93 protein-coding genes, 1 tRNA gene and 17 pseudogenes (1 of these 111 running past the window's edge) are annotated in these 115,343 nt (G+C 69.4%); 47 read left to right on the forward strand and 64 right to left on the reverse strand.

The features are described 5' to 3' along the window. Nucleotides 1–231 precede the first annotated feature (231 nt). Together ACH4UM_RS21275 and ACH4UM_RS21280 are read right to left on the reverse strand one after the other, a co-directional pair. Nucleotides 232–1,863 (reverse strand): cation acetate symporter, encoded by a 1,632-nt coding sequence (locus tag ACH4UM_RS21275; RefSeq protein ID WP_398181450.1) that lies wholly within the window; start codon nt 1,861–1,863, stop codon nt 232–234. 4 nt (nt 1,864–1,867) lie between these two features. After that, the gene (locus ACH4UM_RS21280) at nt 1,868–2,287 is read right to left on the reverse strand and encodes a DUF485 domain-containing protein (protein WP_398181452.1); all 420 of its coding nucleotides are present in this window, start codon (nt 2,285–2,287) and stop codon (nt 1,868–1,870) included. Nucleotides 2,288–3,148: 861 nt separating this feature from the next. Here ACH4UM_RS21280 and ACH4UM_RS21285 point away from each other — a divergent pair. Further along, entirely contained in the window at nt 3,149–5,908 is a 2,760-nt protein-coding gene (locus tag ACH4UM_RS21285) for a LuxR C-terminal-related transcriptional regulator (RefSeq protein WP_398181455.1), read from the forward strand. Between the two features lie 1,027 nt (nt 5,909–6,935). On the opposite strand, the gene ACH4UM_RS21290 is transcribed toward ACH4UM_RS21285, so the two are convergent. Continuing rightward, on the reverse strand, nt 6,936–7,445 hold the full coding sequence (locus ACH4UM_RS21290) for a hypothetical protein (RefSeq protein ID WP_398181458.1): 510 nt from the start codon (nt 7,443–7,445) through the stop codon (nt 6,936–6,938). Between the two features lie 104 nt (nt 7,446–7,549). After that, nucleotides 7,550–7,675, reverse strand: a complete 126-nt coding sequence (locus tag ACH4UM_RS21295; protein WP_398181461.1) for a hypothetical protein — start codon at nt 7,673–7,675, stop codon at nt 7,550–7,552. Nucleotides 7,676–8,834: 1,159 nt separating this feature from the next. Here ACH4UM_RS21295 and ACH4UM_RS21300 point away from each other — a divergent pair. Continuing rightward, a complete protein-coding gene (locus ACH4UM_RS21300; RefSeq protein WP_398181463.1) occupies nt 8,835–9,080 on the forward strand; it encodes a hypothetical protein in 246 nt (81 codons plus the stop codon). 216 nt (nt 9,081–9,296) lie between these two features. On the opposite strand, the gene ACH4UM_RS21305 is transcribed toward ACH4UM_RS21300, so the two are convergent. Both ACH4UM_RS21305 and ACH4UM_RS21310 read right to left on the reverse strand, forming a co-directional pair. After that, the gene (locus ACH4UM_RS21305; RefSeq protein WP_398181466.1) at nt 9,297–10,700 is read right to left on the reverse strand and encodes a sensor histidine kinase; all 1,404 of its coding nucleotides are present in this window, start codon (nt 10,698–10,700) and stop codon (nt 9,297–9,299) included. Beyond that, the gene (locus ACH4UM_RS21310) at nt 10,697–11,416 is read right to left on the reverse strand and encodes a response regulator transcription factor (RefSeq protein ID WP_398181469.1); all 720 of its coding nucleotides are present in this window, start codon (nt 11,414–11,416) and stop codon (nt 10,697–10,699) included. Before ACH4UM_RS21310 ends, ACH4UM_RS21305 begins: the two co-directional genes overlap by 4 nt. A 63-nt stretch (nt 11,417–11,479) precedes the next feature. Here ACH4UM_RS21310 and ACH4UM_RS21315 point away from each other — a divergent pair, with 63 nt between their 5' ends. The 3 genes and pseudogenes from ACH4UM_RS21315 to ACH4UM_RS21325 all read left to right on the forward strand — a co-directional run. Then, complete coding sequence (locus ACH4UM_RS21315; protein ID WP_398181472.1) at nt 11,480–12,655, forward strand: UDP-N-acetylglucosamine--N-acetylmuramyl-(pentapeptide) pyrophosphoryl-undecaprenol N-acetylglucosamine transferase; 1,176 nt, start codon at nt 11,480–11,482, stop codon at nt 12,653–12,655. A gap of 11 nt (nt 12,656–12,666) precedes the next feature. Next, entirely contained in the window at nt 12,667–13,665 is a 999-nt protein-coding gene (locus tag ACH4UM_RS21320; protein ID WP_398181475.1) for a GDP-mannose 4,6-dehydratase, read from the forward strand. 7 nt (nt 13,666–13,672) lie between these two features. Further along, a pseudogene (locus tag ACH4UM_RS21325) lies at nt 13,673–14,803 on the forward strand (LCP family protein); the annotation flags it as partial. 715 nt (nt 14,804–15,518) lie between these two features. Here ACH4UM_RS21325 and ACH4UM_RS21330 read toward each other — a convergent pair. From ACH4UM_RS21330 to ACH4UM_RS21355, 6 genes are all read right to left on the reverse strand, one after another. Then, nucleotides 15,519–17,570 (reverse strand): glycogen debranching N-terminal domain-containing protein, encoded by a 2,052-nt coding sequence (locus tag ACH4UM_RS21330; RefSeq protein WP_398181477.1) that lies wholly within the window; start codon nt 17,568–17,570, stop codon nt 15,519–15,521. Between the two features lie 181 nt (nt 17,571–17,751). After that, nucleotides 17,752–19,050 carry an ABC transporter substrate-binding protein gene (locus tag ACH4UM_RS21335; RefSeq protein ID WP_398181480.1) on the reverse strand — a complete coding sequence of 433 codons (1,299 nt, stop codon included), beginning with the start codon at nt 19,048–19,050 and terminating at the stop codon, nt 17,752–17,754. Between the two features lie 284 nt (nt 19,051–19,334). After that, nucleotides 19,335–20,279, reverse strand: a complete 945-nt coding sequence (locus ACH4UM_RS21340; RefSeq protein ID WP_398181483.1) for a carbohydrate ABC transporter permease — start codon at nt 20,277–20,279, stop codon at nt 19,335–19,337. Next, nucleotides 20,279–21,214, reverse strand: a complete 936-nt coding sequence (locus tag ACH4UM_RS21345) for a carbohydrate ABC transporter permease (RefSeq protein WP_398181485.1) — start codon at nt 21,212–21,214, stop codon at nt 20,279–20,281. The genes ACH4UM_RS21340 and ACH4UM_RS21345 overlap by 1 nt, the downstream gene beginning before the upstream one ends. 34 nt (nt 21,215–21,248) lie before the next feature. Then, nucleotides 21,249–22,520 carry an ABC transporter substrate-binding protein gene (locus ACH4UM_RS21350; protein ID WP_398181488.1) on the reverse strand — a complete coding sequence of 424 codons (1,272 nt, stop codon included), beginning with the start codon at nt 22,518–22,520 and terminating at the stop codon, nt 21,249–21,251. Between the two features lie 260 nt (nt 22,521–22,780). Further along, a complete protein-coding gene (locus tag ACH4UM_RS21355) occupies nt 22,781–24,466 on the reverse strand; it encodes an alpha-amylase family glycosyl hydrolase (RefSeq protein WP_398181491.1) in 1,686 nt (561 codons plus the stop codon). A gap of 654 nt (nt 24,467–25,120) precedes the next feature. Between ACH4UM_RS21355 and ACH4UM_RS21360 the strand changes: the two genes are divergently transcribed. The 3 genes from ACH4UM_RS21360 (at nt 25,121) to ACH4UM_RS21370 (ending at nt 29,056) form a co-directional block, all read left to right on the forward strand. Beyond that, on the forward strand, nt 25,121–26,146 hold the full coding sequence (locus tag ACH4UM_RS21360; RefSeq protein WP_398181493.1) for a LacI family DNA-binding transcriptional regulator: 1,026 nt from the start codon (nt 25,121–25,123) through the stop codon (nt 26,144–26,146). Between the two features lie 344 nt (nt 26,147–26,490). Further along, the gene (locus tag ACH4UM_RS21365; protein ID WP_398181496.1) at nt 26,491–27,405 is read left to right on the forward strand and encodes an RNA repair domain-containing protein; all 915 of its coding nucleotides are present in this window, start codon (nt 26,491–26,493) and stop codon (nt 27,403–27,405) included. Between the two features lie 397 nt (nt 27,406–27,802). Then, a complete protein-coding gene (locus tag ACH4UM_RS21370; RefSeq protein WP_398181499.1) occupies nt 27,803–29,056 on the forward strand; it encodes an Ig-like domain-containing protein in 1,254 nt (417 codons plus the stop codon). A 287-nt stretch (nt 29,057–29,343) separates the two neighbouring features. Here ACH4UM_RS21370 and ACH4UM_RS21375 read toward each other — a convergent pair whose 3' ends face one another. After that, on the reverse strand, nt 29,344–31,014 hold the full coding sequence (locus ACH4UM_RS21375; protein ID WP_398181501.1) for a protein kinase: 1,671 nt from the start codon (nt 31,012–31,014) through the stop codon (nt 29,344–29,346). A gap of 503 nt (nt 31,015–31,517) precedes the next feature. Here ACH4UM_RS21375 and ACH4UM_RS21380 point away from each other — a divergent pair. The 3 genes from ACH4UM_RS21380 (at nt 31,518) to ACH4UM_RS21390 (ending at nt 36,264) form a co-directional block, all read left to right on the forward strand. Then, nucleotides 31,518–33,956, forward strand: a complete 2,439-nt coding sequence (locus tag ACH4UM_RS21380; protein ID WP_398181504.1) for a ricin-type beta-trefoil lectin domain protein — start codon at nt 31,518–31,520, stop codon at nt 33,954–33,956. A gap of 179 nt (nt 33,957–34,135) precedes the next feature. Next, nucleotides 34,136–36,079, forward strand: coding sequence for an RICIN domain-containing protein (locus ACH4UM_RS21385; RefSeq protein ID WP_398181507.1), 1,944 nt, complete (start codon nt 34,136–34,138; stop codon nt 36,077–36,079). A gap of 83 nt (nt 36,080–36,162) precedes the next feature. Further along, a complete protein-coding gene (locus ACH4UM_RS21390; RefSeq protein WP_398181509.1) occupies nt 36,163–36,264 on the forward strand; it encodes a hypothetical protein in 102 nt (33 codons plus the stop codon). A 226-nt stretch (nt 36,265–36,490) separates the two neighbouring features. Here ACH4UM_RS21390 and ACH4UM_RS21395 read toward each other — a convergent pair whose 3' ends face one another. The 4 genes from ACH4UM_RS21395 to ACH4UM_RS21410 are packed head-to-tail and all read right to left on the reverse strand — an operon-like array spanning nt 36,491 to nt 40,930. Further along, nucleotides 36,491–37,195: a FadR/GntR family transcriptional regulator gene (locus ACH4UM_RS21395; RefSeq protein WP_398181512.1), complete on the reverse strand. Its 705-nt coding sequence runs from the start codon at nt 37,193–37,195 to the stop codon at nt 36,491–36,493. Nucleotides 37,196–37,212: 17 nt separating this feature from the next. After that, complete coding sequence (locus ACH4UM_RS21400) at nt 37,213–38,256, reverse strand: ABC transporter permease (RefSeq protein WP_398181515.1); 1,044 nt, start codon at nt 38,254–38,256, stop codon at nt 37,213–37,215. Further along, complete coding sequence (locus tag ACH4UM_RS21405; RefSeq protein WP_398181518.1) at nt 38,240–39,829, reverse strand: sugar ABC transporter ATP-binding protein; 1,590 nt, start codon at nt 39,827–39,829, stop codon at nt 38,240–38,242. Before ACH4UM_RS21405 ends, ACH4UM_RS21400 begins: the two co-directional genes overlap by 17 nt. Before the next feature lie 48 nt (nt 39,830–39,877). Beyond that, entirely contained in the window at nt 39,878–40,930 is a 1,053-nt protein-coding gene (locus ACH4UM_RS21410; protein WP_398181521.1) for a sugar ABC transporter substrate-binding protein, read from the reverse strand. Nucleotides 40,931–41,260: 330 nt separating this feature from the next. On the opposite strand from ACH4UM_RS21410, the gene ACH4UM_RS21415 reads away from it, so the two are divergent. The 9 genes and pseudogenes from ACH4UM_RS21415 (at nt 41,261) to ACH4UM_RS21455 (ending at nt 48,272) form a co-directional block, all read left to right on the forward strand. Then, complete coding sequence (locus ACH4UM_RS21415) at nt 41,261–42,115, forward strand: fumarylacetoacetate hydrolase family protein (RefSeq protein WP_398181524.1); 855 nt, start codon at nt 41,261–41,263, stop codon at nt 42,113–42,115. Between the two features lie 26 nt (nt 42,116–42,141). Then, nucleotides 42,142–43,479, forward strand: a complete 1,338-nt coding sequence (locus ACH4UM_RS21420; RefSeq protein WP_398181527.1) for an L-fuconate dehydratase — start codon at nt 42,142–42,144, stop codon at nt 43,477–43,479. Next, nucleotides 43,476–44,243 carry an SDR family NAD(P)-dependent oxidoreductase gene (locus tag ACH4UM_RS21425; protein ID WP_398181529.1) on the forward strand — a complete coding sequence of 256 codons (768 nt, stop codon included), beginning with the start codon at nt 43,476–43,478 and terminating at the stop codon, nt 44,241–44,243. Before ACH4UM_RS21420 ends, ACH4UM_RS21425 begins: the two co-directional genes overlap by 4 nt. Beyond that, a complete protein-coding gene (locus ACH4UM_RS21430; RefSeq protein ID WP_398181532.1) occupies nt 44,240–45,229 on the forward strand; it encodes an aldo/keto reductase in 990 nt (329 codons plus the stop codon). The genes ACH4UM_RS21425 and ACH4UM_RS21430 overlap by 4 nt, the downstream gene beginning before the upstream one ends. After that, nucleotides 45,229–45,540: an L-rhamnose mutarotase gene (locus tag ACH4UM_RS21435; RefSeq protein ID WP_398182076.1), complete on the forward strand. Its 312-nt coding sequence runs from the start codon at nt 45,229–45,231 to the stop codon at nt 45,538–45,540. Before ACH4UM_RS21430 ends, ACH4UM_RS21435 begins: the two co-directional genes overlap by 1 nt. A gap of 17 nt (nt 45,541–45,557) precedes the next feature. Then, a pseudogene (locus ACH4UM_RS21440) lies at nt 45,558–46,388 on the forward strand (amidohydrolase family protein); the annotation flags it as partial. A 150-nt stretch (nt 46,389–46,538) separates the two neighbouring features. Continuing rightward, complete coding sequence (locus tag ACH4UM_RS21445; protein ID WP_398181535.1) at nt 46,539–47,009, forward strand: hypothetical protein; 471 nt, start codon at nt 46,539–46,541, stop codon at nt 47,007–47,009. A 7-nt stretch (nt 47,010–47,016) separates the two neighbouring features. Beyond that, complete coding sequence (locus ACH4UM_RS21450; RefSeq protein ID WP_398181537.1) at nt 47,017–47,400, forward strand: RICIN domain-containing protein; 384 nt, start codon at nt 47,017–47,019, stop codon at nt 47,398–47,400. Next, the gene (locus tag ACH4UM_RS21455) at nt 47,346–48,272 is read left to right on the forward strand and encodes a ricin-type beta-trefoil lectin domain protein (protein ID WP_398181539.1); all 927 of its coding nucleotides are present in this window, start codon (nt 47,346–47,348) and stop codon (nt 48,270–48,272) included. Before ACH4UM_RS21450 ends, ACH4UM_RS21455 begins: the two co-directional genes overlap by 55 nt. 42 nt (nt 48,273–48,314) lie before the next feature. Here ACH4UM_RS21455 and ACH4UM_RS21460 read toward each other — a convergent pair whose 3' ends face one another. From ACH4UM_RS21460 to ACH4UM_RS21475, 4 genes and pseudogenes are all read right to left on the reverse strand, one after another. Beyond that, complete coding sequence (locus ACH4UM_RS21460; RefSeq protein WP_398181542.1) at nt 48,315–48,491, reverse strand: hypothetical protein; 177 nt, start codon at nt 48,489–48,491, stop codon at nt 48,315–48,317. 365 nt (nt 48,492–48,856) lie between these two features. Further along, complete coding sequence (locus ACH4UM_RS21465; RefSeq protein ID WP_398181545.1) at nt 48,857–49,036, reverse strand: hypothetical protein; 180 nt, start codon at nt 49,034–49,036, stop codon at nt 48,857–48,859. A gap of 76 nt (nt 49,037–49,112) precedes the next feature. Continuing rightward, nucleotides 49,113–49,634: pseudogene (locus tag ACH4UM_RS21470) on the reverse strand (transposase); the annotation flags it as partial. A gap of 167 nt (nt 49,635–49,801) precedes the next feature. Continuing rightward, nucleotides 49,802–50,039 (reverse strand): annotated as a pseudogene (locus ACH4UM_RS21475) (transposase family protein); the annotation flags it as partial. An 870-nt stretch (nt 50,040–50,909) separates the two neighbouring features. Here ACH4UM_RS21475 and ACH4UM_RS21480 point away from each other — a divergent pair. After that, entirely contained in the window at nt 50,910–51,107 is a 198-nt protein-coding gene (locus ACH4UM_RS21480; protein WP_398181548.1) for a hypothetical protein, read from the forward strand. 113 nt (nt 51,108–51,220) lie between these two features. Here the strand turns inward: ACH4UM_RS21480 and ACH4UM_RS21485 are convergent. Next, nucleotides 51,221–51,616 (reverse strand): annotated as a pseudogene (locus tag ACH4UM_RS21485) (transposase); the annotation flags it as partial. 157 nt (nt 51,617–51,773) lie between these two features. Between ACH4UM_RS21485 and ACH4UM_RS21490 the strand changes: the two are divergent. The 4 genes and pseudogenes from ACH4UM_RS21490 (at nt 51,774) to ACH4UM_RS21505 (ending at nt 53,914) form a co-directional block, all read left to right on the forward strand. Continuing rightward, entirely contained in the window at nt 51,774–52,319 is a 546-nt protein-coding gene (locus ACH4UM_RS21490) for a hypothetical protein (RefSeq protein ID WP_398181551.1), read from the forward strand. 213 nt (nt 52,320–52,532) lie between these two features. Further along, nucleotides 52,533–53,093: pseudogene (locus tag ACH4UM_RS21495) on the forward strand (helix-turn-helix domain-containing protein); the annotation flags it as partial. Nucleotides 53,094–53,153: 60 nt separating this feature from the next. Continuing rightward, complete coding sequence (locus ACH4UM_RS21500; RefSeq protein ID WP_398181553.1) at nt 53,154–53,432, forward strand: winged helix-turn-helix domain-containing protein; 279 nt, start codon at nt 53,154–53,156, stop codon at nt 53,430–53,432. Further along, nucleotides 53,348–53,914, forward strand: a complete 567-nt coding sequence (locus ACH4UM_RS21505) for a transposase (RefSeq protein WP_398182079.1) — start codon at nt 53,348–53,350, stop codon at nt 53,912–53,914. The genes ACH4UM_RS21500 and ACH4UM_RS21505 overlap by 85 nt, the downstream gene beginning before the upstream one ends. Nucleotides 53,915–54,019: 105 nt before the next feature. Here ACH4UM_RS21505 and ACH4UM_RS21510 read toward each other — a convergent pair whose 3' ends face one another. Beyond that, nucleotides 54,020–54,361, reverse strand: a complete 342-nt coding sequence (locus tag ACH4UM_RS21510) for a hypothetical protein (protein ID WP_398181556.1) — start codon at nt 54,359–54,361, stop codon at nt 54,020–54,022. A 650-nt stretch (nt 54,362–55,011) separates the two neighbouring features. Here ACH4UM_RS21510 and ACH4UM_RS21515 point away from each other — a divergent pair. Continuing rightward, nucleotides 55,012–55,821 carry a zinc ribbon domain-containing protein gene (locus ACH4UM_RS21515; protein ID WP_398182082.1) on the forward strand — a complete coding sequence of 270 codons (810 nt, stop codon included), beginning with the start codon at nt 55,012–55,014 and terminating at the stop codon, nt 55,819–55,821. 450 nt (nt 55,822–56,271) lie between these two features. Here ACH4UM_RS21515 and ACH4UM_RS21520 read toward each other — a convergent pair whose 3' ends face one another. Continuing rightward, complete coding sequence (locus ACH4UM_RS21520) at nt 56,272–56,949, reverse strand: hypothetical protein (RefSeq protein WP_398181559.1); 678 nt, start codon at nt 56,947–56,949, stop codon at nt 56,272–56,274. 254 nt (nt 56,950–57,203) lie between these two features. Here ACH4UM_RS21520 and ACH4UM_RS21525 point away from each other — a divergent pair, with 254 nt between their 5' ends. Continuing rightward, nucleotides 57,204–57,932 carry a rhomboid-like protein gene (locus ACH4UM_RS21525; protein ID WP_398181562.1) on the forward strand — a complete coding sequence of 243 codons (729 nt, stop codon included), beginning with the start codon at nt 57,204–57,206 and terminating at the stop codon, nt 57,930–57,932. An 89-nt stretch (nt 57,933–58,021) separates the two neighbouring features. Here the strand turns inward: ACH4UM_RS21525 and ACH4UM_RS21530 are convergent, their stop codons facing one another. The 3 genes from ACH4UM_RS21530 to ACH4UM_RS21540 form a co-directional block, all read right to left on the reverse strand. Beyond that, on the reverse strand, nt 58,022–58,234 hold the full coding sequence (locus ACH4UM_RS21530; RefSeq protein WP_398181565.1) for a hypothetical protein: 213 nt from the start codon (nt 58,232–58,234) through the stop codon (nt 58,022–58,024). A gap of 90 nt (nt 58,235–58,324) precedes the next feature. Beyond that, on the reverse strand, nt 58,325–58,633 hold the full coding sequence (locus ACH4UM_RS21535) for a transposase (RefSeq protein WP_398182085.1): 309 nt from the start codon (nt 58,631–58,633) through the stop codon (nt 58,325–58,327). A 487-nt stretch (nt 58,634–59,120) separates the two neighbouring features. Beyond that, on the reverse strand, nt 59,121–60,050 hold the full coding sequence (locus ACH4UM_RS21540) for a transposase (RefSeq protein WP_398181568.1): 930 nt from the start codon (nt 60,048–60,050) through the stop codon (nt 59,121–59,123). 237 nt (nt 60,051–60,287) lie between these two features. On the opposite strand from ACH4UM_RS21540, the gene ACH4UM_RS21545 reads away from it, so the two are divergent. The 5 genes and pseudogenes from ACH4UM_RS21545 to ACH4UM_RS21565 all read left to right on the forward strand — a co-directional run. After that, entirely contained in the window at nt 60,288–60,488 is a 201-nt protein-coding gene (locus ACH4UM_RS21545; protein ID WP_398182088.1) for a hypothetical protein, read from the forward strand. Further along, nucleotides 60,452–61,029, forward strand: a pseudogene (locus ACH4UM_RS21550) (IS5 family transposase); the annotation flags it as partial. The gene ACH4UM_RS21545 and the pseudogene ACH4UM_RS21550, both read left to right, overlap by 37 nt. A gap of 557 nt (nt 61,030–61,586) precedes the next feature. Beyond that, nucleotides 61,587–61,934 (forward strand): fasciclin domain-containing protein, encoded by a 348-nt coding sequence (locus ACH4UM_RS21555; RefSeq protein ID WP_398181571.1) that lies wholly within the window; start codon nt 61,587–61,589, stop codon nt 61,932–61,934. Between the two features lie 112 nt (nt 61,935–62,046). After that, nucleotides 62,047–62,607 carry a hypothetical protein gene (locus ACH4UM_RS21560; RefSeq protein WP_398181574.1) on the forward strand — a complete coding sequence of 187 codons (561 nt, stop codon included), beginning with the start codon at nt 62,047–62,049 and terminating at the stop codon, nt 62,605–62,607. 60 nt (nt 62,608–62,667) lie between these two features. Continuing rightward, nucleotides 62,668–62,796, forward strand: a pseudogene (locus tag ACH4UM_RS21565) (site-specific integrase); the annotation flags it as partial. A gap of 1,179 nt (nt 62,797–63,975) precedes the next feature. Here the strand turns inward: ACH4UM_RS21565 and ACH4UM_RS21570 are convergent. The 4 genes and pseudogenes from ACH4UM_RS21570 to ACH4UM_RS21585 form a co-directional block, all read right to left on the reverse strand. Further along, complete coding sequence (locus ACH4UM_RS21570) at nt 63,976–64,245, reverse strand: YciI family protein (protein WP_398181576.1); 270 nt, start codon at nt 64,243–64,245, stop codon at nt 63,976–63,978. Between the two features lie 67 nt (nt 64,246–64,312). Then, a pseudogene (locus ACH4UM_RS21575) lies at nt 64,313–65,199 on the reverse strand (virginiamycin B lyase). A 5-nt stretch (nt 65,200–65,204) separates the two neighbouring features. Next, nucleotides 65,205–65,861 carry a CatB-related O-acetyltransferase gene (locus ACH4UM_RS21580; RefSeq protein ID WP_398181579.1) on the reverse strand — a complete coding sequence of 219 codons (657 nt, stop codon included), beginning with the start codon at nt 65,859–65,861 and terminating at the stop codon, nt 65,205–65,207. 261 nt (nt 65,862–66,122) lie between these two features. Continuing rightward, nucleotides 66,123–66,769, reverse strand: a pseudogene (locus tag ACH4UM_RS21585) (MFS transporter); the annotation flags it as partial. A 475-nt stretch (nt 66,770–67,244) separates the two neighbouring features. On the opposite strand from ACH4UM_RS21585, the gene ACH4UM_RS21590 reads away from it, so the two are divergent. The 5 genes from ACH4UM_RS21590 to ACH4UM_RS21610 all read left to right on the forward strand — a co-directional run bounded on the left by ACH4UM_RS21590 (nt 67,245) and on the right by ACH4UM_RS21610 (nt 70,963). Next, nucleotides 67,245–67,637 (forward strand): SAV_915 family protein, encoded by a 393-nt coding sequence (locus ACH4UM_RS21590; protein ID WP_398181582.1) that lies wholly within the window; start codon nt 67,245–67,247, stop codon nt 67,635–67,637. Continuing rightward, a complete protein-coding gene (locus tag ACH4UM_RS21595; protein ID WP_398181584.1) occupies nt 67,634–67,924 on the forward strand; it encodes a DUF6317 family protein in 291 nt (96 codons plus the stop codon). The genes ACH4UM_RS21590 and ACH4UM_RS21595 overlap by 4 nt, the downstream gene beginning before the upstream one ends. Nucleotides 67,925–67,944: 20 nt before the next feature. Further along, entirely contained in the window at nt 67,945–68,982 is a 1,038-nt protein-coding gene (locus tag ACH4UM_RS21600) for a WXG100 family type VII secretion target (RefSeq protein WP_398181587.1), read from the forward strand. 16 nt (nt 68,983–68,998) lie between these two features. Beyond that, nucleotides 68,999–69,589: a hypothetical protein gene (locus tag ACH4UM_RS21605; RefSeq protein ID WP_398181590.1), complete on the forward strand. Its 591-nt coding sequence runs from the start codon at nt 68,999–69,001 to the stop codon at nt 69,587–69,589. Nucleotides 69,590–69,877: 288 nt separating this feature from the next. Next, nucleotides 69,878–70,963: an integrase core domain-containing protein gene (locus ACH4UM_RS21610; RefSeq protein WP_398181593.1), complete on the forward strand. Its 1,086-nt coding sequence runs from the start codon at nt 69,878–69,880 to the stop codon at nt 70,961–70,963. 751 nt (nt 70,964–71,714) lie between these two features. Here ACH4UM_RS21610 and hisC read toward each other — a convergent pair. From hisC to ACH4UM_RS21690, 16 genes are all read right to left on the reverse strand, one after another. Beyond that, the gene (hisC, locus tag ACH4UM_RS21615) at nt 71,715–72,785 is read right to left on the reverse strand and encodes a histidinol-phosphate transaminase (RefSeq protein WP_398181595.1); all 1,071 of its coding nucleotides are present in this window, start codon (nt 72,783–72,785) and stop codon (nt 71,715–71,717) included. A gap of 57 nt (nt 72,786–72,842) precedes the next feature. Then, nucleotides 72,843–74,135, reverse strand: a complete 1,293-nt coding sequence (locus ACH4UM_RS21620) for an ATP-grasp domain-containing protein (RefSeq protein ID WP_398181598.1) — start codon at nt 74,133–74,135, stop codon at nt 72,843–72,845. Nucleotides 74,136–74,166: 31 nt separating this feature from the next. Beyond that, the gene (locus ACH4UM_RS21625; protein WP_398181600.1) at nt 74,167–75,006 is read right to left on the reverse strand and encodes a TauD/TfdA dioxygenase family protein; all 840 of its coding nucleotides are present in this window, start codon (nt 75,004–75,006) and stop codon (nt 74,167–74,169) included. Next, nucleotides 74,988–76,214 carry an MFS transporter gene (locus ACH4UM_RS21630; RefSeq protein WP_398181603.1) on the reverse strand — a complete coding sequence of 409 codons (1,227 nt, stop codon included), beginning with the start codon at nt 76,212–76,214 and terminating at the stop codon, nt 74,988–74,990. Before ACH4UM_RS21630 ends, ACH4UM_RS21625 begins: the two co-directional genes overlap by 19 nt. Continuing rightward, nucleotides 76,211–77,608, reverse strand: a complete 1,398-nt coding sequence (locus ACH4UM_RS21635; RefSeq protein WP_398181606.1) for an FAD-binding oxidoreductase — start codon at nt 77,606–77,608, stop codon at nt 76,211–76,213. Before ACH4UM_RS21635 ends, ACH4UM_RS21630 begins: the two co-directional genes overlap by 4 nt. Beyond that, the gene (locus ACH4UM_RS21640) at nt 77,605–77,814 is read right to left on the reverse strand and encodes a ferredoxin (RefSeq protein ID WP_398181609.1); all 210 of its coding nucleotides are present in this window, start codon (nt 77,812–77,814) and stop codon (nt 77,605–77,607) included. Before ACH4UM_RS21640 ends, ACH4UM_RS21635 begins: the two co-directional genes overlap by 4 nt. Nucleotides 77,815–77,870: 56 nt before the next feature. Beyond that, nucleotides 77,871–79,067, reverse strand: a complete 1,197-nt coding sequence (locus ACH4UM_RS21645) for a cytochrome P450 (protein ID WP_398181612.1) — start codon at nt 79,065–79,067, stop codon at nt 77,871–77,873. Next, entirely contained in the window at nt 79,064–85,207 is a 6,144-nt protein-coding gene (locus tag ACH4UM_RS21650) for an amino acid adenylation domain-containing protein (protein ID WP_398181615.1), read from the reverse strand. Before ACH4UM_RS21650 ends, ACH4UM_RS21645 begins: the two co-directional genes overlap by 4 nt. Before the next feature lie 10 nt (nt 85,208–85,217). Further along, complete coding sequence (locus ACH4UM_RS21655) at nt 85,218–85,622, reverse strand: nuclear transport factor 2 family protein (RefSeq protein WP_398181618.1); 405 nt, start codon at nt 85,620–85,622, stop codon at nt 85,218–85,220. Next, complete coding sequence (locus ACH4UM_RS21660; RefSeq protein ID WP_398181620.1) at nt 85,619–87,802, reverse strand: aminotransferase class III-fold pyridoxal phosphate-dependent enzyme; 2,184 nt, start codon at nt 87,800–87,802, stop codon at nt 85,619–85,621. The genes ACH4UM_RS21655 and ACH4UM_RS21660 overlap by 4 nt, the downstream gene beginning before the upstream one ends. 99 nt (nt 87,803–87,901) lie before the next feature. Next, complete coding sequence (locus ACH4UM_RS21665) at nt 87,902–89,785, reverse strand: beta-galactosidase (RefSeq protein ID WP_398181623.1); 1,884 nt, start codon at nt 89,783–89,785, stop codon at nt 87,902–87,904. Next, the gene (locus ACH4UM_RS21670) at nt 89,782–90,819 is read right to left on the reverse strand and encodes a zinc-binding dehydrogenase (RefSeq protein ID WP_398181626.1); all 1,038 of its coding nucleotides are present in this window, start codon (nt 90,817–90,819) and stop codon (nt 89,782–89,784) included. Before ACH4UM_RS21670 ends, ACH4UM_RS21665 begins: the two co-directional genes overlap by 4 nt. Beyond that, nucleotides 90,816–91,769, reverse strand: a complete 954-nt coding sequence (locus ACH4UM_RS21675; protein ID WP_398181628.1) for an inositol monophosphatase family protein — start codon at nt 91,767–91,769, stop codon at nt 90,816–90,818. The genes ACH4UM_RS21670 and ACH4UM_RS21675 overlap by 4 nt, the downstream gene beginning before the upstream one ends. Further along, the gene (locus ACH4UM_RS21680) at nt 91,766–93,034 is read right to left on the reverse strand and encodes an aspartate aminotransferase family protein (protein WP_398181631.1); all 1,269 of its coding nucleotides are present in this window, start codon (nt 93,032–93,034) and stop codon (nt 91,766–91,768) included. The genes ACH4UM_RS21675 and ACH4UM_RS21680 overlap by 4 nt, the downstream gene beginning before the upstream one ends. Nucleotides 93,035–93,868: 834 nt before the next feature. Further along, complete coding sequence (locus ACH4UM_RS21685; RefSeq protein ID WP_398182091.1) at nt 93,869–94,453, reverse strand: HAD family hydrolase; 585 nt, start codon at nt 94,451–94,453, stop codon at nt 93,869–93,871. Between the two features lie 17 nt (nt 94,454–94,470). Then, nucleotides 94,471–95,709 (reverse strand): MFS transporter, encoded by a 1,239-nt coding sequence (locus tag ACH4UM_RS21690; protein ID WP_398181634.1) that lies wholly within the window; start codon nt 95,707–95,709, stop codon nt 94,471–94,473. Between the two features lie 171 nt (nt 95,710–95,880). Between ACH4UM_RS21690 and ACH4UM_RS21695 the strand changes: the two genes are divergently transcribed. Beyond that, nucleotides 95,881–96,636: a DeoR/GlpR family DNA-binding transcription regulator gene (locus tag ACH4UM_RS21695; protein ID WP_398182093.1), complete on the forward strand. Its 756-nt coding sequence runs from the start codon at nt 95,881–95,883 to the stop codon at nt 96,634–96,636. Continuing rightward, a complete protein-coding gene (locus tag ACH4UM_RS21700) occupies nt 96,623–96,805 on the forward strand; it encodes a hypothetical protein (protein WP_398181637.1) in 183 nt (60 codons plus the stop codon). The genes ACH4UM_RS21695 and ACH4UM_RS21700 overlap by 14 nt, the downstream gene beginning before the upstream one ends. Nucleotides 96,806–96,819: 14 nt before the next feature. Here the strand turns inward: ACH4UM_RS21700 and ACH4UM_RS21705 are convergent. Together ACH4UM_RS21705 and ACH4UM_RS21710 are read right to left on the reverse strand one after the other, a co-directional pair. Beyond that, nucleotides 96,820–97,095: pseudogene (locus ACH4UM_RS21705) on the reverse strand (XdhC family protein); the annotation flags it as partial. A 193-nt stretch (nt 97,096–97,288) separates the two neighbouring features. Beyond that, nucleotides 97,289–97,432, reverse strand: a complete 144-nt coding sequence (locus tag ACH4UM_RS21710) for a hypothetical protein (protein WP_398181639.1) — start codon at nt 97,430–97,432, stop codon at nt 97,289–97,291. Between the two features lie 139 nt (nt 97,433–97,571). Here ACH4UM_RS21710 and ACH4UM_RS21715 point away from each other — a divergent pair, with 139 nt between their 5' ends. Beyond that, on the forward strand, nt 97,572–98,045 hold the full coding sequence (locus tag ACH4UM_RS21715; protein ID WP_398181641.1) for a PP2C family protein-serine/threonine phosphatase: 474 nt from the start codon (nt 97,572–97,574) through the stop codon (nt 98,043–98,045). A 203-nt stretch (nt 98,046–98,248) separates the two neighbouring features. On the opposite strand, the pseudogene ACH4UM_RS21720 reads toward ACH4UM_RS21715, so the two are convergent. The 3 genes and pseudogenes from ACH4UM_RS21720 to ACH4UM_RS21730 all read right to left on the reverse strand — a co-directional run. Further along, a pseudogene (locus ACH4UM_RS21720) lies at nt 98,249–98,856 on the reverse strand (transposase); the annotation flags it as partial. Nucleotides 98,857–98,912: 56 nt separating this feature from the next. Then, complete coding sequence (locus ACH4UM_RS21725) at nt 98,913–99,827, reverse strand: group II intron reverse transcriptase (RefSeq protein ID WP_398181644.1); 915 nt, start codon at nt 99,825–99,827, stop codon at nt 98,913–98,915. 108 nt (nt 99,828–99,935) lie between these two features. Then, nucleotides 99,936–100,753, reverse strand: a protein-coding gene (locus ACH4UM_RS21730; protein WP_398181647.1) for an IS5 family transposase whose coding sequence is annotated in 2 segments (ribosomal slippage) — nt 99,936–100,403 and nt 100,406–100,753 — 816 coding nt in all. Because the reading frame shifts where the segments join, the coding sequence is not laid out codon by codon here. A gap of 83 nt (nt 100,754–100,836) precedes the next feature. On the opposite strand from ACH4UM_RS21730, the gene ACH4UM_RS21735 reads away from it, so the two are divergent. Then, a complete protein-coding gene (locus ACH4UM_RS21735; RefSeq protein WP_398181649.1) occupies nt 100,837–101,271 on the forward strand; it encodes a DUF6228 family protein in 435 nt (144 codons plus the stop codon). A gap of 24 nt (nt 101,272–101,295) precedes the next feature. Here ACH4UM_RS21735 and ACH4UM_RS21740 read toward each other — a convergent pair whose 3' ends face one another. Next, nucleotides 101,296–101,625: a DUF2637 domain-containing protein gene (locus tag ACH4UM_RS21740; RefSeq protein WP_398181652.1), complete on the reverse strand. Its 330-nt coding sequence runs from the start codon at nt 101,623–101,625 to the stop codon at nt 101,296–101,298. Then, nucleotides 101,622–101,999 carry a DUF2637 domain-containing protein gene (locus ACH4UM_RS21745; RefSeq protein ID WP_398181655.1) on the reverse strand — a complete coding sequence of 126 codons (378 nt, stop codon included), beginning with the start codon at nt 101,997–101,999 and terminating at the stop codon, nt 101,622–101,624. Before ACH4UM_RS21745 ends, ACH4UM_RS21740 begins: the two co-directional genes overlap by 4 nt. Before the next feature lie 1,102 nt (nt 102,000–103,101). Here ACH4UM_RS21745 and ACH4UM_RS21750 point away from each other — a divergent pair. Further along, entirely contained in the window at nt 103,102–104,805 is a 1,704-nt protein-coding gene (locus tag ACH4UM_RS21750; RefSeq protein WP_398181658.1) for a recombinase family protein, read from the forward strand. On the opposite strand, the gene ACH4UM_RS21755 is transcribed toward ACH4UM_RS21750, so the two are convergent. Both ACH4UM_RS21755 and ACH4UM_RS21760 read right to left on the reverse strand, forming a co-directional pair. Next, nucleotides 104,787–104,871: transfer RNA gene (locus ACH4UM_RS21755), tRNA-Leu, on the reverse strand. The genes ACH4UM_RS21750 and ACH4UM_RS21755 overlap by 19 nt on opposite strands. Before the next feature lie 183 nt (nt 104,872–105,054). After that, nucleotides 105,055–106,596, reverse strand: a complete 1,542-nt coding sequence (locus ACH4UM_RS21760; RefSeq protein WP_398181660.1) for an aldehyde dehydrogenase family protein — start codon at nt 106,594–106,596, stop codon at nt 105,055–105,057. 140 nt (nt 106,597–106,736) lie between these two features. On the opposite strand from ACH4UM_RS21760, the pseudogene ACH4UM_RS21765 reads away from it, so the two are divergent. Beyond that, nucleotides 106,737–107,464 (forward strand): annotated as a pseudogene (locus ACH4UM_RS21765) (MFS transporter). Here ACH4UM_RS21765 and ACH4UM_RS21770 read toward each other — a convergent pair. The 6 genes and pseudogenes from ACH4UM_RS21770 to ACH4UM_RS21795 all read right to left on the reverse strand — a co-directional run bounded on the left by ACH4UM_RS21770 (nt 107,440) and on the right by ACH4UM_RS21795 (nt 112,152). After that, entirely contained in the window at nt 107,440–108,117 is a 678-nt protein-coding gene (locus ACH4UM_RS21770) for a GntR family transcriptional regulator (protein ID WP_398181663.1), read from the reverse strand. The pseudogene ACH4UM_RS21765 and the gene ACH4UM_RS21770 sit on opposite strands and share 25 nt — an antisense overlap. Nucleotides 108,118–108,269: 152 nt before the next feature. Then, nucleotides 108,270–109,217 carry a beta-ketoacyl-ACP synthase III gene (locus ACH4UM_RS21775; RefSeq protein WP_398181665.1) on the reverse strand — a complete coding sequence of 316 codons (948 nt, stop codon included), beginning with the start codon at nt 109,215–109,217 and terminating at the stop codon, nt 108,270–108,272. A 137-nt stretch (nt 109,218–109,354) separates the two neighbouring features. Beyond that, complete coding sequence (locus ACH4UM_RS21780) at nt 109,355–109,489, reverse strand: hypothetical protein (protein WP_398181668.1); 135 nt, start codon at nt 109,487–109,489, stop codon at nt 109,355–109,357. Then, nucleotides 109,458–109,940, reverse strand: a pseudogene (locus tag ACH4UM_RS21785) (MFS transporter); the annotation flags it as partial. The pseudogene ACH4UM_RS21785 and the gene ACH4UM_RS21780, both read right to left, overlap by 32 nt. Nucleotides 109,941–110,050: 110 nt before the next feature. Next, nucleotides 110,051–111,649 (reverse strand): multicopper oxidase family protein, encoded by a 1,599-nt coding sequence (locus tag ACH4UM_RS21790; RefSeq protein WP_398181671.1) that lies wholly within the window; start codon nt 111,647–111,649, stop codon nt 110,051–110,053. Next, the gene (locus tag ACH4UM_RS21795; RefSeq protein ID WP_398181673.1) at nt 111,646–112,152 is read right to left on the reverse strand and encodes a hypothetical protein; all 507 of its coding nucleotides are present in this window, start codon (nt 112,150–112,152) and stop codon (nt 111,646–111,648) included. The genes ACH4UM_RS21790 and ACH4UM_RS21795 overlap by 4 nt, the downstream gene beginning before the upstream one ends. Before the next feature lie 67 nt (nt 112,153–112,219). On the opposite strand from ACH4UM_RS21795, the gene ACH4UM_RS21800 reads away from it, so the two are divergent. The 4 genes and pseudogenes from ACH4UM_RS21800 to fdhD all read left to right on the forward strand — a co-directional run bounded on the left by ACH4UM_RS21800 (nt 112,220) and on the right by fdhD (nt 114,610). After that, nucleotides 112,220–112,675: a MarR family winged helix-turn-helix transcriptional regulator gene (locus ACH4UM_RS21800; RefSeq protein WP_398181676.1), complete on the forward strand. Its 456-nt coding sequence runs from the start codon at nt 112,220–112,222 to the stop codon at nt 112,673–112,675. A gap of 309 nt (nt 112,676–112,984) precedes the next feature. After that, nucleotides 112,985–113,135 (forward strand): annotated as a pseudogene (locus tag ACH4UM_RS21805) (NADH:ubiquinone oxidoreductase); the annotation flags it as partial. 12 nt (nt 113,136–113,147) lie between these two features. Beyond that, nucleotides 113,148–113,754: pseudogene (locus ACH4UM_RS21810) on the forward strand (4Fe-4S dicluster domain-containing protein); the annotation flags it as partial. A 7-nt stretch (nt 113,755–113,761) separates the two neighbouring features. Beyond that, complete coding sequence (gene fdhD, locus ACH4UM_RS21815) at nt 113,762–114,610, forward strand: formate dehydrogenase accessory sulfurtransferase FdhD (RefSeq protein ID WP_398181678.1); 849 nt, start codon at nt 113,762–113,764, stop codon at nt 114,608–114,610. A gap of 156 nt (nt 114,611–114,766) precedes the next feature. Here the strand turns inward: fdhD and ACH4UM_RS21820 are convergent. Continuing rightward, nucleotides 114,767–115,294, reverse strand: a pseudogene (locus tag ACH4UM_RS21820) (isochorismatase family protein). 44 nt (nt 115,295–115,338) lie between these two features. Further along, nucleotides 115,339–115,343, reverse strand: partial view of a MarR family winged helix-turn-helix transcriptional regulator gene (locus tag ACH4UM_RS21825; RefSeq protein ID WP_398181681.1) — the 3' portion only. 439 nt of this gene lie beyond the right edge of the window; only the last 5 of its 444 coding nucleotides appear in the window; its start codon lies beyond the right edge, outside the window — the gene reads right to left on this strand; the stop codon is at nt 115,339–115,341.

Consider the following 115,343-nt stretch of genomic DNA (forward strand, 5'->3'; position numbering starts at 1 on the left):
TCGGCCGGCTCCTTGGCCCAGGTCAGCCGACGTGCCTGCTCGGCCCAGAAGCCGAGCCTGTCAGCCTTGGCCTGTACGTACGCCTCCGCCGTGACATTGGCATGCGCGGCCAGGTCGGCGGGCGGCGCGAACCGCCGTTCCTCCTTCAGCAGGTTGGCCAGGCTCTCGTTGCTCATCCGGTCTCCTTCAAAAGATTGCGTTCGTAGGACAGTTGGCTCGGTCATACGCGTGTCAGCTGGCTCCGATTCCCGTGAGCGAGCGGACCTGGAGTTCCTGGAACTTTTGGTCGTCCTTCTCGCCCCGCCCGGAAAGCACCGTGCCGAGCCAACCGAGGAAGAAGCCGCAGGGGATGGAGATCAGCCCGGGGTTCTCCAGCGGGAACCAGGCGAAGTCCAGCTGAGGCAGCATCGCTGTGGGCTTTCCGGAGACAACGGGCGAGAAGACGACGAGCGCGACGGAGACCAGCAGCCCTCCGTAGATGCTGAACAGCGCCCCCCGTGTCGTGAAACTCTTCCAGAACAGGCTGTACACGAGCGTGGGAACGTTCGCGGACGCTGCTATGGCGAAGGCCAGGGCAACGAGAGCGGCGGTGTTCAGCTTGCCTGCGAACAGGCTCAACACGACAGCGCTCGCGCCGATCACCACTGCGGCCCATCGGGCGACGGCCATTTCGCGCGCGTCGTCCGCCCTGCCCTTCCGCATGACTTGCGCGTACAGGTCATGGGCGAAGGAGGCGGACGATGCGAGCGTGAGCCCGGCGACCACGGCGAGAATCGTGGCGAAGGCGACCGCCGACACCATGGCCAGCAGCACCGCGCCTCCGGTGGTGTGCGGTCCGCCGCCGAGCCATTCGGCGAGCATCGGTGCGGCGGTAGTACCGGCGGGATTGGCGCTGCCGATCGCCTTGGGGCCGATCAGGGCTGCCGCACCGAAGCCGAGGGCCAGGGTCATCAGATAGAAGGCACCGATGATCACGATGGCCCAGTTCACCGAGGTACGAGCCGCTCTGGCCGTGGGCACGGTGTAGAAGCGGACGAGAACATGGGGCAGACCCGCCGTACCCAGCACCAGGGCAATCCCGAGACTGACGAAGTCGAGTCGGGTGACAGAGCTCGCCCCGTATTTCAGGCCGGGTTCGAGAAAGGAGTCGCCCTTTCCGCTGTGTTCCGCTGCGGCTCCCAGAAGAGAGGAAAGGTTCCATCCGAACTTGTGCATGACCAGGATGCTCAGCACACCCGCGCCCGCCAGCAGCAGACCGGCTTTGATGATCTGTACCCAGGTGGTGCCCTTCATTCCGCCGACAGACACGTAGAGCACCATGAGGGCCCCGACTCCCAGGATGATCCATCTCTTGGTTCCCTCTTCCGAGGCACCGACCAGCAGCGCCACCAGGGAGCCGGCCCCCACCATCTGGGCGATCAGGTAGACCACCGACACCACGATGGTCGACACGCCGGCGGCAGTGCGCACGGGGCGCTGTCGCATACGGAAGGCAAGAAGGTCGCCCATGGTGAACCGTCCTACGTTCCGCAGGGGTTCGGCCACCACGAGCAGCGCCACCAGCCAGGCGACGAGGAACCCGATGGAATACAGGAAGCCGTCGTACCCGAAGAGCGCGATGGAACCCGTGATACCGAGGAAGGAAGCGGCGGACATGTAGTCCCCCGAGAGCGCCAGACCGTTCTGGAATCCGGTGAAAGATCCACCGCCTGTGTAGAAGTCGGTGGTGTTCTGGTTCCTGCGTCCCGCCCACACGGTCACAGCCAGGGTGATGGCCACGAACACCAGGAACAAGGTGACGATGAGGGGTCGGCCGCTCGTGCCGTGAGGCCCCGCGAGAAGGATCTGCTCGTCGTGGTTCATCGTGCTATGCGCTCCCTCGGGCGGACAAAGCGATCAGCGTTCCGCAGTCGGCTCGTTCCTTGAGCCGATCGGCCAGAGGATCCATCCGGGTCCTCGCACGACGGCTGTACAGCCAGGCGATCAGAAACGTCGATGCGAACTGCGCCAGCCCCAGCAACAGGGCGACATTGATGTGGCCGGTCACCTTCTGGGCGGCCCAGTCCGACGCGTAGGTGCACACCAGCACGTACATGACGTAGAAGGCGAAGAACGCCGGCGTCATCGTGAACACCAGCCTTCGATGGCTGTGGCGCAGTTCGGCGAAGTCGCTCGTGTCGTGAACCGCGGCGAGTGCCCGGGTGTCCGGCTGGCCGGACGGCGGCAAGGCATCTGGCGCACCGGCTCGTTCCGGGACGGCGGGCCACTGGGGGGTGAGACTGGTCATCTTCTCTCTATCCAGGTATTGAGCGAGAGCCTCAGGGCAGGACGGAGACCTGCGGCGATGTGGTGAAGTGCACCCGCATTCGCCTCTCTTCGGGCGGGTAGAGCCGTGTGTCACTCGAGCGCGGAGCGAGCGGGCAATCCCGACCGCCCGGGCAGGCCGGCCTCGGCATCAGCCGAGCGATCACTACGTAGAGCGCGCACATGCTCAGCAGCAGAGCGCACGAGAGGCACACGATGACGACGGTGTGCAGCGGGACGGATCGCTGCCGCCGGGCAGGCTCCCACAGCGCGGCCGATCTGGTCGGCGGCTGGGGATCGGTGGCGTGCGAGAGCACGTCAGGCATGTTTCTCCAAGCGGTGATGACGAGGAATCCGGTCACCACAGCCGATACCTGCTCCCGGGCATGGAGCCGCTTACCGGATGAAGACTCTCCGCCGTGGACGCACGGTGGAGGGGGACAGGCATGCGCTCAGCAGCACCAGACGGCTCGGGTGGAAGCTGCGCTGGGCTCGATGCACACGGCGTGGCACTTCATCCGAACACCAGCACCCTCCCCTGTGCCACCGAAGGGACACCGTAAGGTCGGGGTCTTTCGGTGTCGGCGGGTCGGCACCGCGCGCGCTGTGTGAGTACTGTGAATGCACCATCGGGCTCCGTCCGCAGCCGCACAAGGGCTGCAGCGGGCCTTGTGACACACGGGCGGTCGCAGTCCCGCCCCACCCGCAAGGATGCATGCAGAGGAGACGGTGCTTTGACCGTGCCGGCGTCGACCTCCCACACCACGTCCCCCTGTACCGGGCTCCGCCGCCCCGGACTCCTCCCGCGGCCGGCGTTTCGACCGGCCGGCCAGATGGGTGACGCATGATCCCCCCTCTGCTCGGCCGCGACCGGGAGCGCGCCGACCTGCTTCGGTTTCTTGACTGCGCGGACGACGTCTTCGTCCTCGTCAGAGGGGGTTTCGGCAGCGGCAAGAGCCTGCTGCTCGCGGATCTGTGCGAGCAGGCGCACCGGGCGGGCCATGCGGTGTTCTTCGCCGGCTGCACACCGCAGGACAGCCTGAGCAACGAACCCCTGCTGGCGAACCGAGTGGGCGCATTGAAGCAGCACGTGCGCCGCCCTCGTCCTGCCACCGCCCTCCACCATGCGCTGGGCTCGGGAGGCGGAAGGACGACAGCGGGGGGCTCCGGACCGGAGCCGGTGCCGGCCGGCACGGTGCGTACCGCTGTCGTCATCGACGATCTTCAGTGGGCGGACTCTGCCTCTCTCACTGCGCTACGCGACGTCATGCACACCCAGGCTTCAACGCCCACCATGATCGTGGCGTCGCTGGGGCCGGGCGACTGCATCGACGAACGCGCCCTCGGCGGCATCCTGCCTCTGTTCCACCACCGCATCCAGCTGTCGTCCCTGGCACCGGACACGGTACTGCGCCACCTCGCAGAACTGCTCGGGGAGCACGGCCAAAACCACTCACTGGCCGCCGCCTACTGCGCCGCCACAGGCGGAAATCACTACCTGCTTCGCACGCTGCTCGCTCTTGTGGCCGGCCACGGGGACAGCGGCCGCTTGCCCCCGCACCGGGTCCTGCAGGCGGTCCTGCCCGACGTGGCCCTTGCTGCCCGGCCCGTGCTGCGCAGGACCGGCCCTCATGCCGAACGTCTCGCGGCCGCCCTGGCAGCGCTGGGAGGCGTTCAGCCAGGGGAAGTCATCGCCGGCGCCACGGGAGTGGACGTCCACGTCGTGGAGGACACGGTGCATGCACTGACGCAGACCGGGTTCGTCGAACGCGCCGGCGACCGTGTGCGGCTCGTCCCGCCTCTCCTCGTCCAGGCCCTGGCCCGGCAGGTTTCCCCGTCCCAGCACAAGGAGTATCACGGGCGCGCGGCGGAGCTGCTGCTCGCCTGGGGCGCGCCGAGCCAGCAGGTGGCCCGGCACCTTGTGCACGCGCCGGCAGGGATCGCGCAGGCGCCCGAGACGCTGCGCCGTGCCGCGGACACCGCACGTGACCGCGGGGACCTCGATGACGCCGTAGCCTACCTGCGTCGTGCCCTGGACGAGCAGCTCGACGAGCGCACCCGCGCCGAGGTCCTCGCTCAAGTCGGTGCGGCCGGACTCGAGTCGAACGTGCCCACGGCCGTGAAGGAACTGCGCAGCAGCCTGCGTCTTGCCGACGGCCCTGCCGCTCAGGCGCGCACCGCTCGCCAACTCGCCGGCGCCCTGTTCGCCATCGACCGTTCGGCCGAGGCACGGGAGGTGCTGGAGAAGACGATCGAGCGCATACACCCCCACGATGCCGCTCTCGCCCTACGGCTGGAGATCGACCACCTCCTCGTCAGCCTCACCGAGGCGGTGCCGTCCCGCAGCACACGCCCTCGGCTGGAACAGCTGCACATGGGAGAGGCTGCCGGGACGTCAGCGGAACGGCCGATGGCCGCGCTGCTGAGCTTTCGGGGAGCCCTGCTCGGCCAGTCGTCACCGGCGCAGGTGATCGACTGGGCCTGTCACGGCCTGGGGCGCGGTGTCGCCCCCGCCGACGACGAGTCCGTCGTCTATCCCTGCGCCGTCCTCGCCCTCGGCGCGGCGGGACGGCCAGATCTGGCCTACGAACACGCCGATGCCACGGTGACGGAAGCACGTACCCGGGCTTCCGCCTTGCTTTACGCGCAGGCACTCAGTACGCGGGCCAATGCCCACTGCCGCATGGGCCGGTTCCCCGATGCTCAAAGCGATGCGGAGCGTGCGCTGGCGGAGTTCTGGGAACTGGGCCTCGACCGGCGGCAGAGTCACAATGTGGTCGCGGTGACCACCCTGGGTGAGTCGCTCATCCGCCAGGGCAAGGTGGAGGAGGCCGAGGCGCTGCTGCAGGACAGCGAACTGTTCGGTTCCCTGCCCACGCACATGATCTACGACTACCCGCTCATGCTGCGTGGCTGGCTGCATGCGGCTCAAGGCAGGTATGACAAGGCCCTGTCGGACCTGTTGCAGTGCGGTGAGCGCCTTGCGGCCCGCGACATTCCGGGGCTGGGCCTTTATCCGTGGCGTTCGGAGGCTGCACTCGTTCATCTGCAGTTGGGGAACCATGAGCAGGCGCTGAGTCTGGCTGCGGACGAGTTGCACCGGGCGCGTTCCTGGGCTGTGCCGGAGATGACAGGGGTTGCCCTGCGCGCGCAGGCCTTGGTGACGGGCGGACCGGCGGGCCTGGAGATGCTGGAAGAGGCTGTGCGCCTGCTGACCGGCACGCCGGCGCGCTTTCGATACGCCCAGGCCCAGGCGGACCGAGGAATGCTCTCGGTTCGTTGCGGACAGATGGCGCAGGCCCGCAGTTGTCTGCAGGAAGCTGTCAGCGTGGCCCACGAGTGCGGCGCCCGGCCGATCGCCGAGCAGGCACTGGAGCAACTGCGGGCGCTCGGTGACCGGCCGCGCACCCCCACCTTCCGTGGGCAGCAGGCACTGACTCCCACACAGCGGCAGGTGGCGGAGCTGGCTGCCAAGGGGATGACCAACAGCGAGATAGCGCAGCACCTTTTCGTGGGCCTGCGCACCGTCGAGATGCACCTCACCCGGGCCTACGCCAAGTTGGGAACAGAGGGCCGTCACGGCCTGGCACAGGCCCTCCGTTAGCCCCGTCACCAGCCGCGGACGGACCGCGGACGGTACGGATGCGGCGCGCTACCGAGGTCCGGCACTGTGCCGCCCGGCGCAGGCATGTGCCGGCAGGGCACAAGCTCGGCGCTGCGAACCGCAGGAGCCGCCATTGCCGTGCTCACGGCGAAGGCGACCAGGGCCGAGCCAAGTGCTGTCGGGCGTCGCACCGGTCGGACGGGCAGCGCCCCATGGCCTCGTGAGGCGCCGCCGGGTGACGCATCCATGCCACCGCGTGCGGGGATGGGGCCTTCGACGAGAGCGTCACAGGCACTGCTGACGGAAAGCACTGAACTTGAACCTCACAGATGCGTGAATGGGAACGCCGGCTCAGGTGGGCGTACTCGTAGACGACGGCGGTTGCGAACAGAGCCAGCGCGGCGATCAGCGGCAGAAGGCGCTTGTGCGGTGTGCGGTGGGGTGACATCGGCCCATGACGTTCTGAGCATGTGGGCAGGGCCGTCACCGACACGGACCCTGCTCTCGGTGACATGCCGTCTCGGCCGTGCCGGTCGCTGCCGAATGCAGGCCGAGGAGAACACGTTGCTGTACCCAGATCATGAGGTCGGTGACCGAGGCGACGACACACGGCTCGTCGCACAGAGCCCAGCCGCAGTCGCAGGCGGATCCCGCCGACGTCGGCGGGATGGTGTCGGCAATGGATGACGGCCAAGTGCCGGGCCGCGTCCGGGGCAGGGACACAATCTCTCCTCAGTAGTGCCGCAACGACGGTGCGCCGGCAGGCCCGCGCAGCGCCCTTCTCCGGTTGGTTGCGGTTCGGCCCGATTGCCGGGCCGGACAAGCCGATTGAACCTGCAACGAAAGTTGGCCAGAACCGGCCACGGTATGAGACCGCAGTCAACGGTCGTCATCCGGAACCGGAAGCGAAGAGCTGCGACGTCCGGCCGGAGAAGTACCCCGATCACTGCTCCTCGCCGTCTCCGTGCTGGGAAGCAGCGAGGAGCCACCGTATTCACCTCGGCGGGACCGGCCCTGGGTGCGGAGTTCAGCAGTGGTGCCGGCAGCACCTGGGGCCTGCCGCAAGGGCGCAGACGACCATGGCGACCGCAGCGACGGTGATCCATCGCCCCGCAGTGTTACGGTCCTCCGACTGGTGCGGCCACGCCGCGCCGCCGGCCGGCGCTGGTGTTCCCGCGGGGCTCCGCGACGTCACGGGTTGTGAGACGGTGACCTTTCCCTGGCCGTAGCCGAGTTCAGGAAAAGCGCTGCGGACGGTGACCTGCCACCACCCTTTGGGGAGATGCTCACGCGTGGTGAAGCCGCCCGCGGTGTCGGGTACGGGCACCAGGCGCCATGGGCCGACGCTGCGTCCATCGGATGCCTTCGCCGTCATCAGGGCTATCACGGTGCCGTCCACGGGGTCCTTGTCATTGCCGTAGCTGCCGACTGCCAGGACCTGTCCGGAGGGACCAGGCGCGACGCGGAAGGCGATGGTGTCGCCGTGCGCGGAAGCCGGCTGGGCTGCGCCCAGGAGCACGGATCCGGCGAGCACCACGGTTGCCACTGCAGTCGACGCCCGCACGCCCATGCGCATGCCCTTCCCCGACCTGTTACGAACGGCACAGCGGCGCGGGAGCGGGCGAGTTGGGCAGTCCGTGTTCATAGCGACTCCTTGGTGCCGAAGGTCACCGCGGGCCCCGCCTTCACCGTGCCCTGCGAGGTCTGAGTGAGGACGGCCGAGATCCTGTGCGCGACGCCCGGCCAGGACGAAGCCAGCTGCGCCACCTGGCCCTTGAAAGTGCGCCTTTGCCCGGCGCCCCGGCCGTCTCCCGCCGAGGTCCCGAAACTGCAGTGGAACATGGCATCTGCGCAGACCGGATACTTGCGGTCACGCTGGTTGAACCCACAGGCCGGACCAGAGGCGTGCGGGCGGTACAGGTCCCCGCACCCATCGCATGGGGACGCCGACCGCAGGCTGACGTGAACCGCTCCCCGTGCCAGACCGGTTTTCGGTGACGGTGCCGACGGGGCGGGCCGCCTCCCGGGAACCGGGGTGCTGTGCCGATGCGAGGCCGACGCCAGGAGTATCCCGGTCGAAACCGGGTGTCGTAGGGCAACGTTGATGCCGACGGCCGCGGCCACCAGTCTCGTCGGCGCGCCGACGAGCGCCATGAGGGTGCTCGGCTTCTGACGGGCGTGCCTGCGCACTGCCTCTTTGCTCATGTCGAGGTTTCCTCCCGGTTCCGGTGGGAGCGAAGGCGACTGGTCGGCGCTGCCGACATCGGGTGGGCGGCCAGGGGCCGACGCACATGGAGTGGGCTGAAGCCACGCGCGGCCGAGAGGGGAGACCAAGCCGCCGCGCAAGCTCGCTGGCTTCACCCAGCAGGGCGCCGCGCCACCTTGAGCGGGCGACGGTCCGAGGCTTCGCCCGTGCAGGGACGGCCGACTGCCTGCTGTGCGGATTGGGCGAGTCAAGGAGCAACTTCCGTCACAGGCATCAGCCACCGGGAGGACTTCCACAGCACCGTTCGTGACACTGCCGTATCATGTGGCCGTCTGGCATCTGCGGTGCGGCAGTTGGGCTGATGGGCAGATGGGGTTGCGTCGTCCCGAACGGCCCGGTCCGAGCAGGCACAGCGGGCACGCCACAACCGGATCCCGGGTGGGCGAGCGCCGGGGTCAACGGCCACCCCCGCAGTGGACTCATGTTTCGGGGACGGCGGAAAACATATCGGTCTCCTCTCATAGGGGACTCCTTGCGAGACCGCCTAGGGTTGCAGGACATCCGGCCCCTCCCATGAACTGCATGGCGGCCACCGCACCGCAGCACCACCCAGGGACCGGAGTCTGCCGCTCTTCCCAATCGAGTGAATGGATGACCTTGATGCCGCCTCATGGCCCGGACACCGATCCTGTACGTACACCCCGGGAGCACGATCCCCGTGTGCAGGAGGAACGCAGGGCCGCGCGCACTGATTTGCTGACTGCTCACTTCGGACTGGCCATCGTCCTCATCGCCAGCTCAGCAGTTGCTCTCCTGGCCGATCACCTGTACGGGATCATTACGGTGGCAGCCTTTGGCGTGCTGTTCTCAGCGGCGCTGGTGGTCATGCTGCTGCGCGGCCTGCGCGTAGCAGCCGCGGCACGGCGGGCCTACGTCTTCACTTTCACCTGGACTCACTGGTTCTGAAGGCCGTCCCCCAACTGCTCTTCACTGAAGGCGCTGGGCCGCCTGTTCTGGGCCGCCGTGGCTGTGCCCGGCCGCCGGCTGCTCCGAGGTACTGCGGATGCTGTTCGGGCAACTCGCCGAACAATTGCTGTCTGGGACTGCTGTCCGGGATCCTGCGCATTCCTTCCACCGCGGCGCCGGTCCAGGCATGGCGTCGGCTCGGCAGCGTCGACTCGCTCAGCGTGCGCTGTTCCGGTCGGCGGGGAGCGTCAGGCGGAACAGGGCTCCGCCTCCCGGTGCCTGGTGAGCTGTGAGTTCCGCGTTGTGGGTGTGGGCGATCTGGCGGGCCATGGCCAGACCCAGGCCGGAGCCGGGGAGGGCACGAGCGGTCCGGGCCCGGTAGAAGCGGTCGAACACGTGTGGCAGGTCGGCGGAATCGATGCCGGGCCCCTGGTCGCGGACGGTGATCTCCAGTCCGCTGTCGTCCGATGACCTGCGTACGGTCACCTCGACCCGGCCACCGGCTGGGGAGAACTTCGCCGCGTTGTCCAACAGGTTGGAGAAGAGCCTGGTCAGGCGGCTCGGCACGGCGGCGGTCAGGGCCGATGCGGCCGCGGTGTCGGTATCGAGGGCGAAGTCGATGTGGGGCCAGTGGTCACGGGCGGCGGCCACAGCGTGCTCCAGGAGGGCCGTCGGCCGTATCAGCTCCAGGGCCTGCTCCGGCTCTTCGTCGCGGGCCAGGTCGATCAGGTCGTTGACCAGAGTGGTCACTTCACGCAACTGGCGCGTGAGGGCGCCCGTGGCACGTTCCCGCTGGCGTGCGGTCAGCCGGTCCGCGCGGAGCAGGATCTCGGCGTTGGCGCGCAGCGCTGTCAGTGGGGTGCGCAGTTCGTGCGAGGCGTCGGCGACCAGGCGTCGCTGCGCGGCGAGGGACTCCTCCAACGCGTCGAGCATGGTGTTGAAGGTGACGGCGAGCCGGGTGATCTCGTCCTCGCGGCTTCGCGACCCGGCCGGCAGTTCGATGCGCAGCCCGGCGTCACGGGTGGCGGTGATCCGCTCCGCGGTCGAGGTCAGCCGGGTCACCGGGGCCAGCCCCGAACGGGACACCCAGTAACCCAGCAGGGCGGCGACGGGCACGCCCGCCCCGCCGATCGCGGCCAGTAGTCCGGCGGCCTGGTGCTCGGCTCGCCGTACTCCGTCGGAACGGAGCGCCACCTGCATGGCCAGTCCCCTCCTGGCCGGAGTCGTGAGCACCCGCACCGGGTGGCCGTCCACCGAGGCCGTGCTGAAGAAGGGCGCCCGGTGGCGGCCGGCGACCTGGCGCACGGCGCCGGTGACGGGCAGCAGATACCCCTCGTGGGGATCGTCCGCCGCTGCCTCGGGCACGAGTTGGGCGCAGGCGGGTGCTGCCAGATACCGGCACTGGCCGGCCTGGACACCGGGCGCGTCCTGGGTGTGCTGCTGGATGCTCAGCGTGGCCGCCTGCGTGAGCTGGAGGTCGAACTGCCGGTGGAGGGTGTAGACGGTGACCGCGTAGGCGCCCGCGCAGACGGCGAGCGCTACGCCCGCCACCGCCGCGGAGGCGGTCAGTGCCAGTCGGCGGCGCAGCGGAGGGCGGCGGTGTCGGCGGGGCCGGGTCACTGCTCGTCCAGCCGGTAGCCGATGCCGTGCACGGTGTGGACGAGACGCGAGGAGCCGTCGGCTTCCAGCTTGCGGCGCAGGTACCCGATGTACACGGCCAGTGAATTGGAATCGGGTCCGAGGTCCCGGCCCCACACCCAGCGCGTGATCGTTTCACGTTCCAGTACCTGACCGGGGTGGCGCAGCAGCAGGTCCAGCAGGGTCCACTCGGTGCGGGTGAACTCCAGCCGCCGTCCCGCCCGCACCGCCGTGCGAGTCTCCGGATCGGCGATCAGGTCCGAGAAGCGCAGCTGGGTCACGCAAGGTGTCTCCCCGGGCCCGGCGCGCCGCAGCAAGGCGCGGAGCCTGGCCGCCAGCTCGTCCAGCGCGAACGGCTTGACCAGGTAGTCGTCCGCTCCCGCGTCCAGCCCGTCAACCCGGTCGCTGACGGCGTCGAGCGCGGTCAGTACCAGGATCGGCGTACGGTCGCCCAGGGCCCGCAGCTGCCGGCAGACGGCGAGTCCGTCCATCACGGGCATCATCACGTCCAGCACCAGTGCGTCCGGCTCCCAGTCCGCCACTGCCGCCAGTGCGGCATGTCCGTCGGCCACGCCCCGGACGGTGAAGCCCTCCAAGGCCAGCCCGTCCTCCAGGGCGGCTCGTACCTCGGGGTCGTCGTCCACGACGAGCACGCGCGAGGCAGTGGCACGGGATATGTCCTGAGCTGCGTCGTTCATGCAACCAGCCTGCCAATGGGCCCTCTTAGAAGCCTCTTAGAACAGACCGGGACCGTGCCGGGCATGAAACCTCCACTCTCCGTCGTGATCGGTGCCGGGGGCACCGGCGGCCACATCTATCCGGGGCTGGCACTCGCCGACGCGCTGCGCCGCCGGATGCCGGACACGGTGATCTCGTTCGTCGGCACCGAGCGCGGACTGGAAACCCGGCTGATACCCGGCGCCGGCTACCGGTTGCACACGGTCGACATGATCCCCTTCGATCGATCGCTCGGCGCCAAGCGTTTCACACTCCCCGCCGCGCTGTTGAAGTCCGCCGGGCAGTGCCGCGCGATCCTGCGCGAGCAGCGCGCGCAGGTCGCCGTCGGCATGGGCGGATACCCGAGCGCCCCCGTCATCCTCGGCGCGCGCCTCGCCGGTCTGCCCAGCCTCATCCACGAGTCGAACGCGGTGCCCGGCCGGGCCAACGCCTTCGCCGCCCGGCTCACCCCGCATGTCGCGCTCGCCTTCGAGGCCGGCGGTGCCCACCTGCCCGCCTCCACCCGGCCCGAACTCGTCGGCATGCCTCTGTCCGGCCCGCTGGCCTCCCTCGACCGCGATGCCCAGCGCGAGGACGCCCGCCGCGCACTGGGCGTCCCCGCGGACACCGGGCTGCTGCTCGTCAACGGCGGCAGCCTGGGAGCGGCACGGCTCACCGAGGCGGCGCTCGGTCTGGCCGAGCGCTGGCGGGGACGCACCGACGTGCGTCTGCTGATCAAGACCGGACCGGCCGCCCTCGACGCGGCCCGCGTCCGCCTGCGCGTCACAGGGGCGGACCGGATCGCCGAGGCGGTGGCCTACCTGGACCGCATCGACCAGACCTACGCCGCCGCCGACCTGGTGGTGTGCCGCGCGGGCTCGGCGACCGTCGCCGAGCTGGCCACCATCGGCCTGCCCGCCGTCCTGGTCCCCTACCCGCACGCCCCGGGCGACCACCAGACCCACAACGCCCGCACCCTCACCGACATCGGAGCGGGCGTCCTGCTGCGAGACGGGGACACCACCACCGCATCCCTCGAATCCCTCGTCGGTTCGCTGTTCAGCGATCCCGGCCGGCTGCGTGCCATGGCACAGGCCGCCGCGACTGCCGGTGCCGGCGCGCATCACCGCGAGGCGGCCGACCGACTGGCACTCAGGGTCCTCCAGCTCGTCGGCCACCCCCTGCCCACCCATTCCGCACCCCTGTCCATCGCACAGTGAGGAAACACCCCGTGCACGCTTCCGACTTCTTCCACGGCCGCACCGTCCTCGTCACCGGCGCCGAGGGATTCATCGGCTCCACCCTCGTCGATCTCCTGGTCCGACGGGGCGCCACGGTCCGCGCCTTGGTCCACTACAAGCCGTACGCGGAGAAGGGCAACCTCGCACACCTCCTGAACGACCCGCGGGTCCAGCTGATCGCGGGCGACGTGCGCGACCCGGGCCGGGTGATGGACGCCGTCGCCGGCTGCGACACCGTCTTCCACCTTGCCGCCCTCATCGGCATCCCCTACAGCTACGACTCCCCGGGCGCCTACGTCGCCGTCAACGTCACCGGCACCGAGAACATCGCCGAAGCCTGCCGCCACCACCACATCCGCCGCCTCGTGCACACCTCCACCAGCGAGGTCTACGGCACCGCCCGGACCGTCCCCATCGGGGAGGACCACCCTCTGCAGCCGCAGTCCCCCTACTCCGCCTCGAAGATCGGCGCCGACATGGTGGTCCTCTCCCACCACCACGCCTTCGAACTGCCCGTGACGGTCGTACGCCCCTTCAACACCTACGGGCCCCGCCAGTCCGCCCGCGCCGTGATCCCCACGATCCTCGCGCAACTGCACTCCGGCGCCCGCGAGATACACCTCGGCTCGCTCACACCGACCCGCGACTTCACCTACGTCACCGACACCGCCCGTGGCTTCCTGGCCATGGCGCAGTGCGACCGTGCGGTCGGCGAGACCGTCAACCTCGGCACCGGCGAGGAGATCGCCATCGGCGACCTGGCCCGCAAGCTCATCGCCGTCTCCGGACGCGACGCCGACGTCGTCGTCGACGAAACCCGCCTGCGCCCCACCGGCAGCGAAGTCCACCGTCTCCTGTCGGACAACTCCCGCGCCCGGACCTGGGCGTCCTGGAAGCCCGAGGTTGGTCTCGACGAGGGCCTGCGCCGCACCTCCGACTGGATCGAGAGCAACCTCCACCTGTTCGCCCCCGGCCGTTACGCGGTCTGACGCCCCCATGAGGAAGAGAGCGGCCGTGAGCCGTCGTACGAAACGGTCCCGGCGCAGGCGCACACGACGCGGAGGCGTCCGCCGTACCGTCCTGATCCTGGCCGCGGTCGTCCTGCTCGGCACGGCCGGGCTGGGCTGGACGTTCCTGCGGCTCAGCCGCAACATCGACACCTTCGACGCCGCCGGCCTCACCGACGACCGCCCACGACCAGGCTCGTCGCACGGTGAGAACGTCCTGGTGATCGGCTCCGACGCGCGCACCGACGGCAACAGCGCGCTCGGCGGGGGCGACACGCACGACGTGGGCCGGTCCGACACCGCGTTCCTGCTGCATGTCTTCACCGACCGCCGGCACGCCACCGCCGTGTCGATCCCGCGGGACACCCTCGTGACCATCCCGCCCTGCAGGCTCCCCGACGGCCGCTGGACCAGAGCCCAACCGCACACGACGTTCAACACGGCCTACTCCGTCGGAGAAAGCGCCCACGGCAACCCCGCCTGCACCCAGAACACCGTGGAGCACCTCACCGGGCTGCGGGTGGACCACACGGTCGTGGTCGACTTCAAGGGCTTCGCGGCCCTGACCGAGGCGGTGGGCGGCGTGAAGGTCTGCACGCCACACGACATCTACGAGAAGGATCTCAACCCCAACCGCGCCACCCGGGGTGCGCTGCTGTTCACCAGGGGGCAGCAGACCGTCTCGGGCCAACGGGCCCTGGACTACGTTCGCATCCGGCACGGCATCGGCGACGGCTCCGACATCGGCCGGATCAGACGCCAACAAGCCTTCATCGCCGCCCTGATCAAGAAGATCAAGTCGGACGGCCTCACCCCGCTGAAGCTCCTGCCGCTGGCGGACGCCGCAACCAAGTCCCTCACCGTCGATCCGGGGCTGGCCTCGGCCGACAAGCTGATCTCCTTCGCCATGTCACTGAGGAACATCGACCTTCACGACACGACCTTCGTGACCATTCCCTGGCGCTACGACGGCAACCGCGTCTCCATCATCGAACCGGACGCCACCCGGCTGTGGGCGGCTCTGAAAGCCGACCGCACCACCGACACCCGAACGACACGCCCCGGCACACCCACAGCGGCATCAGCACCCCCCTCACCGAGCGACAACACGCGCTCGGCCGACGAAGACCCGTGCGCACACCTGTCGTACGGCTCCGGGGGTTAGTACTGCATCGGTGTCTGCCGTGACGGGACTGCAAATCGTCCGGTGTAACTCCCGATCATGGAAAGACACATCGATGACCAGTGACACGGTGGACCAGCCCCGGGTAGCCGAGTCGGCTGAGCCGGCGTCGGCCCAGTCCGTGGACGACCAGCCGATCGACGAGCTGGTGGCCGGGTCACCGACCCCCTCGGCCATGACAAACACGGTTCCGGCCGGCAAGAACGGCGGCAACCCGGCGTCGACGAGATGGCCATCTCGCTGGCCGCGAAGGGCCCGCCCACCGGCGAGGTCCAGGCTCATTTCGCGCAGGTCCAGGGTGCCGACCTCTCGGGCAGACGATCTCCACCACCACCGGCAAGGTCCTGGACGGCATGGCCGAATGACAGAACCGGCCACGCCGTACTCGACACGGGGCGGTTTCCACTGATGCGCGCGGCGGCTGCCGCGCGCATCAGGGCAGCGGCGGGACGGCCGTCACCCACTCGCCCTCGGCGCCCAGCGCCTGCCGACTGGTGGCCAGGACGTGCAGCCCCTCGGCTGCGGCCAGGAGTTCGCTCAGTATCTCGGCGCACTGACGAGGTGCTCGCAGCCCCGGAAGGGCCGCGTTCCGCGCCGGTGGGCACCAGTCTGTCCCGCCGGTTGCCGGGACGGGCTGCTGGGCGGCACTTCCTCATCGATCGAGCCGTGTCGCCGCGGGCATGCCGGTGACGTGCCCCTTTCCCTGTCCGTCCACGGTGACGGTCACCGGCGTGGTTCCCAGCCTGAGACCGCTCACGAGCAGCGGCCCGGTCGCGGGAGCGTCCATGGGACGGAGGCGGACCACGCCCGAGGGCAGGTCGGGCCGCAGGCCCAGTAGTGACGTCAGCAGGCTTACCCCCGCCGCGGCCGCCCAGGCCTGGGGTCGGCAGGCCGCCGGGTAGGGCGCCGGGCGGTAGCCGGGTTGGCGTTGCTCGCCCGCGTGCAGTTCAGGCATCCGGTAGTCGAACGCGGACGCGGCCTCGAGCAGGCCGTCGAGCAGCGAGGCGGCAACCCGGTCGTGGCCGGTCTCCGCCAGCCCGGCGACCGCGATGGCTGTGTCGTGGGCCCAGACCGAACCGGTGTGGTAACCGAGCGGGTTGAAGCCCCGGGCCTTCGCGCTCATGGTCCGCAGTCCCCAGCCGCAGTCCATGTCCGGCAGCCCGATCCGGTATGCGACGACCGCACATTCGTCCGGGTCGAGGATGCCGGTGGCCAGCAGGTGGCCCATGTTGGAGGCCAACCCTTCGACCGGGCGCTTCGCTCCGTCCAGTGCGATGGCCACGAAGGGGCCGTGCTCGTCCTCCACCCAGAACGCCGACCGGAAACGGTGGGCCAGTCCCCGGGCCCACTGGCGCCACTGTTCGGCGCCCGGCCTGCCGAAGGCTTCCAGCAGGTCCGCGCCCGCCAGCGCGGCCTCGTAGGCGTATCCCTGCACCTCCGCGAGGGCGATCGGAGGCTCGGCAAGGCGGGCGGTGGCGGACTGGACGGCGTCCTCGGAGTCCTTCCAACCCTGGTTGCTCAGTCCGGTGCGCCTGAGTTTCAGGTACTCGACGAAGCCGTCGCCGTCGGCGTCCGCGTGGTCGCGCAGCCAGTCCAGGGCGCGCTCGGCAGCGGGGAGAAGAGCCGCCACCTGGTCCTCGGGCATCCCCCACCGCCAGGCCTCGGCCAGCAGGGTCACGAAGAGGAGGGTGGCGTCGACGGTGCCGTAATAGAGCGGGGGCAGCGTGCTGCTGGCGTCGCGGCGCAGTTCGTGCATGATCTTTCCCGGCTGCTCCTCGGTCGCCGGATCGTGTGCGGTGCCCTGCCTGCGCGCCAGGGCCCGCAGGGTGCCGGCCGCGAGTTCGGTGCCGAGGGGCAGCATCATGCGGGCCGCCCACAGCGAGTCGCGGCCGAACAGTGTCAGGTACCAGGGCGCGCCCGCAGCGAGAAAGCGGTCCGCGCGGTCCCGCGGGTCCGCGAGCTGCAGGGCCGACAGGTCGTCGAGGCTGCGGTCGAGAAGGCGGGACAGCCGGGGATCGGCGCAGGTGATCTCTGGTGAGGACCACGGGGGCGGCCCGGGCAGCGGTGCGGCAACCGCCGCGGGCCGCGCCGTCGCGTTCGTCGACGAGGCTTCGAGAGTCAGGTTCACCGTCCACGACTGCGCGGGCGCCAGTTCGACGTCCCAGGACAGGGCGGGGGCGTGGCCGGGTTCGGCACCGTGCGGCTCGGGAGCCGCGGTCAGGGTGACCGAATGCCGGCCGGCGGACTCCCAGGTGAGACCCGAGCCCGAGAACGTCGCGGGCAGCGCCGGCCGCGGTCGGCCTGCCTTCACCTCGGACATGTCCGAAAGGTCGCAGGCGGTCTCCAGGAGCAGGGCCACGCTGACGTGCCGCCGGCCGTGGTTGGTGACCGTGATCCGCTCGCAGTCCCGTCCGGTCGTGCGCACCCGTTCCACGAGGACGGTGGGATCGGGGGTGAGGTCCGCGTCGTGCCGGTGGACGGCCAGAAACCGTGTGTGCCTCGCGTCGCGGGTGTGGGCAGCCACCGGCTCGGGTTCCCTGCCGCCCACGGTGAGCACCAGGCGGCTGAGCAGTCGCGTGTCGGATGCGTAGATGCCTTCGGCCGCCTTGCTGATCTGGCCGTCCGGTGCGGACAGTACGAGGGCCGGGGCGTCCAGGTTGATGACCGCGTCGTGGATGAACGGCTGGGGCGTCCAGTCCTTCACTGTGGCTCCTTCGAGGTGGGGGCTGCCTGGGCGGGCCCGTGTGGGGGGATGGGTACGAGGTGACGGTGCCGCGGGTCGCGCGGCGTAGTGGTCCGTCGGTGGACAGGGTGCGGCGGTGCGCATGGCCGGGCGCGCCGCTGGCGCCGCGGTGAGGGTCGGAGGACCGAGGGGCCGAACGTCGTCAGGATCCGGTGCTTTCCAGGGCCTGCGCGGTGTCTTGCAGGTCTTTCAGCACGCCGTCCGGGTTGCTGTTCTTTGCCACCGCCCAGCCGATGAGTGACTTCAGCCTCACCAGGACAGGTCCCCAGGACCGTTTGCCGACGGGGCAGAACCGGGCGCCTGGCAACTGGTCGAGGTAGACCTGCAGGGGTCTTCGGGCTCCGTCGGCGCTCATCGCTTCGGCCGCGGTGGTGGTCACCGGGAGCGTGTCGTAGCGGTCGGCGAACGCCAGCACGTTCGCGTCCTGGTAGACGAAGTCGAGGAACGCTCCGATCTGCTTGCGGTGTCCGTTCTGTTTGAATGCCATCATCCAGTCCGTGACACCGGTGACCGCGCTGGACGGCCCCGTGCGGCCCGGCACGGGTGCCACGGCGAAACGGATGCCGCTGCTTCCGGCTCGCCGCAGCAGCGCCGGGTCGCCGTTGAGCATGCCCGTCTCGCCGCGCGTGAACGAGTCGTAGGCTTCCTGCCGGTTGGTGCCGACGGGGTCGGGTCCGGTGAGCCCCTGACGCACGAGTCGGCGTCCGATCCAGTCGAGGGTGCGGACGTTCTCCGGTGAGTCGAAGGCGTACCCCCCGGCGTCGTTGGTGTAACCTCCGCCACCGCTGAGCAGCCAGCTGAGGGTCTCCGTCTGGGACTCCTCGGCCCCCAGCGGCAGCCCGTAGGGAATCGGCACCCCCGCCTGCTTCAGCCGGGCGGCGTCGGCCGCGAGTTCCGCCCAGGTGCGCGGCGGCGCGGGAATGCCCGCCCGCTCGAACAGATCCTTGTTGTAGATGAGGGCCCTCGTGCTCGCGGCGAAGGGCATGCCGTACTGCTTTCCGTCGATCGTGCCCACGTCGGCGAGGGCCGATGGGAACGACGCCTGTCTACGGATCGGCAGCAGCTCTTCGACCGGGTAGAGGCGTCCCTGTGCCGCGTAGTCGCCGAAGGAGCCGGCCTGCACGACGTCCGGTGCGCGTCCTTGCCTCACCAGGGAGGCTACTTTCCTGTCGACCTCGCTCCCGTCGTACAGGTCGATCCTCAGCCGGATCTCGGGGTGCTCGGCCCGGAACCGGGTGGCAAGGCCCTCCCAGTAACGGCGGGTGCCGTCCCCGGGCCGGTCGGCGTAGTCCGTGGCAACCAGGTGGAGGGTGACCCCCGCGCCCCCGGCCCCCAGAGAGCCGCATCCCGGCAGCGTGACCGCGACCAGGGCGGCGGCCGTCGCCGCGGCCGTCCTCGTGCGCCGCCGCCCTGTACGTACGGCGGAGCTGTTCTGCGTCATAGGGGTCTTCTCCTTCCCCGGGCGGCCCGAGGGGTTCGTGGTGAGCCGGTCGAGGCGGCTTGGTCCGGTCCGGGCCGGTCGTGGCCGGTGGCTCGTCAGGGGCGGGCCGTGTCGCCGGCCCGCCCCTGAGCCCGGGTGGTGACTGTCAGGTGGCCCACCCGTCCGCCGGGCGTGCATACGGCCCGTCCCGGACCGATACCGCCCCGTCCGTGAGGGGCGGTCCCCCGGCACGTGCCCCACGTGCCTCCGCACCCCTCTGTCCCACATGTCCGGCCGCCGGAAGATCAGCCCTTGACCGCCCCGGCGGTCAGCCCCGCGACGATGCGGCGCTGGAGCACGAGCACGAGCACGAGCAGCGGAAGGGCCACGATCACGCCCGCGGCCATCTGTGTGCCGAAGGGCTGCTGGTACTGGGAGCTGCCGGTGAACTTGGCGATGGCCACCGTCACCGGCTGCGAGGCGAGCGTGAGGGACATCGCGTTGGCGATGAGGTACTCGTTCCACACCGAGATGAACACCAGGAGTGCGCTGGTGAAGACCCCCGGAGCGGCGAGCGGCAGTAGGACCTTGCGGAACGCCTGGGCCGGTGTGCAGCCGTCGATCATCGCCGACTCCTCCAGATCCCAGGGGAGTTCGCGCAGAAAACTGGTCAGGGTCCAGATCGCCAGGGGTAGCGCGAAGCTGATGTCCGGGACGACCATGGCCTGGTACTGGTCGATCCATCCCCAGTCGCTGAACAGCTGGAAGACGGGGGTCAGCAGGGCGACACCGGGGAACATGGACGCCGCAAGGACGATCGCCAGTGCCGCACGCTTGGAGCGGAAGGACAGCCGTACGAAGGCGTACGCGGACAGCAGGCCGATCAGCATGACCAGCACCGTGGTGGTGCCGGCGACGACGGCGCTGTTGCGCAGGGCGTACACGAAGTTGTTCCGTCCGCTGAAGACGGCCCGGTAGTTGGCCAGGGTCGGGGCGGCCGGCCACAGATCGTTGTTGAAGATGTCGTTCGGCCCCTTCAGGCTGGAGACCAGCATCCAGTAGAAGGGCGCGAGGCAGAACAGGACGATGGCGGCCACGCTGAGGACCAGACCGGCCCTGCCGAGCCTGCGCCGGGCGGCGGGTGTCAGTCCCCGCCGCCGGACCGGTGCGGGTCGTGCGTGTCCCCGCCCGGGCGCCCGCCGGAGGTTTCCCAGGGCGGGTGCGGGCCCGGGGTGCGCTGTGGTGGGCATCAGGACTCCTTGACTTCCTCAGCCGGCAGCAGGCTGCTGCCGAGGAACCGTACGAACACCAGCGCGACCACGAAGATCAGCAGGAAGGTCAACGTCGACAGCGCGGATCCATAGCCGAACTTCGTCTGCTCGACGGACGCCTGCACAACAAGCATCGACAGGGTGGTGGTGCCGTTCGACCCGCCGGTCAGGATCTGCGGCAGGTCGTAGATGCGCAGCACGTCCAGCAGGCGGAACAGCACGGCGACCATGAGCGCGGGCATCAGCAGGGGCAGCGTGACGCTGCGGAAACGGCGCCAGGCGCCCGCGCCGTCCACACGGGCGGCCTCGTGCAGTTCCTCGGGGATGAGCTGGAGCCCGGCGAGGACCAGCAGCGCGAGGAAGGGCGCCGTCTTCCACGTATCGGCGATGACCACGGCCCACCGGGCGGGCCACTGACTGCCCGTCCACAGCACGGTCTTGCCGAGCAGGTCGTTGACGATGCCGTCGGGCTGGAGCATCCACCGCCACAGCACACTGGTGAGCGCGGTGGGGATGGCCCAGGGGACCAGCACACTGGCGCGTACGAGTCCCCGGCCCCGGAAGGCGCGGTGCATGACGAGGGCCATGGCGGTGCCGATGAGGACTTCGAGCAGGAGCGTGAAGACCGAGAACTGGACGGTGACCTGGACGGCGGACCAGAAGTCCGCCGACGCATCGCCCGTGAGCGCCCTGCGGTAGTTGCCGAGCCCGATGAACTCGGGCTTCCCGCCGATGGTGTCGCTGAACAGCGACAGGTAGACGGCTTTGACGAGGGGGTAGCCGATCACACCCGCGAGCAGGAGCATTGCAGGGGTGATCAGACACCAGGCCAGCCGCGCTTGACGGCGACGGCGGGGTTGGTTCGCCGGGGGCGGCGCCGCCGGTTTGGCGCGGGGATGGACTGCGGTGGACACGGGTGCCTCCTGGGGGTTGGTGCGCGGCCGGCGGTCAGCTACCGCTGTCGACCTGCTTCAGTTCCTTGGCGAGGTCGTCGAGCGCTTGCGCGGAGCTCTTACGGCCCTGCAGCGCCTGATAGATCTCGCGCTGGATGCGGAGGCTGGCGTCGTTGTACGCGGGGACCTGCGGTCGGGGGCGGGCGTTCAGCAGGCTCTGGCGCAGTGCGGGCAGGTAGGGGAAGCGCTGTGAGAGCTTCTTGTCCGTGTACAGCTCGGTCAGCACGGGCGCGTTGGAGAGGTCCTCGACCTCGACGCGCTGCACCTCGGGGCTCTCCATGAAGGCCATGAAGTCGAGCACGGACCTCGGGTGCTTGGAGTAGGTGCTGACGGCGAGGTTGGCGCCGCCCAGCGTGGAGGCTCCGGTGCCGTCGGCCCCGGGCAGCGGTGCGACCCCGACCTTGCCTGCGATGGTGGTGTCGGTGCCCTTGGTGTTGGCGAGGCTGTAGACGTAGGGCCAGTTGCGCAGGAAGAGCAGATCGCCCTGCTGGAAGGAGCGGCGGCCGTCCTCTTCCTTGTAGGTGATGGCCTTCTTGGGGATGTAGCCCTGGCGGAAGCCGTCGACGAGGAAGTCGATGCCCTTCTTGGCCTCCGGGCTGTTGACCGTGGCCGAGCCGTCGGGGCCGTAGACGGAGCCTCCGGCGGAGTTGATCGCCTCGCTGGCGTTGACGGTCAGGCCTTCATATTGGGCGAACTGGCCGGCGTAGCAGTCCATTTGGTGGTTCTTGGCGATGTCGCAGTCCCTGACGAGTTCCTTCCAGGTGGCCGGCGCCTTGCCGACCAGGTCCTTGCGGTAGAAGAGGAGTGCTCCGGCCGAGGCGATGGGCGCCCCGTAGAGCTCCCCCCTGTACTTGGCCGTCTGGACGGCCGCCGGCAGCATGTCCGCCACGGGCAGCGAGCCGGCCGGGAGCTTGCGCACCCAGCCGCGGGCGGCGAACTCCGCCGTCCAGACGACGTCCATGGCGACCGCGTCGAAGCGGTCGCTCCGGGCCTGGAAGTTCTGCACCAGCGTGGACCGCTGCTCGTCGGCGGACTCGGGCAGCTCGATCAGCGTGACCTTCTCGTCGGGGTGCTGCTTGTTCCACACGTCGAGGATCTTCGACTGCAGCTTTCCGGTGGTGTCCTTGCCCATGGCAAGGGTGAAGGGCCCGCGGCCGTCGGCATCCTTGCCCGCGGCCCCGTCCGGGGTCGTTCCGGCGCAGGCGGTGACCGCCAGCAGGGCGGTGCACGTGAAGGCGGCTGCGGCTGCGGCTCTGGTGTTTCTCATGACTGCTCCTTCGTGGTGGTGACACGGCCGGTGACCGGTCACGGAGCCGGGGCCCGGGCGGACCCACGGCGATATGAACGTTCAAATTTGTCCGCGTGAAGAGCTACGGTCGATCGGGGCGCTGGCGAGGCACCGGGAGTGTCGGCCTGCTCCGGCCGCCGGCCCGTTCCCCGGCGGTCAGCCGCCCGGGTCGGCCGGGACGTGGGCGCCCGCGGTCCCGTCCTTACGGCAGGTCGCCATCGGCCGCGACCGGGAGCGGCTCATTCCCGCACGGTGCCGGGGGCGGTGCTGGAGCCCGGCAGGTGGGGATGCCGGTCGAGGAGCCACCAGGCGGCGCTGTTGGCGGCCAGCTTCCCCGCGTCGCAGGGCGTGCTGGACAGCACCGGCTGACCGGGCACCGGAGCGGCGACGGGTGAGTCCGAGAAGTTCACGGCGCACAGGAAGCCGTCGCCACGCGCAAAGACGATGCTCTCCGGCGGCCCGGCCAGCCAGCGCAACTCCGGGTCACGCAACGGGGCGAGGCTGCGGCGCAGTTGCAGGGCCTCGCGGTAGAGGTGCCAGCTCGACGAGCCGTCACGCCGCCTGCTCTCCACCGAGTACGCGGCGAACCAGTCCGGCTGGGGCAGCCAGGTGTCGGCACCCGCCGCCCCGGAGAACCCGAAGGGTGCCTGTGTCCCCGACCAGGGCAGCGGTACCCGGCATCCGTCCCGGCCTCGCTGAGGGTCGCCGGTGGCTGTCACGATCGGGTCGGTCAGGACGTGCGGCGGCAGGTCGGTGACCTCGGGCAGCCCGAGTTCCTCACCCTGGTAGAGATACGCGCTGCCGGGCAGGGCCAGCATCATCAGCGCTGCCGCGCGGGCCCGCGCGGCCCCGCGCTCCAGGTCGGGTACGTCGCCGAGGCGCCGGGAGCGGCTGTACCGGGTGACGCTGCGCTGCTGGTCGTGGTTGTTCAGCACCCAGGTGACCGGGGCGCCGGTGGCGGCGATGTCCCGTAGTGCGGCGTCGATCCGCAGGCGGAAGGCGTCGGCGTCCCAGGGGGCGTGGAGCAGGTCGAAGTAGAACGCCTGATGGAGTTCGTCCGGGCGCAGGTAGAGAGCCTGGTCGGCCGGGGTCGGCACGGCCACCTCGCCGACGAGGACGCGCTCTTTGCCGTCCGCGGCGGCGTACGAGTCGCACAGGGCGCGCCAGCGGCGCCACACGTCGTGGACTTCCGGCTGATTCCATGCCAGCGGGTTCACCGCGTCCCTGGCGGCCTCGTCGGCGTCCGGCTCGGTGGAGTCCGGCAGTCCCGGATGCTTGTACAGCCCGACGGCGACATCGATGCGGAAGCCGTCGACGCCCCGGTCCAGCCAGAAGCGCAGGACGTCGTCGAAGTGTTCTGCCACCTCTGGCTGGCGCCAGTCGAGGTCGGGCTGGTGGGGGGTGAATAGGTGCAGGTACCACTGTCCTGACCGTCCGTCGGAGTCCCGTACGCGTGTCCAGGCGGGTCCGCCGAACATCGCGCGCCAGTTGTTGGGCGGCAGTTCCCCGTTCCGCCCGCGGCCGTCTGCGAAGTGGAACCGGGCCCGGGCCGGGCTGCCCGCATCGGACCGCAGGGCCTCCTGAAACCAGGAGTGCTGGATGGAGCAGTGGTTGGGCACGACGTCCAGGAGGACCTTCAGACCGAGGCGGTGTGCGTCGTCCACCAGTCGGCCGAACTCGTCGAGGTCGCCGAAGAGCGGGTCGACCGCACGGTAGTCGGCCACGTCATAGCCGTGGTCGTACTGCGGGGACGGAAAACAAGGGCTGAGCCACACGCCGTCGACACCCAGGGCGGCCAGATAGGGCAGGCCACTCCTGGCACCGCGCAGATCGCCCACGCCGTCGCCGTTCCCGTCGCGGAAACTGCGCAGGTAGACCTGGTACATCACGGCATCGCGCCACCACGGCACGCGGAGAACAGCCATCGGACAGTGACCTTTCGGGCAGCCGGCATCGGCCGGCGGACATCGGGCCCCGAGGACGCCGAGGCTCCGGCGGGGCGGCAGGCAGGAGCCGCTCCGAAGAGCTGGCTCGAGTCGAGGGGAAAGGGGGTACGTCGTACCGCGGGCGCCCGTCCGTACCGGCGGACAGCCGCACCCGAACCGCGCGGCACCCGGAACCGGCCGGTGGGACGGCGGCGGGGTTCGCTGCGAATGACCTGGTGCGGCACGCCCGGGCACCGCGTGCTGGGGCCACCGCGCGCAGAGCCAGCCTTGTCCCCGGTGGGAGACGCCTGACCAGATTCCTAGGGATCTGACGTTGATATGAACGTTCAAATCGACGGTGCGCAAACAAAAGCACCGAGCGATGCGGCTGTCAAGCCGTCCTGCGCGACGTTCGCCGGGAGGCCGCGCACCCAGGACCGACCCCACCCGTCGGCCCGCACCCCGGCGCCCGAAGAGCTGGGCGCCGCTGCTTTGGGATCACAACCGATGACTCGCCCATCGCGACCTGAGGGGCAACGGCCGAAGCGCCACCTCACCGCACCCCGGCCATTGACTTGCCCGGGCCCCCGTGTCAACATCAAGAGTCATGTTTGAACGATCAAAATCCGCGCGTGCCTTCCGCGCATCGCTGCTGTGACCGCCCGTCGGCCCACCCCCGAAGCGCTCACGATCATCGAGGTGGCACGCGTCGCGCAGGTGTCCCGCCAGACGGTTTCGAACGCCCTGAACGCCCCCGAGCGGGTCCGCGAGGAGACTCTGCGGAGGGTCCTGGCCGTCATCGACGAGCTGGGATACCGGCCGAACCGGATGGCCCGGTCACTGCGCACCCACCACACCCGCCAGATCGGCTACCGCCTCGACCCGGACCGCTCCGACACCGCAAGCGTCCTGCAGGACCGCTTCCTGCACGCCCTCACCAGTGCGGCCGAGGCCGACGGCTATCTCCTGCTGCTGCTCAGCACCGGCCACACCAGCGACGAACTCAGCCGCTACAGCGACGTGCTGCGCACCGGCAGTGTGGACGCCTTCGTCCTCTCCGGCATCGACCCCGGGGACCCCAGGCCCGGCTGGCTCGTCGAGCGAGGCGTGCCGTTCGTTTGCTTCGGCACCCCCGACGACACTCTCCCCGACCTGCTCGCCGCGGACGTCGACGGGGCCCGTGGCACCGAGATGGCCGTGGACCATCTCGTGGCGCGCGGCCACCGCGACATCGCCTTCCTCGGCTGGCCCCGCACCTCCGGCCCCAGCGAGGTCCGCAGGCACGGATGGCAACGCGCCCTGCGCAAGCACGGCCTGACACCCGCCCGCTGTGCACGGGCGCTCGACACCATCTCGGACAGCACCCAGGCCGCCCTCGCGCTCCTCGACCACACCCCGAGGCCGACGGCAGTGGTTGCCGCCAGCGACACCTTGGCCATGGGTTGTTACGCCGCCGCCCGGCAGAGGGGTCTGGAGATCGGCCGTGACCTGGCGGTTACCGGCTTCGACGACTCGCCCATCACCGCCATCGTCACTCCGTCGTTGACAAGCATCCGTCAGCCGCTCGACGAGGTCGCACAGACCGTCATGCGACTGCTCGTCGGCCGCCTCGAAGGGCGAATGCCCGACAACCCCCGGGTGCTGCTGGAACCCTCCCTGGTCCTACGCGACAGCACCTGACCCCGTGCCCGGCACCACGCCTGCCGGCTGGGGCCGCCCGCTCCGCAGGGACCGATTCGGCCACTGACGACACGGTTTCCCCTCGTACCTGTCCCTGGCAGTGGTGACGCGCTCCCCGAATCGCTCGAACCCGGAGAAGGTCTCGGCTCGGTGGCGCACCCTGCGCACCCGTCTCCACCTGAGAAACAGAAAACCCCAGGTGAACTTGGGTCTCTGCTGTCCGAGGGGGGAGTTGCGCACTGACGATACGGTCGTGGTGGCGCAAGGGGAGCTCTACTTCTGAGACCGCTGCGGGTGGGGCGGCACCCTGGAGGAGGAGGTATGGCGGCGGGAGAGGAGGCGTGATGCGAACCAGCGACCAGATCTATCACCGGGTCCGCTGGGATCCGCGGTTCGACCCGGCCCGGTTCGTGATGGGGATCAGCCGGCGCGAGGGTGCCTTCAAACGCATCCCGCTGTCTTCCTTCGTGCCCGGGGGCGACATCCCGTGGCACCGGGTGGTGTTCATCGAGGCGGACGGCGAGGTGGTCTGGGACCGGGCCACGGGTGTGGACCGCATCGAAGCGTCGGGCGCCGGCCGGGTGCGGGACCCGCAAGCGGACCTGAGCTTCGGCACGAACTCCGACAGGGGCGAGGCCGCCGGTGGCCTCGACGTGTCCCCGACAGCCCGCACGGCGGTGGCCTGGATCCCGCCTGCGGAGCTGTGGCCGCCGATCCAGGACATCCGCCGGGATTACGATCCGCAGATCCACCGCTGGCCGCCGCACGTCAATGTGCTCTTCGGCTTCGTGCCGGAGTCAGACTTCGAGCGGGCCGCCCCGCTGCTCGCCGCGGCGACGGCCGAGACTCCGGTCTTCACCGCCCGGCTGGACGGGGTGCGCACCTTCCGGCACAGGGCGTACTTCACCGTGTGGCTCGACCCGACGGCGGCCGGCAAGGCGCCGTGGGCGGACCTGCACCGCGTACTGCAGCAGCGGTTCCCGCGTTGTCATGGGCCCGCCAAGGAGTTCACCCCACATCTGTCCCTGGGCCGGACCCGGGATCCACGGCAGGTCGGCGCCGACTGCGCCACCCGGCTCGACGCCATGACGGCGACGGTCTGGGAACTCGTCCTGCTCTCACGCAGGGGCCCCGGGCCGATGCGGCCACGGGCCACGGTCGCCCTGCGCACGGGCGAGGTCCGCTGGCTGCCCGCACCCGGCCTCGAAGCGCCGGGCCCGGAGGACACGGCATGGCTCTCCGAGATCACCGCCAGGTGAGGCCATGGCCAGGGGGCGAAGTGCCGCCGAGGATTCGCATGGCGGAGTGTCCGAGCCGCCGCTGACGAGCGTGCCGTGCTCGCGAATCCACCCCACCATCCCGGTCTCGCCGAGCAGTTGGCCTTATCGCTGAGCCGCCGTCGCCGTCAGGCACGCACGGGTTCCCAGCCTGTGAACCGTGCCCGGGGGGGCGTCCCCGTCATGGCCGGGATCGGGCGGCGGGGGCAGATCGACTACGTGCTCCGGCCGTCGAGCAGGGCCTCGGCGACGCGCTCGACGACGCGTGGCCTTCACCACATTTTGCTTATTTAGGGATGTATATACGCGTATAAGTGGTTCTTGAAGCTCGTTGCACTCCTCGGGCAACCAGCTCCAGGGATTCAAAAAGACCAGAGGCATGGAGAAGCGTTTGATCACGGGACGTAAACGACGCACCGGGCTGGTGGCTACCGCCGGTGTACTCGGCGGTGTACTCGCACTCACGGCCCTCGGCGGCACCAGCAACGCTGCCACCAGCGGCAACGGCGCCGGGGATCACCCGAAACCGCAGGCGCCGGTGGATCAGGTGGCCGTCCAGGATGCTTCCGACGCCCGAATACAGATCTGGTCCGGGCAAGGTGCCTACAACGTCGGGATCAACGACCCCGTCAAGGTCACCGTCAGCAACGGCAAGCTCACCAAGGTGACCATGACCGCCGTCGCGACCGGTGCCGAGATTCCGGGCACCCTGTCCGCGGACGGCACGTCCTGGAGGCCGAACGGCCGGCTGGAGCGGGCCACCGAGTATCAGCTCGCCGCAGAGGCCGAGGACGCCAAGGGCCGCTCCGTCACCGGGAACGCCACGATCACCACGGTCTCCCCGGCCAACGACTTCATCGGGCACCTCTCCCCCGAGGACGGCTCGACCGTCGGCGTGGGCATGCCGGTGACGGTCAACTTCGGCAGGGCGATCGGCAACAAGGCCGCCGTGGAGTCGAAGATCCAGGTCAGCTCCAGCAGCGGCCAGCAGGTCGTCGGTCACTGGTTCAACGGCGACCGCCTGGACTTCCGCCCCAGGAACTACTGGAAGCCCGGCTCCACCGTCACCGTCAAGCTCAACCTCCTGGGCATCCAGAAGACGGTCACCTTCAAGATCGGCCGGAGCCAGATCAGCACGGTCGACGCCGCAACGAAGCAGATGACCGTCGTACGGAACGGCAAGACGATCAAGACCATCCCGATCTCGTCCGGCAGCCCCGAGCACCCGACGTACAACGGTCAGATGGTCATCTCCCAGAAGTTCAGGCAGATCCATATGAACGGTGCGACCGTCGGCCTCATGAAGAAGGGCAGCAAGCCCGCGTACGACATCAAGGACGTACCGCACGCCATGCGCCTGTCCGCCTCGGGCACGTTCATCCACGGCAACTACTGGGGTGCCGACTCGGTCTTCGGCAAGGTCAACACCAGCCACGGCTGTGTGGGCCTGAAGGACGTCAAGGGCGGCGGCGACGGCAGGCAGCCCGCCGCGTGGTTCTTCGACAACTCGATGATCGGTGACGTCGTGATCGTCAAGAACTCCGAGGACAAGACCATGTTGGCCCCGGACAACGGCCTCGGCGACTGGAACATGCCGTGGAGCGAGTGGGTCGCGGGCAGCGCGACCCACTGACGACACGTCACTCTCCACACATCTGAACCTGAATCCCTTCCGCCAGGCGGCGGCCGACACCGTGTCGGCCGCCGCCTGGCGGCATCAAGACGCTGGTGTCTCGGAAGCCCCACCTCTGAAACCGCTGTCGGCGTACGCCAGCGATCGGCCGGAGATCTGCAACGGCTGAGGCCATGGCAGTTGGAGCTGGAACCCGTTTCAGCCGTGTCTTCACCAACGCGGTGAGCTGGTCGAGGCTTGGGGGAGTTGAGCACTGACGATACGGCCGTGGTGGCGCAGGGGAAGCTCTACTTCTGATGAGGTGTGCCGGGAGACAGGGTGACCCGCAGAATGGCGTGACGTGGCACCTCGCTGCCGGGCGAGGGTGTCTGCTCACATACTCGGCCCACGGGCGTGCCAGGGTGAGGGCACACTCGGTGTCGGATGGGCTGGAGACGTACGCCGACTGCCTGGGCGCTCGACAGGGCTTCGGTCATCGTCTCGCCGATCAGCGAGGGTGCCGCGACCCGGGGACGAGCAGGGGGGTGGGATCCGGTGATCACGTAGGTGCACACGGCGGCCGCCAGCAGCACCGCCATCGCCTGGAGCGGCCGGCGGATGCGCCCTTGGCGCACGGGGCGTTCTTTCCGGGGATCCCGGGGCGGCGGTAGCTGGGTGTGCCGAACCGTCGCAGGTGCAGCCGGCAGCGGCGAGGTGACCGCCGTGGCACGCTCTGCCAGTACCTTCCCGATGGCGTCGCGCATCTCTTCGGCGGTCTGGTACCGGTCCGCACGATCCTTGGCCAGCGCGCGCAGCACCAGAGTGTCGTAGGCGGCAGGCAGCTGCGGGGCGTGGGCAGAGGGAGGCACCGGTGGTTCCGAGAGGTGCTTCACGGCCACGGCCAGCGGGGTGTCACCGGTGAACGGGGGGCGGCGGGTGAGCAGCTCGTACAGCAGGCAGCCGGTCGAGTACAGGTCGGTGCGGAAGTCCACCTGCTCGCCCCGGGCCTGCTCCGGCGAGAGGTACTCGGCCGTGCCCACCACCACCGAGGTGCGGGTGAGGGTCGTACCCGCCCGATCCACCGAGCGGGCGATGCCGAAATCCGTCACCTTCACGGTGCCCTCGTGGGAGAGCATGACGTTCGCCGGTTTGATGTCCCGGTGGACGATGCCGTGGTGGTGGGCGTGATCGAGCGCCTCCAGCACGCCGGCGGTGAGTTCCAGGGCATGCTCGGGTCCGGCGATCCGTGCCTCGCGCACGAATTGGAGCAGCGTGGTGCCCTTGACGTACTCCATCACGAGGTACGGGACGAGGTGGCCGTCGATCGTGTCCTCGCCCGCGTCGTAGACGGCGACGACGGACGGGTGGCCCAACAGGGCCGCCGAGACGACCTCACGGCGGAAACGCGCCCAGTGTTCGGCATCGGCCGCCAGTTCCGGCCGGAGCGTCTTCACAGCGACCGGGCGGAACAGCAGCAGATCGTACGCCAGCCACACTTCGGCCATCCCCCCGTGACCCAGGACCTGTTCCAGACGGTAACGTCCGCCCAGACGACGTGAGCGATCCACGGTTCTCCCCCTTGTTGCCGACTTCCGCCGGGGCACCGTAGGGGCGGTTCTTGTGGGATCTCTGTGATCCGGGGCCGACCCTGTGGCGCGTGCCCCGGTAGGACAGGGGCGGTGGAGCGGTCGCCACACCTGCTGCGGCGCCTGCGCAACCGCTACGCCGTGGGCGGCCGATGGCACGTCGGGTGGCTGGCACGTACGGCGTCGAGGTCTCAACGTGGTGCCGGGTTCCTCGCCTGTCTGTGGGTGGCCCGGGCCGGCGTGGGAAAGCCGGAACGGGCCTTGGCCGCAGTCCGCCACCTTGTTGGCGTGCCCGGCGGCGGAATTGGCCGCATCACGCGCGGCGTAGGCGGCGTCCGCGGATTCGTCGGCCAGTTGCTGGACGGCGTTGGCCGCACTGCTACCGGAACCCATCGAACTGACGTCTCATCACGAACAGGACGTCACGCGACTACGCCGAAGCCCTGCCAGAAACCAACACCATCCAACATCTCATCCATGAGACCTGTTCGGCCTGCCGAAGGTCAAGGGTTGTACGCGAACGTTTTGGACCCTTGGGGGAAAGATCGCCGGCCCTCCAGGGGGCGACTCAAGGGCGACCCATGGAGTTTGCCCCAAAGCTGAGGGCGACTCAACTTGCCTATGGATCCACCACAGTTGACCTCTGACGCCCATTCACTTCGCTGTTTCCCCCTCGGGTATTGACAGACCCTCGAAGCCTCCCCACCATCCCCCTACGGGTGAGTGAATCTGTTTGACCTTGTCGAAGAATGCATGATTCCCAGGGTGCACCGTGGGCCGGTTGCGCCCGCGAGTGCTCTCCTTCCGTCGGCGATGTGATTACTGACGCGCGGCAGTCGCTCGTGGTCCGGACCACTCCGCCCCCGGCCATTCCACCCCCCACGTTTGGAGCCGACATGACTTTCTCGCTCAGACGGCGACCAGCCGTCCTGGCACTCCTGACACTCCTGGCGCTCCTGGCCACTACGCTCGCCGGCTGGAACTCACCGCTCGCACACGCGGCGACGAGTACGTCCGTCACGATCGACGGCACGCGGCCCGGCGCGGCCTTCGACGGTGTAGGTGCGATCAGCGGCGGCGGGGGCAATACCCGCCTGCTCGCCGACTATCCCGAACCGCATCGGAGCCGACTCCTGGATTACCTGTTCAAGCCCGGCTACGGCGCCTCGCTCCAGGTCCTCAAGCTGGAGATCGGCGGTGACACCAACTCCACCGACGGAGCCGAGCCCAGCCACATGCACACGCGCGGCACCGTCGACTGCAACCAGGGCTACGAATGGTGGCTCGCCGAGCAGGCCAGGGCCCGCAACCCCGACATCAGTCTCGCCGGACTGACCTGGGGCGCACCGGGATGGATCGGCGGCGGGAAGTTCTGGTCCCAGGACATGATCGACTATCTTGTGTCCTGGCTCGGCTGCGCCAGGCAGCACGGCCTGACCATCAGCTACATCGGCGGCTGGAACGAGCGCGACACGGAGAACGGCGCATCGGGCCCCGCGTGGACCGACACCATCAAGAAGTGGTACGAGAACCTCAAGTCCACGTTGGTCTCCCACGGCTACGCCACCAAGGTCGTTGCAGGTGACAACAACTGGAGCGTGGCCGGGGCCATGGCGGCCGACGGCGCGTTCAAGGACGCGGTCGACGTCGTCGGAGTCCACTACCCTTGCGGGTATCAAACGGACTTCACGTCATGCCCGAGCCCCGACACCGCCAAGGGCCTGGGCAAGCCGCTGTGGGCGAGCGAGAACGGGTCCCTGGACGCCAACAACGGCGCTCCGGCAGTGGCCCGCGCCATCAACCGCGACTACATCGACGGCCACATGACCTCATACATCAACTGGCCCGTCATCGCCGCGCTCTATCCGAACCTCTTCTTCTCCTACGACGGCATGTCGGTCGCGCAGCAGCCCTGGTCCGGCCACTACAGCATCGGCAAGACCACCTGGGTCACCGCCCACACCACGCAGTTCACCCAGCCAGGCTGGCGCTACATCGACTCCGCGAGCGGCTATCTCGGCGGCGACCGGTCGGCCGGCAGCTACGTGACGATGAAGTCGCCGAACAACTCCCACTACAGCACGGTCGTCGAGACGATGGACGCCACGGCCGACCAGACCGCGACCTTCACCGTGAAGGGCGGCCTGTCGACCAGTGTCGTCCACGTCTGGTCCACCGACGTGAAGTCCTCGAACGACGCGGACCACTTCGTCCACAGCGAGGACATCACACCGTCCGGCGGCACGTACACGCTGACGCTCAAACCGGGCCACGTCTACACCCTGACGACGACAACAGGCCAGGGAAAGGGCACCGCGAAGGCTCCGGCCTGGGCGGCGATGAGGCTGCCCTACTCCGACAACTTCGACACGCCGGCCACCACGGGGAGCCCCAAGTACTTCTCCGACATGAACGGCGCTTTCCAGACCACGGCATGCCGCGGTGACCGCAACGGCACCTGCCTGCAGCAGATGGCCCCGGCCACTCCCATCCGCTGGACCAACGAGCCGTACAACGCCCCCTACACGATCACGGGTGACGGCTCGTGGGACAACTACACCGTCTCCACCGACGCGATGATGAGCCAGAGCGGCAGCGTGGAACTCCTCGGCAGGGTCGGCCAGCAGGGCCGCAACAACAACGGCCTGGACGCTTACCACTTCCGGATCAGCGACACCGGCGCCTGGTCGATCGACAAGAGCGACACCTCCTGGAGGTTCACGACGCTCGCCGCCGGGAAGACCGATTCCCTGGGCCGGAACACTTGGCACCGGCTGTCGCTCACGATGCAGGACGACAAGCTGACCGCGTCCGTCGACGACAGGACGCTCAGCAGCGTGACCGACGGATCGTTCGCCCGAGGCCAGGCAGGGCTCGGCGTGACCGGCTACCGGACTCAGCAGTTCGACAACTTCTCGCTCACCCCCGGCACGCCATCGGCACCGCGCGTCGGCCCGGTCAGGTCCGGGCAGGCTGGCAAGTGCCTCGACGCCGACAAGGGCACGAACGCCGATGGAACCCCGGTGCAGATCTGGGACTGCAACAGCACCGGCGCTCAGAACTGGTGGTGGAGCAACGGCACGCTGCGACTCGGCGGACCCACCGGCAAGTGCCTCGACGTCACCCATGAGGGCACCGAGAACGGCACACCGGCCCAATTGTGGACGTGCCACGACGGTCCGAACCAGCAATGGATGCCCCAGGGCAACGGCACGCTGGTGAGCGTGCAGTCCGGACGCTGCCTGGACGACCCGCAGTCCAACACGGCCAACGGCACACGGCTCGTGATCTGGGACTGCAACGGCGCGGCGAACCAGCAGTGGGCCCTGCGCTAGAGACGCTGCAAGCCGCCGGGTGGTCCCGGGGCTCACGGTTCCGGGACCACCCGTTCGACACCACATCTCAAGCCGAGGACGGAGGGACCATGGCACCTCTTCGACTGCTCGCCCTTGCTCTCGCCACCGTCGCGCTACTGCCGGCAGCCGGCCGCACATGGCCGGCGAGTCCTGCACCGATGGCTACGCCAACCGCCGGCTACACGATCTCCATCGGGTCGACCGGTTCATACGCGCACCCGACCGACACCCCGGCCGGCACCTACATCGACAAGGACGGCACGTTCTACTTCCAGCAGTCCGCCGCGCTGTACGGGAAAACGGATCCCCGCCACTGGGACTTCTACACCGGCAAGGACGCCGACACCGCCATCCGGTCGGCCGCGATCAGCAATTCGGTCAATCCCACCAACCCGGCCGACCGGAACAACGACACGACTTGGCGCTGCAACAACAGCCCCACCGGCCTGGACGCGACGTACGCACCGGCAGGCTCGCGCTACTCCCAGCGCAACTTCTGCGATCTGGCAGGAGTGTGGGTCGACCCGGACACCGGGCACTGGTACGGCCTGGTACACGACGAGTTCACCCCTCAGCCCTTCGGCGACGGCATCCACTACGACGGGATCGACTACGCGATCTCGACCGACCAGGGGAAGACGTGGACCATCAAGGGCCACGCGATTACCTCCCCCTACAGCACCAAACGGGGAGACAACACGCAGTTCCCGCACGAGACCTACTACTACGGCGACGGTGACCAGCGGCTCTTCGTCGACACCGCATCGGGATACTTCTACGTCTACTTCGGCTCGCGGGTCGTCGAGAAGGGCGGCGGCTGGAGGGCGTACCAGTCGCATGTGGCCCGGGCGCCGATCTCCGCGAAGATGGCTTCGGGCTCCTGGCAGAAGTGGTACGACGGCGCCTGGTCACAACCCGGGGTGGACGGCAGGGAAAGCAACCTGGAACCAGTGACCTCGTCGAACCCGACGGGTTACACCCCGGTCTCCCACGACTACGACCCCGCCAATCCCGGTACCGTGAACGAGCAGATCGCGGCCGGTGAACTCCCGCCGACCTCGCCGCTCTTCGTCATGAACATCGCCTACGATGCCTACTTGGGCCTGTACATCGGCACACCCGAGGTCACGAAGCAGCCGGGTCCTCAGCAGTTCTATGTGACCGACAACCTCGCCACACAAGAATGGCACCTGGCCGGCGACTCCGGCAGGTACATCTCCGGCTCCTGGTACCGCTGGTTCCTCGACGGCGCCAACAAGACCAGTTCCACAATCATCGGGAAGACCTTCCGGTCGTACTGCTCGATCAACTGCGCCACCTCGGACGGCGAGTACGCTGATGTCACCGTCGACTCCACGGCACCGGCCCCGTCCCCGTTCGACCCGGCCAGGACCTACCGGATCGCCGACGGGAACGGCCGGGTGCTCGCCCAGGTCTCCGGCAGCGCGGCCACCACGTCGCTGGCGGCGCCCACCGGATCGAGCCTGGAGGCATGGTTTTTCGCCGGGAACGGCGACGGCTCCTACCGGATCGTCAACGCCGCCACGGGCGGGCTCCTGTGCGTCGCCTCAACCTCTACCGCCACCCGGGCCTGGGGAACGAAGCCGACCGTCGCCACGGCCGGACCCGGCGCACCCACCGTCGGACAGCAGTGGTTCATCATCCCCGGTACCTCCCCCGGGGGAGCACAGGACGGCACTTACCGGCTGGTCAACCGCTACAGCGGCCTGGTGATCGGCATGTCCGCCGACACCTCCCGGCTCACCGAGACGACACCCGCCCGCTACTGGACCAACACCGCGGCAGGCCCCGTCGGCGGCTCCCGCACCGCCGCCGAACAGGCCCTGACGGTGATCGCCGTCGGACAGACACCCGGCGGCCTGAACGGCACGCACACCCTCATCACCGGCGGGAAGGCGCTCGTCGACCCGAACCACAGCAGGGACACCGGCGTCCGGCTCATCACCTACACCAGCAACACGGGAGCCAACCAGCAATGGCGGTTCACCGAGCAACCGGACAGCCCCTACAGCTCATCGACGCGGAATCCGGGCTCTGTGCCGATGTCTGCGGCGCCCTCTCCTCTGCCGGCGCCAAGGTGATCCAGTGAACCCGCAACGGTCACACCAACCAGCACTGGATCATCACTCGGCTCCCGAGCGGCGCCCACACCATCGCGTCCACGATGAGCGGACTGCTCCTCACCACCGCCTCGACGTCCGACGACGCCCCGGTGCCCCAGGAGGCAGACACCAGCTCCCGACGGCAGCAGTGGACGATCACATGATGCGCGACTCCTCCGGGCACTCCGGAGCATGCCGGCTGCCTGCTGCCGTGCCTTCTTCATCGGGTCCCCACGCGGAACGGGATCCGCCCCGGCCCGCCCCACCGACCGCGTGAGGGGCGTCTGGCACGGGACCGGTGCCCGGCCCGGCAGGCCCGGATCCCGAGGCCGATGACACAACTACGCAGCTTTGGGTGCAGTGGCAATGTCGTAGCAGTCAGGAGTCCGATCAGCCGGGCGTGGGCTCCGCCGTGTCGCCTGTGCCCAAGCTCTTCGCGAGCCACTGCTCCACGCTCGCCACGTGCACCATGGCGGCAGAGGCAGCGAATTGGGCATCCCGGGAGGCGAGCGCGGCGAGGATCGTCTCGTGGTCCCGGTGGGCGTTCTCGATCGCTGGGCCGACACTGGCTCCCCGCAGGATGCGAATGCGTTGGGTGTGGGTGGAGACCACCTGCAGAAGCATGGAGAGCACCGGATTGCCGCACAGGTCCACGATGGCGCTGTGGAACTCCACGTCCAGCCGGACGAACGCCTCGGCGCTCTCGGCGGCCATGCTCCGGTCCAGGATCGACCGCAGCCGGGTGAGATCCTCGTCGGTGATACGGCCCACCGCCAGAGCCGTCGCCGGCGGCTCGAGGAGTCGGCGGACCTGGAGCAACTGCAGGGCGGTCTGGCCGTGGGAGACGTCGGAGGCGAAGGAGAGGGCCTCCAGCAGCAGATGCGGTTCGAGGCTGGACACGTAGGTGCCATCGCCTTGCCTGGGGATGAGGATCTTCATCGCGGTCAGCGCCCGGACAGCCTCGCGCAACGAATTGCGGGACAGTCCGAGCTGCTGCGCGAGATCGTCCTCCTTGGGCAACCGGGTGCCGGGCCGCAGCTCGCCGGAGACGATCATCTTCTTGATCCGGTCGATCGCTTCGTCCGTTACGGCCATGACGGCCCCCTTTCCGTTCAGTCCTGCTTCTCGCCGGAGGCGAACCGCGAGATGATCAGCGCGATGATGATGATCGCGCCGTTGAGGAACTGGTTCCACAGCGGGGGTACGCCCGCCAGCGTCATCACGTTGACGACAAGCTGGAGGGTGAGGACACCCGTCAGCGCGCCGAAAAGCGTGCCGCGACCGCCGTTGAGGCTCACCCCACCGATGACGGTGGCGGCGAACACCTGGAAGATCCAGCCGCTGCCCTGGTCGGCCGAGATGGAACCGTAGTGGCCGGTGTAGAGGATACCGGCGAACGCGGCCAGCAGACCGCCGAGGATCAGTACCACCCACACGACGCGGTCGACGCGTATGCCCGCGGTCCGCGCGGCCTCGCCGTTGCCGCCGATCGCGTAGAGCGCGCGGCCGTGCCGCAGCCAGGCCAGGGCGCTGCCGCCGATCACGAACAGCGTGACGCAGATCCACACCGGGGCCGGTACCCCGAGCCAGGAGGTACTGCCCAGGTAGGTGAAGGAGCTGGGTACGTCGACGATGGACTGGCCCTGGGAGATGGCGACCTGGAGGCCGCGCAGCATGGTGAGTGCTCCCAGCGTCACGATGAAGCCGTTCAAGCGGAGCTTCAGGATGAGGAAGCCGTTGATCGCGCCGATCAGGGCTCCGACCAGCAGGCAGACCGGAACCGCCGTCCATGGCGGCAGCAGTCCCAGTCCGTGGAATCGTCCCCCGTCCGCGGGGAGCACCAGCCACACCGCGATCACGGGCGCCACACCGAGGGTGGACTCCAGGGACAGATCCATCCGCCCCGCGATGAGGATCATGGCCTCGGCGAGGACCAGCAGGCTCAGCTCGGTGGACTGCTGTGCGACGCCGAGCAGGTTGTCGGACGTGAGGAAGGCCGGCGAGACGATGAAACCGATCAGCCCCAGGACCAGAAGGACCGGGATGAGCGACAGGTCACGGTAGCGCCGCAGGTCGAGTCCGCTCCGCTTACCCGCGCTGTTCCGGTGATCCTCCGTCGCCGTCTTCGTGGCGGACGTGTCAGTCGTGGCGGACATGGCCGGTCGGTCCCTTCGTTTCGCTGGTGTCAGCCGTCGCGGTCATGCCCTCCATGGCCGCGACCAGTTGCTCGTCGGGCCATCCCGCCGGGAACTCGGCCACCACCCGGCCATGGAACATCACCAGCACCCGGTCGCAGACGCGCAGGTCGTCCAGTTCGTCGGAGACGATGAGGGCGGACTTGCCGTCGTCCGCGACGCGGCGGATGCGGCCGAGCAGGGATTCCTTGGACTTGATGTCCACACCGTTGGTGGGCCGGATGGCGACGAGCAGGTCGGGCTGTGTCGCCAGGGCCCGGGCGACGACCACCTTCTGCTGGTTGCCGCCGGAGAGGTCGGCGACGTCGGTCGCCGACCCGGGCGTTTTGATGTCCAGGTCGTCGATCATGCGCTGCGCGAACGCCTTTGCCCGGGAGGGCAGCACGGTGCCGTAGGGGCCGAGCTGGTCGGTCACGGTGAGTGTGGCGTTCTCCGCGACGCTGCGCCCGGTCACCAGACCCTGAAGGTGCCGGTCCTCGGGGACGAAGCCGACACCGGCCGCCAGCGCCTTGGGCACGTCGCCGGTCCTCATTGGGCGGCCGGCGACCAGGACGCTGCCCGCACGGGCGCGGTGCAGACCGGCCAGGGTCTCTCCGAGCTCGACATTCCCACTGGCGGTGGCGCCGGCCAAGCCGACCACCTCACCGGCACGCACGGTCAGCGAGACGTCCTGGTAGCTGCCGGGCAGGGTCAGCTCCCTCACCTCCAGGGCGGGTCTTCCGCCGTCCCGCAGCGCACGGCTGACCGGGCTCGACGAGGCCGGCCGGGCGGCGCTCTCCCCGGTCATCGCCTCCACCAGGGCGTCGTGGCCGAGATCGGCCACGGTCGCGGTGAGGATGTGCCGTGCGTCCCGGTAGACGGTGACCCGGGTGCACAGGTCGTAGACCTCCTGCAGGTGGTGCGAGATGAAGAGGAAGGCGACCCCCTGCTCCTGGAGCTCGCGCAATTTGGTGAACAGCCGGTCGATGCCACGCGCGTCGAGCTTCGCGGTGGGCTCGTCCAGGATGATGAAGCGTGCACCGAAGGAGAGCGCTCTCGCGATCTCCACGAACTGCCGCTGCTCCACCGACAGGTCCCTGATCCGGGCCGACGGGGAGACCTCGACCCCGTACTCGGCCAGGAGCGCTCCGGCCCGGCCTCGCAACTCCTTCCAGCGGATCGGTCGCAACGCGCCCGCACTCTGCCGGTCGAGGAAGAGGTTCTCCGCGACCGTCAGTTCGGGGATGACAGTGGACCGCTGGTAGACGCAGGCGGCCTTGGAGCGCCAGGCGTCGGTGTCGCCGAACGCCGGAGCGGGTTCACCGGAGAAACGCAGCGAGCCCGAGTCCGGCTGCTGTATGCCGGTCAGTACGGAGACCAGTGTCGACTTGCCTGCGCCGTTGCGTCCCACCAGCGCGTGGGATTCCCCGGGCTCGACAAGGATGCGGGCCTCGCGCAGGGCCACCGTGGCTCCGAAGCGCTTGGTGATGCCCGTGGCCTCCGCCACCGGGGCCGTGGCGGCCCCGGTGGCGGAGACAGTCAGCGTGTCCGCCATGCTGAGTGCCTTCCTTTCTCGCGGGTCAGGCGGGCTGCGGACCGCGGATCATTTGGAGACGTTGTTGCCCCACAGGGACTCGTCGTCCACGTTGGTCTTGGTCACCAGCGGCGCGGGCAGTTGGTCCTCCAGTCCGTTGGGCAGCTGGACGATGGTGGAGCCGTGGTCGGTGGGGCCGGGCTTGAACGTCTTGCCCGAGGCCGCTGCCTGGGCGTAGTACAGCGCGTACTTGGCGTAGAGGTCGGCCGGCTGCGAGACGGTCGCGTCGATCTGGCCGCTGCGGATCGCGTCGAACTCCTGCGGAATGCCGTCGTTGGAGATGATCGAGATGTGCCCCGCGGTGCCCGCAGGCTTGAGCAGGCCCTTCTGCTTGAGCAGGGCGAGGGTCGGCTGCAGGAAGACGCCACCGGCCTGCATGTAGATGCCGTTGATGTCCGGGTGCTGGGCCAGCAGGGTCTGCAGCTTGCTGGAGGCGACCGAGCCGTCCCAGTTGCCGGTGGTCAGCGGGTGGACGGTGATGCCGGGGAACTCCTTCTTCATGCAGGCGCCGAACGCCTCCGAGCGGTCACGCCCGTTGATGGAGTCCAGTGCTCCTTCGAGCTCGGCGACCTTGCCCTTGCCGCCGAGCTGCTTGCCGAGGAACTCACACGCCTTGGTGCCGTAGGCGTGGTTGTCGGCCCGCACCACCATGTAGACCTTGCCGCTGTCGGGCCGGGTGTCCACGCTCACCACCGGGACGTGCTTGTTCGCCAGCCGGCCGAGGGTGGAGGCGATGGCACCGGTGTCCTGCGGGGCCATGACGATGGCCTTGGCGCCCGTGTTCTCGAAGACCTGGACGTTGGCCACCAGCTTGGTGACGTCGTTCTGCGAGTTGCTGATCGGCAGGGCGTGTATGTCCTGGGCGGAGACGTACCGCCTGGTGTACTGCGCGTAGGAGTTCCAGAAGTCGGAGTCGGCTCGCGGCAGGTCGATGCCGATCGCGGGCTTGCCGGAGGTGGCCGAGCCCGCGCTGCCGCTGCCGCGGTGGCACGCCGCGGTGGCACCGGCGAGCAGTACGACTCCGGCCACAACGGCAGTGACACGCAGGTGGTTGGGCTTCATGTCCGCACTCTTCTCAAGGAGGCCTGTCATCGGATGTCTCAGGACGTGGCGAGGAGGTTACGGCCGCGTTGCCATGCCTGACAAGAGCCATCCGATGAATTCGCGAATTCGTGACCTGGCGCCTTCGACACCCTGGTCGTGACGTGCCTTTATCTTGGTCAATATCAGGGCATTCAAGGTCACGGGCATCGCTGTCGGAGCTCGATCATCGGATGACTCCTTGCGCGACCTCAGGGCCAGCCGTATGTTCGTGGCTCGCGACAATATTCATCCGAGGAATGTGTTTCCTGCTTGTCAGATGACTGCAGCAGGCCACAAGGAGCTGCACCGATGAGACTGATGCGCTTGGGAGCGCGGGGAGAGGAAACCCCGGCGGTCCTCTCCGACGACGGCAGGCTGTTGGACCTGACACCGCTCACCGCCGACATCGACGGGGTGTTCCTGTCCACCGGCGGCGTAGGGCGGGTGCGGGCCGCGCTGCAGGCCGGGGAACTCCCGGAGCTCGGCGGAACGGACGGCCTTCGGATCGGTCCCCCCGTTGCCCGGCCCGGGAAGATCGTGTGCATCGGGCTCAACTACCGCGACCACGCCGCGGAGACCGGTGCGGCCATCCCGCAGCGCCCGGTGGTGTTCATGAAGGACCCGGGCACCGTGGTGGGCCCCTACGACCAGGTGCTCATCCCACGTGGTTCCACCAAGACCGACTGGGAAGTGGAACTGGCCGTCGTCATCGGCGCCGCCGCCCGGTACCTGGAGACCCCCGAGGCCGCACGTGAGTGCGTCGCCGGATACATCATCAGCCACGACGTCTCCGAGCGGGAGTTCCAGCTGGACTTCTCCACGCAGTGGGACCTCGGCAAGTCCTGTGAGACGTTCAACCCGCTGGGCCCGTGGCTGGTCACCGCCGACGCCGTCCCCGACCCGCAGTCGCTCGGGCTGCGGCTGTCGGTCAACGGCACTGTGCTCCAGGACGGCCACACCACGGACATGATCTTCGACGTGCCTTACCTCGTCTGGTACCTGAGCCAGTACATGGTGCTGCGCCCCGGTGACGTGATCAACACCGGAACTCCCGCCGGCGTGGCCCTCGGCCTGCCCGGAACCCCCTACCTGCGCCCCGGCGACACGGTCGAGCTGTCGATCGACGGCCTCGGCAGCCAGCGTCAGACCTTCGCCCGCGCCTGACTCCGCCACCAGTGAAAGGCCTTCCCGTGCCCACAAGCGCACCGCGGATCACCGCCCTCGACACCTACGACATCCGGTTCCCCACCTCCCGGGAGCTGGATGGGGCGGACGCGATGAATCCCGACCCCGACTACTCGGCCGCCTACCTCGTTCTGCGCACCGACGCCCAGGACGGGCTGGAGGGCCATGGCTTCACGTTCACCATCGGCAGGGGCAACGACGTCCAGGTGGCGGCGATCGAGGCGCTGCGAGCCCACGTGGTGGGCCGCTCCATCGCCGAGCTGTGCGCGGACCCCGGCTCGCTGTCCCGCGACCTGATCGGTGACAGCCAGTTGCGCTGGCTCGGCCCGGAGAAAGGCGTGATGCACATGGCGATCGGCGCGGTGGTCAACGCGGTATGGGACATGGCCGCGAATCGTGCGGGCAAGCCACTATGGCAGCTGCTCGCGCACGCCACTCCCGAGTGGCTGGTCTCCCAGATCGATTTCCGGTACATCGCCGACGCCCTCACGCCCGAGCAGGCACTGGCCCTCCTCCGCGACGGCCGCGCGGGGCTGGCGGAACGCGAGGCGTCGCTGCTGGCGAGCGGCTATCCGGCTTACACGACCTCCCCCGGCTGGCTCGGCTACTCCGACGAGAAGCTCACCCGGCTTGCCAAGGAGGCCGTCGCCGACGGCTTCCGGCAGATCAAGCTGAAGGTCGGCGCCGACCTCGAGGACGACATCAGGCGCTGCCGCGTCGCCCGCTCTGTCGTCGGTCCGGACATCCGCATGGCGATCGACGCCAACCAGCGCTGGAACGTCGACGAGGCGATCCGCTGGACCCAGGCTCTCGCCGAGTTCGACCCGTACTGGATCGAGGAGCCGACCAGCCCCGACGACGTCCTCGGCCATGCGGCGATTCGCAAGGCCGTGAGTCCGGTCAAGGTGGCCACCGGCGAGCACGTCCAGAACCGGGTCGTCTTCAAGCAGCTGCTCCAGACCGGCGCCATCGACGTCCTGCAGCTCGACGCGGCCCGCGTCGGCGGCGTCAACGAGAACCTCGCCATCCTCCTGCTCGCCGCGAAGTTCGGCGTGCCGGTCTGCCCGCACGCCGGTGGTGTGGGCCTGTGCGAACTCGTCCAGCATCTGTCGATGTTCGACTACGTTGCCCTCACCGGGACCACCGACCACCGTGTCATCGAGTACGTCGACCACCTGCACGAACACTTCCTGAACCCCGTGGTCATCCGTGACGGTCACTACGCGGCACCCACCACGCCGGGCTTCTCTGCCACGATGCGACCTGAGTCCCTTGCTGAGTTCCGCTACCCGGAGGGCACCTTCTGGGTCGCCGACCGCTTGCCACAGGAGGCCTCGGCATGACGAACTTGTCCGAATTCAAGGGCCTGCGTGCCCTGGTGACGGGCGGAGCGTCCGGGATCGGGCTGGCGACAGCGCGGCTGCTGGCGGCGCGCGGTGCCCTTGTCGCCGTACTCGACCGTGGTCCGTCCCCGGCAAGGGCCGACCTCCACGGGCTCAAGGCCGATGTGAGCGATGACGCGTCCGTACGCGCGGCGGTCTCCGAGGCCGTCGACCGGTTCGGCGGTCTCGACATCCTGGTCAACAACGCGGGCATCGGCGCCCAGGGCACCATTGAGGACAACGACGACTCCGAGTGGCATCGCGTCCTCGACGTCAACGTCCTGGGAATCGTGCGCGCCACCCGCGCCGCCCTTCCTCATCTGCGCGCCTCAGACCACGCGGCCGTCGTCAACACCTGCTCCATCGCCGCCACCGCCGGCCTGCCCCAACGGGCCCTGTACAGTGCGACCAAGGGCGCCGTGTACGCGCTCACCCTCGCCATGGCCGCCGACCACGTGCGCGAGGGCATCCGTGTCAACTGCGTCAACCCCGGCACCGTGGACACACCCTGGATCGGCCGCCTGTTGAGCTCCGCCGATGACCACGAGGCCGAGCGCGCCGCGCTCAACGCACGCCAGCCGACGGGCCGCCTCGTGACGGCCGACGAGGTGGCGAGCGCCATCGCGTACCTGGCGAGCCCTGCCGCGGCCTCTGTCACCGGCACCGCACTCGCCGTCGACGGCGGTATGCAAGGGCTGCGTCTCCGCCCGGCGGCCACCTCATGAGAACCCACGCGCTGGGCAGCAGCTCCGTCGAGGTGACCGAGCTGTCCTTTGGCAGTGCGGGCATCGGCAACCTCTTCCAACCCGTCACCGACGAGGACGCCTTCGCGGCCGTCCAGACTGCCTGGGACACCGGTATCCGCACCTTCGACACAGCACCGCACTACGGGCTCGGGCTTGCGGAGCGGAGGTTGGGCGCAGCGCTGAGCGATCGCCCCAGAGACGAGTTCACCGTGTCCACGAAGGTCGGACGACTGCTCGTCCCGCAGGACGGAGACGGCAACGACCTCGCCCACGGCTTCGCGGTGCCCGCCACCCATCGGCGGCAGTGGGACTTCAGCGCCGATGGCGTCCTGCGCTCCCTGGAGGCCAGCCTGGCACGACTGGGCATGGACAGGATCGACATCGCGCTCTTGCACGACCCCGACGACCATGTCGAACAGGCCCTCGGCGAGGCGTATCCGACGCTGGAGCGGCTGCGCGCCGAGGGAGTCGTCCGGGCGATCGGCGTCGGCATGAACCAGGCGGCCGTTCCCACCCTTTTCGTGCGCGAGACCGACATCGACGTCGTACTGCTGGCCGGTCGCTACACCCTGCTCGACCAGGAAGGGCTCGTGGCACTGCTGCCCGAAGCAGCCGCGCGCGGCAGGAGCATCATCGTCGGCGGTGTCTTCAACTCCGGTCTGCTCACCGATCCGAACCCCCACGCCACGTACGACTACGAGCCGGTCCCGCAGCCGGTGCTCGACCGGGCCCTTCGCCTGAAGACGGTCACCGAACGCCACGCCGTCCCGCTGCGAGCCGCCGCGCTGCGCTTCCCGTTCGGCCATCCCGCGGTCGCGAGCGTGCTGACCGGTGCCCGTAACGCCGAGCAGGTGCACGACACCGTCGACCTGCTCGACCGGCCCGTCCCGGCCGCCGTATGGGAGGAGTTGCTTGCCGAGCGGCTGCTCCCCGATGCCGTACCTCTGCCCGACCAGGAGCCATGATGAGAGTCGCCCTGCACACCAAGGTCCGCGCGGATCGCGTCGCGGAGTACGAAGCCGCCCACCGCGAGGTCCCCAAGGAGCTCACCGACGCCATACGTGCCGCCGGGGTCAGCGAGTGGACCATCTGGCGCAGCGGAACCGAGCTTTTCCACATGCTGGAAGTCGAGGACTACGCAGCGATGGTTTCACAGTTGGAGAAGCTGCCGGTCAACATCACCTGGCAGGCACGCATGGCCGGGCTTCTGGATGTCGTCCATGACTACTCGGCGGACGGCGTCGGCGCCTTGTTGCCGGTGGTGTGGCGACTGTGACCGGCGACAACGACGCGATCATCGACGCGCACCATCACGTGTGGGACCTGTCGGTCAGAGACCAGGACTGGATCACTGGTCCCGAACTCGCCCCGCTCCGACGCGATTTCACGCTGGCGGACCTGGAACCGGAAGCCCGGGCCGCCGGGGTCACCGCCACCGTGCTCGTCCAGACGGTCACCGTGCCCGAGGAGACACCGGAGTTCCTGGCGCTGGCGGAAGCCGACGACCTGGTCGCCGGCGTGGTCGGCTGGACCGATCTGACCTCCCCCGGCGTGCCGGACGCCCTGGCCGCGCTGCGCGAGAAACCAGGCGGCGCCCACCTGGTCGGCATACGGCACCAGGTACAGGGCGAGCTGGACCCCAACTGGCTGGTCCGGCCGGACGTACTGCGCGGACTGGCCGCCGTGGCTGAGGCGGATCTCGTCTACGACCTGCTGGTACTCCCCCATCAGCTGGAGGCCGCCTACAGCGCGGCCGCCCGGTTGCCGGAGCTCACCTTCGTCCTGGACCACATCGGCAAGCCGTCGATCGGGCCGGGCTCGTTCAGTCCGTGGGCGCAAGAGGTGCGGCTCGTGGCTACCCTGCCGAACACGGTCTGCAAGCTCTCCGGCCTCGTCACCCAGGCCGGCGCGTCATGGACCATCGACGACCTGAAACCGTACGCGGACGTCGTACTGGACGCCTTCGGACCGGAACGTCTGATGTTCGGCTCCGACTGGCCCGTCTGCCGCCTGGCCGCCTCGTACTCCGAGGTCGTCGACACCACCCGGTTCCTGACGGCTGGGCTCGACCCCGCCGAACGCCGGGCGGTGTTCGCCGACACGGCCGCTCGCGTCTACGGGCTCGCCGTCGCTGTCGACAGCAGTTCGCTCCCCTCCACCGCCGCCGGCCGGCCCCCTGAGCACTCCATCGCTCGAGCGTCCGGCAGCACTTCGCCTGCCGAGAATGTCGTGCAGTTCAGGGGCTTGCCCGGTGCTGCGACACGATGAGCACCAGTGTTGCTTCGTCTCGCCTGCCTGACCGTCACCAACGCGTTCGCCGCACTCCGGCTGCTACCCATGAGCGACCCCGACAAGGACGCGGAGATCCTGGCCCTGCGCCACCAGATCATGATCCTTGAGCTGCAACCCGGTGCGGACCGGGTGAGGCTCGCCTCGGAAGACCGGGCCTTCCTCGCCGCTCTCCTGGTGCCGCTGCCGCGCCAGGATCTGCGCCGACTCCGATTGCTGGTCCAGCCCGACACCGTGCTGCGACGGCACCGCGACCTGATGAAACAACGGCACGCGAACGTGTGCAAACCCAAACGGCCCGGACGGCCGCCCACCGTTCGCTCCGTCCGCCCCCTGGTCCTGCGCCTGGTCCGCGAGAACCCGTCATGGGGCTACCGGCGCACCCGCGGCGAACTCACCACCCTCGGGATCAAGGTCGCCGCCTCCACCGTCTGGGAAACTCGGTATCCGACGTGACACCGGCGTGATCTTCGCTCGGCGGCGGCCACCAGCACTTCGCCGCCCCATAGAGGCCACCGAAACAAACTCCTGTTCGACCAACAAGGACGCCACCAAGGCCCTCGCCACCGGCTCCAAGGCGCTGGGGGACCTGCTGGGCCAGTCGTGGGTCGCCGACCACCTCGCGCGCTGGCAGGACTACTGGTCCGCGGGCGGACCCGGCTGGATCGGCGACGCGCCCGCCGTGATCGAGGTGCACGCCGCGAAGGGCAAGTCCCTGAACGTCGAGGGCTCCAAGAAGGACAACGGCACCGCGGTCCAGCTCTACACCTGCAACGGCTCGGCGGCGCAGAAGTGGGAGGTCCACGGCGACGACCAGGCCTTCACCTGCAGAACGTCAACTCCCTGAAGTGCCTGGACGTCTCGGACGGCAAGGACGCCAACGGCACGAAGATCCAGATCTGGACGTGCCACAGCAACCCGGCGCAGACCTGGGAGTTCAACCTCCACGCCACCACCAGCCTGCGCAACACCGGCACCGACAAGTGCCTGGACCTGCACGACTACACCAACGGCCACAACTCGTGGCTGTGGACGTGCAACGGCTCCGGGCCGCAGCAGTTCGACGTCAAGCCCTCCGGCCACAACGGGACCGTTCCGCCGAAGGCCCAGTTCGACAGGGCCAAGGCCGGCATCACCAACGCCCGAGCGGGAGCGGCGAAGCAGCTCGACGTCCTCAAGGCGCAGCTCGCCGTCGCGCACAAGGCGGCCACCGACTCGGACACCGCGGAGCAGGCCGCCTACGCCACGGCCGACCAGCAGGGTGCTCCCCGGGGTCGTGGCCTGCTGGTGGGTCAGCAGAAGGCACAGGTCACCCAGGGCGCGGCCGCCGCTCTGCAGGCGATGGTGAAGGCCGGTGAGACCGCCGAGGCCGCCACCCGCGCCTCCGGCGGACAGCGAGACCATCACCGAGCGCGCGCTCGCACAGGCCGCGCAGGTGAAGACGGCGTCGTGGGAGGCCTTGATCGCGTCGGCCGCGGCGCTGGTCGCGGTCTTCACGGCGGTGTCGGCCTTCAGCTCGGCGGCCTGTGTGGCGTCGGCGTCGGCACGGGCGCGCTTGGCGGCCGCCTCGGCGCGAGTGGCCGCCGCGTCCGCCTCGGCAGCGGCCTGGGTGGCGGCGTCGGCCTCCGAGCGGGCCTTCGTGGCAGCGGCTTCGGCGTCGTCGGCGTGCTTGTCCGCCTCGTTGGCGGCGGCGCGGGCGGCGTCGGCCGCGTCAGCTGATCGACGGGCGGGGCGGCGGCCCGGAGGTGTGGGAGGGCTGACCTACTCGTCGTCGACTGCGCGCAGGTGCCGCCGGTTGGCCTTCCACTCGTTGGGCGCGGCGATGATGTGCTCATCGCTCATCTGGTCGTTTTCCTCGTCTCGGCTGACTACGGCGATGATGCGAGTGCCGCCTTCGTATTCCCGGCTGACCAGACGGTGGGTGTCGTCAGTCGTCACCTTCGGTCATGGCTGGTTCCCTACGTTAGTGGTGAGGGTTCAGGGTGCGCCGGTGGCTGGCGACGGTCACGGGTGCATACGACTACCGCTCGGGCCTATCCGGGCGTAGCGTCGGTGGTACCCGCGAGGGGCACCTTGGGGGTGCCCGGCCCGCTGGCTACGTCCGGCGGGCCGCGTCGTGTCCGGACGCCCACTGTCACTCGTTCGTGAGTTCGCTGCGCGCCGCAGTCCCGCCTGGTGCCGGTGGCCCGGCCACCGCCGCGGACACCGGGCCACGGCAAGCCACGCACGCCGGCTCGGGCGCGAGGAAGGCTCTCGAGGAAGCGGCCTGCACCGGCAACCGTGGCCGGTTCAGTCGCTGGGCTTCAGGGTGCCATGTGTGAGTCATTGTCGAGGGTCGGCCGGCTGGTCGGTGCCATCTCGACTTCGACGGCGAGCTTCTGCAGCTTGCCGCTCCAGGACATGCGGACCATGACCTCCTCGGTGCCGGTGGCGCCGGATCGGCGCACGTCCTGGACGAAGGCGTCGAGGTCGTCCAGGTTCATGACCTGCTTTTTGCTCGTCATCCAGCAGTGGCGGCTTCCGAGGTGGGTGTTTACTGGGCTGCAACTAGCTTGATCTTTAACCTGTGCGGCGGGGCTTCGGGGTGGTTGACCTCTTCTTTTGTCCCTGTGCTGGCTGTGTCTTCTTGGGTGTGTGCACGTCGTGGCGGGGTGCAGGACGGGTGGTTTTTCGGCCCGCTGGTCGTCCGGGGCCGGGGCGGGTGGGTTTCGGTGCTCTGGCCGGGCAAGCGGTCTGTGGGCGGATGTGCCGGAAGTCGCGGCGGACACGCGCGGGAGTGAGCCTGTCCGGGGAACTGGGTTGCTCCCAGGGACGGCGCCGGTCGGCTGCGAGGGGGCGGGCGAGACGCAGTTGGGTGTAGGCGGCGAGGATCAGCCAGGTCCAGCGGTCCGCGGCCTCGGGTGTGCGGATCTTTGGGCAGGTCCAGCCGAGGGTCTGCTTGAAGAGGCGGAAGGTGTGCTCGATATCGAAGCGCCGCAGGTAGGCCTGCCAGAGACGGTCGACGTCTGCCGCAGTGGCGTCGGTACCTGACCACCACAGCCAGACCGGCTTCGGTGTTGCGCCGCTGGGCAGGTGGCCGATGTCGCAGACTCATCTTCACGGCCTTCGTGCTGGACATGTGTGTTCCTTGGTCGGAGCACATGTTCAGACGAAGGCCGCTTTGGCGTACAGCGGTTACCGAACCGAGTGATCAAGTTCGAGACACCATTCGACGCCGGCCGTTAAAGATCAAGCTAGGTGGTCGATGAGGCGGCCGACTTCGACACTCCGAACAGCGGTGCCAGCTGCCACATCGTGAGGTTGGTCCGCCAGTACGCGGCGACCAGTAGGACCCGGTCCTCCAGCGGAAGGCTCCAGGACCTGCCCTTGCGGACGCTCGGCGCCCTCACGCCGTAACGCTGTGATCAGCTTGCTGAACTGACGCAGGCTCAGCCCGGTGAACGGGCCTATGCAGGACGGCTCCGACGCCGTGAGCACACCAACCACAGCAAGATCATCTCGTCCGTAACCCATGGTTGGGATGATCTCAGCGGGTACCGCCGTTTCACGATCGCCGCAGTCTCAAATGCCATCCTTTGGCACCGATGCCTTGGCTATCGGCGAAGGTAGGGGCCTGTCGGCACGCGCCGTGAAGCCCTTCGGGTCGCCGCCGCTTCGATGCGACGCGCGTCGGGGGCGAAACCTATCCGCCGCCGCTCCCGTGGTGCGAGAACGGCGATCGCAACGGCCAGAATGAACGCCACGGCCGCAATTGCCACTGCCACGAACACCGTTGCCCCCTGTAGGCGCCCCAGACCGTCGTCACGGCGGCCCTGGCTCAGCTCGTCGACGACTGCCCGATCAACTGTACTCACCGGATGATTGAACGTGAACGGGGCCTCCGGCTTCAAAACCCAGTTGCTGTCCTCTGGTAACTGGGTGTGCACCTTGCACATACGGGACAGCCCTTAACCTCGGTTTCAGCGCCTAGACCGAGCTGCTCTCCGGCGGCCGGCCCCGACGATCCGAGCGTCCCATACATCCCGGTTTGACCACCCCGGCAAGTTGTGGCAGCACCACGTGTGATCGTCCAGCGTCACCGAGAGAGCAGCTGTGCGCCGCGTGGGGGCGCGTTTGAATCGTGAGTGGGGTGTGGCCGTCGAGGGATGGGGCAAACAAGCCACGATGACGAATTCCCACCCGTTGTGAAAAACCTCAGCACGGCGCAGATGCACGCCAAGTGCGCGACAGGGTGTCCGGGCAACTCATGTACGCGCTCAGCGCTTCCGTACGCCTGGGCATCCGGCGGTTACCGTTTTCCCTGGAGGAGATCACCTTATGTGACACACTTCTCTTTGCTCCGGAAAGGGGCTTGCCGTGACACTCACTGAGGCGGACTCCCAGTCGCTGAAGGCTGCACTCGCGGCCGTCCAGGCAGCGACCTGGCACGTCCTCACCTTCGCGACCACTCAGGACGCAGTGAACTTCGTCAACCTTCCTCCGGCTCAAGGCGCCGGACAAGCCGTCTTTTCATATCGGCCGGACGGGCGGGTGGACCTGATGTATTTCCTGTGAGACCGGGCCGCCGCTAATGGGTCCGAGGAGAGGAGGGACGGGGCGATCGGGACTCCCTAAGCGTGGTCCCGTAAATGATCTCTGGCGTGCTGGAAGACCTGCTCGCTTCTCCGTCACCCGGTGAGAGTGAGGTTGTGCAGGCGGCCGATGCCGGGCATGGCGTAGTGGACGCCGTCGCCTTTGAGGCGGCAGTCGCGGAGGATCTTCCAGCTTTTCATGCGCGCGAAGGCGTGCTCGACGCGTGCGCGGACCTTGCGGTGGGAGGCGTTGTGTTCCTCTTTCCAGGCCGGCAGTTCAGTCTGGCCGCGTTCGCGTCGGTGCGGGATGACCAGGCCGGTGTCGCGGTAGCCGCCGTCCGCGATGACCGTGGTCTTGCCGACGGCGTCCTTTGCGCCGGAAAGCTCCCATGCCTTGCAGTCGTTGCGGTTGCCAGGCAGGGGTCGGCCGACGGCGACGACGAGTCGGGTGTCGGCGTCGATGACGACCTGGTGGTTGGTCGAGTAACGGTGGCACCCTCAAGTGATCAACGCACCACCCACGGATGATCATGTGGTTGTGGAGGTACATCGGCTTGGACATCAACAACCACAGCGGTCACTTCCAGCCGTCCAGCGAGAGCCTCGAACTCGGTAGAGATGCGTTTGCGGCTGCCGGGGTTCACTTCTGATGAACAACTTCGATGACCTGGTATCGCTCGATCTGCACCGTCTCGTCGAGGTCCTGGCTTCACAGGCCCCAGCAGAACCTGATTTGGAACCTGGTCAGTGGCTAGGTGTCGTCGAGTTGCTCACGATGCGCCTCACTGAGGGTTTCAAGGACCTGCCGATGGAGTTGCGGGGCACGTGTTCGGTCGCGTTCGCCCATGTCCTCGAGAAGGCAGTAGCCACGGGGGCGATCGATCACAGCGAAAGCGTGATTCGTCGCCTCAACCTGTCACTCGATCTGCTTCAGAGAGTCCCACCGAGCAATCATGTGGACATCCTTGATCCGGGCCGGCTCATCGAGCTTCTCCTTCGCGAGCTTCCCATGTCCGCCGAAGAAGCTAATGTGTTGTCGAGCGATTGGCGTGCTCGCAGCGTAACGCACATGCGAAGATTGCGGATCGTCAAAAACCTTCTGACGCCAGGACTAGCCATCGCAAAATTGGCACCTGGGAAAGGATCGGAGTCGCGGCTGAGGTCATGGGGGCAAGTTTTCCCATTGCTTCCGTGACCGAGTAATTGGGAAGCCCCGCCAGAAGTTTTCAGTTCTGGTGGGGCTTTCTGTGCTTGCGGCAGCGATCACCGCCGACGGAAGAATGGTGTCCTTGCCGAATACCTCATCCATGCAGGTGGGAGCAGCTGTCGCGGGTGTCTGAGCGTCGTGACGCGGTGGACGTCTGCATGCGCCCACGTGAGCACGATCACCGCGACATGATGGGTGGTCGTGCTGCTGCGACTGGCATACCTCGGCGTGACGAACGCGTTCGCGTTGCTGGGACTGCTGCCGATGAGTGACCGGGAGAAGGATGTAGAGATCCTGGCCTTGCGCCACCAGGTCGCCGTGCTCGAGAGGCAACTGAGCGGGCAGCGGGTGCGATTCGACGCGGGTGACCGGGCGCTCCTCGCCGCACTGCTCCACGGTCTGCCGCGAGAGGCGCTTCGGCGGATCCGGTTGCTGGTCCGGCCGGACACGGTGCTGCGCTGGCACCGCGACCTGATCGCCCGACGTCACGCCGCCGCGTCCCGGCCCAAGCGAGGCGGCCGGCCGCATACCGTGCATTCCATCCGAGCACTGGTACTGCGTCTGGCCAGGGAGAACCCGAACTGGGGTTGTCGGCGCCTGCACGGCGAACTGCTCGTCCTCGGGGTGAAGGTGGCGGCGTCGACCGTCTGGGAGATCCTCAAGGACGCGGGCATCGACCCAGCGCCCGAGCGGGCCCCGAGTACCTGGGCGGGCTTTCTGTGTTCCCAAGCCGATGCACTGCCGGCCTGCGACTTCTTCGAAACGTAGCAGGACCCGGCCGCGCACGGCTGGGTGGAGGACCAGGTGTGGACGGCCGCCCGGGTGGCCACGCTGATCGGCAGGAAGTTTCACATTGCCTGCAGCGTCTCCGGGGCCACGCGGCTGATGCACCGGCTCGGCTTCAGCCCGCAGATCCCCGCGCGCCGGGTCGCCGAACGCGACGAGACGGCCGTCACCGTATGGAAGGAGGCGACCTGGGCCGAGGTAAAAGAGCCCGGGCGGCCTGCGGCGGCTACATCTGCTTCGAGGACGAGGCAGGCTTCACCCGGCGGTCGCCCCAAGGACGCACCTGGGGCCGGCGCGGCCGCACCCCGGTCGTGACCGTCAGCGGACGACGCTCCGGACGGCTGTCGGTGGCCGGACTGATCGCCATGCGGCCCGGCTCCCGCACCCGGCTGTGCCACCGCCTGCGCACCCACCCCGCGGGCAAAGGCAAGCGCCGCAGCATGGGCGAACGCGACTTCATCGCGCTGATCGACGGCGTCCACCAGCTCCTCAAGGCGCCGATCGTCCTCGTGTGGGACCGGCTCAACACGCACGTCTCCCACGCCGTGCGCGAGCTGATCGCCGAACGTGAATGGCTGACGGTGTTCCTGCTGCCCGCCTACTCACCCGACCTCAACCCCGTCGAGGGCGTGTGGGCACACGTCAAACGCAGCCTGGCCAACCTCGCCGCCATGGCCCTCGACCGGCTCGAAGTCCTCGTCCGCAACCGGCTCAAGCGCCTGCAGTACAGGCCCCACACTCTCGACGGCTTCATAGCGGGCACCGGCCTGACCTTCGACAACCCACCCTCACCCTGACGAGCTGAAGTCAGGTAGACACTCCCGAATGCCGGGTCCCTGGATTCGATATCCAGGGACCCGGCATTCGGACATGCTAGGTGTTTGGGTAGATCGTGGGTTTACCTAGCTACAGACCGAGGCGATGCAGACATTGATGTTCTTGATCGTGACGCTGGGGTTGAAGGACTTGTAGGTGTCGACCGTCACGTTCTTCAGAGCTGTCACGTTGACGGCGGCGTTGTTGAGGTTGTTCTCCAGCACACTGAGCTCGTTGTCGGTCAGCGTCCGGCTCCCCGTGATCTTCACGATCACCGGGCCGACGTCCGTGGCGTTGCAGGTGACTACGTTGGCGAGGCCGTTGCTGCAGCTGTAGTGGCCTGTAGCGGACGCAGTGGTGGCACCCCCCAGCAGAACGGCCGGGATCAGGCCCATGAACACAGCGGCGGGGACAAGCAGCTTCTTCACGACGGGTGACTTCCTCTCGTTTTACCGCCCTCCCCCGGAGCTCCCCATCCCTTGCCTGCACTCACGCAGACGGGACGTAAGAGAACCCCAGGGGCTTCCAGTGCCTTGACCTTGCCAACCGCACGCCACTCACACCCCAACCCGGAAGGCGCCACCCAGATAGGTGACTTCAATTCGCCCTGTTCGAAAATGGATTGCTGGCGATTCGTGATCCCGTTCGTAGAACCCGAGGCCGCTCCCGGCTGAGCCGGCTCCCGGGCTCCGCGGCACCACCGGCCCGGGTCCCGACCGCCTGTCCCACTGCGCAGCCTTCGGCCAACACCCGAGGGTGCAGACGAGGCGTGGTGCGCGGTGATGTGCTCCCGCACGCCTTGCGGCACTGCTCCGGCCTGGTGTGACCCGGGGCAAACCGGCGCAGAATCCGTGATGGGCACCCCGGGAAAGTCCGGCAGGCCCCAGCGGGGCGCGTGGCCTGGGCTGTCCCGCGGGTCACCCCGGGTGGCCGCTAGCCAATCCGCTCCAACGAACCCGCCCACGAAGCGATCATCAGCCCCAACCGGTTCGATACCGTCCAAACCCTCCGCAGACAGCGCGCCCGCAATCAGGGACGGCAGGAACGCGCCGGAAAGCAAGGCGCACGCCCCTACGCCCTGCGCGGACGGGTCAGGTGCAGCCTGTGCGGGCGCAAGATGCAGCCCGCCACCATCCGCAACCACGTCTACTACCGCTGCGAATTCAAAGACCAGGAACAAGCCCTCTACCCCGGCCTCACCCACCCGCGCACCATCAACCTGCGCGAAGACATCGTCTGCCAGGCCCTGGACCCGTGGATCGCCCGGGCCCTCGCCCCCGACCGGCTCACCGCCACCATCGAAGCGCTCACCCACGCCAGCGCCGCAGCAAGCACCGCAGAGCCCCAGACCCCCGAGCAGGCCCAAGCACGTCAGGCGATCAAGGAGTGCGAGCAACGGCTCGCCCGCTACCAGGCAGCCCTCGACGCCGGAGCCGATCCCGCCGTCGTCACCCAGTGGATCAACGAGGCCCAGCGGGACAAGGACGGGGCGCAGAAGAAGGTCGACGCGCACCCCGCCGTCGCTCGGAAGAAGCAATCCCCGCTCGATGCGCGACAGATCCGGCAGATCACTGAGAGCCTTGGAGATATCGCACAGCGCATCCAGACCGCCGCCGCCGAGAAGAAAGGCCCGCTCTACGACGCCCTGGGCATCACCATCAGCTACGAACACGCAACGAGGACCGCGACCGTAAGGTCGAGGCCCTCGTCACCGTATCGTCAATCATTGTGTCCGAGGGGGGAGTTGACGGCTGGCGATACGGTCGTGGTGGCGCAAGGGAAGCTCTTCCCCGGCCTCGCCGCCGTTCTTCGGAGCGGCCTGGCGGGCCTGGTACAGGGGCGTCCGGGCAAGGTCGACACCGGACCGCCCGGTTGTCGGCGGTGGTGACGGCCCGCTCGGCAGCGCCCCGCCCCGGCATGGTCGGGCATCTTGCTGGCCGGGCGGGACACGTCCGCGCTCTACGACATGCGAGGGCAAAAGAAGAACCTAAGCGCAGCCGGTGTCCGGGAACGCGCTACGGCCCAAAGCACGAAGGACCAGTACGGCCTGGACCAGTACCAAGTCCGCCGCCTGCCATACCGACGGGTGCCGAATTGGGGTGAGCGGGGTCTCCCCGACAGGACGACAGAGAGTCCACGGCCGACGCGCCGGCCCTCGGAAGCGATGACCGGCACATGTCCCTGTCGACCCGGACCGTGGCGGAAGACCGGGCCGGCGAGATGTCCCCAGCGCGCCGGCCCCCGATGTGGCAGACACCTCGCGATCCCCCCGGCCCGACGTCCAACGGAACACCGAGCGCAGCCAACCCGCCCGCGCGGCGAACCCCGCGCGGGATTCTCAGGCGTCCCCGGGGAGCAGGTGCTGGCCGACCTGACGGAAGGCCCAGGAGCCATGGGTGTGGGTGAAGACCCACACCAGGTTGAAGCGGTTCGGCCACGCCGCGGGCGCGCCGCTGCGCGACGCGCCGAGGGCCTCGACGATGGCCGGGATGCGCGAGTGCTCCCAGCAGATCAGGACCGGTCGGGGAGCGGAGAGCGCGGCCTCGGCCAGTGCGGCTTCCTGGGACTCGGCATAGGTGGTGTCCACTGTGATGCCCATGTGCCGGGCGAGCGGGGTGACGGTCTCCCGCATCCGGTGGGCGCCGGCGAGTGGGCCCCGGTCCGCGGCGGCGTAGATGGTCCGCGGACGCACGATGCCGGGCTTCAGGGGCCGGCCCCTGGGCGGGTCGAACAGCGCCGGCAATGCCCTGGCCCGTTCCCAGCCACGCCGGGTGAGGGACTTGGCGTCCGGACGGCCGTTCTCGTCGATGCCGGATTCGTTCCGGCTCGGCTTCTCCCCGTGCCGGATGACCATGATGGTGGTGTTGTCGGCGACCGGGGCCCTGGAAGCCGGCGCATCGGAGGGATCGGACGCGGCATCGCGCTTGTGCTTGCCGCCACAGCCCGCAAGGACCGCGGGCGCGGCGGCCGCCATCGCGGCCAATGCCCCACGCCGACTGACCATCGCCCGAGCCACGTCGCTACCGTACGGCGTCCGTGCAGACCCTTGCGTCCGGCCTTCCCCCCATGCGAACTCCTTCCCGCGCCTCTCGGGCCACTGGTCGATGCGGAGCACTACAGCATCGCTTGGTGAGAACACCTCTCATATTGGCCGCCGTCGGAACCAGACGCGTTGGCCGACGGTCTCTTCCCGAGGAGAGCGGGCACATCGCCCGTAAGCGCCCGAGCGCGGGTGACCAGCGCAGGTCAAGGGCGTACGAAAGGAGGGAGATGAGGGCTGTGAAGACGTTGAGACGGCGGGTACCGGGCACCGCCGTATACGTGACGGCCCTCCTGCTCACTGCATGGTGGCTGAAGGTACAACCGGCAGCAGAACGTGCCCGCTTCATGCGCCACAACAGCAGCAACGTCCATCACCTGGATGTCGGCAAGTGGTGGACCCTGTTCACCAGCGGTCTGGTGGTCGACGGTGTACCGGCCCTGGTCGGTATCGCCGCGGTGGCCGGGGTCCTGGGATGCGCCGAGTGGCGCTGGGGGACGCTGCGCGCGTGCGGAGTGTTCGCCTTCGGTCACCTCACCGCGACCCTGATCACCGAGGGCGCCCTCTGGCTGATGCACGTCGCCCATCTGCCAGGCGTGCCCACCCGGACCCGTGACGTGGGCATCAGCTACGGTCTGGTGACGACCGCCGCCTGCCTGCTCGGTCTCACCGTGGGCCAGCTCCGCCGCTATGGTCTCCCTCTGCTCGCCGCGGCGCTGACGGCCGCGCTGCTGTACGACCAGGAACTAGCGGACGTCGGCCACCTGGCCTCCCTCGCACTGGGCTCCCTCGCCGCCCGCGCGGCGTGGTTACGCCCCCCGTCCGGCCGCCCGGTACACACGACGCCCGTCACACCGGGTACGGTCGGCGCCCTAGCGGCGAGCGGCAGGGTCCCGGTGGGGAACGAGGGCGTCGGTGCGCCGGGTACGCCAGGAGCAGTCCCGAACGGCGGGTGCTGACCTGTTCGCCGTCCCAGGCCGACACGCACAGGCACCGGTGTCGCCGCAGGGGCTTTGCCGGCCGATCTCGACGCGCACTGGGGCCGGACTCAGGACGGCGCGGGTGGCATGGGTGGAAGCTGTTTCTCGTGGAGCCAGGAGTGCAGCAGCGGCTCGACCGCCGTCGGCGAGTACCGCCCGGCGTGAGCGATGAACGCAGCGGTGTCGGCGCTGCTGCCGCGGTGGGCTTGGTGCCAGCCGCGCAGCAGGGGGAAGAAGCGGTCGTCGCCCAGTGTCGGGTACGTCGGGACCGACGCGGACACCTCCGTCTGGACTCCCTACGGCACCACCGGCCGGCAACGCGCCCGGGACTACTAACCTTGACTCTGTCGGGGATCTTGGTGCCGCCGAGGTCAGCTGCCCAGGTTTCGCCAGGACTTCGGCCGGGGTATCTCGCGCTGGTCGAGGTAGTTCTGGAAGGCGGTCGGCCGGCGGGGCGTGGGGGCTTCTTCGGTTGGTGGCAGTCCGCTGAGGCGCTCGATGTTGACGGCGATGGCCGTCAGGACGTGCTGGACGTGGGCCTTTCCCTGCCCTCGGTAGCGGCAACGTCGCATGCCATATCCGTGGGCGAGCTCGTTGACCGTGCCCTCCACTCCGGAGCGGACCGCGTAGCGGGTCTTCCACTCGGGTGTCTGTTGCTCGGTGCGGATGCGAAGTTGCAGGTCGCGGAGTTCTCATGGGGAAAGCCCACGGTGCGGGTGCTTTCGCGGAAGGTGGTGCATTGGGTGCGCGCCGGGCAGGGCTGGCACTGGCTCTTGGTGAACCTGGCCACGATCAGCGGGGCCGCTGTGGGTGAGGAGGTCGGGTAGGGGCCGTGCCAGCCCTGGCTGACCTGGCCCTGGGGGCAGGTGACCTGCTGACGGTAGTAGTCGATGTGGAAGTCGTCCCGGGCGAAGCCCTCGTCCCGGCGGTGCTGACGGGTGGGGTTACTCCGCAGTGGTCCAGAGACGGTGACCTGGTGTTCACGGGTGGCTTGTTCCAGGTGGGGCAGGGAGGTGTAGCCGGCGTCGACCAGGTGCTCGGCGGGCAGAAGTCCGCGGCGGGAGAGGCGGGTGTGGATGCCGGGCAGGACCTTGCTTTCATGGGTGGTGGCCGCGGTGGTGACCACGTCCGTGATCACGTTGGGGCCGTCGGGGGCACAGGTCTCGGTCAGGTGAGCGGAGAACCCCTTCCAGCTGATGATGTGTCCGTGCCGTGCGTAGCGGGCCGAAGTGTCGTAGGGAGAGATGATCGCCCAGGATGAGGGCGGCAGCGCGGGTCCGCCTTCCTTCTGGGCAGTGCGCCAGCGCAGGTGTCCTGTGGCGTCACGGTGGTAGCTCTGCACCATGATCTGGCGCAGGGCCTGGACACGAGGACCGGACGTGCGGTCTGCTCCGTGCCGGTAGAGGTGTTCCAGGAGCCGGACGGCGTCGTTTCCAGTGGCAAGGATCCTGGTCTTGGGCTTGGTGGGGTTCTTGCCCAGGCGGACCGGTCGGCCGTAGCGGCGCCCCCAGTCCTCATCGACCAGCTCGTCCAGCAGGTGTGGGGAGGTGCCGGCGGCCTCTTCCAGTGCGGCGCGGCCGCCTCGGTGATCAGCTCCAGGCGGGTCAGGTCACGCACCGCGGCCAGGACATGGGTGGAGTCGGTGCGCTGAGTGGTGCGCTCGTGCACCAGGCCGGCCTCCTTGAGGCGAGCCAGCGCGAGGTCGAGGAGGCGGTCAGCACGGTTGCCTTCGGCGAGACGATCGCGGAAATCGGCCAGCACGCTGTGATGGAACCCGGGGTCATCCAGCTCCATGGCCATCGCGTACTTGAAGTCGATGCGGCAGCGGACCGCCTCCGCGGCCTGCCGGTCCGACAGGCCGAGCAGGAACTGCAGCACACAGACGGTAGCCAGTTGAGCAGGCGAGAGACCCGGACGCCCGTCACGCGGGTACCAGTCGGCGGAGTCCTCGTCATGCCACAGCCCGTCCAGCCGGTCCCTCACCCATATCGCCGTCGTGCCACCCGGGTTGCTCGCCCGCGCGACCTGCGCAGTCAGAGACGGGACCTGCTCACCGGAACGTGGACGGAGGGACAACGGGCACCTCGACAACTGCATCGGTCATCGGAACTACCCGAGCATGCCCGCTGACCACGCTGCCGCACCGCGAAACTCCAAGATCCCCGACAGAGTCAAGCTGAGAAGGCGCTTGGCCGTTCGCCTGGTGCGGAGTGCGCCCCCATATGAGTGGGGAAAAGGATGTAACGGGGGCCAGTTGGCTACCCGGATGACGCTTGAAGGAGACACGGGGGAGTGAGCGAGCGGGTCAGCGGTGTGGTCCGGTGGTTCAATCAGGTGAGGGGCTACGGCTACATCGACGGGGACGACGGCCGTGAGGTACGGGTGCGGCGCGAGGACATTGAAGGGGCCACGTTCGTGACCGAGGGCCTTCGTCTCACCTTCGAGGTGCGCGAGAGTGCCGCGGACGAACTGGAGGCCGTGCATGTGCAGATAGCGGAGCAGGGGTGTGGGAGCAGTTGCATGTGCTGCCGTTGAAGAAGCTGCGGGCGGCGAAGAAGCTGGACTGGTCGCGGGCGGTGATCGACTCCTCCCACGTGCGGGCGGCCCGCAGGGGCCTAAAAGCGGTCCCAGCCCGGTCGACCGCGCACGGCCGGGCAGCAAGCACCACGTCCTCGTCGACGCCCAGGGCATCCCGCTCGCGGTGTCGCTGACCGGCGGCAACCGCAACGGCGTCACCTAACTCCTGCCCCTGCTCGACAAGATCCCCGCCGTCGCCGGGACCGTTGGTCGGCCCCGGCGACGGCCGGACATGTTGTTCGCGGACCGGGGCTACGACCACGACAAATACCGGCGCCTGCTGTGGCAGCGCGGCATCCGCCCGGTCATCGCCGAACGCGGCCAGGAACACGGCTCCGGCCTGGGCATCTTCCGCTACGTCGTCGAGAGAACGATCGCCTGGCTGCACGGCTTCCGCCGCCTGCGCATCCGCTGGGAGCGACGCGACGACATCCACGAAGCCTTCCTCGGCCTCGCCACCTGCCTCATCACCTACAGACACGTCCGACGCCTTTGTTAGAGAAGCGGCTGAACGCCGCCTCCCGCGGCTACAAGGACAGCTGGACGTCGAGTTCGACCATCTGATTTTTCGGTGGATCACCGGCTGGAGCGCCCCACTCCTTGCCGTGCGAGGCGGACCACGGTGGCTGCTCAGGCGACCATCGCCCGATATGGCGCTCACCGGGTCCGGGCTTCGAGATGCGGGCACCAGCCCCTGCTGGTTACGCTCGCTGAGTGGCCGGGATGTCGGCCCAAGGGCCGGGCGCAGGAGCCGCTCCTGTCCCGCCCGGCGGAAACCAAGACGTCCGCAGTCCAAACCTCACCAGGGTTTACCGGAAGGTTGCGATGAGGTCCTCCCGCATACGTACGGCAAAGGCCGCGGCGGCAGTTGCGGTCGCCGTCCCACTCGCTCTTGGCGGTCTGGCGTCACAAAGCCATGCTGAAAGTGCGTCTCCTAGCCCGTCGGGGACGTTCGGTCCCGGCTGTTCGGCGCTCTCCCAGAAGGCCGACACGGCCAAGGACAAGGTCACAGAGGCTGCGGCTGCATACCCGCAGCTCAGCCAGCTAGTCTCAGCCGTGGTCAGGGCAAAGCTGAGCAGCACCCTCGACGGGAAACCCCACGTCACCATCTTCGCTCCCAACCAACAGGCGTTCCAGAAGGTGACCGTGTCGCAGCTCTCCTCACTGCTCAGCAATCAGGGGCAGCTGAAGAAGGTACTGACCTACCACGTCGTGGACAAGCAGATCACCCCGAACGAACTCTCCAAAGGCTCCTTCACGACGGTGGAGGGCAGCAAACTGACCACGTCGGGCTCGGGTACCAACTTCAAAGTCAACGGTAAGGCGAACATCGTCTGCGGCAACATCAAGGCCGCGAACGCCACCATCTACGTCATCGACACCGTCCTGCAGCCCCCGTCCTAACGGGAAGGCTCGGTCTTCCGAGGCGAAGTTCACTCGCCGCTCTGCTGGTGCCGCTGCCGCGCCAGGTTCTGCATCGGCTCCGGTTGCTGGTCCAGCCCGACACCGTACTGCGATGGCACCGCGACCTGATCAAGCAGCGCCACGCCCGCACCGCCGACCGAAGAGGCCGGGCCGCCCGCCCACCGTTCGCTCGATCCGCATCCTGATCCTGCGCCTGGTCAGGGAGAACCCGTCGTGGGGCTACCGCAGAGTGCACGGCGAACTGGCCACCCCCGGCATCAGCATCGCCGCCTCCACCGTCTGGGAGATCCTCAAGAACCAGGGCATCGACCCCGCACCCGACCGGGCCGCCACGACCTGGGCCGACTTCCTGCACTCCCAGGCCGACGCACTCCTGGCCTGCGACTTCATCGAGACCGTCACCCTGACCGGCCAAAGCCAGTACATCCTCGCGGTCATCGAGCACGCCACCCACCGTATCCGAATCCTCGGCACCACGGCGCACCCCACCGCGCAATGGGTGAGCCAGGCCGCACGAAACCTGGTGATGGACCTGGAGGACGCCCGGACCACCGTCAAGTATCTGATCCGGGACCGGGACGCGAAGTTCCCGACACTCTTCGACCAGATAGCCAATTCACGGAAAGCTATGGATGCGGGAAGTAGGGCATGATCTTGGTGTAGTCGTGATTGTCAGCCCAGCCAATATCGCCATACTTGTTGATCAAGACGCGAAGGCACCGTCTACCAGCGCAAGAACGGCCGCTGGGAAGCCGCCAGCTACGTACTCGCCACCGACGGCACCCGCAAACGCGTCCGGGTCTACGGCATCACCCGCAAGGAACCCGCCGACAAGCTCACCCGCATCGCCAAGGCGTACTCCCGTGATCCGTTCTGCTGCTTCACCACCACTCGGGCACGCCCACATCGGCGTGACCGCCGCCGTGTATGCCCACGTCCGGCTCCGCCTCCAGCGCCAAGCCCGAACACCCTTGGCAACGCCCTCCGCGACCCACGAGAGCCCTGACGGCCCGCCAAGTGCAGAACCTGTCCGCTGGCGTTGCCGTCAAAGCGTCCAAGGGCCACGCCGGAACGACTCGCTCCGGCGTGGCCCTTGGGTTTCTGCAGGTGCTGTTCCTATCAGGCCGACGACTCCGAATGAACCGCGATATGGCGCCTGCAAAGATCCGCACTCGTAAGGTGCGGTCCATCTAGCGCCGCCGAATATAGCCGCATTTCGCGAGCTGCAGAATCGAGCAGCAACCAGAACCTGATATCCAGCTCCAGGTCATCACCGATCGTAACTAGCTCATCGAATGCGAGCTCCAACTCGTTGCGAGCGAGAAAGTCTCGAAAGTCAACCAGAGCCTGGCTCATTTCGCCCGACACAAGAAGAGCGGCTGCGGCTTCGAGAGCGTTTCTCGCCCGATCCCACGATGCCTCCCGATTGGCGGCATCAAATGCTTCGCCGGGCCGGGGAGGGCCTCCCCAGTTCCCGTCGCCACCTTCGATACGTTCCGCGCCCCATACGCCGGGGAGTCCTTCACGGCTGCCCGTCCAGGATCTTCACCGCTTCCATGGCCTTCACCCCGATTTCGAAGGGCCCGGCACTCCCTCGTTCCACCCGAAAGAGTGGCTGAGTAACGACGCCGCAGGCTTCGCGTGATGCTACGGACCGTATCGTCGCTCCCCCTTGCAGGGCCTTTGACGCTGGGCTTCGACGCCGGACGTTTCCCTCCGACGCCGCCAGCCTGCTACCGGGCCTCGTGGCAGCTACCCGGACCGGACTTCCACCGGCAGGCGACGACGAGCTTCCGAACAGCAAGAACACCGCTACGTCACGGTGTCACCTCCTGTTCTGCTGGGCGCACGAAAACGGCTCACTGGCACCGCGCTCCGTGCCGACTCAACAGGCACCACCCTCACGGAACCCCGTCAAACTTCCGCCTCTTGCCCGCCATAACTCCCAACTGCCGCTGCAGTCACGGTCTCTGCGCTGCGCGGGGAAGGGCACTGAGTTCGGTCTGCGTAACGATGAACATCAGGGGGCCACCTCGACGATGAACCAGCCGCCGAGGGTCTCCTCGCCGGCGTGCGCGGGTCCATCGGTCACCGTCGTCGTCCCGTCTGCCGCAGTGCGCACTGTCGCGGGAGCGGTGTGCTCGGTCTCCAAGGCTTCGCCGCCGACCAGTTTCCCGGCCGCGGCGAGGCTACCGATCCAGCCCTCGTATGCCTTGCGGTATGCGGCCCGGTCGGCCTGGACCCGGCGGCGCGACTCGTCCGTCTCGAAGATCACGAGTGCGTATTTCATGAAACTTCCTCTCCGGCCGCCGTGCGAGCGACCGCTGTTGGCGGTAGGTGAAAGGGGGAGGGTCTGTTCAGGTGGCGCTGCCCGCCGGAGCGATGCGGGCGAGCGCGCCGATCTCGAGCGCAGTCCACAGGGCGCCGTCGGGACCAACGGTGATGCCGTGCCGCAGCAGGGAGTGGGCAGGTCATGGACGGTGACGGAGCCGTCGAGGGTGATCGTGCCGACGCGGTTGCCGCCCCATTCGGTAAACCAGGCGGCGCCCTGCCCGTCGACGGTGACGGCGTGCGGACGGGCGGCGCGGTCGGGCAGCGGGAATTCGGTGATCCGTCCGTCGGGAGTGATCCGTCCGATCTGTCCGGCGGCGATCTCGACGAACCAGAGCGCTCCGTCGCGGCCTGCGGCGATCCCCACTGGTCCTGCCGCTTCGGTCGGCAGGGAGTGGAGGGTGACCGCGCCGTTCATGTCGATACCGCCGATGGCGCCGGCCTGGTTGAGGGTGAACCACATCCCGCCGTCGCCACCGGCGGTGATCGCGGACGGGAACGCGCCCGTGACGGGGAGCGGGAACTCGGTGACGCTGCCGTCGACGGTGATGCGGTCGGTGGCGGTCTCGGTGAACCACAGTGCGCCGTCAGGCCCCGCCGCGATACCGAACGGCCCGCAGCCGGGGGTGGGCACGTCGAATTCGTCGACGACGCCGTCGGTGGCGATCCGCCCGATCCGGTCCGCCCGGTACTCGGTGAACCACAGCGCGCCGTCCGGGCCGGGTGTGATGACGGTCGGCCCGCTGTCGGGGGCGAGCCGGTGGCTCGTCGGCTCGTCGCCGGGGACGAGGCGGCCGATCCGGCCGCTGTGGACGAGGGTGAACCACAGGGCGCCGTCCGGTCCCGTGGTGAGGGCGTAAGGTCCGGCCGCAATGTCGGCCACCGCGTGCTCTTCGATGGATACCCGGGTCACGTGGTTCAAAGGGACTTCCCCTGTCCGTGCTCGGTGGCGATGCGTTCGATGTCGGCGGGGGTTCCGGCCATGATGGTGCGGGCGTGCTCGGTGACCAGGCCGGCGGGCCAGTCCCACCAGGCGGCGCGCCGCAGCCGCTCGACGTCGGCGTCGTCGAATCGCCGGCGGATCGGCCTGGCCGGGTTGCCGCCGACGATCGTGTAGGGCGGGACGTCGGCGGTGACCACGGCGCCGGCCGCGATGATGGCACCGTCACCGATCCGTACCCCGGGCATGACGGTCGCCCGGTACCCGAACCAGACATCGTTGCCGATGACCGTGTCGCCACGGCTGGGCATGGCGGTGACGACGTCCAGCGTCTGCTCGGCCCACCGGCCGCCGAACATGGTGAACGGGTACGTCGACACCCCCATCGTCGGATGTTCAGCGCCGGCCATCAGGAAGGTGGTTCCCGAGGCGATCGCGCAGTACCTGCCGATGACGAGGCGCTCCGGGCCGTAGGCGTAGAGGACGTTGCGGTGCTCGAAGTCCGTGGCGCCGCCCGGGTCGTCGTAGTAGGTGTACTCGCCCACGGTGATGTTCGGTGAGGTGACCAGCGGGTTGAGGAACACCACGCGTTCGTGGGCGGGCAGCGGGTGCACGGTGGTCGGGTCAGGGGACAAGGTCGGGGTCCTTTGCGTGGCTGCGGGATGTCGCACAGGTCCCTGTGGGGCGTCGCCGGCCCAGGTTCGGATCACCATGGCCCGATGGGGCTTCAGGTGTTCTCGGGGAGGGGCGGGGTGACTCACTCGATGAACTGGACGAACACGCCGCTGGGGTCGGTGACCTGGACGTAGCGTTCGCCCAGGGGTCCTCGGCAGCGGCATGGTGATGTCGACGCTTCGGCGCGCAGCCGCTTCTCCCGGCCGAGGCGGTTGTCATGGTCAACGGCTGTTCACGGATGCCTCCTTCGATGTGGTGACCGCATCTGCATCGGTGGAACGTTGCGGCGCCGCGGAGCCTTCCGCGGGCTTGGACCTCGCCAGCCACAGGCCGGTGAACACGGCGGTGGCCAAAGTGACGGTGCCGGCAGCGAGGAAGGCGCTGTTGAGGCCGGTCTCGAAGGAGGCGCCCCCGGATTGCCGGGTGCGGACGATGGCTCCGAGCACTGCCACGCCGAGCACCGCGCCGATCTGCCGGGTGGTGCTGCTGATGCCTGATGCGAGGCCGCCTTCCTGCGGGCTGACTGCCTGGATGGCGGCTCCCGTCAGGGGGGACATGGTCAGGGCGAAGCCGATGCCGGCGAGTCCCAGCCGCCACCACACGTTCGCGTAGCCGGTGTCGGCGTTGCACCATGCCGAGCGCCAGCAGTCCCAGGCCGGCCAGGGCCAGGCCGGTGGTGACCACGATGCGGAAGCCGTACCGGGCGGCGAGCCGGCCCGCGTACGGGCTGACGATCACCATGGCGAGGGATACCGGCAGGGTCCGCAGGCCGGCGCGCAGGATTGAGCTGCCCTGGACGTGCGTGCACGAAGAACTGGGAAAAGAAGAACGACGGGCCCATGAGCGCGAACCCCACCACGACCATGGCGGCACGTTCCGACAGCGTCCAGCCGTTCTTCTTCGGCAGCTCCGCCAACAGCCCCTCAATGAACTGCGCGAACACCGCCCGAGGCTCCGGGCGGTTGAACAAGTACCCCAACGAACCGGTCAAGGTGGCCAGTTCAGCATCCCACCCGGCTGCTCTGCTCAGAGGTCACACCCAGCATCATGCCCGGTCAACGACACCACGCAGGCTCCGTCACAAGATCTCCGGCTGCAGTACCTGCTACAACAGGGCAAAAAATGCGATTCACGCTCTTTCCAGCGGATTGCCTACCAGTAGTCAAAATGGCACGGATTGACTTGTCTGCGTAAAAGGACGCTGCCAACTCGCCTTTTTTTGGTAAACCTTGACGGGACGTCGCTCTGCCTCGCGTTCCCCTGTGTTCGACTGCGCGTAAAGTGACAAGAGGGCGTCGGAATTCCGTAATCACACCGACGGCCGGTGTCGATCCCAGGTGCGCATGTCTACTTCATATTCCTCTCCGTTCGATGGCTACGACCGGAATCTGACGCCGCCCGCCGAGCGTCCGAAAGCACCGATCGAACCGGACGCGGAGGTACTCGTCCCCGCACACCCGCGGTACGCCGCGGATCCAGGGCGCCGCCCCGCGATAGGTTTCGAACTCCTCCAGGGGGCCGACGGAAACCCGGTGGCGGTGGCGTTCACCAGCCCCGCGAAGCTGGTCGCCGCGCTCGGCGACGCGCAGCCGTGGGTGGCGGTGCCCATCGGATGGTTCGCCCGGGCGATGCACGACAACGGGCTCGGCCCGGTTCGCGTCGACCCGCAACTCCCGCCCGGTGTACGGGTCTGGAGCGCCGAAGACGTCAGAACCTACACGGAGGCAGTCCAGTGACCGACCTGAAAATCGTGACGTCGGACGTGACAAAAATGGCGTCCACGTTTCACACGGAGGCCAAGTCCTACGCGAAACTCCACACCTCCGTGAGTCCCGCCGTCGCAAAGTCGGGCGATGACGGTCTTGACCACACGATCCGGTCGATGATGGACGCGATCTCCGGTCTGCATGCCAGACTCGCCGGCCGGATCGAAGAGCACGGGGATCTCCTTGACGCCGCGGTCAAGCACTTGACGCACCGCGACATCGATGTGCACGGGCTTTTCGAAGACCTGATGGGATAGCGAGACGGGGGACACAAGCTGTGACGGATTCCTGGGTGGGCGGCGACATCGACGGTCTGGCCGCCATGGGCACCGCCCTCACCGGTGCCAAGGAGCACCTGGACGACATCGTCAAACCGCTCAGCAAGGGAGTCGACAAGCTCGTCAAGGACGCGGGCTGGAAGGGCGAGGCCGCCGAGAAGTTCGAGGCCGCCTGGACCAAGGACGCGATCACTGCCGGCGGCTTCGCCGAACTGGTGTACGCGGTGGGTAAGGAGCTCACCGACCTGGCCACCAACCTGTCCTCGGCCAACACGGCACTGCAGAACGCCGCCCATGTCGCCCAGAAGAAGGGCGTGTCCATGGGGCCGAAGGGGGAGCCCATCCCCCTCGCGACGAACAACCCGCCCTCCGAGAAGGAGGAGCAGGCAACAAAGGACAACAACGACTACACCACCCTCTACACGGAGCTGATGCACCAGGCCCAGCGTGCCCGGCTCCTCGCCGCCAAGCGCATCGGCCAGCTCTACGCCGAGATAGACCCCAGCGAGCCGATGCAGAAGGGCGACAAGATCGTGGTCGCCGACTACCTGCGCGGCCTGTGGACCGCTGGGGCGGAGGGCGACCGGGCGCTCGGCCTGGACATGGCCGACGACGTCAAGCACGCCCAGGAGGAGCACGACAAGGCGCTGTCCGCGCTGAAGGACGAGGAGGCCAGGTTCCGGACGGCGGACGCGAACCTCCCCAAGGCGTTCAAGCTGCGCGGGGAGTGGCAGGCCGCCGCCGACCAACTCGACAGCCTGGAAGGGCGGCTGGCCGGGCTGGAGAACGGCAGCTCCCATATGGTCGCCACGGCCGCGGTCGGCGGCGCGGTCGTCGTCGGCGTGGGAACCTTTGCCGACAAGCTGTTCCACGAGCACTGGAGCGAGGACTGGGACGACCACGGCGCGGTCGTGGGCACGCTGTACGGCATCGGCCACTCCGGGGCCCAGGCGTGGCACGCGGGCGAGGGTATGGTGACCGGCACCGGTCACTGGATCAGTGACAAGTCCAAGGCGCTGTGGCACAAGATCTTCTGATGTTGGTGGGGACGACATGAAGAGTACGGCGGACGGCGTCCCCGGAGAGCAGGTGGAGCCGGCGGCGATTCCGCACCTGGGCACCACCTGGTTCGACCGGGGCGCCGGGTACTGGCTGCGCCGGATCGCACATGGCTGCTTCCAGCTCGCCCTGCTGCTGTTCGCCGGGCTCGTCGTGACCGCCTTCTACGCGGGGTTCTGGGAAGCGGTGGGGGTGCCTCACTCCGCACGTACCGCGGTGTACGCGGTGACGGCGGTCGCCTGCCTGCTCAGCCTCGTCGCGGGTTTCGTGCGCACCCGGCGCGCACCGGTGGAGATCCCCACGCCCGAACAGGCATGGCGGGAGCACCGTTCCCGGCAGCGCAGGAACGCCGCCTCGGCCGCAGGCGGCCGCTGGACACTGCTGCTCCTCGCGCCCGTCCTGCCCGCCACCGTCGCCTGGGCGATCGGTACCTGGGCCGCCCCGACGCTCGCGCGCCGCACCGCCGCCGAGATCGGCGCCCGCGAGGACTACGAGCACCGGGTGCGCGAGCAGGAGGAGCGGGCGGAGGCCGCCCGACCGCTCCCACCCCGCAACCGGGCCGAGCGCCGCCACGGACGCCGCTGAGCGCGAGCCGGGCCGGTTGCCCAACCCGTCTGTGTCGCCGCCCAGTTGACCGGCTCGCGCAGCCCGGGCGGGCGCCAGCTGGCCCTCTCGGCCCTTGGAGGTATGACAGATCGCCACACAACAGCCGTAACACGCCCCACGCCCTACGCACGGGGGTCCTAATGCCCTGCGGGGGCGGGTGCGGTGCGGGCGGAAAATGCAGCCCGCTGCCTGTGAGGCTCGCAAAGTCATCGCTGCAGGTGGGAGCCTGTGTGCCGAGCCATCGGCAGTGACTGAGATGCTGCACGGGTGATTACCTCGCTGCTGTACCGGGCCACCCGTGCGCTGCTGTCCGTGTCGGCAGCACTGCTGCGCCGGGACACCGCCAAAGATGCCGAACTGCTGGTGCTGCGGCACGAGAACGCGGTGCTGCGACGGCAACTCACCAGTCCGATCCGCTACGAGCCCGGCGACCGGTTCTGGCTGGCCGCGCTGTCGTCGCTGATACCGCGCCGCCGCTGGAACAGCGTCTTCCCGGTCACACCGGGGACGCTGCTGGCCTGGCACCGCAGGCTGATCGCCAGGAAGTGGGACTACTCCGGCCGACGCCGACACGTCGGTAGACCGCCCACCGCTGCCGCGCTCAAGAAGCTGGTCGTGCGCCTGGCGCGTGATAATCCCCGGTGGGGGCATCGCCGTATCCAGGGCGAGCTGGCCCGGCTGGGGCACCCGATCGCGTCCTCAACAGTGTGGCAGATCCTGCAGGCTGCCAGCATCGGCCCGGCCCCGCGTCGCTCCGGTCCGAGCTGGCGCGAGTTCCTCACCCTACAGGCGGAGGGAATCATCGCCGCGGACTTCTTCCACCTGGACACCGTGACCGGCAGGCGTCTGTACGCGCTGGTGTTCCTCGAGCACGGCACCCGCAGACTCCACCTCACCGACGTCACCGCCCACCCCACCGCACAGTGGGCGACCCAGCAGGCCCGCAACCTCGCCGCGGATCTCGGCACCCGCGTCGAGTCCCTGCGCTTCGCCCTTCGCGACCGCGATAGCAAGTACACCAGCTCCTTCGATGCCGTCTTCGAAGCGGAGGAGATGGAGATGCTGCTCAGCGCGCCGCAGGCGCCGCGGATGAACGCTCACTGCGAGCGCGTGATCGGCACGATCCGCCGGGAGGCACTCGACCACGTTCTGATCATGAACGAGGTCCACGCCCGACAGGTCGTCGCCGAGTACCAGCACCACTACAACAGGCATCGACCGCACCAGGCCCGAAACCAACTACCGTCCGAGGCTCAGGACCAGCCCGCTGCCGGGCACGTCCCCCACGCGCAGAGATTCCTACGCACCCGCGTCCTGGGCGGGGTCATCAACGAGTATAGATACGCCGCTTGAGCTGCATCGATGACTTTCCGAGCCCCACAGGATCAACGATGCGCAGCGGGACAAGGACGCAGCGCACAAGAAGCTCGACGCGCTGCCCACCGTCAACCGGAAGAAGCAATCACCCCTCACCGGCGACCAGATCAAGGCGATCACTGAGAGCCTCGGCGACATCGCACAACGCATCCAAGCCGCCGACGCCGGCAAGAAAGGACCACTCTACGAAGCCCTCGGCATCACCATTACCTACGACAACGCAACGAGGACCGCGACCGTTAGGTCGAGGCCCTCGATTCCGTATCGGTATAGCGAGTGTCCGAGGGGCGAGTTGATCGCTGACGATACGCTCGTGGTCGCTCAATGGAAGCTCTGTTTCAGGCTGGTGTCAGCGTACGCATGACACAGACTCAATCAGGGACAGCTCCCTCCCATTACAGACAGCGAGTCTGAAGGCGTGCATTCCGGCGGCGACCTACTCGATCCCGCCTACCAAGCGGCTGGTCGAGTTCATTGCCTGCCCGCTCAGCAGGACGTATTGCCTCTCCTGCACAGCGGTCTGCGGGGCTGGTCGGCGAACGCGATGACGTCGGGGGCGCGGTCGGCCTGGCCGAAAGCGCGGGCCCGAACGGCCTCTGTGTCTGGGCTCAGTCAGCCGTCGCGGTTGGTGCCGATGAGGACGAAGGCCATGGTCACCGGTTTGTCACTGCGATTGCGTCACGCGTGCCTGGTGCCGTTCTGGCGACAGCCCCGCGGGGCGGCACGTTCAGAAGCCGGCCCCCGCGTCGGACGCGTAGTCCTGCACCGCCCGCACGAAGACGTCGTTCTCCTCCCGCACCCCTACGGTCACCCGTACTCCCTCGTTTCCGAAGCACCGGACCAGCACACCACGGTCCGCGCAGAACCCGGCGAAGTCCGCCGACCGGTCGCCCAGCGGAAGCCACAGGAAGTTCGCCTGGGAGGCAGGGACGGACAGGCCCGCCGCCAGCAGCCGGTCCCGTAGGTGCTCCCGCTCTGCCGCCACGGCCCGGCAGCGCTCGCTCACTTCGGCGGTGTGGGCCAGCGCGGCCGCCGCCGCAGCCTGGGCCAAGCGACTGACCGCGAAGGGCACCGCCACCTTGTTGACCGCCGAGACGACGGCCGGCGAGCCGACGCAGTAGCCGACCCGGATGCCGGCGAGCCCGTACGCCTTGGAGAAGGTGCGCAGGACCGCCACGTTCCCGCGTTCACGAGCGAGCAGCAGGCCATCGGGTACGTCAGGGTCCGTCACGAACTCCCGGTACGCCTCGTCCAGCACCACGAGCACGTCGTCCGGGATTCGCTCCACGAAGTCCCGCAGTTCGCGGGCGTCGACCGCGGTGCCGGTCGGATTGTTGGGGTTGCAGACGAAGACCACGCGGGTCGCCGGAGAGACGGCATCCGCCATGGCGGCCAGGTCGTGCCGATGCCCGGAGTCCAGCGCCACGGTACGGGCGTGGACTCCGGCGACCCGTGCGAAGACGGGATACGCCTCGAACGACCGCCAGGCGCATAGTACTTCGTCGCCCAGAGCGCAGTAGGCCTGGATCAGCTGCTGGCACAGGCTCACCGAGCCGCAGCCGATCGCGACCCATGACTCGGGGACCTCCAGCTCGGCGGTCAGCCGCGCCACCAGGTCCTCGGAGAACCACTGCGGGTACCGGTGTCCCTGGGCGGCGGCCCGGGCGACCGCCTCGACGACCGCGGGCAGCGGAGGGAGGGAACTCTCGTTCGAGTTGAGCAGGACGGCGCCGGGCGGCCGGCCCGGGATGATGTAGTCGGGAATGCCGGCCAGATCGGCCCGGGTGGGCACACCCATGGGACAACCTTCCTTTCGGTACGTGTCGGGACGTGCGCGGGGAGAGCGACGGCCGCTTCAGCGCGCGATTGCGCCGGGCCCGGCGAGCCGGAAGACACCCTCCTGCAGGCCTTGGATCCGCCGGTGGTCGGCGAGCAGGTCCTCGTAGCGGTCCCCGACCAGGAAGACTCGCAGCGGGCTGGAGAGCAGATCAGTCGTCGGGCGCATCCGGTCGCCGGGGCCGAGCCGGGGCACGGCCAGCCGGACCGTGCGGAGGGCGGCGATCCGAGCCAGGACGTCCTCGTCGATCGCCTCGACGATCCCCTCCCGGGTGGTCTGTCCGTGCACGACGAGGGCTTCGCGGTGCTTGCGGTACACCGTGCGCCCCGCGTACCGGCGCCGGAACTCCTCGGGCCGTAGGCAGGCCAGGGCGAGCAGGTCCGCCTGGTTGCCGTCCATGCAGGTGTCGTGGACGGCGGGCACCATGTCTCCGTTGAGCCGGGCTCCGACCTCGACCAGGGCGGGCCCCTCGGGGGTCAGCACGACCTCGGCGTGGGCGGCGCCGAAGCGGATGTCGAGGGCGTCGAGGACGCGGTCCACGTAGTCGACGAGGACGGGCACCTCGGGGCTGTCCGGGCCGAGCAGGATGTCCTTGTCGTAGATCCGCTTGGGGCCGGTCTCCGTCTTCTCGTACCGCCACACCCCGCACACGTGACGCCCGCCGCCAAGGCCCCGGACGATGTCCACGATGTACTCGGGGCCGCGCAGGAAGGACTGCGCGAGGACCTCGGTGTTCCGGTGCTCGAAGATGTCGTGGGTGCCGAGCACTGCGGCCACGGCCGTGCGGATCTCCTCGGCGCTGCGGCAGATGGAGACACCATCGGTGGAGGCCGAGCTGAGCGGCTTGACCACCACCGGGTAGCCGGCCTCGCGCTCCGCCCAGGCGACGGTCTCGGCGGCGTCCGCGGACTTCAGCTGCCGGGCGCAGCGGAGCCCGGCGGCTCGCAGCGCCTCGATCATCCGGTACTTGTCACGGCGCACGGCGGAGGTCGCGGCCGGGTTGCCGGGCAGGCCCAGCCGCTCGGCGACGGCGTCGGCCGGGGGGACGCCGGTCTCCTGGCCGGGCAGGACGCCGACGGGGGCGTAGCTGGCGAGTTCCTTGGCGGTGCGGTCCCAGTCGCCGGTGCTGTGCACCACGTTGGCGAGGTAGGGCCCGAGGTCCGGGGGTGGTACGGAGGCGAGGAACTCCGGGGTGGACTGCAGGTGGACGACGTCGGCGCCGAGCCGCTGGAACGCGGCGGGCAGGAACTTGCCGATCGAGTACCCGTCGACGACGACGCCGACGGGACGGCTGGGGGCGGGGTGGCTCATGGCGAGGACGGGTCCTTCCGTGCGCGGCCGGTCAGGCGGCGGCGACGCTGATGCGGTGCACGGTCCGGCCGACGCCTTCCGGAAGATCGGTCGCCCGGTGGTAGGTGGTCGCGGTCTTCCAGATCAGCAGGTCGTCGGGCGTCCAGCGGTGCTCGTAGACGTGCGCGGGGTCCTGCACCAGGGAGTCGACCAGACCGAAGAACTCCTCGTTGCCGTTGGCGTCCAGACCGACGACCGAGTCCATGTACTCGCGGGCGGCGTACAGGAAACGCCGGCCGGTGAAGGCGTCGCGGCGGACGACGGGGTGCTCGACCGCCGGGTACTCGTGGGCGACCAGGGCCCGCATCTCCGCGATGGACAGGCCCACGTGGCACGGCTCGATGCGCTGCTGCCTGGTCAGGGTGTGCCGTCCGGTGAGGCCCTCCAGCCGGGTCTTCCACTCCTCGGGGAGCCGGTCGTAGACGTCGGCGGCGGAGGCGAACAGCGTGTGGCCGTGCTCCTCGGGCACGTTCACTCCGTGCAGCACCGTGTACTCGGCGGGACGCGCGTTGTACGACGAGTCCTGGTGCCAGAAGTTTCCCACCCGCGGGACGCCGATGGGCTTGTTCCTCCGGCGCTCGTTGGAGGAGACGAGGATCTCGGCGAACTCCGGATGGCGCCAGTCGCTCAGCACGAAGGGGACGGGGGTGCCGAGGCGAGCGGCGAGAGCGATGTGCTGCTCGGGTGTCAGCCGGATACCGCGCAGCACCACCAGGTCCCGCTGGTGGACGGAGTCGACGACGTCAGCGAAGAGTTCCTCGCTGCGCAGGTCCTCGTGGGTGACTCCGGTGTACTCGACGCCGATGAACTCGGTCAGATCGCGTCGCTGCATGAGGGTACCTCCTTGTGCCAGGTGTAGGGGCTGCTGCGGGCAACCGTGAGCAGAAGCCAGGCGACGCACAGAGCGCCGCCCGCGACGGCCCACGGGATGCCGGGGGCGGACGGCCGGGCGAGCAGCAGGGACAGGTGGGGGGCCAGGATGAAGGCGATGTTGACGCCGGTGGAGTAGAGGCTGAGATTGCGGTCCGTCGAGGCCTCGCTGGACAGTTCGCTGACGTAGCCGAGGAGCCCCGGGAACACGACGATCTCCCCGGCGGTCCACACGAGTGTGGACAGGACGAGCGACGGACCCGATCCGGACAGCGCCATCAGCAGGAAACCGGTGCCCGCGAGGCCGTAGCCGAGGAGCAGGGTGGGCAGGTGTCCCGTCCTGGCCATGAGCGCGTTGAGGGGGACCTCGAACAGGACGATGCCCGCCGCGTTGACGGCGAAGACGACGCCCGCCCAGTACCCGGGCAGCCCCAGTCCGACGATGACGTAGGCGGAGACGAAGACGGAGGGCAGCGAGTAGGCCAGCTGGACGGGCAGCGAGAGTCCGAAGATCGTCCAGAACCGGGCCCGTTCGTACGGGGTGCGGCGGACGATGCCGGTCCGCGGGACGTTTCGCCGCCGCGGATGAACGGTGGGTGCTCCACCGGAGCGTGCCGCGTGGTGTCCGGCCGCGGCCAGGGCGCAGCCGGCGTTCGCCCAGAACACCAGTCGGGGCTCGACGGCGAAGAGCAGCCCGCCGGCGACGGGTCCGGCGGCCATGCCGAGGTTGATGGCGAGCCGGTAGCAGGAGAAGGCGACCTTGCGCCCCTCGGGACCGACGGCGGCGACGGTCGCCGAGTACGCGGCCGGTGTGACGATCTCGTACGCGAAACCCCATACCGTGACGGAAGCGATCAGCGGCACCAGGCCGTGCACGAAGGGGAACAGGGCGAGGACCGCCGCATTGAGGACCAGACCGCCCACCATCAGCGTACGGGCGGTCACCCTGCCGAGCAGGACGCTCGCCAAGAGGTCGGCGGCGAGGGCGCCCACGCCGAAGCAGGCGAGGACGGTGCCGGTCGTGCCCTTGCCCAGCCCCTCGTGCACCAGCAGGTGCGCGGCGAGGAACGGGTAGGCCATCGTGCCCGTACGGAAGATCAGGGTGGTGAAGAACAGAGTGCGCAGCGGCGCGGGGAGCCCCGCGACGGTGCGGACGGTACGGGTGATCACGCGGTGCGCCCGCCCGCCGGACGCCGGGCGAGCAAAGCGCCCGGATTGAACAGGCCCGCGGGGTCGAGGGCGTCCTTCAGCTGCCGGTGGACCCGCATCGAGACGGGGCCCAGCTCCCGCTCCAGCCACTCGGTCTTGAGCTTGCCGATGCCGTGCTCGCCGGTGACGGTGCCGCCGAGGGACAGGGCGAGGGCCAGGATGGCGTCGAAGGCACCACGGGCACGGACGTACTCCTCAGCCGACGCCCCGTCGTACAGGACGGTGGGGTGCATATTGCCGTCGCCCGCATGGCCGACGACGGCCACGGTCAGGCCGGCCCGAACCCCGATCTCCTCGGAGCCGACCATGAGTTCGGCGATCCGGGTACGGGGCACCGCCACGTCCTCGGTCATGCAGGCGCCCCGGGCCTCCAAGGCGGGGAGGGACACCCGGCGGGCCCTGAGCAGCAGACCGCCCTCCGCCGGGTCCCTGGTGGCGTGCGTCCAGGTGGCGCCCGACTCCTTGAACTGGCGCTCCATGGCTTGCAGTTCGGCGGCGGACTCGCCGCCGGCGTCCGACTGACACAGCAGCAGGGCGCTGCCGTCGCCCGCGCCGAGGTCCGCCCGCAGGTACTCGGCGGAGGCCCGCAGGGAGGTGGCGTCCATGATCTCCATCAGGGAGGGCACCAGACCCGCCCGGACCACGCGGTTGACGGCGTCCCCGGCCCGCTCCACGGAGTCGAAGGCGGCGACGATCGTGCCGGGCGCGGCGGGCAGCGGACGCAGCTTCAGCGTCGCGCCGGTGATGACCCCGAGGGTGCCCTCGCTGCCGACGAACAACCGGGTCAGGTCGTAACCAGCCACACCCTTGACGGTCCTGCGGCCCGTGGTGAGCAACGAGCCGTCGGCCAGCACCACTTCGAGCCCGAGGACGGCGTCGCTGGTCACGCCGTACTTGCCGCAGCACAGCCCGCCGGCGTCCGTGGCGAGGTTGCCGCCGAGCGTGCACCATTCGAGACTCGAGGGGTCCGGCGGGTAGAAGAGGCCGTGTTCCGCGGCGGCGTCCCGGAGCGTCCGGTTGATCACTCCCGGCTGGACGACGACCAGCCGGTTGTCCGCGTCGAGTTCGAGGATGCGGTTCATCCGGGTGGTGACCAGGACGACGCAGTCGTCCACCGCGTTGGCGCCGCCGGTCAGACCGCTGCCCGCACCGCGCGGGACGACGGGCACGCCCGCCTCGGCGCAGGCGCGGACGCAGGCCTGCACCTCGGCGGTGTCCGCGGGCAGCACCACGGCGCGGGGGCGGCCCGCCGGGGCCAGCGGCATCATGTCGCGGGCGTAGCCCTCGGTCGCGTCTGGGTCGGTGAGGACGACAGCGCTGCCCAGCGCGTCCCGCAGCCGGCCGGTCAGGCTCACGCGGTGCCGTCCTCGTCGTCCACGAGGATCGCGCGGGCCGGGCACAGGTCCGCCGCCTCGTGGACGGCGTCCGAGAGCGCCGGGTCCGGACCGTTGTCGAGCAGCACGACGATGCCGTCAGTCTCGTCCTGTTCGAAGACCTCGGGTGCCGACAGGACGCAGTGCCCGGCTCCTACACATCGCTCGGCTTCGAGGGTGATCTTCACGGTGGTTGGCTCCTTGGCGGTCAAGAGGGCGGGCGGGTGACCCGGGGACGCAGGATTCACCAGGTCACGGGCAGTTCATGGACGCCGTAGACGGCCATGTCCGACTTGAAGCGGATCTCGTCGACGGGCACCGCGACCCGCAGGTTCGGCAGTCGGCGGGCGACGGCGTGGTAGGTCTCCTGGAGTTCGACCTTCGCCAGCGACTGCCCCAGGCACTGGTGGGGGCCGTAGCCGAAGGCGAGGTGGCCGTGGGCGCGTGCGCCGGGGTCGAAGTCCTCGCCGGAGGGGAAACGCGAGGGATCCCGGTTGGCCACGTTGATCGCCGCGATGACGCCCTCTCCCGGCTTCACGAGGCGGCCGTTGACGTCGACGTCCTCGGTGACTATCCGGCGGATGCCGCGCTGGACGATGGTGAGGTGGCGCAGCAGTTCCTCCACGGTATCGGCGAGCTGCCGGGGGTCGTCGTGGCGGCGCAGAGCGGCGAAGCGGCGGGGGTGGCGCAGCAGGGTGAGGAGGCCGAGCGAGATCATGTTGGCCGTCGTGTCGTGCCCCGCCGTGAGCAGCAGCAGGGCCATCGCGCTCAGGGTGCGGCGGCTCATCCCTCCGGTGCGCACATGCCGGACCACCATGCGCCCGATGAAGTCGTCCCCGGGGTCCTTTTCCCGTACGGCCACGAGGGATTCGAGGTAGTCCTGGAGTTCCTGACGGGCCGCGGCGGCGGTCTCGGTGGTGCCCGAGACGGCATTCATGGTGTGGGTGAGCGAGCGGAACAGCTCCCGGTCCTCCAGGGGAACCCCGAGGAACTCGCAGATCACCGAGAGGGCGACGGGCAGCGCGAGATCGGCCACGAGGTCGGCGTGGCCCGGCCCGTCCAGCATGCGGTCGAGGCAGCCCGCGACGACGCCGCGCACCGCCGGGCGCCAGGACTCGGCCCGCCGGACGGTGAACTCGCCGAGCACCAGGCGGCGCAGCGCGTCGTGCTCGGGGTTGTCCATGATGAGCAGCGTCGGTTCGACAGCCGTCTCGGCGGCCGCGACGGCGCTGGAGAGCGGATAGCCGGGGCGCCTCTTGTCCGCGCTGAACCGGGGGTCGCTCAGCACCAGCCGGGCGTCCTCGTAGCGGGTGAACAGCCAGGGACGCACCCCGTTCCAGATCGGGACCCGGGGCACCTCCGGCTGGTCGCGCAGCCGGGTGACCTCCTCGGGCGGGGCGAACGGGCACTGGCGGGCCATGGGATAGAGCACTTCCGTCATTCGCTCGTCTCTCCGGTCGGTGCCAGGTACCGCCACCAGCGGTCGATCACGGCGTCGTCCCAGTCGGTTGGGGTGATGCCGTGGGTGCGCAGGGCGGCGAGAGTGGCTTCATTGCGGTAGTGGGCTGGTTCGGCCGGGCCGGGTGTGTCGCACAGCTCGCGCAGGTGCTCCCGGTAGGCCAGGGCGGGCAGTTCGGTGCCCTGGGCCACCGCGTCATCCAGCCGCTCGAGCCAGGTGCGCAGACCGACCGGGCGGGTGCGGGAGCCGGTGCGCCGGTCATGGCCGGCGAGGAAGACGCCGAGCCCGGTACGGCGCGGGTGGTGCAGATGGTGGACCGTGCCCGGCGGGGCATCGGCGAGGGCCAGCGCCACCAGTGCGCGGGCCATCACGTCGACCGGAAGGGCGTCGGAGGCGAGGCCCGGGTGGTCGGGATAGCAGCCGAGAGCGGCCGAACTCACCAGGAGCCGGGTGAGCATGTCGTCGCGGCTGAGCGCGCCGGTCGTCGCGCTACCGCCCGCGCGGCCCAGCCGGTACGTCCGGGCGTCGGCCCCCCGGGCGACGGCCTGGCGGACCAGGTCTTCGGCCGCCCACTTGGCCGCGGCATAGCCGCGTCCGCGCGGATGGCGTTCGTGCTCGGCCGCAGTGGACTCGCTGAGGGTGCGCGGGCGGACGTCCGGGGTGTGCTCATGCAGGACGGCGAGCGTGGAGACGTGGTGGAAGCGGGCGGGCGGGCCCTCGGCGGCGATCCTCAGCAGCTCCTGGGTTCCGCCGACATTGGCCGCGGCGAGGTGCTGGTAGCCGGAAAGGTGGTGGACCTCCGCGCCCAGGTGCAGGACGGTGGCCGCCGCGCGCGCCGGACCCAGCCCGGCCGTTGCGGTCAGTCCGAGCCCCGGCAGGGTGAGGTCGCCGGGCAGCGGCACGATCCGGGGATCGGCGGCGTCCAGGGCGAGCGCGTGCCGCCGGGCCGCCTGCGCCAGCCGGGCGCGGGCCGCTTCGGGCGTCGCGGCACGTACGAGGCATAGCACCGGTCCCCTGGTACGGCCCAGCAGCTCGCGCAGGACGTGGATGCCGATGAACCCGGTGGCACCGGTGAGCAGGACGGAGTCCGTGCGGCGCGGGGCGGCGGCGGGTCTGGCGAAGGTGATGCCGGCATCGAGCACGACGTCCTCGGGGCGCACGGTCGCCGTTTCGGTGCCGGCGTCGGCACGGGCGAGCCTGCGCGCGGTGGCCCTGACCGTCGGCTCGGCGAGGAAATCCCGCACAGATATGCGCATTTCATACTGTCGTTCGATCTCACCGAGCAGCCGGATGACGCGCAGCGAGTGCCCGCCGAGCGCGAAGAAGTCGTCCGACAGCCCGATGGACGGGCCGCTGCCGAGGACCTGCCGCCACAGGGCCAGCAGCCCCTGCTCCAGCGGGCTCGCGGCGTGTCCGGTCTCCTCGGCGGGGCCGTGGTTGCGCGCGTGGGCCGCGAGGCGGGTGGCCAGCGCGGTCCGGTCGGCCTTGCCATGGCTGCTGGTGGGGATGTGCGTGACCGACACGATGAGCCTTGGCACCATGTGGGCGGGCAGGTGGCGGACGAGATGGGCGCGCGCCTCCTGCTCGTCGGCAGTGCCCACGTATGCGACGCCGAGGTCGGCGTCGGGTCCCTCGCCGACCAGCACCGAGACGGCCTCACCGATCCGCTCGTGGCCAGTCAGCGTCGCCTCGATCTCACCGAGTTCGATCCGGAAGCCGCGCAGTTTGATCTGCCCGTCGAGCCGGTCCAGGTAGTCCAGGGTGCCGTCGGGCAGCTGGCGCACCCGGTCTCCGGTGCGGTACAGGCGCCGGTCGCCGAGGACGGGCAGCGTGGTGAACAGATCGCCAGTGCGTTCGGGGTTGTCCCAGTAGCCGATGGCGACTCCCGCGCCGCCGAGCCAGAGCTCCCCGGGAACGCCCGTGGCGGCAAGCCGACCGTGGCGGTCGATCACATGCGTGGTGGTTCCCGGCAGCGCCCGGCCGATGGGGATCCTGCCGTGGTCCTCGCTTGGGCGGGCCTCGTGGGTGGTGGCGAGGATCGCCGCCTCGGTGGGGCCGTAGCCGTTGATGACGACGCGGCTTCGGGCGTAATGGCGGGTGTCGTGCGGGTCGGCGGGTTCGCCGGCCACAACCAGCACCCGTACCGAGGCCAGGTCGGGGCGGCCCAGCGCGCGGAGTAGCGAGGGGACCATGACCATCACGGTCACCCCGTTGTCGCGCAGTGCCCGGGTGAGTGCGGCGGCGTCACCGCGGGTGGCGTCACCGCAGTACACCAGTGTGCCGCCGGAGACGAGGGGCATGAACTGCTCGTAGACCGCCACGTCGAAGCCGGGCGAGGTGAGCTGCAGCCAGACGTCGTCCGGCGTGAACGGGTGGCAGGCCAGACTGGCCTGCAGGGTATTGACGGCCGAGCGGTGGGAGACGACGACGCCGCGCGGCCGCCCGGTGCTGCCGGAGGTGTAGATGATGTAGGCGGGGTCGGCGGCGCGGGCCGCCTCTCGCGCGGGCGGCGTCTCGTCCGAGGGGCGCACGACCCGGTCGATGTCCAGGACCGGCGGCAGACCGTCGGTTTCCGGGCCGGGGCGGAAAAGCCGGTCGGAGAGGTCCTTGGCGGTCACCACCATCCGGGCCCGGGCGTCGGCGAGAACGTACCGCAGCCGCTCGGCCGGATAGGCCGGATCGAGCGGGACGTAGGCCGCGCCGGTCTTGAGCACGCCGAGGACGGCCACGATCAGCAGGGGGTTGCGCTTCAGGCACAGGGCGACGCGCTCACCGGGCCGCGCCCCGTGGGCGAGGAGCCGGGCGGCCACGTCGTCGGAGAGCCGGTCGAGTTCACGGTAGGTGAGGGCGGTGTCCTCTCCGACCACGGCAGTCTTGCCGGGATGATCGACGGCCGTGCGGGCGAACAACGAGGTCAGGGTGGCGGCCGGGTGGCCCGGCGGTCGCTCGCTCTCCGGGGCGGCCAGAAGCCGTCCCCGCTCACCGGGCTCGAGCAGCTCGATGTCGCGCACAACGGTGCCGGGACCGGCGTCGGCGAGCCGGCCCAGCACTGCGACGAGCTGGCCGGCGAGCCGCTCGACGGTGTCCCGGCGGTAGAGGTCGGTGCTGAACTCCACCTCGAGCGCGAGACCCTGCGGCGACTCCCGGAAGGTGAAGGTCAGCTCGAACTTGGCGGTGTCGTCCTCGGCCGGCGCCCAGGGCTCGGCAGGCGCGTCGCCCAGCCGGAGCGGGCGGGGCGGGTGCTGCTGGTGGTTGACGACCGCGCGGAAGGGGCTGGTCCCGCGTGAGACACCCGCGGCGCCGAGTTCCCGGCACACCGTCTGGAACGGTACGTGCTGGTGGGCGTGCGCGGCGGCACAGCTCTCCCGGACCCGCCGGAACAGGGTGGTGACCGGTGTGTCCGCGGTGGCCTCGACCCGGATCGGCAGCAGGTTGACGAAGTAGCCGACGAGGTCCTCGGTGCCGGCCCGCCCGCGGCCCGTCGTCAGGCTGCCGAGGCACAGCGTGTCGCGTTCGGCGTGCGTGGCGAGCACGGTGTACACACTGGCCAGGCAGAACATGAAGCGGCTTATGCCGTGACGGCGGGCGGCCTCGGCGTACCGGGCGCTCTCGGCGGCGTCGATGCGCAGCGCGACCCGGTCACCGGCCCCGCTGAGTACGGCCGGCCGGGGATGGTCGGTGACCAGGTCGGGGGCGGCCGCGCCGCCTTGCAGGGCGTCGCGCCAGAAGTCCAGCGCGGCGTGCCGGCGTTCCGGAAGCCGGTCCAGGGTCTCGCGTACGTGGTCGGCGAACGTCAGCCGCAGCGGGGCAAGGTGCGCGTCCGGGTCGTCGTAGAGAGCCGACAGCTCGGTGAAGAAGAGGTCGAGGGACCAGTCGTCGGCGATGACGTGGTGGATGTCGAAGTGCACGACGGTGGCGGACCCGTCGAGGGTGACGACCAGGGTGCGCACGAGCGGGGACGCGTCGTCGGCCGCCGCCCGGGCGGCGACGAGCGCGCGGATCCGGTGATGCTGCTCCGCCGGCGGCATCCGGGTCATGTCATGGTGGTCAACGGCGGCGCCGGGATCCGCGTCCGGTGCCTGCCACCAGCCGCCGGCGTCCTGCCGTACGACGGTGCGCAGGGCCGTCTGCCGCTGCCCGAGCCGGGTGAGCGCGCGGCGCAGCCGGAGTACGTCGACCTGCCCCCGCACCAGGAAGGTGCGGGAGATGACGTACCGCTGCCCCGGCGCGGCCTGCTGCTCGAACCAGATGCCCTCCTGCCCGGGCAGCAGCGGAACCCGGGCGGGCGTGTCCCGCTGCCGCTCGGCGGCCGGTGCCGTGCCGGCGCAGTCGGGGTGCCGTTCCGCGGGGGGTGCCGTTCCGGTCCGGTCGGCAGCGGCGGCGTCGAGGAGTGCGGCGAGGCCGCGCACCGTCGCCGCCCGGAACAGGTCCCCGAGCGACAGGGCCACGCCGGTGGCGCTCTCCAGACGGGCCAGTACGATCATGGCGGTGAGCGAGTCGCCGCCCGCGGCGAGGAAGTCGGTGTCGGTGCCGACCGGGGCGCCGAGCGCGTCCTGCCACAGGTCCACTACGAGGCGCTCGACGGGCGTGTCCGGGAGGTTGCGCCCGGCCGTGCCGTACGTCCGCCCGGCCAGTCGAGCCAGGGTGGGGCGGTCGGTCTTGCCGTTCGGGGTGACCGGCAGCTGTGCGAGCAGCGTCACGGTGGCCGGCACCTGCGGCGAGGGCAGGAGTGACGCCACGTGGGCGACGAGGTCCGCCTCGGCGGCGGGTTCCCGCAGAACTACGAACGCCGCGAGCCTGCGCCGTTCGCCGGTGCCGTGGGCCACCACGGCGGCCTCGCGGACCGCGGGAAGGCCGAGCAGGGCCCGTTCCGTCTCGGCCGGTTCCACCCGGTGGCCCCGGACCTTCACCTGGTCGTCGGTGCGGCCGAGGAAGGCGAGGTTGCCGTCCGGCAGCAGGCGGACCCGGTCGCCGGTGAGGTAGGCGGTGCGGCCGGGACGGCCGGGCTCGGGGATGAAGCGGTCGGCGGTGAGGTCGGGCCGGCCGAGATAGCCACGGGCCACGCCCGGCCCGCCGACGCAGAGTTCGCCCTCCTCACCGGGGGCGACGGGGTGCCGGTCGCGGTCGACCACGTGGACGGTGGCGTCGGCGAAGGGACGGCCGATCGGCACGTCCGGCCAGTCGTCGGCGTAGGGGCGCTCCGCGTCGAGCACCAGCCAGCAGGCGTAGACGGTGGTCTCCGTGGGCCCGTAGCCGTTGACGACCCGGCAGCCGGGGAGCTCGCGCAGTGCCGTGCGCACGGCGTCGGCCGAGGCCCGGTCACCACCCGACACGCACAGCCGCAGTCCGCGCAGTGCGTCGGTGATGTACTCCATGGCGAGTCCGAACAGCGGTGCGGCGAGCCGCAGCACGGTCACCCCGTGCCGCCGTACCTCCCGACCGATCTCGTGGACGCCGGGCCGGGCGGCTTCGGGCAGGACGAGTGTGGCCCCGTTCAGCAGGGCGCCCCAGATCTCGAAGACGGACGGGTCCACATGGAGGGGGGCGAGCTGGAGCACCGTGTCGTCGGGCCGGAACCCCGCCTCCGGGGCCCGGGCGAGCGACAGGACGCAGCGGTGCTCCACCTGCACGCCCTTGGGCCGCCCCGTGGTGCCCGAGGTGGCGATGACATAGGCGAGCGTGTCCGGGCCGCCCGGCGCGACGGCGAGCGGTTCCGGGTCGGGCAGCTCCTCGTCGACGGTCAGGATCCGCACCCCCGGCAGCAGCGTGCGCAGCCGGTCGGCTTCGGTGTGCGCCACCCACAAGGTGCGCAGCCCGAAGTCCTCCACCAGGCCGCGCAGCCGAGCATCGGGCGCGTCCGGGTCCAGAGGCACGTAGGCGCACCCGGCGAGGACCGCGCCGAGGGCCGTGGCGACAGTCCCCGCGGACCGCGGGGCGCGGATGCCGACCGGTTTGCCGGCCGCTCCGGCATGCCCGAGCCGGGCCGCGACGGACGCGGCCCAGCCAGCCAGGTGGCGGTAGGTCAGGCGCAGGTCACCGTGGACGAGCGCGGTGTGCTCGGGGCGAGTGCGTACGACGTCGGCGAAGGCGTCGCCGAGGGTGTGGGCCATGGCTGCGTTCATGTGCTCTGCCTCAGTGCTCCCGGCCGAGGGCCTCGACCACGCTGGCGGTGTCGTAGAGGTCCAGGTAGCGGGAGATCAGACCGTCGCGCACGGTGAAGACGTTCATCCACTGGGCTTCGTAGCCGCGGTCGTTGGCCAGCACCAAGGTGCGGCTGACGCCCAGGACGACGACCCGGTCACCCGCGTCCAGGTAGTCGTACGCCACGCACTCCTGCACCTGGATCAGGTCACGGACGATGACGAAGAACTGCCGGAATCCCTCGACGCCCCGGTAGGTACCCGCCCAGGGCAGGGACTTCGGGCCGTGGTAGACCCACTCGAAGTCGTCGGTGAGGAGGGCCTCGATGTCCGCCAGGCGCCCCTCGTCGAAGAGCTGGAAGAAACGGCGGACGACGTCGACGTTCTGCTGGCTCATGCGGTGCTCCTTGCGGTGGTCGGGGTGCGCACGAAGGCGCGTGCCCGCTCTCCGAGGTGGAAGAGGCCCACCTGGGCGAGGAGGCGGTACGGGGAGGTGCGCGAGAGTTCCCGGGCCGCGCGCATGACCTGGCGGATCTCGTTCTCGGTGGCGACGAGCGGCAGCAGGAAGACGTCGTAGACGACGAAGGCCCTGGCCCGGGTGATCCACCAGATCGTCAGGGCGAAGGTCATCCACTCGCCTTCGGGCTCGATGATGCGGCGCAGCGGCCCGGGCACGCGGGGCTCGAAGCGGCCCAGCAGGCCCTCGGCGAAGCGGCGCCCGACGACGCCGGCGGGGCCGGTGTCCATGGCGGCGATCCCCTCGTCCACCAGGGCGGACAGGGCCGCCACCCGCCGGTCCAAGTGCAGCGCGTCGACCTGGGCGACGGCCTGCAGCGAGAAGTGGGCGCCGAGCTGGTGGGCGTGCTCGGTGCGCAGCTCCTCGACGAGCTGCGGGTTGGCGCGGCGGGCGGCCTCGTGGACGGCGTCGGACACCAGGGCGGCCCCGGTGGGGAAACAGCCGTAGCTGAGCGCCTTCGACAGGCTCATCAGGTCGATCTCGGGCAGCCTGCCCTGGTGCGCGAATCGGGTGCCGCAGCGGTAGTACGAGGTGAGGACCTCGTCGACGCCGACCAGGTACCCATGCCGCTCGCGGCCCTCGGAGACGGCCTCGAGTAGCAGGGAGGGGATGGGGGCGTAGGAATCGGAGCTGCCGTGGACAAGTTCGATCCAGACCAGGCCGACCTCTCCGGTGGCCGCCTCCTTGCGGAACTCCTCGGCGGCGTGCGGCGTGTACGGGTCGATGTAGCGGATGTCCTCGTACAGCGGCCCGAACGGGGCCCGGGTCCGCTCGGCCGCGGTGGCCAGCAGGGACACCAGGGTCTTGCCGCCGTAGTTGTGCTTGAAGACCACGATCCGGCGCCGCTCGGGGAGCGCCAGCCGGGCCAGGATGAGCGCGCTCTCCACCGCGGAGGCGCCACTGACGGCGGGAAAGGTATGGGGCAGCCCGGTGTCCCGGGCCAGGACGCGCTGGAGTTCGGCGACGTAGTCGCGCTCCGTGTCGTGTCTGCGGACGACGTCGGTGAGCGCGTCGACGGGATTGTGGCCGCCCACCCCAAGACCCGCCCCGCACAGCCCGTCGACGAGATCCAGGCGGCGGCCCGAGTCCAGCTGAACGGTGAGCCGCGAACCCTTGGCGCGTACGACGTGGAGGGCGCCACGCAGCTTCCGGTGCATCCGGACGGTCATCGGGTTGACGTGCCGGGCGTACAGATCGAGGGTGCGCTGCCAGTCGCGGGCGGTTGCCGCCAGGACGCGGTGCACGGGGTGCCCTTCGTGCCAGCGGCCCAGCAACCGGGCCTTGACCGCGCGCATGGCAACGGTGTTGCCCCCGTAGGTGTTGGAGTGCAGGAATCCGGTCGAGGGGGTTGACCAGGGCGCGAACAGGTCGGGGCTGCCCGCGAAGGCGCCGAAGGGGACCTCGTAGCCGGTAAGCGACTCGCCGAGGACGAAGAGGTCGGGCCGCAGGGCGCGAACGGTGTCGGACGGCGGGGCCAGCGGGTCGACGTCCGACAGGTCCAGGGCGATGCGCGTGCCGCGGCCCCGGAGGTCGCGGACGAGCGCGGTCAGATCGGCCAGGTCGTCCGCGCCGAGTCGCTCCGTGCCGCGCAGCGCCAGGGCGCAGTGGTCGGCACCGGCGGCCGCCGTGCGCAGGGCGGCGATGGTGGGGTGGCTGTGGAGCCCGGGGGCGAGCGCTCGTTCGGGACCATCGCCGAGCGGGTCGGCGCGGCGGGTGAGGGTGCCGTCGGGGTCGAGCACGAGTACGCGTCCGCGGTGCCGGGCCGCGGAACCGGCCGCGCGGTGGCGCAGCAGTTTGACCGCTCCGTGGAGGGCCTCGTACCGCGAGTTGGCGAAGAAGCAGCGGTAGGCGGCGGGTTTCTCGGGCTTACCGAGTTCGTGCAGGAACTCGCTGACGAGGTGGCCCACGTGGGCGGAGTCGACGGTCACGAACCAGGAGGGCATCGCGAAGATCGGATGCTCCTGTTCGATGAGGTCGGAGAAGGTGGCGAGGGTGTCGCGGCCCGCTGGGCGGAACAGGGTGGTGGCCGTGGCGGATGCGACGTCGTGGTTCTGGGACAAGGCGACACCTGGGCTCGAAGCGGGTTCGGGCGTGTTCGTTGATCCACGGGCGGGCGGCGGGAGAGCGAGGTCAGGTGCGCTCCCCCGCCGCCCGCGTTCTCAGGAGACCGTCACGCGCAGCGCGTCGGCCTGCTCGCCGCCCCAGCTCAGGGTGACGGCGGCGGTGGCGGGTGCCGTGGGCGTCGCCAGCCAGCCCAGGAGTGTGTCGCCCTGGGAGACGGCCAGCGCCGCGGTCCCCGCGGGCAGCTCGACGGACCAGTCGCCGTCGGCGCCGGTGACCCGGTCGTCCGCGCCGGTGGGGTTGAAGACGCCGATGAAGCGCGTGCCGTCGGGGGCCGTTCGGGTGATGGCAACAGCCCGCCGGTGGGCGGACATCCAGCGGGGAGCGTCCGTGACCAGCCCGGCGACGAAGCCAGCGACGGCGCCGTGGGCGGCGACGCCCGCGGCGACCGTGAGTTCGCCGGGTGCGGTGCTCGCGCCGGGGTGGCCCGCGCAGAGCACACCGAGAGTTTCGGCGGCGTCCTGGGCGGTCGGCTGCGGGAGCTCGTCGAGCCAGCGCAGGCCGACCAGACGGTGGGTGTCGCGTAGCTGTTCGTGGACGGCCTCGGTGAGTTCCCGAAGGACGGTCCTGCCCTCCCGCTGCCACGCGCCCGCCTCCGCCAGGGCGCGGTCGACGAGCAGGTCCGCGTCGCGGTCGAGCCGGCTGCCGGCCAAGGCGGCGCCATGGCGTTCCAGGAACCGGGCGAGCAGTCGCAGGCTCTCGCTGGTCGGGTTGTGGTCGCCGGCCTCCGTGAGGGGCGCTCCGGGGCAGTACGGCGGGGCGTGCAGGGCGGGGTCGACGCCTTCGGCGCGCAGCCCGTCCGGGTCCATGTCGATCAGCTCGCCCCAGGTGCCCGCCGCGCAGGCGGTGTAGACGCTGACGGTGGTGGATCCGAGCGTCAGGGCCAGCAGGGCGTTGAACAGAGGCGTGCGCGGACCGGCGAAGGTGTCGTCGTCCCAGGTGAAGCCCCAGTTGGCCTCGAGCACATCGGTGTCGCCGAGCAGGATCTCGCCGAGGTGCGTGGCGAAGGCCTCCGGGCTCTGCGCCGGGTTGCCCACCCACTCGGTGTGGCCGATCAGGTGCCGGGAGCCCTTGAGGGCGCGGTGACGGGCGGCCCAGGCGTCGATGGTGGCGTCCGGTCCCGTGGCGCGGGCCAGGGGTACATTGGCCACACGGGCAGGGCCCGCGGGGAACAGGTCGGAGATCCAGTCCCACAGGCCGGCGATGGCCTCGCCCGACCAGCGCGCCCACAACAGCCGCAGTCCACTGGGCCAGTCCGCGAGGTCGTCGCCGGTGCGCGCGGCCTCGTCGGCCAGTCCGCGGGCGGACAGCCAGCGGGCGAACTCCTCGCGGGCCGCCGGGGAGGCGTCCTGGGCGTCGATGGCGATGTGCACGTCGCCGGACATGCCCTCGTTGCCGAGCTGGAACGCGACGACGGGACCCCGGGGGGCGGCCGTGGGGGACACGACCTCGTCGGCCACCGCCCGCAGCCAGGTGGCGACCTCCTCCTTGACGGCCGGGTCGTGGAGGCTGGGCAACGGCTCGGCCTGGGAGGTGAGCAGGTCGCCGTTCAGCCCCCGGTAGGGCGTGTGGCCCGGGCCGCACAACCGGTCGGGGAGCCCGCCGAGCTGTACTTCCGCGTGGATAAAGGGGCCGGGCTTGACCAGGACGGCCAGGCCGGCCTCGGCGGCGAGGCCGATCAGCCCGACGACGTCGCGCTGGGGGTCGGTCTTGCCGTGGAAGTCGAACGCGCGTTGTTCGCCGTCACCCGTCTCGTGGAACCGCCAGGGCAGGTAGAACGAGACGACGTCGACGCCAAGGGACCGCAACTCCCTCAGATTGCCAGCCCAGTTGCCCGGGTCGGCCCGGTAGTAGGGGTACTCGCCGATGACGACGGGGCGGTCCGTGCCGGGTATCAGGGCCGTGTTCAACCGGGCGTTCACGAGGTGCTCCCGTCGTGGTCCGGGACAAGGACGACCTTGAGGGCGGCGTAGTCGGCGCCAGGTACGGCGGCGAGGGCCTTGAAGGCCTCGGCGTGATCTTCCAGCGGGAAGCGGTGGGTGATCAACCGTTCCAGCGGAATTGAGCGGGCCAGCTCCACTGCTTTGGGGAAGATCATGCTGTTGTAGTCGCCGGCACCGATGATCTGCAGTCCGCGCTGGAGGATCTCCAGCGGGCGCACGGTCGCGGTGGCGTTGCTGTTGAAGCCCATGACGACGACCCGGCCGCGCTGGGTGGCGTAACCGAGGCTCTGCTCGAGGAGGTTGCCCACGGAGTCGACGACCAGGTGCGCGCGGTGGGTGAGCTCCACATCGTCCGGGGCGTGGACACTGATCCGGCCCTCGAACTCGGGGGCGGCGAAGATCTCCCGGTCGAGTGACTGGCGGACCGGGTCGGGCTCGACGACCAGAACCCGGGCGCCGTAGCGGGCGGCGGCCATGGCGGTGACGGCGCCCATCGGCCCGCCACCGACGATCACCGCGATCTCGCCGGGCTGCAGCCGGCCGGCCTCGATGTTGTTGAGGGCGCAGGCGAGCGGTTCGACGACGACCGCCCGGTCGAAGCTCATCCTGTCGGGTATCGCGTGGCAGAACAGCTCGGGCAGGCGCATGAACTCGGCGAAGGAGCCGTCGTAGTCGAGCCCGACCTCGGTTCCGGCCTTGTTGCCGCAGAAGTTCCAGTGCCCCTCCAGGCAGGTGGCGCAACTGCCGCAATACAGGGTCGGGTTGATGATGACCCGGTCACCGGGTGCGAAGCGGGTCACGCCGGGGCTCGTGGCCTCGACGACGCCGACGGCCTCATGGCCCATCACCACGCCGGGCTCCGCCGGGAACTTGCCGACGAGCACACTGCGGTCGGTGCCGCAGATACCGCTCTGGACGATCCGGATGACGACGTCGGTCGCCTCGCGAGGTTCCGGCTTGGGCCGGTCGACCAGTTCCAGAGAGCGGTCCCCGGTCAGCGTGAGCGCCTTCATGCGTCCCCCTCGGCGGCCGAGGCGGCGCCACGGCCCAGTTCCCAGCGGATGGAGTCGAGCAGTTGCTTGTGCAGTTCGGGCGTCGCCGCGGCGATGCACGACTTCTGGTTCAGCGGCCCGAGGTCGACCAGCGAGGTCGGCCCCAGGTCGTCGCCATAGGCGTCGGTGATCACGACACCGGCCTGCCGGGCGAGGTAGACCGCCGCGGCGATGTCGTACGGGAACAGGTGCAGGATCGAGCCGCGTCCGACGCGCAGGAACTCGGCCTCGGTGTCGGGGTGGTCGCGCAGGATTCTGTTGCCGATGTCGACGTAGGCGTCGAGCTGGCCGGTGATGATACGGGAGATGGAGAAGCTGGCGCTGTTGAAGACGAACACCCCGCCGGTGTTGGCCGACTGGTCCACGAGGTGGGAGTAGGCCGCGTCCATCAGGTGCATGGGGTGGCCGTTGAACTCGATCGACCAGAACATCTTCGCCAGGTCCTTGGTCCGGCTCAGCCGCGGTACGGCAGTGGGGTGACCAGCGCTGGAGAGGCCTTCGGTGTCGTCGCCGTAGATCCAGGCGCCGCTCTTGATCTCCAGTAGGCAGGCGGCCGTGACGTCGGCCAGGGTCGGCTTGCCGTCGCCGTAGGGGGCAGCCGCGATGGAGACCACGCCCATCTCCAGGCCGGCCGAGGTGGGGCGGGTGCCGTCGATGGGGTCGACGACGAGCAGGTATTGCGGGTCCGGGGCGAGTTCGACGAAGGCTCCGTCCTCGGTGTAGACAGCGACGGGTACCTCGGCGTGGGCGCGCAGGTAGTCCAGGACGGCCTTCTCGGCCACCTCGTCGACGTCGAACTGGGCGTCGCCACCCGGGGAGTCGCCGTGCACCTGGCGGGCCAAGCCCCGCTGGCCGTAGGTCAGCAGCTCGGCACGGACGTGTTCGCCAAGTCCCTTGAGCAGATTCTTCACTGGGCCAGCTCCGCCATGAACAGGTTCTCCAACTTGTCACAGATCTCCTCGGCCTGAGCCATCGTCAGGATCAGCGGAGGACGGATCTTCAGGACGTTTCCGTAGCCGTAGCGCGAGGTGCGCAGGATGAGGCCGTGGTCCATGGCCGCGCTTGCCAGGTGGTTGGTGAGCTTGACGGCCGGCTTGCCGTCGGGCTCGCACATCTCGAAGCCGATCATCAGGCCGACACCACGGACGTCACCGATGGCCGGATAGCGCAGCTGCATGTCGCGCAGGCGCTCAAGAATGTAGTCACCGGTGTTCCTGACATTCGCCAGGAATTCCGGCTGCCGCACGATGTCGAGGGTGACGTTTGCGGCCGCGGCGGCAAGGAGATTCGAGCCGTAGGTGAACGAGTGGTGGTGTGCGGGGAGCCCGGAAAGGCGGTCGTTGGTGAGAATGGCGGCGACCTGCGCGCCGGAACCGCCGAGTCCCTTCGCCGTGGTGATGGCGTCCGGCTCGACATCGAAATACTGGGCGGCGAACATATGGCCGGTACGGCCGATGCCCGTCTGGATCTCGTCGAAGATGAGGGCAATGTCGTGCTCGTCGCAGAAGGCCCGCAGCTTCTGCATGTAGCCGTCCGGCGGCATGATGTTCCCGCCGTTTCCGGAAATGGGCTCGATCAGTACGGCAGCGACCCGACCACTGCTCGCGTACTCGATGAAGTCGTCGATTCGGTCGACGCACATCAGGCCGCAGGTTTCCTTGTTCTGCCCGTAGAAGCAGCGGAAGCAGTACGGGTCGGGAACCTGAAGGCTGCCCGGGTACAGGAGCGGGAACGGCTCGCGCCGGAACGCGTTCCCTGACATCGATGCCATCATCATCGTCTGTCCCACATGGCTCCGGAACAGCGTGATGACCTCGGACTTACCAGTGGCGTGCTGCGCCATCTTGATGGCACCCTCGTTGGCCGAGGACCCGCCGGAGACCTTGGGATGGACCCGGGTGAGATTGGCCGGCGAGGTCTCCACAAGCCGCTGCACCAGTCCATTAATCGGATCGCTCTGGTACGAGGAGGTGAGATGGACAACCTTGTCGAGCTGGCCCTTCATCGCCGCTATCACGGCGGGGTGGGAGTAGCCGAGGCTGAGGTTGAACGTCGCCGACGCACAGTCCAGGTATCGGTTTCCGTCAGAGTCGTACAGATAGACACCTTCACCCCGGTCCATCTTTTGTGCGCTGACAGGATAATAGAGATGATCGGTAACTGTCTTGATGTCCATTACTTCCCCCTGAGACAGACATGGAGCACACGTCCGCTCAAATTCCGTATGATCGAAGAGTTGTGTGGATTAAATCCGGCCACCGAACACATCCGCGCCAATGCGGAGTGCGATGCAGAGGTGGCGGGGGCGGAATGGAATTGCGGTGTGCTCGGAACTCACTCAACGCCCCCCAACAACAAGATCACATCGGATGCCTCGCTGGCAAGGACGGGCGGAAGTTCGCAAGCGATTACTATCCGGGGAAGGCCAGAGCGGCGGCAGAAATCTCAATCGAGCGCCGCACCGCGGCCGAGGCACTGCCCAGTGCCCGGCCGACATGCGGCACGCCGCGTGCCAACAGCGCGATCGCCTGTGCCGCGTGGCGCGCCCGGTCCGCGGGCAGGGCCGTCGGCCGCACGAGGTGTCCCTGGCGGGCGGCGATATCAGTAGCACGGCGACCGCCAGGGCCGAGGTGTCCGAGACGTCGGGTCGTTCGGCGGCGCGACGCATCCGCGCCCTCGCCGCGCTCGCACGCGCGCCGAGCGCGGCGGTTCCGGCACATTCCTCCTCGACACGCTGCAGCGCTTCGGGGCCGAGCGACTCCACCCACTCCCAGGGCCGCCGCTCACGGCAGGCCGCGCCGACGCGACGGGGCACCTCGTCCTGCACCATGTCATGGGACTGCCCACCGCCACATGGCACAACACGGTCGTCGGACAGCTCCAGCCGCCGCGCGACGGCGAGTTCGAACAGCGCCGCCCACGACTGCGCGTCCGGCTTCGGGCCGGGACCGCCAGGGCCAGGATCCGTCCTCACCCGCACCGCACAGGACCAGCAGGAGAGGCGCCGACGTCACACGGTGTTCCCCTCCTCCAGCGCCGCGGCCAGGGCCCCGACGCCCGTGAACAGGTGGCCGCGCATGCCGACCCGGCGGGCGGCCTGAACGTTGTCGGAGCGGTCGTCCACGAACAGGATCTCCTCGGCGGGCAGCCCGAGTTCACGGCTGCACCACTCGTAGGCGGCCGGTTCCGGTTTGGCGCTGCCGATCCGGCAGGACAGTCCGACCACGCTGAAATGGGCGAGCCACTTTTGGGTGTCCTCGTAGTGGGCGGCGAGTTCTTCCGGGATGTTGGAGAGGAGTCCGAGACGTGCTCCACCGTCGGCCAGCTCGGCCAGAAAGTCCACGCTCTCCTGGTCCACCTCGCTCCAGCTGGCCAGGTCGGCGGCGATCAGATCGTCGACCTGCCGGCCGGTGAAGGGCATGCCGAGGCGTTCACCCACGCGCTGCCAGTAGGCGGGGCCCAGGATGTCACCGCGGTCGTACGAGTGACGCAGTGACCAGTAGGCGGCCCAGAAACGCTGTCCGCTCACACCTGCTGTTCGTTCGATCGCGGCTTGTGACTCCGGGGACTGGACTCGGGCCAGGACTCCGAACATGTCGAACAGGACGGCTTTCACGCCTGTACCTCCGAAGGGCTTGTGGTCTCGGCTGAGCCGGGGCTCGATCTCGATGCGGGCAGCCCGTCGGGATCGGGGGCGTTGCGGCGCAGCCAGAAGCCGAGCAACAGACAGATGCCGGCCAGGGCGAACAGGACGACCGGGAGCGCCTTGACGTCCAGACCGTCGATGACCACACCTAGCAGGGGCGGGAAGGCGACGCCGCCGATCATCGACGCGGCCATCACATAGGCGCCGGCCGCAGCGACGCTCGGCACCGCCCGGTTCAGCCAGGGCAGACAGGTGGGGAAGATCGGCGCGATGGCGAGGCCCACCCCGAAGTAAGCGTAGGGCGCCGCCGAGGGAAGTGTCGCCAGCAGCAGGAATCCCGCCATGCCTGCGCAGCACACGGTGAGGATCGCAGGTGCCGAGAAGCGCAGGCAGAGAGGGACCACGACGAAGCGGCCGATGGTCATGGCGGCCCAGTACGCCGACGTGGCGGTGGCGGCGGTAGCGGCGGCATAGCCCACGGTCTCCAGATGGGTGGGCTCCCATCCGCCGACTCCGGTCTCGATGGCCACGTGCAGCACGTAGACGCCGATGAACGCGGCGATGATCGGCGCGACGCGCGCACCCGTGCCGGCAGCGGCCTCGGTGACGGGCTGGGGTTCCCGGGAGGTCACGCCGCGAAGTGTGAACAGAATGAGCACACAGACGGCGGCGACGCCTAGGAAGATGCCCGGGTAGCGCTCGGCACCGAGCCATCCCACCAGGGCGGGCCCCGCGATCGCACCCACACCGAAGTGGCCGTTGAGCAGGTTGAGCATCGCGGTGCTGCGACGGCCGAAGGCCACGGCGAACAACTGGTTGAGGCCGTAGTCGACACCGCCGAAGCCGAGGCCGATGACCAAGGTGCCGACCAGGGCCAGGGGCCAGTTAGGCGCGAGGGCGAAGCTTACCGCTCCGATCGCCATGAGCAGGTAGGAGGCGCCGAGCAGTATCCGGTGGCCCAGTCGCGCGCACAGCAGGTGGTAGAGGAGTACGCCGACCACCGCGGCAGCGAAGTGTCCACTCAGGCTGAGTCCGGCCACGGCCGGGCTGATGCCGTAGTCCTTGCGCAACGCGGGGATCGCGGGCCCGTACAGGGCCTGAAGGGCTCCGATCACCACGAATGCCAGGCAGGAGGCGACGATCGCCACGGTCGTGAGCAGTGGTCGCGAGGCCCCGGGCGGATCTGCTCTTCGGGCTGTGGACATCGGACTCCTCAAGGGAAGACTGGTGAACGCACATCTGACCCACCAGAAAAGTGCAGTTCACATGAGATCAGCACGCCAACACTCTCATACTTAATGACCGCTTGAACAGGGAAGGTGTTCGAAAAGCGCCAACCCGCTGGGCTGGCCGATACCATCGCTGGCGTGAACGTGATGGAGAGACACAACTTCGTGATCGAGCTGCTCATGCGGGAGAACCGCGCCACCGTGGCGGACCTCGCCCGGGAGACGGGCGCCTCGGAGATGACGATCCGCCGGGACCTGGAGCTGCTGGAGTCGCGCGGTGCCCTGCGCAGGGTGCGCGGCGGCGCGGTGAGCAACCTGCCGGGCGGGGTGGAACCGCCGTACGCGATCCGCGCCATGTCGGGCATGGAGACGAAGGAGCGACTCGCGCGCAAGGTGCTGTCGCTTCTGACGGACGGCGAGACGATCGCCCTGGACACCGGTACAACCCTGGTGGCCGTCGCGAAGGCCATGGAGCACCGGCAGTTCACCGTCACCCCGCTGTCGCTGCACGCCGCCTTCGCCCTGTCCTCGTACCCCGGCATCCAGTTGCTGCTACCCGGCGGCCAGGTCCGGTCCGGAGAGCTCTCCTTCTACGGCCACACGCCCACCGAGACCTTCAAAGACCTATGCTTTGACACCTTCGTGCTGGGCTGCTGCGGGGTGGACCCGGCCCGCGGAGCCACCGCGTACAACCTCGACGACGTCCGGGTGAAACGCGCGGCTCTCGATGCGGCTCAGCGGGTCATCCTGGTGGCCACGGCCGAGAAGCTCGGCCGCACGGCGCTCGGGCGCGTCTGCTCACTGGAAGAGATCGCCCTGGTCGTCACGGACGCGGCACCGGACAACCCGGTCGTGGAGACGATGCGGGAGCGCGGCGTACAGGTGGTCCATGCGCAGCCCTGAGCTGCCCGGGTCGTACGGCACGGCCTGCCGCTATCAGCTCAGACAGTCGATGTTGCTACGACCGATTGAATCTGGGCAATACACATCGTTCAAGCTCGCCGAGCATCTGGACGCCGCCCGCATCGCGGCCTCCATCGGCTCGGTCGTGATGCCTACGACAATGCCCTGATGGAATCAGCGATCACGCAGCAGCGGGATGTCAAACTTGGCGTCGTGGGTGAGGACGCAGATGGCCGTGCGAGTGTCCACCTCGGTGGTCTTCAGGTAGCGGTGGGGCCAGTCGACGATGACGTCGTCCGCGTGCGAGAAGCGGGCGCGTGTGACGAAGACCGGGCGGGCGTCACAGACGGTGACGTGGTAGCCGAGGAACTTTCCTGCCTGACTGAGGGCGGCGGCGAAGTCGACGACACCGAAAATCAGCATGCGCGGGCGGCGGGCGTGGACCAGGACGGATAGCCTGCTGCCCCTGTGGGGGACCGTGCTCATCGGAGTGGGCGCGTGCTCCGTCTTTGTCGGACTGACAGTGGACTTCGATGCGCTGCGGGACCCAACCGCCCACTCTGAACTGGCCACTCTCGCGGCGATCGCAGCATTCGCCGTCTTCTTCAACCGCCTACTGGGCCGATGCGCCCATCAGCTGGTTCAGGTCCGCTCAGTGGCCGAGACCGCCCAGCTGGCGGTGCTGCACCCGGTACCGCAGCACCTTGGGCACGTCACGCTCGAGACCCTGTACCTGGCCGCCGCGGCGGAAGCCCGGATCGGCGGCGACCTGTACGAGGCGATACGCACCCCGCACGGCGTACGGCTGCTCATCGGCGACGTACGCGGCAAGGGCCTCTCGCGATCCAGGCGGCCGCGACGCTGCTCAGCGCCTTCCGCGAAGCCGCCCACGACGCGGCCGACTACCTCACCTCGCGCGCCACCTGGAGACGAGCATGAGCCGCCGCGCCTCCCAGTACCCGGAGGTCCCGGGCTCGGAGAGCGCTGAACGTTTCATCACTGCACTCCTCGCCGAGATCCCGGACGATGAACCGATCGTCCGGACCGTCACCTGCGGCCACCCACCCCCGCTGCTGCTGCGCCACGGCGAGGTCCTGGAACTGCAGCCCGCTGCCCCCTCGCCGCCGCTCAACCTGGGCATGCTGGTGAGCAACGGGTACCACGTCGATCTGGCCCCCTTCCATCCCGGAGACCAGCTCCTGATGTATACCGACGGAGTCACTGAGACCCGCGACCGCTCCGGCGCCTTCTACCCCCTCCCCGAACGAATCCGCCCATGGAGCGGCGAGACACCCCACCAGCTCCTCGCCCATCTCCACCGCGACCTGATCGCTTACAGCGGCGGCCGGCTCAACGACGACATCGTTGCCCTCATCGCTCAGCGGCGCCCGAGCCGCCACTGCACCTGAACTCGTTGTCGGCCCGGCCGCATGATCAGCGCATCCGGCAGCGGATGGCGTGCCGGGACCGGCTGCGGGTGCCGCGGCACGCCAACGACCTTCTGTCTCATGTCACGGACGACGCCCGGCAGGGCCGTCGCTCGGTGCGGCTGCCGGGATCGAGGTGGCGGAGGTGCCCCATGGGGTGGCCGCTGAGGCGGAATGCAACTTACTTCGGCGAGCGCGATGAGCTCCTTGCAGCCGTCGGTGCGCACTCCCATGAGGACCAGGACGCAGGAGCGGGCCTGGCCGAGGCGGATCTTGGGGTGGACGCCGTCGGCCCACACGTAGACGTAGTCGGATTCCGACAGGTCGCGGGCTTGGAAGACGGCGTGGTCATCCTCCATTGCTTGGTCAGCCGGGTCACGGTGGCCGGCGGAAGCCCGGCCGAGCTGCCGAGGAACTGCTCCATGGCGGGCACGAAGTCGCCGGAGGACAGTCCGTGCAGGTAGAGCAGGGGAAGGACCTCGCTGATCTTCGGGAACTTCCGGCACGAGGGGGCCAGGATCTTCGACGAGAACCGCTTGCGCTCGCCCGTGGCGGCGTCGACGCGCGGCGCCTTGACCGACACCGGGCCTGGTCACGGTGCGCTCGCGGTGGTGGCCGTTGCGGACCACCAGCCGGCGATCGGCTTCGTCACGCTGGTCGGCCAACTCGGCTATCACTGGTTGACTTCGGCCTCCAGGGCCGCGGCGAGCATCCGCCGGGCGCCCTCGCGGACGATGTCGTCCATCAGGAAGCCAGTCTCGGTGGTTCCGTCGTTGTTGACTACGCTGAGCAGTCGGGTAGCTCCGGGGCACTGCTGCACCGGAGCCCCCTCAGAACCGGACGTGCGAGTCATCCCCGCATCCGGCTCAAGCTGGCCTGTGGCTGCCGGTGGGTGTCATGTTTCCAGTCGCCAGCGTGTGCCTGGCGATGACAGGACGTGTGGATCAGCTCCAGGTTGTTCGGGGGGTCGCTGCCGCCCTTGCTGCGGTAGGTCAGATGATGCACGTGGATCGCCCGGAGGCTCCCCGTGAACCAATTGGCCCAGTCCTGAACGTCGTCCGGGTCGAACCCGGCTCCGTCGATCAGATCCAATCCGCACCTGGGGCACAGCCCCCGCTGACGGTAGGCGAGAGAGAGGATCTTCTTGGGTTCTCCCACTGCCTGTACCCGCTTGCGTCGACGGTTCCCCCAGTACTCTTCCAGCTCCGGATCGTCGGGTGATGCATCGTCCTTGACCAGGGTGTGTCGCTGGATCGGCGTCCAGGAGGCTTGCGGCAAGTAGTGCTCGGGGGTGCCGAACACCCACTTGCTGGACCTGCCTGGCTGGAACGTGCCCCAGTACCTCCGTTTGATCCATCCCCAGGGTTTGCGGCGGTGTCGTCGCATGGCCCAGCTTTTCAGGACCTCGAAGGTGTGGGCGTCCAGTAGGTTGAAGGTCTCCTTCGAGCAGACAGTCCGGTAGTACGTGGACCAGCCACGTACAAACGGTGACAGTGCCCTGACCAGGGTTTCAATGGGCGAGCCGCTGTTCTCCCTGGCCGTAACACTGATCCTCTTCCGGGCTCTCTGCAGGGCATCCCGGCTCGGCTTGATGATCAGCTTTTCGCGGAACCTGCCGACGTTGAACCCGAGGAAGTCCACTCCGCTGGAGAGGTGAACCACCCTGGTCTTCTCCTCGTTGAAGGAGAGACCCCGGGGTTCGAGCCATGCGGCCAGGTCCTGCTTGGCCTTGATCGCTTCCTTCTCCGTGGTGCAGAACACCACGACGTGAGTCGGCGGCGGGAATCTCACCCGCCGCCGCTCGCAGAACCGTGCGGGAGCCTCTCGACTCACACGGCTCCCATTGCCCAGCCATCAGGTTTAGAGGGTGTCTCACGTGGCGAGTTTCGCGAGCTTCTTGTAGCAGGTCAGGGCGGCGGCCAGGCCGAGGAGAGCGAGGAAGTGGGAGCTTTTCCGCTCGTATCGGATGGTGAGCCGGCGGTAGCCGAAGAGCCAGGCGATGGACCGCTCGATCTTCCATCGGTGTCGGCCGAGTCGCTCGCCGGACTCGATGCCCGGGCGTGCGATGCGCGGGATGAGTCCTCGTGAGCGGAGCCAGGCGAGGTGTTCGGCGGAGAAGTACGCTTTGTCGGCGCGAACCTTGACCGGTCGCCGTCGTCGTGGCCCGCGCCGGGAGCGTATGGAGGGGATGCCCAGGAGCAGCGGCTTGAACGCCTGGCTGTCGTGCACGTTCGCGCCGGAGACTGCGACGGCCAGCGGGATGCCCTGGGCTTCGGACAGCACATGCAGTTTGCTGCCCTTCTTGCCACGATCGACCGGGTTCGGTCCGGTCAGCGGGCCCCCCTTTTCGCGCGGACGGACGCGGCGTCGATGATCGCTGAGGTCCAGTCCAGCTCGCCCCTGGCACCGAGTTCGTCCAGGACGGCCCGGTGCAGCCGACGCCACAGACCGGCCTTGGTCCACGCCGTGAACCGGCGATGCGCGGTGGCGGGCGAGGTGCCGAACGTCGGCGGCAGGTAGCGCCAGGCGCAACCGCTGGTCAGCACGTACACCACCGCGGTGAACACCTTTCGATCCGCCACTGGCACCGTCCCGCCCCCCTGCTGTCTGGGCCGGAACGGCGGTATCAGCGGCGCGGCTATCTTCCACAGCCCATCGGGGACCAGGTCCCGCGCAAGATCCACAGCCATGGCGGACGATCATGCCCCAAGTGGCGCCTGCGGTGCGGGGATAGCCGTTGGTCATCGAGTCCCACGACTTCTAACCTGCTCGAATGATCGAAGATGGCGCAGTGGTACGCGTGGGAGACCCCGGACCGCGACCGGTCCACCTGCTCTTCTCCGAGCCGACAAGACCGTTCGGGGACGATCCCACACTCGACTTCCTTGTGAAAGCTCGCGGGCAATGGGTGAGCGTCGAGACCCTGGTGCGGACGTGGGACGGCGACGGCATCGACACATTCCTCTCCACGCTGGCCGAGGACTTCCGCGGCTGGGAAGGATCGCGCGCCTGGCGCTCCCTGGAACACGACCTGACAATCTCGGCGGAACACCGCCCTGGCGGCTACGTCCACCTCACGTGGGGCATCCACGACCGGCCTCCGTCCGAGGAGTGGCACTTCGAGACCACGACCGTGCACGCGGCCGGCGAGGAGATGCGAAACCTCGCCGCCGAGATCCACACGTTCCTCACGAGCACGGTCGAGTAGCTGGAGCACCACGTGAGACAGCCTCTAAGTTGTCGCATCTGTTGCGGTAAAGATCATCCGTCTCCCTGACAACTGACGGGGAGACAGCTGGCGTGCCCGGCGGCTGGCGTGCCGAGGAGGCTTGAGCAGGCCGACCGTCGCCAGGAGCAACAATCCGTCGACGGACAACGGCCACAGCGCGGCGCTCGGGGCGTCTACCCCGCCCTGAAGAGCAAACGACCTCTGGTGAACGTAGGAGGCGTACGCAGCAACCGACGCCACCACCAGGGCGCAGCCCCGGCGCACCCAGGTCTCAAGGTCAACCGCGCGAGAACCGTGTGAACCGTCCTGTCGGGGCTCGTCGGCGGCCCTCATCGGGGCTCACCGCGCTTGCGGCGCCGCCGCGGGCCGCGACCGTAGCCGCGTTCCACCGACAGCAGCAGGGCGACCGGCAGCCAGCCCGCCACCAGCATCGGCTTCCACGCCAGCGCACGCGCGGCCGCAACGTTCGCCGCAAGCGAGACGGCGATGCCGAGAAGGAAAGCCAGCCACACCACGGCCCGCGCCCGACGCCCCGCCGTGCGAGTCGTATTGAGCAGTCCGACTGTCGCCAGCAGCAGGAGCCCATCCACTGACAACGGCCACAGCCTCGCACTCACCGCATCCGCCCCGCCCTGCAGGGCAAACGCCCGCTGATGAACGTACGAGACGTACTCGGCCACCGAGGCGACCAGCAAGGCACCAGCCACGCCGCACCCACACCTCGAACCCGACACCACCACTCACAGTGTCCGGCGAGGCGTCACGAACGTCCGGAAACTCCTCGCGGCCAGCCGCACCCGGGGAGCTCACCGGGAACCACCCCCACGCCGACGGCGCCCCCGCTGTTGCGGCACCGCGACAGTCCCGGAAAGCACCAGCTCACGACCTGTTCGAGGCCGTACAGACGCTGTCGGTGCCCCGCCGAGGGCTCAAACCTGCGACCAAAAAACATCCCGGGCCTCACCATCCGTCGGCCACAGGCGGCGACGGCCCTATCGCGATCCCTGTCCGCCATCCATAGGCAACGAGACCACCGCCGCGCCCACCCGGCCCTGACACTACCGACAACAGCCCGCACCGCCCCGTCGGCAACGGAATCCGTAGCCGAACGCGCGCCCATACAGATGACGCCCCGTCAGTTCGATCCAGCACCGATCCAGCAAGAGTGCGGATAACCAGGGATGACGACAGGTGACGAGACGTCAGGGAATCCAGCACGGATCCAGCAGCGGATACAGCGACGGGGTCGACCCTGAATCAGGCAGACCCCATCTGACCTGCACATTTGCCAGATCGTCACGCCGATGCTACGGCGCCAACTAAACGTTGAAGCGGAACTCCACCACGTCCCCGTCCTCGGTCATATGGTCTCACCTGGCCCTCTATGTGCGCATCGCCCTCGGCACGGATTTCAGCCACCGAGCCCGCTCCACAAGGTCCCCGGTCGACACAGGACGACAAATCAGCGGTGCGACATCTCTATAGGGGATGTGCCAGCACCAACGAGTTCTCCGGCCCCAGCGCCCGACGGCGAGCCCCCACCCGAGTGGCACTCGAGCACGGACAACCCCAGGAGCATCCACATGGACCTCCCCCAGGAACCACCCGAGGTGACCGAGCCCGTCGCCGCAGCCCTCCTGCAGCTCCTTCACACCATGATCGCCCCTCCCAACCAGGCACGCCCCGAGGCCGGAGACACCTAGCAAGAGCAGGCCCCGCTGGATCTTCTCGCCCATTCGAGGTACGACAGACCGCCACATAACACCCGCAACGCGCTCCATGCCATACCCACTGGGGGTCTGACCGCACGTGATCCGTTTCGCCTTCGCCGGACGCTGCTCCACCGAGGACCTTCAAGATCCCGAGGCGTCCAGAAACTGGCAACTCACCCGCGCCCGAGCCCTGATCGGACCCGCAGGAGGCCAGATCGTCACCGAATACTTCGACTTCGGCCACAGCCGCTCCCTGCCCTGGCAACGCCGGCCCCGCGCTAACGAACTCCTCCAAGCCCTCCGCAACCCCAATCGCGGATTCGACGCGGTCGTGATCGGGGAGCCGCAGCGCACCTTCTACGGCAACCAGTTCGGCAACACCTTCCCCGTCTTCGTCCACTTCCGCATCCCCCTGTGGGTCCCGGAGGTCGGCGGGCCGATCGACCCGGACAACGAAGCCCACGACCTCGTCATGTCCGTCTTCGGCGGCATGAGCAAGGGAGAACGCAACCGCGTCAAGATCCGGGTCCGTACCGCGATGGGCTCCCAAGCGCAGCTCCAGGGCCGCTACCTCGGTGGGCGACCGCCTTACGGCTACCGGATCGCCGACGCCGGACCCCACCCCAACCCCGCCAAGGCGGCCATCGGCCAGCGCATCCACAAACTCGAACCTGACCCCGCCGCCGCACCCGTCGTACTGCGCGTCTTCACCATGTACGTCGATGGCATGAGTGACAAGGCCATCGCCGCACTGCTCAACCACGAGGGCATTCCCTGCCCCTCCGCCCACGATGCCGCCCGCAATCCGCACCGCACGAAGACCGCATGGCAAGCTGGCGCGGTCAGAGCGGTCCTCCTCAACCCCCGCTACACCGGCCACGAGGTGTGGAACAAACAATGCAAAGAAGAACGCCTCATCGACATCGACGACGTCGCCCTCGGCCACCGCACCCACATGACGCACAACCCCGTCGAGGAGTGGATCCACTCCACCGAGCCCGCACACGACGCGCTCGTCACCAAGGAACTCTTCGAAGCCGTGCAGGCAACCCGCAGACAGCGCGCCCGCGCGCAGCAGCGGCAGGAACGCCCCGGCCGGCAAGGCAGCCTGCGGCCCTACGTCCTGCGAGGACGAGTGCGCTGCACCCTGTGCGGACGGAAAATGCAGCCCTCTCCGATCCGCGACCGCGTCTACTACCGATGCGAATTCAAGGAACAGGAAGCCGCCCTCTACCCAGGGCTCGACCACCCGCGAACCGTCAACCTGCGCGAAGACATCGTGTGCCAGGCACTGGACACATGGATCGCCCGAGCCTTCGCCCCCGACCGGCTCACCGCCACCATCACCGCACTCAGCGCCGCGAGCCGCGCAGCCAGCACCGCGCCGATCCACACCCCCGAGCAGGCCCAGGCCCGCCAGGCGATCAAGGACTGCGAGCGACGGCTCGCCCGCTACCAGGCCGCCCTCGACGCCGGAGCCGACCCAGCCGTCGTCACCCAGTGGATCAACGACGCGCAGCGAGACAAGGACGCAGCGCAGAAGAAGCTCGACGCCCTGCCCGCCGTCACTCGGAAGAAGGAACCACACCTCACCGCCGACCAGATCCAGGAGATTACTGAGAGACTCGGCGACATCGCACAACGCATCCAAGCCGCCGACGCCGACAAGAAAGGACCACTCCACGAAGCCCTCGGCATCACCATTACCTACGACAACGCAACGAGGACCGCGACCGTTAGGTCGAGGCCCTCGATTCCGTATCGGTATAGCGAGTTAGCGAGTGTCCGAGGGGGGACTTGAACCCCCACGCCCGATAAAGGGCACTAGCACCTCAAGCTAGCGCGTCTGCCATTCCGCCACCCGGACCAGGTGTCTGCCGCCTTGCAGGGGGCTGCCCCGCGGCGACATGGACAACAATACCAAGCTTTCGCGGTGCCTTTCACCTGCGTATCCGCCCCCCGGAGGGATCTCCGGGGGGCGGATACGGATCGTGGCCGTCGCCCCACCTTCCGTGGATGTTGCGAGGTCAGGGGCATTGGGCCGGGCAGGTCACGGCATCAGCTGATACTCGGGGAAGTTGCCCGGCAGCCGCTCCCCCGGCGGGCCCTGGGTGACGGCGCGGACCAGGAGCTCGCCGCCGACGAAGGCGCCGCGCCAGGAGGCGCCGAAGCCGCCGAACAGCTCGTCGCGGTCGCCGCGGGAGCGGGGCTTGCCGTGGCCGACCTTGAAGGCGCGGATGTGCGGGGCCAGGCGGGCGTAGGTCTCCCGATCGTCCGTGGAGAGCGTGGCCACCAGGGCGCCGTTGGACGCGTTCATCGCGGCCAGCAGTTCCGCCTCCGTGTCGACCAGGACGATCGTGTCGACGGGGCCGAAGGGTTCCGCGTGGTGCAGCGGGGAGGAGCGGGGCGGGTTGAGGAGGGTGACCGGCTGGACGTACGCCGATGTGTCCTGGCCGGGCAGGAAGCGGGCGTCCTCCGGGCGGCCCCGGTGCAGCGGGACGGCGCCCCTGTCGACGGCCACCGCCACCTGGTCCCGCAGTTCCTTGGCCTTGGCGGTGTTGATCAGCGGGCCGAAGTCCAGGTGCGGGTGGGGGTCGTCCCGCCCCTCCACGGCCAGGGGGTGGCCCACCCGCACACCGCGCACAGCCGGCAGGTACGCCGCCAGGAACTCGTCGAACAGGTCGCGCTGGACGACGAAGCGTGGATAGGCCGTGCAGCGCTGTTTGCCGTAGTCGAAGAGTTTGGGGATGACGTGCGTGAGCGCGTCCCAGTCGGTGTAGTTCCAGATGCCCCAGGTGTTCAGGCCCTCCTGTTCCAGGATGTGGCGCTTGCCGAGGTCGGTCACCGCCGTGGCCACGGCGGCGCCGGTGTCGCGGCCGCCGACGAAGGAGACGCAGCCGATCTCGGGAGCGCGCACCAGCGCCTCGGAGAGTTCGCCGCCGGTGCCACTGACGAGCGTGACCGGGAGGCCCTCGCGGGCGGCGAGTGCACAGGCCAGGGTCAGGCACGCGACGCCGCCGTCGGTCGGGGTCTTGGCGATGACCGCGTTGCCCGCCAGGGCCTGGACCAGCATGGCGTGGACCAGGACGCTCATCGGGTAGTTCCAGCTGGCGATGTTGGACACCGGGCCGTCCAGCGGGGACCGGTTCGCGATCATCGGCTCGATGCCGTCGACGTACCAGCGCACGCCGTCGATGGCCCGGTCGACGTCCGCCTGGGCGAGCCGCCATGGTTTGCCGATCTCCCAGACCAGGAGGAGGGCGAGCGACTCCCTGTGCTCGGTCAGGGCGTCGAGGGTGGCCGCGACCCGGGCCCGGCGCTCTTCCAAGGCCACGTGCCGCCAGGCGCGGTGCTGGTCGAGTGAGGCCCGTACGGCCTGGCGGGCGATGCCACGGTCCAGACGGGGCGGGCCCGCGATGGGGGTGCCGTCCACCGGGCTGGTGGCGGGCAGCGCACGGCCGTCCGTCTGCCAGGCGGCGTTCCAGAGGTTGAGGACGCGGTCGTCCCGGAAGGCTTCGGGCGCGGCGGCCAGGCAGCGCCGCCAGGCGTCGGTCCAGGACGTGCCGGGCTTGAGGGTGAGGGTGGGTGGCATGGCTTGCTCCGCTTCCGGTGCACGGTCGGGGGCGGGGGCGGGGGCGGGAACTGTCCGGTTCGTTTGGCGCACGGTCCGGTTCGTTCGGCACATGGTCCGGTTCGTTCGGCGGACGGCTCGCACTGTCGTGCGCCGGGTTGGTGCGTGGTGCGCGGAACACAGAGGGTCCGGACACAGAGATCCGGACGTCGAGGGTCCGGACACCCGAAGGTGCGGACACCGAGGACGGCCGACACCGAGGGTCCGGTGAGGGTGCGCGAAGGGCTTTCGGGGAAGTGTTCCCCATCACGGTCGTGATGACCGCCGGTGTGTCGAACTTCGCTATCTCCTTCCAGGTCGACTTCGCCAAGGAGATCGGCTTCGATCCGATGGTCGCGGCCTCCTCGATGGGCGTGATGGCCGTCATCAACGGCGTGGGCCGCGCGGTGGTGGGCTGGCTGTCGGACCTGTGGGGACGCAAGACGACAATGGTGTTCGTCATCTTGGTCCTGGGGCTGGCCCAGTTCGGTGTCATCTGGGCGGGTGACATGAAGAACGAGTGGCTGTTCCTGTTCTTCGCGTTCCTCTCCGGCTTCGGCGGCGGCGCCTTATACGCGATGTTCGCCGCGCTGACCCCGGACTGCTTCGGCGAGAACTGCAACGCCACCAACTACGGGCTGGTGTAAAGCGGCAAGCTGATCAGCGGTCTGTCGGCGGCGGCCTCGACCCCGCGGTGGTCGGCGCCCGGGGTTACAACGGGGCCTATGCGCTGGCGGGCGGTGTGTCGATGGTGGCGGCGGCGCGGGCGCTGCTGCTGCGCCGGCCGGGGCACGGTGGCCGGGCGGGCCGCACCGGCGGGTGGTCTCAGGACTGCGCGCGCTCGTGGTAGGACGTGCGGGTGTGCTCGGTGTGCTCTCGCATCAGCCGGGTGGCGCGCTGCTCGTCGTGGTCGGCGATGGCGGCGATGAGGCCGCGGTGCTCGATCCAGGACTCACCGCCGCGCTGCCGGGCCACCGGCGTGTAGTACCAGCGCACCCGGCGGTCGACCTGCGCGGCGAGTTCGGCGAGGACCGCGTTGCCGGCCAACTCCATGATCTTGGCGTGGAAGCGGGCGTTGAGCGCGACGGCGGCGTCCACGTCGTCGTCGGCGACGGCCCGCTCGCCCTGCGTGCAGAGCTCCTCCAGTGCCGTGATGCCGGCGCCGTCCGCGTCGGCGGCGGCCAGCCGGGCGGCCTCGGCCTCCAGCAGCGTGCGGACCGTGAGGAGCTGGTCGGCCTCCTCCTCCGTCGGCTCGTGCACGAACGCGCCCTGCGCGGGCCGCAGTTCGACCCACCCTTCGGTGTTCAGCCGCTGCAGCGCCTCGCGCACCGGCTGCCGGGAGACGCCGAGGTGGCCGGCGAGTTCGCTCTCGACGAGGTGCTGACCGGGCTGGAGGGCGCGGGTGGTGATGAGTTCGAGCAGCGCCTCGTAAACGCGTTCGCGCAGCGGGCCGGGCCGTTCGAGCCTGGGCACTGCTCCCTGGGGCAGTCCTGCCGACAACATCGTGGGTCCCCCTCCTCGGCAGGGCCGGGCACCACAGCCGGCAAGCCGGTTCACCGACAGCCAGTATCGATTGTCTTTCGTCTACAGTCTACGACGCACAGTGGCGGCCCTGGCGGGAGTTGGGCACATCACACCCGCGGGCACACCCCTGCTCACGGGCAGCGCACGACCTGCCCCGCGTACGACAGGTTGCCGCCGAAGCCGAACAGCAGCACCGGGTCGCCCGCGGTGACGGAGCCCTGTTCGACCAGCTTGGAGAAGGCGAGCGGGATGCTGGCGGCCGAGGTGTTGCCGGAGTCGCAGACGTCGCGGGCGACCACCGCGTTGACCGCGCCGAGTTTCCCGGCGAGCGGCTCGATGATGCGCAGGTTCGCCTGGTGCAGGACGACCGCGGCGAGGTCCTCGGGCGCGAGGCCCGCCCGCTCACAGGTTTCCCGGGCCAGCGGTGGCAGTTTGGTGGTGGCCCACCGGTAGACGCTCTGTCCCTCCTGCGCGAACCGCGGGGGCGTGCCCTCGATGCGTACCGCGTGCCCCATCTCCGGCACCGAACCCCACAGCACCGGCCCGATCCCGGGCTCCTCGCCGGGGCGGCAGGCCTCGACCACGGCGGCGCCCGCCCCGTCGCCGACGAGCACGCAGGTCGTGCGGTCGCTCCAGTCGGTGACGGCGGACATCTTGTCGGCGCCGATGACCAGGGCCCGTGCCGCGGCGCCGGCGCGGACGGTGTGGTCGGCGGTGGCGAGCGCGTGGGTGAAGCCGGCGCACACGACGTTGAGGTCCATCGCGGCCGGCCCGGGCACGCCGAGCCGGGCCGCGACGCGGGCGGCCATGTTCGGGGAGCGGTCGACGGCCGTGGAGGTGGCGACCAGCACCAGGTCGATGTCGCCGGGGGTGAGACCCGCCGCCGCGAGGGCCTTGGCGGCGGCGTGCGCGGCCAGTTCGTCCACCGGCTCGTCGGGGGCGGCGATGTGCCGGGTCCGGATGCCCACCCGGCTCCTGATCCACTCGTCGCTGGTGTCCACCATGCCGGCCAGGTCCTCGTTGGTGAGCACTCTGGCGGGCTGGTAGTGGCCGACGGCGGCGATGCGCGAGCCGTTCATTGGTGATCCCCCTCGTTGCCGTGAGTAGCGGGATTCACCAGTGTGATCAGTGACCGACGGGTAGCACGGCAGCTGATGCCACAGGAATCGTGCGCCCGGCTTGTCGGCTTCGGTCAGACGCTCGGACGCCCGAAGGCCTACCCCGTGAACGACTGCGTCGCCTTCCGCACGAGCTCGTACAGCCCGTAGGCCAGGGGCGTGCCCACCCACAGCCAGGCGAAGGCGATCAGGGGCCGCCGGTCAGGCCGCTTCGGGCTGTTGTCGTGCGGCATCGGCGTCCTTCCTCGGCGCGGGCAGGTGGTGGCGGGGGCGGACGGGGCGGACGGGGTGGACGGGGTGGACGGGGTGGACGAGTTCTTTGGCGGCGATGCCGACGACGAGGAGCCCGATCATGACGGCGAACGACGGCCCGTACGGGGCGGAGCCGTGTCTGCCGACCGCCTCCCGGCGGTCGGCGATCCGGTTGACGATGAGCGGCCCGAGCACGCCGGCGGTGGACCGGGCGGTGAGCAGCCGGCCGTGGATCGCGCCGACCCCGTCGGCGCCGAAGAGGTCCTTCAGACAGTCGGGGACGGTGGCGACCCCGCCGCCGTAGAAGGGGAGGGTCACCAGCGCGCTCAGCACGAACAGCGGCTTGGAGGTGTCCCCGAACAGGGCGACCAGCAGGTACATCAGCGCGCCTGCGCCCAGGTAGAGGCGGTAGCTGTTCTTGCGTCCGATCAGGCCGACAGGCCCAGCATCACGATTGCGAGCTGGAAGGGGAGCGCGCTCTCGGCAACCGCCGCTCGTTACGCTGGGGGGCTGCGGGCTGCGTGATCGGCGCGAGGCCTGGCTCACTCCGTGACGAAGTCGGCCATCATCGCCATGTCCTCGTGCTCGAGGTTGTGGCAGTGCAGCAGAAACCGCCCCGGGTAGTCGGTGAAGCGGGTGACGATCTCCACGGACTCGGCGGGACGCAGATCCACGGTGTCCTTCCAGCCCGCGTCGTACGGGCCGGGCGACCGGCCGTTGCGGGCGGTCACCTGGAAGTGGTTCAGGTGCAGGTGCACGGGGTGGTGGAAGTCGGTGACGAATCGCCACACCTCGGTGGTACCGAGGCGGACGGTCGCCAGCGGCCTGCCGGGCTCGTAGGGGCGGCCGTTGATGGTCCATCCGGATCCGGGCAGCCGCTGGAAGTGGAAGGTACGGGTCGCCCTGGCCCGGTCGGCCCGCGGTGCGGGAATCACCGAGAGCCGGTCCGGTACACGGGAGTCGTCGGCAGGCGGCCGGGCACCGGAGACGTCGAACCGCATGACGGCCGCCGTGCCGCCGCTGCCCAGGCGGTTGACCAGCCGTACCCGGGTGCCGGGCCGGTAGCGGGCGAAGTCGACGACCACGTCGAAGCGTTCGCCCGGGGCGATGTCCAGGGTGCCGTGCGCGAGCGGCCGCTCCAGCAGGCCCCCGTCGCCGCCGATCTGCACCAGAGCGCCGCCGCCCGGCGGCGCGGGGTCCAGCGCCAGTCGGTAGCGGCGGGCGTTGGAGCCGTTGAGCAGCCGCAGCCGGTAGCGCAGCCGCTGGGTTTCGAGCACCGGCCAGGGCGCCCCGTTGACCAGGATGACGTCGCCCAGGACACCGTCCATGTACCGGTCGGTGACGCCCGCCGTGCGCTGTCCGGCATCGAGCGCGGGGTACTGGAAGGAGCCGTCGGCGGCGAAGGACCGGTCGGCGATCAGCAGCGGGATGTCGCGCTCCCTGCCGGGCAGGGGCAGGGCCGCCTCCTCGTCGTCGTGGACCAGATGGAACCCGGCGAGGCCGTGCCAGACGTTCGGTCCGGTGAAGCCCATGCGGTGGTCGTGGTACCAGAGGGTGGCGGCCCGCTGCTCCATCGGGTACGTGTACGTCCGCTGCCCGGCGGCGGTGTCCTGCGCGCCACCGCCTCCGGACATGCCCGGCATCCCGCCCGTGCCTGCCGTGCCTGCCATGCCTGCCGTGCCTGCCGTGCTGTTCCGGGGCAGGATCAACGCGGTCGGGTAGCCGTCGCTGCCGTACGGGGTGTGCCCGCCGTGCAGGTGGACCACGGTCGGATGGGGCAGCTCGTTGCGGTGCCGCACCACCGTCCGGCGTCCGGAGCGGGACACGATGGTCGGCCCCGGGAACGTCCCGTCATAGGTCCAGGCGCCGGTCTCCAGCCCCGGGAGGATCCGCAGCCGCGCCGGTCGCTGAGTGATCTCGTAGACGTCCGCCGTGCCGCTCGTGCTGACCGGTGCGAGCAGGGGCGGCACGGGCAGCGGCACCTCGTACGGCCTCGGCAACGGGGCCCGGCTGCGCAGCAGCAGCCCCGGCTGACCGGACGTCAGCGCCCCACCGGCCACGGCCCATCCGCCCGCGGTGAGCGCGCCGCCGCCCATGGCCGCCGCGGCGAGGAGGCGGCGCCTGGTGATGCCGCCGGTCATGCGGACCCCTCCTCGGCGGCGGATCCCTCGGTGCGCCCGGCGCCTTCGGTGCGGGAGGACGGGGTCCGTGCGGCCGCCGGGCGCCAGGCCCGGACCAGCATCAGGAACGTACAGGCGATGATCGCCACGCCCAGCGGAACATGCACGGCGAGCACCCGCCCGTACCCCATGGCTATCTGCCCGGCCTCCGCGCCGAAGAGCGCGACGGAGACCAGGGCCGGCCAGCCCGGTCCGCCGCCCGGCCGCCACAGCAGCAGCGCGGCCGCGGTCTGTGCCACGGCGGTGAGCCCGGTGGCGGTGGCGTTGAGCGCGTGGAGGTCGAGGGCCGCGTAGTGACCGGACAGGAAGCTTCCGGCGAGGACCGCCTGCCCCAGAGCGAGGACGGCCTCGCAGGTCACCACGGTCCGGAAGAGCATCAGGGCCCAGCGACGCGCCGGAGGGCGTCCGCCGTTCGCGGGTGGCACCTGGACCGGGGGCGAGGTGCACGCAATCGATTTAGGCATGCATGAGATAGTGCCACATAGAACCATCTTACAAGAACCAATCTCGCTTTGCCCTATGCTGATGCCGATGAACACGCCCGACTCCCCCCCGCGCCCATCCGGCACCGGCCGTGTCCGCGTCGGCCCGCTGCTCCGCCTCGCCCAGCGGCGCGCCGCCCATACGTTCGCCGACGCCCTGCGTCCCCTGGGCATCGAGGGCCGCCACTACGGTGTCCTGCTCAACCTGGACCTGCACGGACCGCTCAGCCAGCGCCGGCTCATCGACCTCACCGGCGGCGACAAGTCCTCGATGGTGCGCACGGTCGACGATCTGGAGACCCGCGGCCTGGCCGTACGCCGCCCCTCGCCCACCGACCGGCGCGCCTACGCCGTCGAGATCACCGAACAGGGCAGGGCGCTGTTCGCCGAGGCGTCCGTCGTCGCCGACGACGTGGCCGCACGGCTCCTCGGCCACATGGATGAGGGCGACCAGGATCTGCTGTGCACCCTGCTGGAACGCTTCGTCGCGGCCCCGGCAACCTGACGCGGCGCCAAGCACCGACCGGCTGACGATCGAGGCCAACTGCCCGATCGCGGGCACGGCGGAGTTCAGGGCGTCGGCGATCCGGATCGGGAAGCTGCCCGCCCCGACCGACGTGAGGTGACACAAGTGGACCTGCGCTTCGGCGACAGCAAGCCGACGGACGAGGAGCGGGTGGCGGTCGACGCCCTGCTCGGCCCTCCCGAGTCCTCCTGGGAGGGCGCCGCCCGCGACGGGACGAGGGCCGCCGACCCCGGGATGGTCGAACGCTCCCCGTGCCCGGGCCCGTGCGAGCGGGCACCGGCGGCACTGGTGGCGCGGGCCCGCGCCCGCGGCCTCCTCGGCGACGACGTCCTCGGCCACGGGTACGCCTTCGACATCGAGATCCGGCGCGGCGCGGGCGCGTACCTCTGTGGCGCGGAAACCTCTGTTCAACTCCGTCGAGGGCTACCGGGGGAGCCCGGCTCGAAGCCGCGAGCGCGCCCGGCACAGCCGCAAGGTGGTGCCCGAGCTGCTCGCGTCGGCGGTCGATCCGTCGACCACCCCGCGTGCCGCCGAGTGGATCAAGGAGTACGAGGCCGAACCGGACCGGTTCGGCCCGGACGCGGCCCGGCTGAACGCGGAACCGCGGATCGGCAACGACCTCTGTGTGCGCGACCACGACAAGTGCATCCTGTGCTGCAAGTGCGTCGACGCCTGCGGCGAGCAGTGGCAGAACACGTTCGCGATCACGGCCACGGGACGTGGTTTCGACGCCCGGATCGCGGTGGGGCACGACGCGCCGCTGACGGACTCGGCGTGTGTGTACTGCGGCAACTGCGTCGAGGTGTGCCCGACGGGGGCGCTGTCGTTCAGGTCGGAGTTCGGCATGCGGGCGGCGGGTACCTGGGACCTGGGACGAGTCGGCGCAGACGCGGACCACCATGGTCTGTGCCTACTGCGGAGTGGACTGCAATCCCACCCTGCACGTACAGGACAATGAGATCGTCAAGGTCACCTCGCCGCACGACAACCCGGTGACCCGCGGCAACCTCTGCATCAAGGGCCGTTTCGGCTACCAGCACGTACAGAACCGGGGCTGATCAGGACATGGGACGTGTCACGGAACGACGCAAGGTGATCCGCATCCGCGACGGGGCCGTCTCCTCCCGCGCCGACACGCTGGTGGCCGAGGAGCCGCTGGAGATCCGGCTGAACGGCAGGCCGCTCGCGATCACCATGCGCACGCCGGGGGACGACTTCGCGCTGGCCGCCGGGTTCCTGGTCAGTGAGGGTGTGCTGAGTGCGGCGTCCGATCTGCAGAACATCGTCTACTGCGCGGGGGCGACGGTGGACGGCTCCAACACGTACAACGTGGTGGATGTGCGGACCGCCCCGGGCGTGACCGTTCCCGACATCACGCTGGAGCGCAATGTCTACACGACCTCCTCGTGCGGCCTGTGCGGCAAGGCCAGCCTGGACGCCGTCCGTACGACGGCCCGCTGGCCGATCTCCGACACCCCTGCGGTCCGCGTCGAGCCCGAGTTGCTCGCCGGTCTCCCCGACCGGCTGCGCGCGGCCCAGCGGGTCTTCGACCGGACGGGAGGCCTGCACGCGGCGGCCCTGTTCGCCGAGGACGGCGAGTTGCTGGACACAAGGGAGGACGTGGGCCGGCACAACGCGGTCGACAAGCTGGTCGGCCGGGCCCTGCAGAACGGCGGCCTGCCGCTGTCCCGCTCGATTCTGCTGGTCTCCGGCCGGGCCTCCTTCGAGCTGGCGCAGAAGGCGGTGATGGCGGGCATCCCGGTGCTGGCGGCGGTGTCGGCGCCCTCGTCCCTGGCGGTGGACCTGGCCACGGAGACGGGTCTGACCCTGGTGGGCTTCCTGCGGGGCCGCTCCATGAACGTGTACGCGGGGGAGCACCGAATCGCCCTGGGGGCCGCGGCGGCCAGGAGCTGACCGCCGGCCCCGGGTGACCGGCTCCCCGCCGGAACCCGGGGCGGGGGCCCGGGCGGCGGGGGGCGCCCTGTTCGCCGCGGGGGCCCCGCCCCACGTTCCGGCGGGAGTGGCGGCCGGCGGTGGCCGGGGACGGCGGCGAGGTGCCGGTCCGAGGGGTCAGCGGGCCGTCGGGCGGACCTGGGTGGCGGCCACGACCGTCCCCAGCCGGGGAAAGTCGAGCCTGACCGACGCCTCGTGTTCGGCGGTGGTGAACGCGGCCATGGCGTCCTCTACGAAGACGAGGCCGTAACCGAGGTCGGCGGCGGCGCGGGCGGTGGACTCGACACCGAGGTTGGTGGCGATGCCGCCGAACACCAGCGTGGTGATGCCGCGTTCGCGCAGGCGCTCGTCCGGGCCGGTGCCCTGGAAGCCGCCGATGGTCCGTTTGACGATCTCGAGGTCGCCGTCGTGGCGCAGTCCGGCGACCAGTCAGCTGCCGGGCGGCTGCTCGGCGACGCCGGGCCGCTCGACGCGGATCAGCACGACGGGTGCGCCGGCCGCCCGGAACCTGGCGGCCAGGTCCCCAGCCGCGGCGAGGACGTCGGTGCCCTCGCGGGGCTCCAGGGGCAGGGCGACGATGCGGTCCATCAGGTCGACCAGGACGAGGGCGCAGCGCGCGGGATCGAGTGCGTCGGGTGCGGTCATGACGGAACGTTAGCCGCCGTCACCGCTGTGTGCCGGAGCCGCCGTCACC

Origin of the sequence: Streptomyces sp. NPDC020801 (assembly GCF_044334385.1) — a bacterium.
In the GTDB taxonomy this organism is placed as follows: Bacteria; Actinomycetota; Actinomycetes; order Streptomycetales; family Streptomycetaceae; genus Streptomyces.

Bases quoted from the DNA above. Each gene is read 5' to 3' on its own strand.
- ACH4UM_RS21780 (WP_398181668.1), bottom strand. From the start codon at position 109,489: ATGCCGCACGACAACAGCCCGAAGCGGCCTGACCGGCGGCCCCTGATC.
- ACH4UM_RS21465 (WP_398181545.1), bottom strand. From the start codon at position 49,036: ATGAACCTGGACGACCTCGACGCCTTCGTCCAGGACGTGCGCCGATCC.
- ACH4UM_RS21790 (WP_398181671.1), bottom strand. From the start codon at position 111,649: ATGACCGGCGGCATCACCAGGCGCCGCCTCCTCGCCGCGGCGGCCATG.
- ACH4UM_RS21380 (WP_398181504.1), top strand. From the start codon at position 31,518: ATGACTTTCTCGCTCAGACGGCGACCAGCCGTCCTGGCACTCCTGACA.
- ACH4UM_RS21350 (WP_398181488.1), bottom strand. From the start codon at position 22,520: ATGAGAAACACCAGAGCCGCAGCCGCAGCCGCCTTCACGTGCACCGCC.
- ACH4UM_RS21570 (WP_398181576.1), bottom strand. From the start codon at position 64,245: ATGAAATACGCACTCGTGATCTTCGAGACGGACGAGTCGCGCCGCCGG.
- ACH4UM_RS21800 (WP_398181676.1), top strand. From the start codon at position 112,220: ATGAACACGCCCGACTCCCCCCCGCGCCCATCCGGCACCGGCCGTGTC.
- ACH4UM_RS21650 (WP_398181615.1), bottom strand. From the start codon at position 85,207: ATGAACGCAGCCATGGCCCACACCCTCGGCGACGCCTTCGCCGACGTC.
- ACH4UM_RS21645 (WP_398181612.1), bottom strand. From the start codon at position 79,067: ATGACGGAAGTGCTCTATCCCATGGCCCGCCAGTGCCCGTTCGCCCCG.
- ACH4UM_RS21355 (WP_398181491.1), bottom strand. From the start codon at position 24,466: ATGGCTGTTCTCCGCGTGCCGTGGTGGCGCGATGCCGTGATGTACCAG.
- ACH4UM_RS21415 (WP_398181524.1), top strand. From the start codon at position 41,261: ATGAGACTGATGCGCTTGGGAGCGCGGGGAGAGGAAACCCCGGCGGTC.
- ACH4UM_RS21525 (WP_398181562.1), top strand. From the start codon at position 57,204: ATGAGGGCTGTGAAGACGTTGAGACGGCGGGTACCGGGCACCGCCGTA.
- ACH4UM_RS21735 (WP_398181649.1), top strand. From the start codon at position 100,837: ATGATCGAAGATGGCGCAGTGGTACGCGTGGGAGACCCCGGACCGCGA.
- hisC (WP_398181595.1), bottom strand. From the start codon at position 72,785: ATGGGTGTGCCCACCCGGGCCGATCTGGCCGGCATTCCCGACTACATC.
- ACH4UM_RS21680 (WP_398181631.1), bottom strand. From the start codon at position 93,034: ATGGACATCAAGACAGTTACCGATCATCTCTATTATCCTGTCAGCGCA.
- ACH4UM_RS21690 (WP_398181634.1), bottom strand. From the start codon at position 95,709: ATGTCCACAGCCCGAAGAGCAGATCCGCCCGGGGCCTCGCGACCACTG.
- ACH4UM_RS21315 (WP_398181472.1), top strand. From the start codon at position 11,480: ATGAAACCTCCACTCTCCGTCGTGATCGGTGCCGGGGGCACCGGCGGC.
- ACH4UM_RS21760 (WP_398181660.1), bottom strand. From the start codon at position 106,596: ATGCCACCCACCCTCACCCTCAAGCCCGGCACGTCCTGGACCGACGCC.
- ACH4UM_RS21410 (WP_398181521.1), bottom strand. From the start codon at position 40,930: ATGAAGCCCAACCACCTGCGTGTCACTGCCGTTGTGGCCGGAGTCGTA.
- ACH4UM_RS21490 (WP_398181551.1), top strand. From the start codon at position 51,774: ATGAACAACTTCGATGACCTGGTATCGCTCGATCTGCACCGTCTCGTC.
- ACH4UM_RS21275 (WP_398181450.1), bottom strand. From the start codon at position 1,863: ATGAACCACGACGAGCAGATCCTTCTCGCGGGGCCTCACGGCACGAGC.
- ACH4UM_RS21400 (WP_398181515.1), bottom strand. From the start codon at position 38,256: ATGTCCGCCACGACTGACACGTCCGCCACGAAGACGGCGACGGAGGAT.
- ACH4UM_RS21590 (WP_398181582.1), top strand. From the start codon at position 67,245: ATGTCTACTTCATATTCCTCTCCGTTCGATGGCTACGACCGGAATCTG.
- ACH4UM_RS21795 (WP_398181673.1), bottom strand. From the start codon at position 112,152: ATGCCTAAATCGATTGCGTGCACCTCGCCCCCGGTCCAGGTGCCACCC.
- ACH4UM_RS21740 (WP_398181652.1), bottom strand. From the start codon at position 101,625: ATGAGGGCCGCCGACGAGCCCCGACAGGACGGTTCACACGGTTCTCGC.
- ACH4UM_RS21655 (WP_398181618.1), bottom strand. From the start codon at position 85,622: ATGAGCCAGCAGAACGTCGACGTCGTCCGCCGTTTCTTCCAGCTCTTC.
- ACH4UM_RS21695 (WP_398182093.1), top strand. From the start codon at position 95,881: ATGGAGAGACACAACTTCGTGATCGAGCTGCTCATGCGGGAGAACCGC.
- ACH4UM_RS21625 (WP_398181600.1), bottom strand. From the start codon at position 75,006: ATGCAGCGACGCGATCTGACCGAGTTCATCGGCGTCGAGTACACCGGA.
- ACH4UM_RS21775 (WP_398181665.1), bottom strand. From the start codon at position 109,217: ATGAACGGCTCGCGCATCGCCGCCGTCGGCCACTACCAGCCCGCCAGA.
- ACH4UM_RS21370 (WP_398181499.1), top strand. From the start codon at position 27,803: ATGGAGAAGCGTTTGATCACGGGACGTAAACGACGCACCGGGCTGGTG.
- ACH4UM_RS21435 (WP_398182076.1), top strand. From the start codon at position 45,229: ATGAGAGTCGCCCTGCACACCAAGGTCCGCGCGGATCGCGTCGCGGAG.
- ACH4UM_RS21405 (WP_398181518.1), bottom strand. From the start codon at position 39,829: ATGGCGGACACGCTGACTGTCTCCGCCACCGGGGCCGCCACGGCCCCG.
- ACH4UM_RS21430 (WP_398181532.1), top strand. From the start codon at position 44,240: ATGAGAACCCACGCGCTGGGCAGCAGCTCCGTCGAGGTGACCGAGCTG.
- ACH4UM_RS21385 (WP_398181507.1), top strand. From the start codon at position 34,136: ATGGCTACGCCAACCGCCGGCTACACGATCTCCATCGGGTCGACCGGT.
- ACH4UM_RS21340 (WP_398181483.1), bottom strand. From the start codon at position 20,279: ATGCCCACCACAGCGCACCCCGGGCCCGCACCCGCCCTGGGAAACCTC.
- ACH4UM_RS21335 (WP_398181480.1), bottom strand. From the start codon at position 19,050: ATGACGCAGAACAGCTCCGCCGTACGTACAGGGCGGCGGCGCACGAGG.
- ACH4UM_RS21365 (WP_398181496.1), top strand. From the start codon at position 26,491: ATGCGAACCAGCGACCAGATCTATCACCGGGTCCGCTGGGATCCGCGG.
- ACH4UM_RS21285 (WP_398181455.1), top strand. From the start codon at position 3,149: ATGATCCCCCCTCTGCTCGGCCGCGACCGGGAGCGCGCCGACCTGCTT.
- ACH4UM_RS21605 (WP_398181590.1), top strand. From the start codon at position 68,999: ATGAAGAGTACGGCGGACGGCGTCCCCGGAGAGCAGGTGGAGCCGGCG.
- ACH4UM_RS21540 (WP_398181568.1), bottom strand. From the start codon at position 60,050: ATGCAGTTGTCGAGGTGCCCGTTGTCCCTCCGTCCACGTTCCGGTGAG.
- ACH4UM_RS21620 (WP_398181598.1), bottom strand. From the start codon at position 74,135: ATGAGCCACCCCGCCCCCAGCCGTCCCGTCGGCGTCGTCGTCGACGGG.
- ACH4UM_RS21280 (WP_398181452.1), bottom strand. From the start codon at position 2,287: ATGACCAGTCTCACCCCCCAGTGGCCCGCCGTCCCGGAACGAGCCGGT.
- ACH4UM_RS21770 (WP_398181663.1), bottom strand. From the start codon at position 108,117: ATGTTGTCGGCAGGACTGCCCCAGGGAGCAGTGCCCAGGCTCGAACGG.
- ACH4UM_RS21425 (WP_398181529.1), top strand. From the start codon at position 43,476: ATGACGAACTTGTCCGAATTCAAGGGCCTGCGTGCCCTGGTGACGGGC.
- ACH4UM_RS21715 (WP_398181641.1), top strand. From the start codon at position 97,572: ATGAGCCGCCGCGCCTCCCAGTACCCGGAGGTCCCGGGCTCGGAGAGC.
- ACH4UM_RS21375 (WP_398181501.1), bottom strand. From the start codon at position 31,014: ATGGGTTCCGGTAGCAGTGCGGCCAACGCCGTCCAGCAACTGGCCGAC.
- ACH4UM_RS21685 (WP_398182091.1), bottom strand. From the start codon at position 94,453: ATGTTCGGAGTCCTGGCCCGAGTCCAGTCCCCGGAGTCACAAGCCGCG.
- ACH4UM_RS21390 (WP_398181509.1), top strand. From the start codon at position 36,163: ATGAGCGGACTGCTCCTCACCACCGCCTCGACGTCCGACGACGCCCCG.
- ACH4UM_RS21670 (WP_398181626.1), bottom strand. From the start codon at position 90,819: ATGAAGGCGCTCACGCTGACCGGGGACCGCTCTCTGGAACTGGTCGAC.
- ACH4UM_RS21310 (WP_398181469.1), bottom strand. From the start codon at position 11,416: ATGAACGACGCAGCTCAGGACATATCCCGTGCCACTGCCTCGCGCGTG.
- ACH4UM_RS21700 (WP_398181637.1), top strand. From the start codon at position 96,623: ATGCGCAGCCCTGAGCTGCCCGGGTCGTACGGCACGGCCTGCCGCTAT.
- fdhD (WP_398181678.1), top strand. From the start codon at position 113,762: ATGGGACGTGTCACGGAACGACGCAAGGTGATCCGCATCCGCGACGGG.
- ACH4UM_RS21560 (WP_398181574.1), top strand. From the start codon at position 62,047: ATGGCACCGCGACCTGATCAAGCAGCGCCACGCCCGCACCGCCGACCG.
- ACH4UM_RS21395 (WP_398181512.1), bottom strand. From the start codon at position 37,195: ATGGCCGTAACGGACGAAGCGATCGACCGGATCAAGAAGATGATCGTC.